This is a genomic window from Ruegeria sp. CDSA141, assembly GCF_059612005.1.
Map to the genome: position 1 here is coordinate 1 of NZ_JBXWPT010000012.1, position 107,894 is coordinate 107,894.

Sequence of the window (107,894 nt, forward strand, 5' to 3'; positions counted from 1 at the left end):
TGCGCATAGTGACGCGTGTCGGTCTCGTATTCCACGTGGGCGGTCGAGATGGTGATGCCACGTGCTTTTTCTTCAGGCGCGCCGTCAATCTGGTCATACGCTTTGAAGTCACCGAAATACTTGGTGATTGCTGCGGTCAGCGTGGTCTTGCCGTGGTCAACGTGGCCAATCGTGCCGATGTTGACGTGCGGCTTATTACGCTCAAACTTTTCCTTTGCCATTCCTCAGGCGCCCTTTTGCGATTTGGGGGACCCTTGGTCCCGTGGTTACATCTGCGCGCGCGAGATATTTGGTTCAAAGCGGAAAATCAAGCACATCCTGAGGGAAATGCGCCGATCACGTTGGATTTTGCGTGACCTCGACAGATTCCAGCGGCTGGATCAGGTCTGGCCGTTTGTCAAACCAGCCGTTTTCTTCATGCTCTTCAGCAAGCCATTCCTCGACACGGTCGGCAACTTTTAGAGCCAGACCGCTCATCTGTTCTTCTTTGGTGCGCTCGTGCCCTGACCCTTTAAATGCACTTCCGCCGGTGGTGTCTTCCAGTACCTGAAATTGCTTCCCCTTGGCCAGAAACTCTTTCTTCTTCACGTCATAGACGTTGACCAGCACAATCGCAGTGCTTCTGGGATTGTAAATCACAGGTATTCCCGGCGGAGCCAGCATGTAGCCCTCCAGACTAATGCCGACGTCATATTCCTGCGAACCATCGTAACGCCCCAAACGAATATCAACAGCGTTCTGGATGGCTTTTGTCCATTCTTCAGGTGTGGCGTCCCGCGACACAGGTCCCTGGACGGCCTTGTCCGCAAAGGCATAGTTGACACGCAGTTTGAACTCGCCAAGGGATTCAGGTGGTTCATACACTTGTGTCTGTGTGCAGGCGGCCATCAGGGCCAGTCCGGTGATCAGCGTCAGAATGCGCAACATGTCTCGTCTCGATAGGCCTGTTTTTTGTTGATCTAGCGCACCGATACGGGTTGTGCCAAGCCGTATCGGCGGAAATTCACCTGCGCAGCAGCGCGATCACGAAAACTTATAGTCACGTGGGAAGCCATAGGGTGGTTTTTTCCCGACAGTGGCCCGTTTTGCCAGCCATTGCGTCATATCCGCCTCATGTCGGGTCTTGTCGCCGCCCATGGACCATTTCAGGCCCTCTTCCCAGTTGAAGGTCGTTACATCCGACAAACCGCCATCCAGCTCGAGCGTTCCCTGCCGACCTCGCGCCATATTGTACTTTTGCAAACGCACACCTTTTCCGCGCGTCATCTCGGGCAATTCCTCGGTTGGGAAAACCAGGAACTTGCCGTTTTGGGATATGACAGCCACGTGGTCGCCATCGACCGGCTTGCAGATCATTGCCGTTTCGCCGCCTTTGACGTTCAGCACCTGCTTGCCATTGCGGGTCTGAGCAAGAACATCGTCCTCGGGAACCATGAATCCGTTGCCCGCGTCCGAAGCCACCAAAAGCTTGCGGCCGGGCTTGTGGATCAGAATGTCGATGATCTGCACCTCGTTCGGCAGATCGACCATGAGACGCAAGGGCTCGCCCATGCCCCGCCCGCCGGGCAGGTTGGCAGCACTAACGGTGTAGAACCGCCCGTTCGAGGCAAACACCAGCAGCCGGTCCGTCGTTTCCGCGTGGAAGATGAACCTCGGACCGTCGCCATCCTTGAACTTAAGTTCGCGCTTCAGATCGATATGGCCCGTCATCGCGCGAATCCACCCCATCTGAGAACAGACCACGGTGATCGGTTCCTTGTCGATCATCGCTTCAAGCGGCACTTCTTCGACCTGCCCGGCCTCAGCGAACCGGGTCCGACGCGCTCCACCTTCGTAGTCTTTGCCGAAGGTCTTTTTGGTTTCTTTCAACTGCTCGGCGATCTTGGCCCATTGCAGTCCTTCGTCGGCCAGCAGGTCCTCAAGGTTGGCACGCTCCAGCATTAACTCGTCACGTTCGCGGACCAGCTCCATCTCTTCCAGACGACGCAAGCTGCGAAGGCGCATGTTCAGGATGGCGTCGACCTGAACCTCAGACAGTTCACCCTCACCCGGCTTGGGCGTGACATAATCTGACTCGTCGGTGGCGCGGACATGGGTAATGCCCCAATCCTCGCGCACCAGCGCTGCCTTGGGGTCGTCGTCGTAACGGATAATGTCGATCACACGGTCGAGGTTCAGGAAAGCAACGATAAAGCCCTCCAGCACCTCCAGACGATGATCAATCTTCGCCATACGGTGGCGGGACCGACGCAGAAGCACCTCTTGCCGGTGATCGAGGAAGGCGCGCAGCACTTCCTTCATCGAGCAGACTTTCGGCGTCACCCCGTCGATCAGCACGTTCATGTTCAGGCTGAACCGCACCTCAAGGTCCGAATTGCGATAGAGCATACCCATCAACACCTCGGGGTCGACGTTCTTGGAACGCGGCTCGAGGATCAGGCGGATGTCATCCGCGGATTCATCCCGCACATCGGCGAGGATCGGGATTTTCTTAGTCTGGATCAGTTCCGCGATCTTTTCGATCAGCTTGGACTTCTGAACCTGATAGGGGATCTCAGTGACGACGATCTGCCACTGACCGCGGCCCAGATCTTCGACCTCAAACTTGCAGCGCAACCGGAACGACCCGCGCCCTGTGCGATAAGCCTGCGCGATATTCTCCGGTGGCTCGACGATTACCCCACCGGTCGGAAAGTCTGGGCCCGGCACGTAATTCAGCAACGTATCATCGCGCGCGTCTGGCGTCTTGATCAGATGCAGACATGCATCACAAAGTTCCGAAATATTGTGCGGCGGGATATTTGTCGCCATTCCAACGGCGATGCCGCTTGCACCATTGGCCAGCAGGTTCGGAAACTGAGCGGGCAGCACCACCGGCTCGGTCAGTGTCCCATCGTAATTGTCGCGGAAGTCGACGGCATCTTCGTTCAGACCCTCAAGCAGCGCTTCAGCGACGATGGTCATCCGCGCCTCGGTGTATCGCGAGGCCGCCGGGTTGTCGCCGTCGATGTTGCCGAAGTTCCCCTGCCCGTCTACCAGCGGGTACCGGACGTTGAAGTCCTGCGCCAAACGCGCCATCGCGTCGTAAATGGCGGCGTCACCGTGCGGGTGATAATTGCCCATCACGTCGCCGGAAATCTTGGCGGACTTCCGAAAGCCTCCGGTTGCACTGAGTCGCAGTTCTCTCATCGCATAGAGGATTCGCCGATGTACCGGCTTCAATCCGTCCCGCGCATCCGGCAGGGCGCGGTGCATGATGGTGGACAGCGCATAGGTCAGGTAACGCTCGCCTATCGCGCGGCGCAGCGGCTCCGCCACCTCACCCCCGTTGTCGGGGGCCTCCATGTTGGGGTCGTCGATCGTATCGTTCATATATGATGTGATACGACGCAAGGACGTCTTGGTAAAGCAAGCAACGCGTATTTTACTGGGGACAAGTCGCGCTTTTTGCAACAGGGGGAGGCAAGTCAGTGTTTTCCCCGAATTTTCGACTCAAGCTCACTATTATGCTACCATTCCAACAATTGAATAATTGCTGCCTTTTTTGTTGTTACGATTGACCTGGGGGATGCGCCATGACGCGCCTTGTACTTGTTACTTTCGCCGCACTCGGCTGGACCTTTTACGTTATGAGCGGAGGTCCCGACTTTGAGCCGCGCGGGGTCCGCACAGCGGAACCGGAACGCGTTGCCACTGCGCCAAGACCTGTCAAACCAGCCGTCGAACCAGCACCTGCCGAAACGTTGGTCGTTCGTGCTGCAGTAGAACCGTCAGTATCGGCCCCCCCGATCACTAAAACTGTCGCCGAGCTGGATGAAGCAGAAACAAAAGCGTTGTTGTCTCAGGTTGCGGCTGGCTTGAAGGCGAACCCCACGCTGTTCGCTGACGAAAACGTCACCCTGACCCTGGCATCACTGGAGCAAGGTTTGGCCTCCTTGGAACAGGTGACTACCGACGCCGAATTGCCAACGGTTGAACTGCCCGCCCCTGTTGAGGTCACCAAGGATATCCGCGAAATTTCAGGAACCCGCGTAAACCTGCGCGATGGGCCGGGGACGATCTATCCGATCATCGGCAAGGCCAGGATTGGCCAGCAGGTTGAGGTCTTTGGAGATTCAGGCAGCGGCTGGTTGCGCCTGCGCGTGTTACCCGGGCAACAGGTTGGGTGGATTTCGGCATCACTCGTCCGGAAAACAACGAACTGACATCGAAGCGTCATTGCCCTGCCGCAAACCCCGCCATAGCTATGGGCGGGGATCAGGTTCGGAAGGCACATGCAGAAATCGATTCTAATTACAGGATGCTCGTCAGGCATCGGTCTGGACGCGGCACACGGAATGCGTGCGCGCGGCTGGCGCGTTTTTGCATCCTGCCGCCAGCAACGCGACTGTGATCGCCTGCGTGCGCAGGGGTTCGAAAGTCCCAGAATCGACTACACCGATACAGACATCATCACGTCGGGTTTGTCTTATGTTCTTGAGGCTACAGGCGGCTCGCTGGATGCCCTGTTCAACAATGGCGCACATGGCCTGCCCGGCGCGGTTGAGGATGTTCCAACAGATGGTCTGCGCCATATTTTTGAGACCAATGTCTTTGGCTGGCACGAGCTGACCCGACAGGTAATTCCCGTCATGCGGGAACAAGGTCATGGCCGGATTGTGCAATGTTCCTCGGTTCTGGGTCTTGTCGCCTTCCCGTGGCGCGGCGCGTATGTCGCCACGAAATACGCGATCGAAGGGCTGACCGACACGCTTAGGCTGGAGCTGCGGGATACCGACATCCACGTCGCCCTGATCGAGCCCGGCCCCATCACCTCAAAACTCCGGGAAAAGGCGATCCCAATGTTCGAGAAATACATCGACTGGGAAAACTCGGCCATTCGGGAAAAGTATGAGGGCTCACTACTGAAGCGTCTTTACGAAAGCAGTGGGCCAGACCGGTTTGAATTGCCCGCCTCTGCCGTCACGGACAAGCTGGCCCACGCGATCGAGGCGCGACGCCCAAAACCGCGTTATTACGTGACCACCCCGACATATGTCGCGGGGTTCCTGCGCCGAATCCTGCCCACAAAAGCCACTGATCGCATCCTTTCGGATATCTGAGACGATATTTCCCGTTCGCTTTTCGACGCTCTGACGCTAGATGGGTGATAATCGAAAAAACCGGACGGTGACTTCATATGGACCTTCTGATGGTCATTCTGCTTCTGGCTATGGCGGCGGTTGTCGTCGTTTTGGCTCTGGGCATCGCGAATTTCGGCAAAGGCGGCATGGAAGCGGCCAAGAAGAGCAACAAGATGATGCGCCTGCGCATTCTCTTTCAGTTCATCGCCGTGTTGCTGATCGTGCTTTTCGTGTATCTGCGCGGACAGGGAGTTCAATAAATGGTCGTACTCAACAAAATCTACACGCGCACTGGCGATGAGGGAAAAACCGCTCTGGGCAATGGCGAGCGTGTAGCAAAATACTCGGGCCGCGTCGCAGCCTACGGCACAGTGGACGAACTGAACGCTTTTGTCGGCGTGGCACGGACTGAATCCGAAGGCGATGTCGAGATCGCGCTGTCGCGCATTCAGAATGACCTGTTCGATCTGGGGGCAGACCTCTGCCGACCTGACATGGAGAAAGATGCAGAGGCCGATTACCCGCCTCTGCGCATCGTGTCCGCCCAAATCGACCGGCTGGAAGCCGAGATCGACGTAATGAACGAGACGCTGGAACCTTTGCGCAGCTTCATCCTGCCCGGTGGCTCGCGTCTGGCTGCACATCTGCATGTGTGCCGCACCGTTTCGCGCCGGGCCGAACGGCTTGCGGTCGAACTGACGAATATGGAGCCCGTCAACGACGTGGCGGTCAAATACCTCAACCGTCTCAGCGACTGGTTCTTTGTTGCTGCCCGTTGCGCAAACGCAAACGGTAAAGACGACGTATTGTGGGTTCCGGGCGCGAACCGCTGATCGCGAAATGCAGAGGTCGCGGGTAGTATTCTTTCGCCTCTCTGCAAAAAAATTGCAAAACGCGACGTCCCGACGCCATGACGTGACGATTTTGCTCTGTTGTGCCACTGCGGCAAGCGCTATCTAGTCGGGCGAGAGCATTGGTGGAGTCGCCTTCGCGGCTTACCGTTTTTTTGAGGAGAAAGCGCTACAATGAAGGTACTGGTGCCTGTCAAACGCGTGATTGACTACAATGTGAAGGTCCGCGTGAAAGCGGACGGTAGCGGTGTTGATCTCGCCAATGTCAAAATGTCGATGAACCCGTTCGACGAAATTGCAGTCGAAGAGGCGATCCGCCTGAAAGAAGCTGGCAAGGCTGACGAAGTCGTTGCTGTTTCGATCGGCGTGAAGCAGGCGCAGGAAACCCTGCGCACCGCGCTGGCCATGGGTGCGGACCGCGCAATCCTGGTTGTGGCGGCTGACGATGTACACACAGATATCGAGCCTCTGGCCGTTGCCAAGATCCTTGCCAAAGTGGTCGAGGAAGAGCAGCCGGGCATTGTTCTGGCGGGCAAGCAGGCGATCGACAATGATATGAACGCCACCGGCCAGATGCTGTCGGCCTTGCTGGGCTGGTCACAGGGCACCTTCGCGTCCGAGTTGGACATCGAAGGCGACACCGCCAAGATCACCCGCGAGGTGGATGGCGGTCTGCAGACCATCAGTGTCAAGATGCCTACCATCGTGACCGTTGACCTGCGCCTGAACGAGCCGCGCTATGCTTCGCTGCCGAACATCATGAAGGCGAAGAAAAAGCCGCTGGACGAGAAAACCGCCGCCGATTACGGCGTCGACGTCACTCCGCGTCTGGAAGTCGTCAAAACCGAAGAGCCGCCGGCACGTGCCGCTGGTATCATCGTTGGCTCGGTTGACGAGCTGGTCGAGAAACTCAAAGAAGTGGGGGCTGTGTAATGGCTGTACTTCTGCTTGCCGAAGTGAACAACGGCGAACTGGCGATGGATGCGACCGCAAAGGCCGTAACCGCCGCGAAAGTGCTGGGTGACGTTACCGTTCTGGCCGCAGGCGGGTCTGCCGCTGCTGCCGGTGAGGCCGCCGCCAAGATCGACGGTGTGTCCAAGGTTCTGGTCGCCGAAGATGCGTCGCTGGGCCACCGCCTTGCGGAATCCACCGCTGCGCTGATCGTAGGTCTGGCGGATGGCTACGAGCACATCGTGGCGCCAGCAACCACCGACGCCAAGAACGTGATGCCTCGCGTTGCTGCTTTGCTTGACGTGATGGTGATCTCGGATGCATCCGGCGTTGTTGATGGCTCGACCTTCGAGCGCCCGATCTACGCGGGCAACGCGATCCAGACCGTCAAGTCGAACGACGCCAAGAAAGTCGTAACGATCCGAACCGCCAGCTTTGACGCTGCCAGTGAAGGGGGATCGGCCGCGGTTGAGACCGTGTCGGTTGGCGACAACCCCGGCCTGTCCGAATGGGTTGAGGACAAGGTGGCCGAAAGCGACCGCCCTGAACTGACCTCGGCCAGCGTTGTTGTTTCGGGCGGACGCGGTGTCGGCTCGGAAGAAGACTTCAAACTGATCGAGGGGCTGGCTGACAAGCTGGGCGCTGCGGTTGGTGCGTCGCGTGCAGCGGTTGACTCGGGCTATGCTCCGAATGACTGGCAAGTGGGTCAGACCGGTAAGGTTGTTGCCCCTGATCTGTATGTCGCCGTCGGTATTTCGGGCGCAATTCAGCACCTGGCCGGCATGAAGGACTCCAAGGTCATCGTTGCGATCAACAAAGACGAAGAAGCCCCGATCTTCCAGGTCGCTGACTTTGGTCTTGTCGCCGACTTGTTCCAGGCCGTGCCGGAACTGACCGAGAAACTCGGCTAAAGCCAAGCGCAAACAGCATAAACCAAACAAGGCTCGCCAACAGGCGGGCCCTTTTTCAGTTCAGGTCCCTCAAGGCAACCAGCAGTTTTTCGGCAATCTCTCGATGCGCGGAGGGGCCGATCATGTGTTCCGCAATCGGCTGCCGCAGCGTCCCGGACAAAACATCTTCGAGAGCATCTGATCGAGCGGATACAGGTACCGAAACCTCTACAACATCAGCACATAGGGGTTGCAGTTGTTGGATCATTGCGGCGTCAGGAACAATAGGGTCAATATGCGATCCGGCTTGCCGCTGCACATGCAACCAGAGCAGAACAACACTGGGTTCGATCCGGCCGATTAATTCTCCTGTGGTTCGTATCCAGGCCTCTCGCAACTCCTGCACCACGACTTCGAATCGCGCGTCCTTTGGGGCGCTTAACCGCTCCAGCAAATGGCGCACGAAATGGATTTCAGTGAAGTCAACGTCGGGGTATAGCTCCAGCAAGTCTGAGGTGGGTTCAAGGAACCGATCATTGCGGCGCGGATGCACGCGGTAAAACCGATTTGATTGGCGCAGAAGATCCGGCACCTGCAACACGCACAGGCCTGACTGATTGACCAGTTTCAGTACCCCCGGATCAGTGGACAACGCTTCGACCCCGCAAAACAGGCTGCCGAAGTTCACGCACGGTTTTCCCAATCGCGTCTCCAGCACTGCCGGAAACGGGCAATCAACAAATCTGCCGAAAGTTTCCTCTCCTCCCAGGCAAGCCACAAATGGCTTGTCCAGCGCGCCGGGCGGACCCCGGAACCAAAGTTTCGAATCCGCATATTGACAGGCGGACTCCCCGCCGCTGTTTGTCTGATGAAAGCTCATATCAAGCCCCCCCGTTATCTCACCCGCTGCCATCTTGCGGCCACAGATATTGAGATTTTCCTAATGCGCGCATTTGAAGCAAAATTGACCGCCTCGATCCTCTTGCCGCCTGCCCCGGTCTGCCGATACTGTCGCGGTATCCTCCAGGGCAAAGGCAGCTGAACATGGAAGTTAAATCGGTCGGGGTGATTGGCGCGGGTCAGATGGGTAACGGCATCGCCCATGTTATGGCTTTGGCGGGCTACGACGTCTTGTTGAACGATGTCAGTCAGGATGCTCTGGACAGCGCCATTTCCATAATCGAAGGCAACTTGGCGCGGCAGGCGTCGCGGGGCAAGATTACGGACGACGCGATGCAGACTGCCCTTAACCGGATCACGACCACGCTGGAACTGCCGCGACTGGGTCAAACAGATCTGGTTATCGAGGCGGCAACCGAGCGGGAAGCTATCAAGCAAGCGATTTTCGATGACCTGCAACCGCACCTGCTGCCGCATACGATTCTGACGTCAAATACATCCTCGATTTCCATCACGCGCCTGGCAAGCCGCACGGATCGACCCGAACGGTTCATGGGTTTTCATTTCATGAACCCTGTCCCTGTTATGCAATTGGTGGAATTGATCCGCGGCATCGCCACGGATGAAGAAACCTTCAACGCGTGCAAAGCGGTGGTGGATCGGTTGGGCAAAACGGCGGCAAGCGCCGAAGACTTTCCGGCCTTCATCGTGAACCGGATCCTGATGCCTATGATCAACGAGGCGGTTTACACACTCTATGAAGGCGTGGGGAACGTTCAATCCATCGATCAGTCAATGAAACTTGGAGCGAATCATCCCATGGGCCCGCTGGAGTTGGCGGATTTCATCGGGCTGGACACCTGCCTGGCGATCATGAACGTGCTGCATGACGGGTTGGCCGACACCAAATATCGTCCTTGTCCTCTGCTGACGAAATATGTCGAGGCCGGGTGGCTGGGTCGTAAGACCGAGCGCGGCTTTTATGATTACCGAGGCGAAGTTCCGGTACCGACGCGTTGAGGGGGCCAGCCCCCTCGCCCGGACTTTGCCCGGGCTCACCCCCGGGATATTTTTAGCCAGATGAAGACGCGGATCAGGTTTGTTCCGACTTGCCCAGAGACATGGTGTGATTTCTGAGCCAGGCCATGAAACCGCGCGGATCGCGCTCCAGCAGCTCCAGATCGCGGTCCGAAATCGCTTCGCCGATGACCGGCGACTGGGGTTTATTGCAGGATCGGACGATCTCATGCAGCAACAGTCCCTGCCGGAGAATTGCAGAGACGCGGTTGGCAATCTGGTACCAGCGCGAATTACTGCCCGGAAAGAAAATTGGCACCACGCGCGCGCCCGAACGGCGGATCATCTTGGCGGTGAACACGTTCCATTCCCGCTCGATCGCAGGCCCGAACCAATCATCCGAGGACATCACAACACCGGATGGGAACAGCGCCACAACGCCACCGTTTTTGAGATGTTCCATAGCTTTGCCGCGCATTTCCAACATCTTGGCCTGCGCCTCGGGATCATGTGGAAACGGAACCGGAATCATGAATGATGTGGCCGCTTCGTCCAGCCCTGTCAGAACCGAACGGGTCAGGATGCGGTAATCGCTGCGTACCTGGCCGATCAGCTCGGCGAGAATCATGCCATCGACCATCCCATGCGGGTGATTGGCGACGACGACGACCGGGCCGGTTTTGGGAATGCGGTCAATCTGTTCCTGCGGTGTGGTCAGGTCGATTCCCATAGTCTTGAGGGCACCGCCCCAGAACCGCTGGCCGCGATAGTATTCGTTCTTTTTTTCGAACTTGTTGACCATACGCAAAATGGTCAGCTTGCCTGTGCACCACTCGATGGCCCGAATGGCCGTCGAAGTCCAGGCATCGTCAAATGAGTTTGCATAGGTCAGAGTTCTACGGTCGTAGATCTCACCCTGATCTGTGGCCCCATCCACCACCGGGCTTGTCTTGGTCTCGTGCGTTGTTTCCGCCAATTCCTGGTCTTCCCGTTCTTCATGTCCCGGCGGGGCGGCTTAAAACCCCTCTCCGAACTTGTCATTCACAAGCGTTTCCAGAGCTTCTGCCAATGCCTCAGCATCCGGCCCGGACGTCTCGACGTCAATAGTTGTTCCGCGCGATGCTGCCAACATCAAAAGGCCCATGATACTATCGCCTGATGCAGAAAGTCCGTCTTTTGACACCTCAGCATGCGCATCGAACCCCTCCACAACCTCAACCAGCTTTGCCGAGGCCCGTGCGTGAAGGCCCTTTTCATTGATTATTTTCAGGCTTCGGTTAGTCATATTCAATAATCCGCTTTTAATCCAATGTCACATTCTGCGCATTGATGTACTTCCGTCCAGCCTCCATTGCCTGGCGGACGGCATCACCAATGGGCAAGTGGCGGCTTTTGGCCAATTTGATTAGCATCGGCAGGTTTGCCCCATACAGAATACGCCGGTCCTGAGGAGCGCAGGCACGCAGACTGAGATTCGAGGGGCTGCCTCCAAAGAGGTCGGTGACGACTACAACACCATTGCCGGTGTCCACTTCGTCCGCGGCACGGCAGATTTCGGCCTGTTTTTCGTCCCGGTCGTGGTCAGCCTCAATCGCGACCGCCACGAGGCTGGCCTGCGGTCCGACCACATGTTGCGTGGCGGCCAGGTATTCCTGAGCCAACCCCCCATGTGCAACGATCACAATTCCGATCAATCTGACCTCACATTCAACGACCGACGTTCCATCTCGCGATGTCTAATTGCCACCTGCTGACCGTCTTCCGCAAGGGCCTTTGCAACGGCTTCTGCCAGGGCAACCGATCTGTGTTGGCCACCGGTACACCCGAATGCCACGGAAAGATGCGCTTTTCCCTCGGCCCGAAAGGCAGGCAACAGCAGGGTCAGCAAGCCCAGCACACCTTCAAAAAACGGTAAATAGTTTGCGTCTGACTGCACATAGTGCGCAACGTCAGGGTGTCGACCATCCGCTGCCCTGAATTCCGGGCGCCAATAGGGATTTGCGAGAAACCTACAATCGAACACCATGTCCAATCCGCGCGGCAGTCCACGTTTATAGGAAAAGGATTCGATGGAAACCGCCAGATGCCGCCGGCCTTGTGGTGCGAACCAATTCTCGACCTCTTCCCGCAGCTGATGCACGTTCAGAAGGCTGGTGTCGATCAGCGTGTCCGCGATCTCACGTATCGGTGTCAGCAGCTCTTTTTCGCGCTCAACACCGGTTTCCGGGCTGGCATTCTTGGCGACGGGATGCCGCCTTCGGGTTTCTGAAAATCGGCGCACCAGAACATCATCGCTGCAATCCAGATACAGAACCGTCAGATCGACCTGCGCCAACCGACCCAGTGTTTCGGCCAGTTCTATGAAGCCGATCGTTGAGAAATCGCGATTGCGTGCATCTATACCCAGCGCCATCGGACGGTCGCTGTCCGCGCTGTCAAGCAAGCGCAGCAAAAGTCCCATCGGCAGGTTGTCGATGGCCTCAAAGCCCAGATCTTCCAACACATGAATGGCAGTGGATCTTCCTGCCCCGGAGGGACCCGTGACAAGTACGATTCGCCTTTGCGATGTCATTTGTTCGGCCATTCGGGGTTTACACGCCCATTTCCCAGGAGTTGCATCAACGCTGCAGCCAAGTTGGGCACCCCCGCGCCCCGAAGCAAGGGAACAGTTTGCCTCAGCACGGAAATCATCAAAGGATCGGGTAGACGCTGAGGCTCATGCTGGTCCAGATCCACGACGTAATCCAACGGAACCGGGCCTGTGGGATCGGCTGCGAGCAGGCCAAACTGACGCGCCTCGATCAAACCGCGTATCTGTGGCACGGCGGATGCAAACACCCGATGATGCTGCATCTCCAAATTGACGCGGTCATCCGCAACCAAATCCGCACCATACGCCATCATTTGTAAAGCCAGACCGGACTTCCCTGTACCGGACAAACCGATGATCAAAAGCCCGCGTCCGGCAAGCGAAACGCAGGAGGCATGTACACAGGCCCTGTCCTGACCTTTGGCGTGTGACAGTGTATCAACGTGCATGGATTTAAACGGGCAGCCCTACAACAAAGCGGGCACCCAGCGGATCCGACGTGATGTCGGCCTCGGTCGGGCGGATGTTTTCCGCCCAGATCACGCCGCCGTGGGCTTCGACAATCTGCTTCGAGATCGCCAGCCCCAGGCCCGAGTTATTGCCAAAATGTTCCGCCGGACGCTGCGAGTAGAATCGCTTGAACACTTTGGTGAGCGCCTGTTCGGGAATTCCTGGGCCGGTGTCTTCGACAACGACCAACACACGGTTGTCTCGCTGTCTGACCCAGACGCGAATGGCGTCATTTTCCTCGCAGAAGGAAATCGCGTTGGTGATCAGGTTGACAAAGACCTGCGCAAGTCGCGCTTCCAGCCCGTTGATCACAATTGGTTCGGAGGGCAGATCCGTAATGTAGTCGATGCCCTTGGATCGGGCATCTTCGCCCAGATACTGGCCGAGATTGCCCAGCAGCTTGAGCAGGTCAAAGGGTTGCTCTTCTTCCTTGACGAGTTCCGCATCCAGACGCGACGCATTCGATATGTCACTGACCAGCCGGTCCAGCCGCCGAACATCATGTTCAATCACATTCAGCAGTTTGTCGCGCTGATCCTCGCGTTTGATCATCCGCAGTGTGCCCACGGCGGATTGCAGGCTGGCCAGCGGGTTTTTGATTTCATGGGCGACATCAGCAGCAAACTGTTCGTTTGCGTCGATCCGGTTGTACAGCGCGGTTACCATACCACGCAAAGCGCGGCTGAGACGCCCTATTTCATCTGGACGACCACTGAGGTCCGGAATACGGATGCGCCCGGGGTTGACGCCCGTACCGCGGTCCTTGCCCATTTCGGCGGCCGATGCCAGGTCAGCCAGCGGATTGGCAATGGTCGAGGCCAGTACAAGACTGAGGCCCACAGAAACCAACAGCGCCACCACGAACATCTGAAGAATGCGCTCCTGCTCACGGCGGGCAAGCGCATCGATTTCACCCGCAGGACCAGTAATGGCAACCGCTCCGGCGGGAACATCCGCATAAAGGATCGGTGCGGCAGCCACGATAACCGTCTCACCCGCGCTGTCCTGTACCGCCTGCACCTGGCTGTGACCGGCAATCGCTTGCGGAATAATGGTCTGAACACGCTGCGCCAACGTCGGTGCCTCGGTTTCAGTTGACCAATTGAGCAGATTCGACAAACCCATCCAGACAGCATTCAGCGTGTCGCTGATCACCGTGCTGCCGGTCTGAATCTCGGCCTCGGATTGCAGAAGAACCGGCATATCTGAGGCTTGCGGGGCACCACGTGTCCAGCCGATTAACGTGCCGCTGGCGTCATATACAAAAACCTCGCCCCCTTCGGGCAGGGTGAGGCCAGACAAGGTATCCTTGACGTCTAGGTTCCCGGCATTCTGCCCGGATTGCTGTGCGCCCTGACGCAGCTGGGTTTCAAACACGTTGCTGACTAGCAGCGCATCGCCCAGCAGATTGCGGGCAGTCTGCTGAACCTTCTCTTTTCGTGAGTCGTCCAGATACAGCAACCCAGTGACCAGAATCACAAGAGCGATCAGGTTGAAAGTGATGATTTTGCGCGCCAGAGGTGAACCACGCAGAGAAAACAGGTTCCTCCGGGATCGCTTTTCCCTCAGCTCCGCTGACTCGGGGTCCTGGGGAATGACCCAGTCATCCCCTAGAACGACGTCACCGTCGCGCATTTCGCTGGCTTGTTCGGTGTCGCGCACGAGACCCCATTACCTCTTGCAGGCGGCCGCGCCTATTCTTCGTTGTACCGGTAACCGATACCATACAAGGTTTCGATCGCCGAGAACTCGGAATCAGCCGCGCGCATTTTTTTCCGCAGGCGCTTGATGTGGCTGTCGATCGTGCGGTCATCCACATAGACCTGATCGTCATAGGCGACATCCATCAACTGGTCGCGGCTTTTGACAAAACCCGGACGTTGGGCCAACGCCTGAAGCAGCAGGAATTCAGTCACGGTCAGGGACACATCATTCCCTTTCCAGCTGACCGCATGGCGCAACGGATCCATTCTCAGGTCGCCGCGTTCCATGACTTTAGTATCATTGCTGTTGGTTGCAACCGCGTCGCCGCTTGTTGCCTCTTGGCGGCGCAGCAAAGCCCGAATGCGTTCGACCAGCAAACGCTGCGAAAAAGGCTTCTTTACATAGTCATCCGCACCCATGCGCAGGCCCAGAACCTCGTCGATCTCATCGTCCTTCGAGGTCAGAAAGATCACCGGCATCTGCGTCTTCTGACGCAGCCGTTGCAGCAGATCCATGCCGTCCATTCGCGGCATCTTAATATCCAGAACAGCCATGTCCGGCAGTTTCTTGTTGAACGCATCCAACGCGGCCTGGCCATCATTATAAGTTTCAACCTCGAAACCTTCGGCTTCGAGGGTCATGGATACAGACGTCAGTATGTTTCTGTCGTCATCCACAAGTGCAATCTTTGACATCGGGCTCACCCCTATTCCTGCTCACTCGCGCAATAATTCGCTTATTTGTAAGGCATTGTTGGCGGTTTTAAGACGCCGAATCAATCCGTAACTGCGAATCATGCCTTTGTTGCGGCAGGTCTGCGGCAAATTTGCCTTGATGCCCGCAAAAATCTGCCCGCTTTTCCGACATTGAATTTCTGATGGCGCTAAACTCGGGCTTGGTTGCGCTAACTGCGTCAAACCCGCCTGTTCATGCCCTGAATGACCGTGATAAGACGCGCTCAGCCGCCGGTTTTCCCGGCTCACTGCCCCAAAGGCGCAACGGCCAACGACCTTCGCGCCGCCACAGGAGAAGACACACATGACATCTGGACGGGTTAACCCGCAATTCCGCCTCGAAGATCAGGGCATCGAGGGTCTGGGCAATGTCTATTATAACTTCATGGAACCGGCGCTGATCGAAGAGGCGCTGAAGCGCGGCGAAGGCACACTTGGCAATGGTGGTGCGTTTCTGGTTACCACAGGTAAATTCACAGGCCGGTCGCCCAAGGACAAACACGTTGTCAAGACCGCCAGCGTTGCCGACACCATCTGGTGGGAAAACAACGCCGAAATGAGTCCCGAGGGCTTTGACGCGCTGTACAATGATATGCTGGCCCATATGAAAGGCCGTGACTATTTTGTGCAGGATTTGGTTGGTGGTGCTGATCCGGCTTACGCGATCAATGTTCGTATGGTCACTGAACTGGCGTGGCATAACTTGTTCATCCGACACCTGCTGCGTCGCCCGGACCGCGAGGATCTGGATGAGTTCACTGCCGACTTCACGGTCATCAACTGCCCCAGCTTTCAGGCCGACCCGGCAAAGCACGGCTGCCGCAGCGAGACCGTGATTGCAATGAATTTCGACCGCAAGCTGATCCTGATCGGCGGCACCGAATATGCCGGTGAAAACAAGAAATCGGTTTTCACCCTGCTGAACTACATGCTGCCCGAAAAAGGTGTGATGCCGATGCACTGCTCGGCCAACCATGCCGTTGGCAACCCGGTCGACACCGCCGTGTTCTTCGGCCTGTCCGGCACCGGCAAGACAACCCTTTCCGCCGATCCTTCGCGCATACTGATCGGGGATGACGAGCACGGCTGGTCGGATCGCGGCACCTTCAACTTCGAAGGCGGATGCTATGCCAAGACCATCAACCTGAATGCAGAGGCAGAGCCGGAAATCTACGCGACCACCTCGAAATTCGGTACGGTGATCGAAAACATGGTCTTCGACCCCGAAACCAAGGAACTGGATTTCGACGACGACTCACTGACTGCGAACATGCGCTGCGCCTATCCGCTCGAATATATCTCGAACGCGTCCAAAAGCGCACTGGGTGGTCACCCGAAGAACATCATCATGCTGACCTGCGATGCATTTGGCGTTCTGCCCCCGATCGCGCGGCTGACGCCAGCACAGGCAATGTATCACTTCCTGTCGGGTTTCACGTCAAAAGTGGCCGGTACAGAACGTGGCATCACCGAGCCGCAGCCGACTTTCTCGACCTGCTTTGGCGCACCGTTCATGCCACGTCGCCCAGAGGAATACGGCAACCTGTTGCGGGACAAGATCGCTCAACACGGCGCGACCTGCTGGCTGGTCAACACCGGCTGGACCGGAGGCGCCTATGGAGTAGGCAGCCGGATGCCGATCCACGCAACCCGCGCTTTGTTGACCGCCGCTCTGGAAGGCTCGCTGCGCGACGCCGAGTTCCGCAAGGATGCCAATTTCGGCTTTGACGTTCCGGTCTCTGTCCCGGGCGTCGCCGAAGTTCTGCTTGACCCGCGCCGCACTTGGGACGATCAGGCCGCGTTCGACAAACAGGCCGAGAAACTGGTTCAGATGTTTGCCGAGAACTTCGAGCAGTATCTGCCCTTCATTGACGACGACATCAAAGCCGTCGCAATCGGATAAATTGGGAAAGGGGCTGAAAAGCCCCTTTTGCCTTACGCCTGCCGCACTTCTCCCTAAGGTTGTTTGTGGTAATAAGCACATACAATTGCGTTGTTTCAAAATGCAATTTGCGCTAGCTCTGATAGTCGCTTTGACGAAAAAACCCGGCACTTTTGCGCCGGGCACTGGCTGAAAATTAATTGGGGATCACTCATGTGCGCACACTCACAACGCGGGATTGAGCAACCTAATCAGCCAACTAGTCTAAGTAAATGGGGATGAGTGTCAATACGAGACTTTCTGAAATGCGCGTCATTCAGAAAGACTCAAATGGTCGCAATTAGGCGACAAACGGCACAGAAAACTGTAGGTAAAATTATGACTGAGATCTCGAAACTCACCGAACTGCGCAAATTGATGCAAAGCATGGAGCGCACGTTAGGCCTGGAGAATCTATCTCCGGTTGAGCGCGACATCTACTATGCCGCCGAAGAGCTTTCCAAGCCCGATCGGGAAGTACGCACGTTCGGTTTGATTGAGCACACGTTGGTTCAGAGCGTTTCGCGCCCGACTTTCTTCCGCGCGCTGAAATCGCTGGTCGAAAAAGGCTATCTTTCTCAAAGCGGCAGCGCCAACCGAGGACGGTACATCGTTCATGCGCCCAGATGAAGCGATCCACGAGCGCAAGGAGCCGTGATCACTTTGCGCGCGTGGGCTACTGAAACGCTTCTGGCCTCTCTGGCCTATGTGCTGGCGTCGATCCTTACCTTCGCCGTTCTTATGCCGTTGCAGAACGTGTTTTTCCCGGAATATCCAAGCCGGGCGAGCCTGTTGTTTCTGCCGCATGGTGTACGGGTTCTGACGGCGTGGCTGTTGGGGTGGCGCGCCATTTTCGCATTGTTGCCTGGCGTGTTCATCGTTTTCGCCTATTTGGGTGGAACGGACGTATTCCTGCCCAGCCGCCTGATGGCCATCGCGATTGCAGTTCTGACTGTCCCGGCGGTTTTTTATCTTCTCAAAGCAATCGGATGGAACCTGTTTCCCCGCCCAGACCGCAAACCCTGCTGGATATGTGTGATGGGCGTCGGCGTCATCACGTCCTTCCTTGTCTCCGGGTTGACCAATTTGGCTTTTGGCAGTGCGACGGTCGAATACATCGCTTTCCTGATCGGCGATATATCGGGCTTGTTCTTCCTGATGCTGGGTCTGTATTTTGCCTTCAGGTTTGCCGACAAGCGACGGGTTTAAGGTGTCACCCCATCAGGCCCCGCCGCAGTAAATTCAAGCCGGCCACCAGCAAGACAAACAGTGTGACCTTGCGGAAACTGGCCTGATCAAAATGGTCCTGCAGCTTGATGCCCACCCACATCCCCGCCAAAGCAGGAAGAACCAAGGTCGCGGAAAATGGGATCGTCTCCGCGCGAACAATACCGGACATCTGATGGGCAATTAGCAAAAGCACCGCGCCCAGCCCATAAATGACACCTTGTATTCGAATCTGTTCCTTCTTGGGTGTATTCAAAGCCGTAAGATAGGCAACCGTCGGCGGACCCCATACTCCCGACATGCCGCCGACGAAACCCGCAATGCCTCCGATCACGGCCTCAATACCCTGTGACGGGCGGCTCAGAGTCAAACGGGCGCCCAGTAATTGAAACAGAACGAACACAGATACGAATGCACCGATGAGGATCAGAAAAACAGAATTCGGGACCAGTGCGACAAGCTGCGCACTCAGCACCAGTAAGAGGCCGCCAACAACAAGAAATACCCGGAACCGAAGGATTGCAGAATAGGCTGCGCTGGCCCCACCCCGAAGTGCCTGAAGCCCATTGGTTACAAGTGTCGGCAAAATCAGACCCGCCAACGTCAGATCCGGCGGCAAAAAGGAATTAAGTCCTGACACAAACACCATGGGCATGGCAAAGCCAACTATACCCTTGATCCACCCTGCGGCAAAAGCGACGGCCATGGCCAACAGCAGTTCCTGCGGCGAGAGAATGGAAAACAGGTTCATTCCCCCTAGATATCATCTGGATATTCTTCTGCATTGCAAAAATGATGGGGTAATATTTGAACTTTTTTACATCATAATTGGTATTTTTGTTGCGCTGCACGTGCAGCATGATATGACCAGACGACCGAGGAAAGGACGCGATTCATGGCCCACGACGGACAGGATATGACCGAGATGACAACTGCTGCAGTTTTGCCCGATCTTCTGAATATGACCCGGGCTGCCGTACCCGCGGTAGAAGCCGTTTTTGAAAAGGCCCGTGAATCCGTGCGCCGCATGGTCTCGGCAGATGGCCGTATCTCTGGCGCTCTGATCGAAGCAAACCAGACCGCCGCACATGGTCTGGCCTGGCTGGCCACGTACAATCAGTCGCTGCAACAGATGCAGCGCTGGGCCGAAGCACTTCAGGCCGAAGGCAAGTTCGGCGAAGTCGAGCAGTTGCTTCACCAGATAGCTTTTGGCGAGTACCTGCATCAGGTCGCAGGTGGCATCCCGATGAACCAGGGCGAAGTCGTGCGCCTTCAGGATATGGGTCTCGGTTGGGATGCGTTGTCGGGCTTTCAGTCGTCCGAAGTACAGACCTTGATGTCGCAGGCAAATTCACAAGCCGCACGCAGCCGTTTGGTCGAGCTGATGCAGGATCAGGCCGGTGCCACCATGTTCGGCGCGTCGGGCCTGGACGAAGAACTTGAAATGATCCGCGACCAGTTCCGCCGCTATGCGCAGGAAAAGGTCGAACCGTATGCCCATGAATGGCACCTCAAGGATGAGCTGATCCCGCTGGAAATCATCGAAGAGCTGGCGGAAATGGGCGTTTTCGGGCTGACCATCCCGGAGGAGTTTGGCGGTTTCGGCCTGTCCAAAGCCTCGATGTGCGTTGTGTCCGAAGAACTGTCGCGTGGCTACATTGGCGTTGGCTCACTGGGCACCCGTTCGGAAATCGCAGCCGAATTGATTATCGCCGGCGGCACAGACGAGCAAAAGGCCAACTGGCTGCCGAAACTGGCCAGCGCCGAAATTCTGCCGACCGCTGTCTTCACTGAACCCAACACCGGCTCGGATCTTGGCAGCCTGCGCACCCGTGCCGTGAAGGACGAGAACGGTGATTACAGGATCGCCGGCAATAAGACCTGGATCACCCACGCCGCGCGCACCCATGTCATGACCCTGCTGGCGCGGACCGATCCCGACAGCACCGATCACCGCGGCCTGTCCATGTTCCTGGCCGAAAAAACACCGGGCACGGACGAGAACCCCTTCCCCACTCCCGGCATGACCGGTGGTGAGATCGAGGTTCTGGGCTATCGCGGCATGAAGGAATACGAGCTGGGCTTTGACGGCTTCCACATCAAGGGTGAAAACCTGCTGGGGGGTGAAGAAGGCAAGGGTTTCAAACAGCTGATGGAAACCTTTGAAAGCGCCCGCATCCAGACTGCCGCTCGCGCTATCGGCGTGGCGCAAAGCGCGCTGGATATCGCCATGCAATATGCGATCGACCGCAAGCAGTTCGGCAAATCGCTGATCAACTTCCCGCGTGTCTCGGGCAAGCTGGCAATAATGGCGGTCGAGATCATGATTGCGCGCCAACTGACCTATTTCAGCGCGTGGGAGAAAGACCACGGCCAGCGCTGTGATCTTGAGGCCGGCATGGCCAAGCTGCTAGGCGCCCGGGTGGCCTGGGCAGCAGCCGATAACGGGCTTCAAATCCACGGCGGCAATGGCTTTGCGCTGGAATACAAGATCAGCCGCGTTCTGTGTGACGCGCGCATTCTCAACATTTTCGAAGGGGCTGCCGAGATTCAGGCACAGGTCATAGCACGACGTCTGCTCGGGTGACCGGAACCGGCACCCCGTTTCCCCAACTGACCCGGCCTTTGCGCCGGGTCTTTTTCTTTACGGTGGGGTTTGTACGCACTCTGTCCTTGGAACCTTCCGTTTTGTACAGGCCCACATCGACGCCCTTCAGCGCCTCTACAACGACACGTGTGACTGGCACGTGTCCAAACTTCCCCCTTTGATCCCGGCACTTTCACCGTTACAGCGTCAGCTGGACCTGACTCAACCCGATCAGCATTTGGTACTTTGCATGACCCGATCCTTCTTCGTCCTTTGCGCCACTCTGACGACCCTCTTTCTTGTGGGCTGCACCACCCCTGCGCCAACGGCCAGTCAAAGTGATATCGAGACGCTTGCGCAGTCGATCCAAAGGCTTGGGCCGGATGTCGATCCGGTTGAAGCCCAGAAGGCGGCAACCATCGCCTACACCTATTCGCAGCAATTGGCGCGGGACTGGAATGTCACCGACCCGGCCATCGTCCACAACGCCAAGGTCATTAACGGGTTCCGTGAAAAAGGGTTGTGCAATGACTGGGCCGAAGCCATGACCAAGCGGCTGCGGCAGGAAAACTTCCGGACACTGGACCTGAATTGGGCCACTTCTCCGCCGACATCCTTTCGAATTATCCACCATTCGGCGTCTATCAGCGCCAAGGGGGATTCGATGTATGACGGCATCATCCTTGATCCCTGGCGCAACAGTGGCGCATTGTTCTGGGCGCCGGTGCGCGAGGATACGCGCTATAACTGGAAACCCAGGCAGGAAGTGCGCGAGCAACTGCTGAACGGGTCCCTCCCCTACTGACCGTGGTTCCGCCGGCAACCCCGATGCGCTAAGACCCAGCTATGACACGCCTGATCCTGACCCTGCCTTTGATGGCACTGTTCCAATGCGACAAGGACGAAACCGTTGCGGCCTATGGTGCGGCGGACCAGATTTGGGTGCTGCAGGAGATCGATGGTCAGCCCTATGAGGCGAGTGCTCTGCTGCGGTTTCCCGAAGAAGGCAGGATTTCCGGAAACGCTCCGTGCAACAGCTATGACGGAACACTCAACGCGCCCTACCCGTGGTTTGAGGTTCAGAACCTCAGCGCGACGCGCGCCGCCTGCGCGGGGCTCGAAGCGGAAGGGTTCTACTTTGCCGCCCTCATGACCATGACCCAATCCGAAGTGTCAGGCAATGTGCTGATCCTGCGAAACGAGGATGGGCACGAGATGGTGTTCACAGCCGCCGAGTGACCTGATCCACGAACCGGGCCCGCGCTTCGGGCAGCGGATTATGCCCCAAAGACGGCGCGACGCGGTGCTCCAGGAAGTACCCGGTCGTGCGCAGGGCCTCTGCGATCTCGGCGTCGGGCGCAGTGCCTTCCCCGCGCAGACAGGGCGGAAGGGGCAACAGCTTGTCCGCCCAATCACCGGCGCCATTCGCACTAACGGAACGGCCTGTTTTGGGCGATACGTAGATCAATCCTTCGGTCACACCCGTCACGGCGCAGGCTGTCAGATCAAGGCCAAAGCCAAGTTCGTCCAGCAGCGCGAGCTCCCATCGCAGATAAGCCAGAGGCCAGATCTCGTCCTGCCCCAGCAGGTCCATCAACTGTTCCGTCCGTGTATAGAGCGAGGCGTGTGGTTCTCGTTCGGGCAAACAAAAGGACAAGAGAGAGACGACAGCGTTCAGACCGGACAGTGCCAGCCGCCCTGAAAACGCGGCTGCCGCGCGGGACCGCAGGGGCTCGACCTGAAAGGTGCCAATATGTTCTTCCAGTCGCGCGCGCCACAGCACGTCCAGTTGCGCGCCAGGTTGCAGGATCGGCGCGATCTTGCGGCTGGTCCCACCACGCACCACACCGGCATGACGACCATGGCCTTCGGTGAAGACCTCGATAATCGCCGCTGTTTCGCCATGGCGGCGTAAAGTCAGGAGTATTCCGTGATCGCGCCAGTCCAAAACTCGGCCCTGCTGTTGGTTGGGTTGGATCGCAGAAAATCCCAAGCGACGTCGGCGCGCAAGAGCGGAACTTCTTTTCCCGCTTTCGGCGAGAGTCCTTTTTCCGAAGGCGCCATAGTTTTGTGACTTCGTGCCACCCGTCTTGTGCACGTTCTCGCAACCCCCACCTGCGCTTCAAACAGAAGGGGCCGCGCCATGATAGATGACGAACCGCAACCTGCCGTGTATTACGACAAACACGAAATCTGGACGCCGGATCCGACAGCCGCAGACATGCAGGTCTATGAGACGTTTGCTTCGGCCGTCGTCGAACTTGTGCAGGTGCTGGATGACAACAAGCCGATGTTGTCGCGGGATGTCTACGCCCGCTTTTTTGCGTCTCTGCTGCACCTGTCCAGAATGTTGGGCGAATACGAAGACGGGTGGAACGGCGGAGATGGCGCGTGATCCAAAGGCGAGCGAAGACCGTGGGGAAGAATATCAGCCTTTCATTCCAAAGGCCCCGGTAGAACGCGTCAGCTGACCCACAGACCGATGGAAACCCCGTCAGTTGCCCTGTCCGGGTAGGTCGGGGGTCGCCAAAACTATTCCGAAAAACGCATTGCTTGAATCCAGTTCAGGTATTAATGTTCCGCTTATGTTCTTAAAGTGGGATTCCAAAAAATGTCTCTTAACTATGTCATGATCGGTTCTAACGACGTTGCCAAAGCGCGGAAATACTATGACGCGGTTGTTCCCCAGATCGGCGGAAAGGTCATCGCCGAGTATATGCCGCACGCTGTGTGCTATGAGCTGCGGGGCGGCGGATGCATATGGGTCGCGACACCGTTCGACAAAGAAGTCGCGACGATCGGAAACGGGAACATGGTTGGTCTGCTGTGCCAAAACGAAGCGGAAGTTCGCGATGCGCACGCAACCGCGCTTGCAAATGGCGGAGCAAACGAAGGTGATCCGGGTGACCGCCCCCAATATGGTCCGAACTTTTTTGGCGCTTATGCACGCGACCCTGACGGGAACAAGATGAGCTTTGTCTATTTTGGCGACGCAGGTTGATGGCGCTGAAAACCACTTGCGAACTTGATAGTGAGAAAAACCTAAGGCGGCGGGAGGTTCAGAACGTTACACCTGCGTGAATTAGGATGCCGATGACCATTAATAAGTTCAGCACCATCGAGAGTCCGTTGCCCACATAGATGGGCACCTTGCCCACCACCATACCATAGGCAAACCACAGGAAGGACAGCCCGGCATAGAGAGACCAGGACAGAAGCGACTGACCGGTCGCGTGTTCGGAATGGGTAAAGTAGAGCTTGATCAGTTGTGGAAGAGTGGCAAAAGGCCCGACAACGCCGACAAAGACCATGAAGCCCTCGAACCGCTGCATCCAGTGGCCGAGTTCCGATTTCTCCAGTTTCTCCGCAAGCGTTTCAGTCACGAAAGCACCTCTTGGTTGCGCTCGGTCCGTAGGACACGTCAGGCCTTACAGGCCAATTGCAGCAATAAAATAGTCGCTTTGATCTCGGCGTCAAAGACCCTTCTGAATCGTGGTCACTCCAGCCCCTCTTCGCCCAGCAGGTGCCGCCCCTGCCGGTCTTCGACCTCAATCACCCAAAGGTCCGGGTCAAAGCCACGTTGACGCTGAATGGCCTGGTCCACGTCGCCCTCCGGGCCAGACGAGAGTTCGACCCATTTTCGTTCACCACTCATCAGATCAAAGCTGCGTTGGAACGCAACGGCCTGTCCATCCAGCGTGTTCAGCTTGACCAGAACTGCGCCTGCCGTGTCATCGCCATGGGCCACCACATAGGCCGGGATATCCTGAAATCGCAGCCGCGCCAGATAGGCGTGGACCCAGAACTCGGCCGTCAGACGGGTCATGCGTTTCCGTCTTTGAAATCCAGACCCATTTCCGAGTAACGCTCGGATTCTTCCAGCCAGTTGGGCCGGACCTTCACCTGCAGGAACAGGTGAATTTTGCGGTCGAGGAATTCTTCCAGTTCTGCCCGCGCAGCCTGGCTGACGGCCTTGATGGTCTCGCCCTTTTTGCCCAACACGATGCCTTTGTGGCCGTCACGCATGACATAGATGACCTGATCGATCTTGGCAGAGCCGTCTTTGCGTTCTTCCCAGTTCTCGGTCTCGACAGTCAGCTGATAGGGCAATTCTTGATGCAGGCGAAGAGTAAGCTTCTCGCGCGTCATTTCCGCGGCGATCATGCGCAGGGGCAGATCGGCGATCTGATCTTCGGGATAGAGCCAGGGGCCTTCAGGCAGTTCAGAGGCCAGCCACTTACGCAGGTCCTCGACGCCGTGGCCCTTTTCAGCCGAGATCATGAAGGTTTCGGCAAACGGGTAGCGTGCGTTCAGGTCACTGGTCAGCGCCAGCAGCTTTTCGGACGGCACCTTGTCGATCTTGTTGATCGCCAACGCGATTGTGCGGCCCTGCCCGATCTCTTCCAGACCTTCGAGAATGCGCTCAACCCCTTCGGTGATACCACGATGCGCTTCAACCATCAGGACAACGACGTCCGCATCTGCGGCCCCGCCCCATGCAGCAGCTACCATGGCGCGATCCAGGCGGCGGCGGGGTTTGAACAGGCCGGGCGTGTCGACGAAGACCAGTTGCGCGTCGCCTTCCATCGCCACTCCGCGGATACGCGCGCGGGTGGTCTGAACCTTATGCGTCACGATCGAAACCTTGGCTCCGACCATGCGATTCAGCAGGGTTGACTTGCCCGCATTGGGCTCTCCAATCAGGGCGATAAATCCGGCGCGTGTGGTCATGAGTCTGGCGATCCTGTTTGCAAGTGCGCACCCCTATAGCAGAAAGCTTCGACGGGCCAGAGGGATTTGTCGCATTGCGGCCATGCGATTTCGATGTCAGATGAACGCAGACGCCCAGCCATTCCCAGCCCGGCATCAAATCCGTTCAGTGAGGTTTTCATGAAACGTCGCGAGTTTCTTCTTGGAAGCAGCGCCGCTGCAAGTGTTTTGGGATTGGGAGCGTTGCCTCTGACGGCCAGCGATGCTGCGCAGGAGCTGGTGTTGCAACCTGCCAGCTATCGGTTGCGCGATCAGCTGACCACAGGGATGGTCAGTCTGTCACCAGATGCGCCACCACCGGTTCTTTACGGGCGTCAGGGCGAAACACTGCGTCTGACGGTGCGCAGTACCCTGCCCGATTATACTGCGATGCATTGGCACGGGCTGCGCATCCGCAACGAGATGGACGGGGTACCCTACCTGACCCAGATGCCCATCAGCGAAAACGAGAGCTTTACCTATGAATTCACACCGCCGGATGCGGGCACGTATTGGTATCACCCTCATTGCATGACGATGGACCAGATGGCCCGAGGGCTGACCGGTGTGATGGTGGTTGCCGAACCGGAAGACCCGGGATTCGACAGCGAGCAGGTCGTCAATCTGCGGGATTTCAGGCTGGACGAAGATGGCGCGTTTCTGCCTGCTTATACTGCCCGCGGCGCTGCGCGGGCGGGCACGTTTGGCAACGTGCAGACCGCCAACTGGCAGAGCGAGGCAGTGTATGACCACGCGGCGGGCAGTCTGGTGCGTGTGCGGGTGGTCAACACGGATACGACCCGTATCTACACGTTGCATCCCGAAGGGGCCGAGGTCCGGATCATCGCATGGGACGGACATCCGGTTGAGATTGACGTGACACTGCCCACAGCAGCCAAGCCGCTATTGCTTGCCCCGGGTCAACGGGTGGATCTGGCGGTTCGGATGCCGGACGACGAGGGGCAGTCAGCCCTGCTGGTGGCCAAGTTTCCCGGGCAGAAACACCGCACTATGGTCCGGTTGCGGGCTATGGGCAAAACCATTGCAAGAGACCTGCAAGAGCTGCGCCCATTGCGGGCAAACCCAGTCGCGCGCCCTGATCTGGGTCAGGCCGAGTTGCATGAATTCGTGTTCGGTTGGACCCCGGAAGGCGGCGCCCCGAATGACGGGTTCTGCGGGTCGATGGGCTATAGTTTCTGGTCGATCAACCGCACACCCTGGCCAGGCGATGCGGCGCAGGGAACCGGGCCACTGGCCGTGCTTCAACGGGGCAAGAGCTATGTTCTGCGACTGCGCAATGAATCGCCCAACCTGCACCCGATCCACCTGCACGGGCTGGCCTTCGTTCCGCTGACGTCGAACCTGCGCAAACTGCCACCGTTGCTGTCCGATACCATGCTTTTGTTGAAAGACGAGACCGTCGACGTCGCGCTGGTCGCGGACAATCCCGGCGACTGGGCGTTTCATTGCCACGTGATAGAACACCAGAAAACCGGACTGGCCGGGTTCATCCGGGTAATCTGACCCTAGCCCGGTGGTGACATGTTCAACGCCAGAACGTGGTTCGGATAGGCTTGGTCTGCGATACGGAAATCCGTGACGCCGACCTGACGGAAGCCTTTGGACAAGTAGAAATCGATGGCCGGAGCGTTCTCGGAATTGGTCGTCAGCCAGATTTCGGTGCGGCCTTTGTTCCGGCAATGGTCAATGGCCACCTGCAACAAAGCTGACCCGATGCCCTTTCCGTGGTGGCGCGGCTGCACGTAAAAGGTCACGATCTCAAGATCGGAAAGCCCGTCAATGGGTGGATCACGGCCCTCTGCCAACCGAATGTAGCCATCGATTCCATCGCGGTTTTCAGACACCACCAGAAGATCACTCCCTTCCTCTAGCAGCGTTTCGAACCGTGCGGTTGTGAACTCGGACAATGCAAACTCGGCGAAGAAAGAACTTACGCCATGGCGCAGGTATGTGCCGATCCAGACTTCAATCGACAACGCGGCCAGGCTGGCGGCGTCCGATTTCCGGGCTGGTCTGAGCTTCATGCCCCTAGGACGAGCTGGCCGGACTCAACCGTTCCAGCAAAGCCTTCGCCGCAGCCTGTTCGGCCTGACGTTTGGATCCTGCGGTGGCCTGTGCCTCGGTGCCGTCCTGAAGGCGGGCCGCAATGGTGAATATCGGGGCGTGGTCTGGACCACTGCGTTTGACTTCGACGTATGTGGGCGGCTTTTGTCCACGCGCCTGCGCCCATTCCTGCAACGAGGTCTTGGCGTCACGCGCATCTGCCTCGACCTCGTGGATGCGGTCCCCCCAAAGCGCCAGGATGACATCGCGGGCGGCCTCGAACCCCGCATCCCGGTAGATGGCGGCGATCACGGCCTCCATCGCGTCACCCAGCAGCGCTTGCTTGCGGCGGCCACCAGTCAGCATCTCGGACCGGCCCAGTTTCAGGACCGCGCCCAGATCGATCTGGCGGGCTACATCTGCGCAGGCCTCCTTGCGGACCAATGCGTTGAACCGGGGGGCCAACTGGCCTTCGGAGGCTTTTTTGTCAGCTTCAAGCAACGCGGTGGCCATGACAAGGCCCAGGACGCGGTCGCCCAGAAACTCCAGCCGCTGATTGTCTGGTCGGGTGGACGAAGACACCGAGCCATGGGTCAGCGCACGCACCAGCAGTTCGGGGTTTTTGAACTCATACCCCAATCGCCGCTGGAACGCCTTTATCTCAGACGAAAGCTTCAATTGACCGCCTTGAAGAAGCGGTCCGACCGCCATGTCCAGAAGAACAGCATCGAACGGCCGGCAGACGAGAACATGATCCGGTCGGCGCGACCGATCAGGTTTTCATAAGGCACGTATCCCACACCACCGGCAGATTGCGGCAGACGGCTGTCGCTGGAATTGTCACGGTTGTCACCCATGAAGAAATAGTTGCCCTTGGGCACGGTATAGATGCCGGTATTGTCCGATGCCTGGTTGCCGATGTTCAGCACATCATAAGAAACGCCATTGGGCAGGGTTTCGATCAGACGCGACTTTTCGCAGGTGCCGCCAATACCGACAGGGCCGTTTTCACAGCGCGGGCGCAGACGCTGCGGGCCTTGCGGTTCTGCAACTTCGGTGAACACGCCATCGGGCTGCTGTGGAACCGGAGTGCCATTGAGGATGATCTGGCCATCGCGGACCTGGATCCGGTCGCCCGGCAACCCGATCAGGCGTTTGATATAATCACGCCCGGTGACCGGATGGCGAAAGACGATGACATCGCCACGTTCCGGATCACCGCCCCAGATACGGCTGTCGTCGTCGCCCTTCATCCAGCCACAGATGTCTTCGGCGTCCACATTCAGGCCGACGCTGGGGATGATCAGGCTGGGGCAGGATGCATAGGAATAGCCATAAGCCATCTTGTTGACGAAGAGGAAATCGCCGATCAACAGCGTCTGCTTCATCGAGCCCGAGGGGATCCAGAACGGCTGAAAGAAGAGGGTACGGAACACGCCGGCAATCAGCAGCGCATAGACGATGGTTTTGATCGTCTCCCAGACGGGATTTCCGGTCTTGGCTTCCTCGGCCATACTGCTCTCTCCAGTTCTTTGCTTGGCTTCGCTGCTACATGCGGGGGCGATGGGGGTGAGTCAAGGCTGCGTGGTGAGATCTTGAAGCGGCCGCGCCTCGATCACCACGAAAGCCTGGGCCCAGGGATGGTCATCGGTCAGCGTGACGTGGATGATCGCCTCGTGCCCTTCAGGCGTCATTTCGCGCAGCCGTTCGGCGGCCCAGCCTGTCACATGCATCACGGGCTGGCCGGTGCGCAGATTGGTGACGGCCATGTCTTTCCACGCGATGCCCATGCGCAAACCGGTACCCAGCGCCTTGGAACAGGCCTCTTTCGCGGCCCAGCGTTTGGCATACGTACCCGCGGTGTCGGCGCGGCGTTCGGCCTTGCGCTGTTCGGTGTCAGTAAAGACGCGATTGCGGAACCGGTCGCCGAACCGGTCGAGCGTGCCCTGGATGCGATCAATATTTGCCAGGTCTGTGCCGATGCCGAGGATCATGACAATCTCACCGTCAGGATCTTGTAACTCGCCACACCAAAGAACCCGGCGAAGGCGAAATCGAACCAGCGGCGGGCGCGGCGGTAGGTTCGGACCATGCGCTCGGATGAAAACAGAAACGCATAGCCGATGAAGATCAAAAGCGATCCGGCATAAAGCATGGCGAAATAACCCAGCAGCGTCGACAGGCTGGCATCATTGGGCGCGACGATGGCGTAGATCGAGCCCCAGCTGAGGATCGCCTTGGGGTTGGTCAGGTGAATTGCCGCGCCCTTGGCAAAGATGGTCGGCAAAGTACCCGTGACCGGTTTGCCCAAAGCGACCTCGTCCGAGGTCATCGCACGGCGCAGGGCCTTCAGCGCCAGCCAGCCCAGATAAGCTACGCCGATATAGCGGATCACCTCGAACACCCAGACATTGGCCAGCATGATCGCAGACAGGCCAAGCGCGGCGGCAATGCCCCACGCGGCAGATCCAACGCAAATGCCCAGTGCAAAGGCCAGCCCAGCGGTGCGGCCTTCGTTCATGGCTGTTCCGGCAATGCCCATCGTGGCGGGGCCCGGAGAGCCGCCAGCCATCAGCCAGGCTAGCCAGATGGCGACAAAGCCGGGGGTGATCACGCCCGCGCCTCATCCATAAGGCGGCGCATTTCCTGAATGGCCGGGGTCAGACCCAGAAAGATCGCTTCGCCAATCAGGAAATGACCGATATTCAGTTCCTTTACCTCGGGGAAAGCGGCAACCGGCTTTACAGTGTCATAGGTCAGGCCATGGCCCGCATGAACCTCAAGCCCCAGCGAATGGGCGAAAGAGGACATCTGGCGCAGCGCTTCAAGCTCGCGTTCGGCATCCTCGATACGGCCTTCGGCATAGGCGTCGCAACAGGCGCCGGTGTGCAGTTCGATTACCTCGGCGCCGATACGGTGCGCGGCCTCGATCTGGCGTTGATCGGCGGCGATGAAGATCGACACCCGACAGCCGACATCACGCAAAGGCGCGATGAAATGCGCCAGCCTGTTTTCCTCGCGCGCGACTTCAAGACCGCCCTCGGTGGTGCGCTCCTCGCGCTTTTCGGGAACGATGCAGACCGCGTGCGGCTTATGGCGCAAGGCGATTTTCTGCATCTCGGGCGTCGCGGCCATCTCAAAGTTCAGCGGCACCGACAGAACCTCCATCAGCCCGTCGATATCGGCGTCCGAGATATGGCGTCGATCTTCGCGCAAATGTGCAGTGATGCCGTCGGCGCCTGCCTCTTCCGCCAGTTTGGCGGCGCGCAGCGGATCCGGATAATCCCCGCCCCGCGCATTGCGCACCGTGGCCACGTGATCGATGTTCACACCCAAACGCAGATGGTTCTCAGACATCCCTCGATTCCTTTTGCATGTTTTGGCCCGAGCCTAGAGGCTCTGCCGAAGAAACGTCAGCCGAATCTTCGGCCAAACGCTTGATTTCATCAAACTTCGCCTTGATCTTGGCCCGACGGCGCTGCTGGTACGTCAGGATCAAAGGCAGGCTGAGGTAATAGCAGATCACACCCGCAACGACGCCCGGAATGATCCCACCGATCATGTAGGGGTAGAAGACGTCGTCGTAGAACTGCGACAGCCCGTGCCAGTCGGCCACGCGATCCGTAAACAACGCCAAGAAATTGTTCTTGAGATCCCCTATGGCACTGGCGAATTTGCCCATCAGCCCCCTTGTGTCGCCTTCTTCGTATTCGGTGCCCAGCAGGAAATGACCGGTCTGAAGACAGATCACCCCAATCGGTACATACGTGAGCGGGTTGCCAAAGAACGTGCCGCTGAGCGCGGCCAGAAGATTGCCTTTGATCAGCCTTGCGCCAATGGCGGCGACAAGAAAATGCAACCCGTAAAACGGAGTAAAGGCCGCGAAAACACCCGCGCCTATGCCGCGCGCGATCCGGTCAGGGGTATCCGGCAGACGCCGGACACGGTGTTTCACGTAATGGAAGGCGCGGGTCCATCCGCCACGCGGATAGACGAAATCCGATGCGATCTGGACTGGAGAGCGTCGGTCTCGGCGCTTGAATACCACCCGTGATCACCCCTTCTCAGCCAGCCGCAACCGAAGTTTTGACCTGATCCCGATACCGTTCGACCGCAGCAACATCGCTTTCCGCCTCTAGCATCAGCATGAGTGAGTGAAGCTGTTCAAGGTCGCGCAGCTCGACATTGATCAGAAGGCGATAAAAATCCGGTTTGCGATCAACAAACTCGAGGTTCGAGATATTGGCCTTTTTCTCGCCGATCAATGTGCAAATACGCCCCAGAACTCCGGCGTCGTTTCCAATGGTCAGATCCAACGTCGCGCCATAGACGGCCGGGTGGGTGCCCGAGTGCCAGTGCAGATCGACCCACCGGTCAGGTTCGCCTTCGAACTCGCTGAGCCGGTCGCAATCGATGGCATGCACAACCACGCCCTTGCCCCGATAGGTGATGCCAACGATACGTTCCCCCGGCAGCGGCTGACAGCAGGGGGCCCGGTCGAACTTCTGCCCTGGCTCCAGGCCGATCACGGCACGGCGCAGCGGAATGGCGTCGCCGTCGTCCTTGGCAAGTTCGGGATAGACGGCCTGGACCACCTCATGCGCGGTCAGTTCGGCGCTGCCAAGACGGGCCAGCAGCTCGTGCCGATCTTTCAGGCGCAGGTGTTTTGCGGCGGTATCGAGCGCTTTGTCGGTCGCCTTGCGGCCCACGTGCTCGAACCCGGAACGCGCCAGTTCCTTGCCCAGCTTGATGAATCGTTCCCGATCCACCTCGCGCAGGGCGCGGCGAATAGCGGTACGGGCCTTGCCGGTGACTGCAATCTCCAGCCACGTGACCTGTGGCGTCTGACCATCGGCGGTGATGATGTCCACGGACTGGCCATTTTTGAGCCGCGTCCAGAGCGGAACGCGGATACCGTCAACCTTGGCCCCGACACAGGCGTGACCGATACGGGTATGAATGGCATAGGCGAAATCGATGGGTGTTGCGCCACGAGGCAGTTTAACCACGTCGCCCTTGGGGGTGAAACAGAACACCTGGTCCGAGTACATCTCGAGCTTGACGGCTTCGAGGAAGTCTTCGTGATCTTCCTCGTTGTCGAACTGCTCGGTCAGGTTGGAAATCCATTTGGCCGGATCGACGGCGAATGGGTTCTCGGTGCGCACACCGTCGCGATAGGACCAATGCGCCGCGACCCCGGTTTCGGCCACGTCATGCATCTGCCGGGTACGGATCTGGACCTCGACCCGTTTACCGTCCCGGCCAGAAACCGTGGTGTGGATGGAGCGGTAACCGTTGGATTTCGGCTGGCTTATGTAATCCTTGAACCTGCCCGGCACCGCCCGCCAGCGCTGATGGATGGCACCCAGAGTCCTATAGCAGTCTTCTTCCGTCTGGGTGATGATGCGGAAACCGTAGATGTCAGACAAGCGAGAGAAGCCCTGATCCTTTTCCTGCATCTTGCGCCAGATCGAATAGGGTTTCTTGGCGCGACCAAAAACCTCTGCCTCGATACCCGCTTTTTCCAGCTCGTGTCGCATGTCGCCGGTGATGCGATGAATCACGTCGCCGGTTTCGCGTTGCAGGGTGATGAAGCGACGGATGATCGACTGGCGGCCTTCGGGGTTGAGGACACGGAAAGCCAGATCTTCAAGTTCCTCGCGCATCCACTGCATGCCCATCCGGCCCGCAAGCGGTGCGTAGATATCCATCGTCTCACGGGCTTTGACGATCTGCTTTTCCGGGCGCATCGCCTTGATCGTGCGCATGTTGTGCAAACGGTCGGCGAGCTTGACCAGAATGACCCGCAGGTCCTTGGACATGGCCATGAACAGCTTGCGGAAGTTCTCGGCCTGCTTGGTCTCGCGGCTGGACAGTTGCAGGTTGGTCAGTTTGGTGACGCCATCCACCAGCTTGGCGACCTCATCCCCAAAAAGTTCAGCCACCTTGCCATAGTTGGCCTTGGTGTCTTCGATCGTGTCGTGAAGCAGCGCCGTGATGATGGTCGCATCATCCAGACGCTGTTCGGTCAGGATGGCGGCAACGGCAACGGGATGGGTGAAATAGGGTTCACCGGAATGACGGAATTGCCCTTCATGCATCTGTTGGCCAAATTCGTAGGCCAGCGCAATGCGGTCAGCATTCGTCTTGGGATTGTAGTTGCGGACCAGCGCAATCAGGTCGTCAGCAGAAATCATCCGGTCCGCACCTTCGTCTTCAGGGCTTACCCCTGCCCTTGAGCCTCCATCAGAGCGCGCAGGAGCTTCTCTTCGGACATGTCGTCCATGGCGGGTTTGTCCGTTTCGGCACCCATCAGCAGCGCCATCTGATCCTCTTCGGGCTCATCAACCTCGATCTGGGTCTGGTTGGCCTCGATCAGCCGCTCGCGCAGTTCGTCTGCGCTTTGGGTTTCGTCGGCGATCTCACGCAGAGACACGACAGGGTTCTTGTCGTTGTCGCGGTCAACGGTAATCGCTGCACCGGCGGAAATCTCGCGCGCCCGATGGGCGGCGAGCATCACCAGCTCGAACCGGTTTGGAACCTTGTCTACGCAATCTTCAACCGTCACGCGGGCCATTGGGCGCTCTCCGTTTCTGAATCCATGTCAGGAAGGGGTTTATCTAAGCGCGAATCCGCGCCTTGACAAGCAGGAAATGCTGCATTTGCACGGATCACAGCGCCGTGACCGCCTCAACCTCAGCCGCGGGAAGGGCCTGGATCATCTCGGAGACCGTGAGATCCAGAACCGGATGACGCCATTCGGGCACGATATCGGCCATTGGCACCAGGACAAAGGCGCGATCCTGAAGGCGCGGGTGCGGCAGAACCAACTGATTCGGCGCCTCCTGCCTTTGCGCTTCGGCCGGCAGGGTCAGCCAGCGATCGAACTCGGCGCGATCCGGCAGGACCTGATCTTCGAAACAGACCAGATCCAGATCCAGCGTCCGCATCCCCCAGCGCTGCACCCGTTCGCGCCCGAATTCCTGTTCGACCTCGTGCAGCGCCTGCAACACCTGCGACGGAGGTTTCTCGGTCGCAATCAGCGCCGCGGCATTCACGTAGTCCGGGCCGGCCCCGACGGGAAAGCACGGTGTCGCAAAAAAACGACTGACAGAGCGAATCACCACATTGTGACGCGATAACGCGTCAAGCGCGTTCTGAAGTGTTACAGCGGGACTATTTCCTCTCAAATCGAGATTTGCGCCCAGCGCAACAACGGCATTTGGCATGGATTTGCTCATGTGATACCCTACATTCGACCCATTGCATACTTGCGATAACCGACAGAAGTTCTAATTATAGGCTTACCAGAGCGCGTCATTTTATCACTCACTCACTCACGTAACGCGGCACGCACTGGATTATACCGGAAGGGACCATTTATGTTTTATAAAGACGAACGGCTAGCGCTGTTCATCGACGGCTCGAATCTTTATGCCGCGGCAAAAGCACTCGGTTTCGACATTGACTACAAACTTCTGCGACAGGAATTCATGCGCCGAGGCAAGCTTCTTCGTGCCTTCTACTACACGGCGCTGCTGGAAAACGACGAGTATTCGCCGATCCGTCCATTGGTTGACTGGCTGCATTACAATGGCTTCACCATGGTCACGAAACCGGCCAAGGAATACACCGACAGCATGGGGCGTCGGAAAGTCAAAGGAAACATGGATATCGAGCTTACCGTCGATGCCATGGAACTGGCGCCGCGCGTCGATCATATTGTGCTGTTCTCGGGTGATGGGGATTTCCGCCCGTTGATCGCCAGCCTGCAACGGCAGGGTGTGCGCGTATCGGTGGTTTCGACCATCCGCAGCCAGCCACCGATGATCTCGGACGAACTGCGCCGCCAGGCAGACAATTTCATCGAGCTGGAAGACCTGCGCGATGTCATCGGTCGCCCGCCGCGTGAAATGCCAACGGAGCATCGCAGCGTCGCTGTTGCCAGCAACAGCTAACAAGGCGACTGGCCTGTCATGATGGGGAAAAATCGCGCGGTCAGGACGTCGGTCCTGGCCGCGCTTCTTTAACAAGGTACAGGTGCTTAAACATCACCTGATTAGCAACGATTCGTGTCAGAGGAATGACGATGTCCTGTCTGGACCAAGGCCGGGAAAAGACTTACCTGTGCCATAAGGAGACAGCCTGATGAAAAAGCCGCCACTGACACTTTACCTTGCCGCCCCACGCGGGTTCTGCGCCGGTGTGGACCGCGCCATCAAGATCGTTGAGATGGCTTTGCAGAAATGGGGCCCACCGGTCTATGTGCGCCACGAGATCGTGCACAACAAATTCGTGGTCGATGGCCTTCGCGCCAAAGGGGCCGTTTTCGTCGAAGAGTTGCAGGAATGCCCCGATGACCGCCCCGTGATCTTTTCCGCCCACGGAGTGCCGAAATCCGTTCCCGCCGAGGCTGCCCAGCGCGAGATGATATATGTGGACGCCACCTGTCCTCTGGTTTCCAAGGTGCATGTCGAGGCGCAACGCCACGCGGATGCGGGGTTGCAGATGATTATGATCGGCCACAAGGGCCATCCGGAAACCGTGGGCACCATGGGGCAGTTGCCCGAGGGCGATGTGCTGCTGGTCGAGACCGTGGACGACGTTGCCACGGTGCAGGTGCGCGACCCGCAGAAGCTGGCCTTTGTCACCCAAACCACCCTGTCGGTCGATGACACCAAGGACATCATCGCGGCCCTTCAGGCCCGGTTCCCGGCCATTGTCGGACCGCACAAGGAAGACATCTGCTATGCCACCACGAACCGGCAGGAAGCGGTGAAGTCCGTGGCCCCCAAGGCGGATGCCTTGCTGGTTGTGGGGGCACCGAATTCATCGAACTCGCGCCGCCTGGTCGAGGTCGCCTCGCGGGAGGGGTGTCAGTACGCACAGCTGGTCCAGCGCGCCACCGAGATTGACTGGCGCGCGCTTGAGGGTATCTCGACCGTGGCTGTCACTGCAGGCGCGTCGGCCCCGGAGGTTCTGGTGAACGAGGTGATAGAAGCGTTCAGCGTGCATTATGATGTCACCGTCGAGCCGGTCGAGACCGCCATTGAAAACGTCGAGTTCAAAGTCCCCCGCGTGTTAAGGCAACCGGCGTGAAAGGAGTGCCGAAAGCACCGCTCTATCTGGGACTGGCGGGACTTGTCCCGTTTGTCTGGGGCACGCTGACCTATCTGAACGGCGACCTGAATGCCTGGGGCGCGCAAACCTTTGGCCCACGTTTCGTAGGGCCCTATGTGCAACTGTTCTATGGATCGGTCATCCTGAGCTTCATGTCCGGTGTTCTCTGGGGCTTTGCCACCAAGACGTCAGGCAGCAAGGCGGCACTGTGTTATCTGTTGTCGGTTCTGCCCGCGCTTTGGGCATTTGCTATGACAGGGGGCGGGCCGGTCAATGCGGGCACCAATCTGATATATGGGTTCGTTGGCTTGTTGTTGCTGGATGCCCTGTTTTCCTACTGGCGCCTTACACCGATCTGGTGGATGCAGTTGCGCATCCTGCTGACCGCAGTCGTATTGGCCAGCCTTGCAGTCGGAGTGTACCTGTGACCGATGAACGTACGATCAAAGCCTATACAAACAAGGTGGCCGAATATCTGAAGATCCCCCTGCCGCCCGAGCAGCTTGAGGCTCGTCAGGCTTTCGCCGATGCGGTCGGTGCAGGAGGCTATGTACTGGATCTGGGGTCCGGGCCGGGGTCGGACAGCAGTTTCCTTATGCGTAAGGGGCTGAAAGTTCGGGCACTGGATGCCACGCCAGCCTTTGTCGAACATGCACGCGTAAACGGTGTGGATGCACATCTGGGTACGTTCGATGACGTCACCGAGACAGCCGAATATGACGGGATATACGCCAGCTTTTCCCTGCTGCACGCACCCCGCGCAGATTTCCCGCGCCATCTGCAATCGATCCACAAGGCCCTGAAACCCGGTGGACAGCTGTTTCTGGGGATGAAGCTGGGCACTGGTGAACACCGGGATGACCTGGATCGCTATTACACCTATTACACGGAGTCCGAAATAGAGGACGCCTTGAAGAAGGCCGGGTTCACGATTGATTGCGCAGTCCACGGCATCGGAAAGGGTCTGGCCGGATCGTATGATGGATATGTTCTGGTGTTTGCCCATGCCTGAATTGTTTGCATATACAGACGGCGCCTGTTCGGGCAATCCTGGCCCCGGCGGCTGGGGCGTGCTGCTGCGCGCGATGGAAGGGGACAGGGTTCTGAAAGAACGTGAGCTCAACGGAGGCGAGGCCGAGACCACCAACAACCGGATGGAGTTGCTGGCCGCCATCAGCGCGCTGGAAACGCTGGAGCGGCCGTCGAAGATCACCATCGTCACCGACAGCGCCTATGTGAAGAACGGTGTCACCGGCTGGATTTTCGGTTGGAAGCGCAACGGTTGGAAAACCTCGAACAAGAAGCCGGTTAAGAATGTCGATCTGTGGCAGCGTCTGGATGAGGCGCAGGAACGGCATGATGTGACCTGGGAATGGGTCAAGGGCCACGCGGGCCACCCCGAGAATGAAAAAGCCGATGAACTGGCTCGTGCCGGCATGGCGCCGTTCAAACCGAAAAAGGCACAGGCGTGACCGCACTGACGCTGCTGGACTATGCCTCAGTTCTGATCTTCGCGTTGACAGGGGCACTGGTGGCCAGCCGTGCCCAGCTGGATCTGGTGGGCTTTGCTTTCATGGCCTGCCTGACCGCCGTCGGTGGCGGCACTGTACGAGACCTTTTGCTGGATCGTCACCCGATCTTTTGGGTCGGGCAGCCGAATTACATCCTGATCGCAGTCGCGGCGTCGGTCTTGGTGTTCTTTACAGCACATCTGGTTGAAAGCCGTTATAACTGGCTGGTCTGGCTGGACAGTTTTGCGCTGTCGGTTGCCGTTGCGGCCGGAACCGGCGCGGCGCTGTCGCTGGATCAGTCCGGGGTCATTGTCGTTTTGATGGGTGTGACCACCGGATGCCTGGGCGGGCTGATGCGCGACGTGGTCTGCAACGAAGTGCCGCTGGTGCTGAAACAGGGCGAACTTTATGTGTCCTGTGCCTTTACAGGTGCCCTGACGGCAGTGCTGGCTGCCAGATTGGGGACAGAGCCTGCGTTTTCTCTGGCTCTCTGCGCGCTGGTGTGCTGGGCGTTGCGAGCCGGATCTTTGATGTTTGGCTGGCAGATGCCGGTCTACAAAAGCCGCCCGCCGCGCAACTGAGCCTATCTGTGGACGCCAAAGCGGCATGCTGATACCCCTGCTGAAAGCGCAGCCCGGAGGCCAATGTGTCCTTTAGACTTACATCCATCACATCTTGCCTGGCCCTGCTCGCCTCATGTGGCGCGTATTACACTCCTGTCAGTTTTGTTGCTCAGGGCGACCAGATCATCGCCTCGGGCACGATTGACGAGACAACCCTGTCTGCCTTTGAGGAAGTGATCGCCCAAAACCCCGAAGCCCGAACGCTGGTGCTGCAATACATTGAAGGATCGTTGGATGATGACGCCAACGTTATTTTCAGCCGCGAAGTGCACAGGGCCGGGTTCGATACCGTCGTGCCCTCGAACGGTCTGGTTGCCAGCGGGGGCACCGATCTGTTTCTGGCCGGAAACCGCCGCGTCCTGCAACCGGGGGCCTGTGTCGGTGTCCACAGCTGGGCCGGGTCAGGTCTGGTGGCGGCCGACTTGCCCGAGGACGACCCCGAACATGACCGATACCTGGACTATTTCAAAGACATCGGCGTGGATGAGGCATTCTACTGGTACACCCTCTATGCCGCCCCGGCCGACAGTATGCACTGGATGAACACCACCGAAGCGAACCGGTTCGGTTTGACCACCAGAGGTGCTCCGGCACTTGGGTCTGCGACGGAGTGCGACGAAAGGTAAGTTAGCCGTTCAACAAGCGCGCGCCGATTTCCTTGACGAACTTCGCGGCCACCATCGCCGTCATGCCATAGGGGTCGCGATGCGGGTTAAGCTCGACAATATCTGCACCGACCAGCTGACCTTTGAACCGATGGATCAGGTCGATAACCTCGCGCGTGCTCAGCCCGCCTGGCTCATGGTGCGAGACGCCGGGGGCAAAGGCCGGGTCCAGCGCATCCAGATCCAGTGACAGGTAGACGGGGCCATCGAAGGCAATCTGCAAATCGGGGCTCCAGCTGCGCATGTCGATCACCTCGACGCCGAACCTGTCGGCCTGTTCACGCTGATGCGCGTTCATGGTGCGGATGCCGACCTGCACCAGACGCTTGACCGGGCAGTTCTCCATCACGCGGGCAAAGGGGCAGCCATGGCCGAGCGGTCCGATATCCTGCGTTTCGTACAGATCAGGGTGGCTGTCGATATGCAGGATATTCAGCCCTTCGTACCGGTCTGCATGGGCCTTGATCAGCGGATAGGCCACGGAATGGTCACCGCCCAGTGACAACAGGCGTGCGCCGGTTGCGATCCGCTTCGCCGCTTCGGCCTCGATCCGGTCAATCGGTTCCTGCCCGCGCATCTCAAAAACACCCAGATCGCCAGTATCCCGGAATTGGGCGCTTGCACCCAGATCAGTGCCATCCTCGGCCGTCAGGTTGGCCGCGCCGGAATGCAGCGCCTCGCGGATGCGTCCGGGGGCGAATGCCGGCCCTTGCAGGAACGAGGAATGCAGATCCAGAGGAATGCCCATCAAAGCGACATCTCCCGGCTTCAGTTCGTACGGCATCATCACTCCCCTTTTTACCTGAATGTGATCTGGATGGAGGAATAGCGCCGGGTCAAGGGGTTAACGGCGCAGGTAGGTCTGCCAGATCCAGATCACCAGCAATGCACCCAGAACCGCCCCGACAAAACCAGACAGCCACCCCATAACGGTTACAAGAAACCGCAGAACGAACCCTCCGATCAAGGCCCCGACAATACCGATCAGCATGGTCGTCGGGATGTCGGCCTCGATCCGCATCAAGCGGGTGGCGAGGAACCCTGCCGCTGCGCCGATGATGATCAGGGCGACGATTGGCATGTCACTTCCTCCAATGGGTCGGCACGATGATCAGGGCCCCAATGGACGAAATCACCGCATTAAGCCCCGGAAGGCCAAAGCTGATGCCAAACATGATGCGGACGAAATAGAACAGGAACGCCCCGCCCACGCAGATGATGATGGATTGTAAATATCCGTTATGGGTGAAACCGGTCTGTTCGGACAGATACCCGACGATCCCGGCAATCACGACAGTGCCCATCATCACCATGAACATATGGCTTTACTCCGAAGACATCCGGGTGCCAATCGGGATTGGCCAGCCCCGCAGGAAGGTTTCCCTATCCTGCGCGCCTTTGCCTGCCCTTTGCAAGCGCAGCAGCTCTACGGCACCCTGCCGGCAGGCCACATACAGATTGTCATTCAGAACCTCCCCCGGTGCGCCCTGTCCTTCGGCCAGACGCGAGGCGAGGAGCTTTACCCGATTGCCTTCGACCTCGGTCCAGGCCCCGGGAAAGGGCGACAGCCCGCGGATCTGCCGATCGACCTCAACGGCGGGGCGCGACCAGTCCACGCGAGCCTCGGACTTGTCGATCTTGGCGGCATAGGTGACACCAATCTCGGGCTGCGGATCAGGAGTCAGGCCGGGCAGCTTTGCCAACGCCTCAACGATCAGAGCCGCGCCCATCGCCGAGAGCCGGTCATGCAGTTCCGCGGTGGTTTCCTCGGGCCCGATATCGGTGGCCTGCCGCAGCAGAACGGGGCCGGTATCAAGGCCCGCCTCCATTTGCATGATACAGATGCCGGTTTGCGCATCGCCTGCCATGATCGCCCGATGGATCGGGGCCGCCCCGCGCCAGCGCGGCAACAGGCTGGCATGAATGTTCAGGCAGCCATGAGTCGGCGCATCGAGGACGGGCTGGGGCAGGATCAGCCCATAAGCCACAACGACCGCCACATCCGCATTCAGTGCGGCAAAACTGTCCTGTTCCTCAGCCGGTTTCAGCGAGGTTGGGTGACGCACGTCCAGACCCAGCGCCTGAGCACGTGCGTGAACCGGCGTTGGGCGATCCTTCTTGCCCCGCCCCGCTGGGCGCGGGGGCTGGCAATAGACGGCGGCGATCTCATGCCCGGCCTCGACCAGCGCATCCAGAACCGGCACCGAGAAATCCGGGGTTCCCATGAAAACAACGCGCATCTTTATACCTGTTTTTTGGCTTTTCGCAGCAGCATGTCGCGTTTGACCTTGCTGAGCCGGTCAAAATACATCCGGCCATTCAGATGGTCGATCTGGTGCTGGACACTGGTGGCCTCGATGCCGACAAAATCGCGACGGTCCACCATGCCCTGCTCGTTCAGGAATTTGACAGTCACTGCACGCGGACGTTTTACCGTGGCCGACACGCCCGGCAGGTTCGGACTGGCCTCTTCATGTTCACGCAGTTCGATCGAGCTGTGCAGGATTTCCGGGTTCGCCAGACGCACGGCCTTGCCCCGCTCGGCCGACCCATCGACCACGGCCAGACGCAACATCACTCCGATCTGCGGCGCGGCCAGACCGACACCGGGCATGGCCTCCATCGTGTCGATCATGTCCTGCCAAATCCGGCGAATTTCATCGGTGATTTCAGTCACCTGATCCGCCTTGGTGCGCAAGCGTTTGTCGGGCCAAGGCAGACAGGTACGAACGGTCATACGCGCGTCCGTTCACGTTTGAGCTTTTGCATCTTGCGGGTAATCATTTGCCGTTTCAAAGGTTTGAGATAGTCGATGAACAGCTTGCCGTTCAAATGGTCGATTTCATGCTGCACGCAAGTGGCCCAAAGCCCGTCGAAAGTCTCCTGTTGCAGGTTTCCCTTCTCGTCCATCCAGGTGACATCGACCACCTTGGGGCGGGTCACTTCGGCATATTGATCCGGGATCGACAGGCATCCTTCCTCGTACACATTGGTTTCCTCGGAAGACGCGATGACCTCGGGGTTGAACATGATCAGCGGGCGCGGTGTTTCGCCTTCTTCCTTGACGCAGTCCAGCACGATCAACCGCTCCAGAACACCGATCTGAGGTGCGGCGAGGCCAATCCCGGGCGCGTCATACATGGTTTCCAGCATGTCGTCAGCCAGCGTGCGCAGCTCATCCGTCAGGTCGGACACAGGCGCACAGACCTTTTTCAGGCGGGGGTCGGGATGGATCAGGATATTGCGTCTCATGTGGCTGATTTAGGCCATCCCGCCCCGCGCCGCAACGCCCCCCTTGCACCTGCCCGATTTGCGGTTAGCTTTCGATCGACAAAATGGAGCAGACATGACTTTCAACGACCTGATCGACCGCCGGGGCACCAACAGTTCAAAATGGGACAAGATGGAGATGTTGTATGGCATCTCGCCCGAGGACGGTCTGGCCATGTGGACGGCCGATTCCGATTACCAAACAGCACCCTGCGTGATCGACGCGGTGCGCAAAGCCGCAGATCACGGCGTGTTTGGCTATTCATGGATGCACCCGGATTACCTGGCGTCGGTTCAGTGGTGGATGAAAACCCGGCATGATTGGGAAATCGACTCAGATTGGATTCTGACAACCCAGGGTCTGGGCAATGCAATCGCCCTGTCGCTGGATGTATGGACCGATCCCGGTGATGGCATCGTGATCTTCACCCCCGTCTACCATGAGTTCGCGCACAAGGTGAACAAATCGGGCCGCCGTGTCGTAGAATGCCCATTGGTGCGGGACAGGGATAGCTATGGCCTTGATCTGGAGGACGCCCAGTCCCGGCTGGACGGGTCCGAGAAGATGCTGCTGTGGTGTTCGCCGCAAAACCCGTCAGGTCGCGTCTGGACACCCGAGGAATTGCAAGCCGTAGCCGCGTTTGCCGAACGGAACGGTTTGATCCTGGTATCGGACGAGATTCACCACGATTTGGTCTATCCCGACGCCAAATTTGTGCCGATGGATGTGGCCGCTCCAGATGCGCGGCCTTGGACAGTGACGCTGACGGCAGCGTCGAAGACCTTCAACATCGCCGGGCAGCGGACCGGCAATATGATCATTCCCGATCCCAAACTGCGCGCGGCCATGAAGCAACGGCTGCAGACATTGGATTACGATCCCAGCGCGCTGGGTGTGGCGATGATCACCGCCGCCTACAGCCCCGAAGGGGCCGAATGGGTGGATGCCCAGATCGCGCATCTGGAGGAAAACCGGCGCCTGTTCGATCAGACCATCGCCGAAATTCCGGGGCTTTGGTCGATGCCCTTGCAGGCGACCTATCTGGCCTGGGTCGATTTCTCGGGCACCGGCATGGATCACGCCGAATTTGTCCGTCGTCTGCGCGAGGACGCGCGGATCGCGACATCGTCAGGTCCGGGTTTCGGCACTGGAGGCGAGACGTTCGAACGGTTCAACCTCGCCACACAAAGAGCGCGGGTTGAGGAAGCTTGCGTGCGGCTGAAACAGGCCTTCGGGGATCTGCAATAAGTATGCGTCGGCCGGGAATTTCAAGCTCTGCCCTGTTGTTCACAGGTGCCGGTTGATTTGGCTGACGCTGCTTTGGCCCGCGCGTGCCTGCCCTTATGCTGGCACCGCTGGCCTCTGGTATCGACCAAATCCTGGACGCAACTGGAACGCCCGTTGAAATTCGCCCTTAGTCGTCAAGCCCAAGCAGGGCGATCGGCGCGTCGGGCGCGCGATAAAAGTCAAGCGGCGCGCTGTCATGGGCCGCCGTGTTGCGTTTGAATTCATACCGCATCTCACCGCCCTCATCCTCATCCGCGACGATGAGGCATTGATAGAGGTGGTTGGCCCCGTCATAGATATCGACAAGTCCGCGCAGGCGCGGCGTGGTTTCCGCCTCAACCGTAAAACCGTCTTTCCACAATTTGAGTATTTTGTAAGTATTGTCGCCCATTTCCACCCGTAAACGACTGGCTTTTTTCAATGTGGCGATTCGTGCCGCGTCCAACTCGGCGCGTATTTCCTTTGAAACATAGGTACTCATTAATCCGTTCCCCCCGTGACTGACTACCATTGTGCGGGAAAAGTTGTAAAAATCCAGTGAACCACGTCACAGACATCCGATCTGGCGGAGGTTTCCTGCACAGAAACCCCGGCCTCGACTGTGCGCGAATGCAGGGCATTTGCGCGGGCACTCGCATAGGAAGACGCCGGGTCCGGCCCTATCTTTGGCGAAACGCGCATGCGGAGGAAAAGATATGGGCCTGTTGGTCGAAGGAAAATGGCACGACACCTGGTATGATACCAAATCCACGGGCGGTGCATTCAAGCGCAGCGCCGCGCAGTTTCGCAATTGGTTGACAGCTGACGGCGAGGCGGGGCCATCAGGCAAAGGCGAGTTCAAGGCGGAACCCGGGCGCTATCACCTTTATGTCAGCTACGCTTGCCCCTGGGCGCATCGCACCCTGATTTTTCGCGAGTTGAAAGGGCTGAACGATCTGATTTCAGTCTCGGTCGTACATCCGGACATGCTGGACAAAGGCTGGACCTTTGAAACAGACGGCCATGGCGCGACGGGCGACGATCTCTATGGGCTGAACTATGCTCACCAGATCTATACCAAAGCCGATCCAGCCTATTCGGGCCGCGTGACCGTGCCGATCCTTTGGGACAAGCAGCAGGAAACCATTGTCTCGAACGAAAGCTCGGAAATCATCCGCATGTTCAATTCGGCCTTCAACGGGATCACCGGCAATACCGATGATTACTGGCCCGAAGCGATGCGCGATGAAATCGAAGAGGTCAACGGGCGCATCTACTCAGACGTCAACAACGGCGTGTACAAGTCCGGCTTTGCCACCTCGCAAGCGGCCTACGACGCCGCAGTGGGTCCTTTGTTCGACACGCTGGACTGGCTGGAAGACCGTCTGGCCCGGAACCGTTACCTGATGGGGGATCGGATCACCGAGGCTGACTGGCGGCTGTTTACGACGCTGATCCGCTTTGACCCGGTCTATCACCTGCACTTCAAATGCAACAAACGGCGTCTGATCGATTACACGAATCTATGGGCCTATACGCGTGAACTGTACCAATGGCCCGGCGTGGCCCCCACCGTGAACATGACCCATATCGTGCGCCACTATCACTACAGCCATGACAGCATCAATCCATACCGGATCATTCCGGTGAACCCGGTGCTGGATTACGCAGAACCGCACCGCCGCGATCAGCGCCCCGCTGCGTAATGCTCGACCATCGCCGCCAGATCCTCTGGCGGCGTTTCGCTTTGCACATAAGCACAGGCATTCGGACTGTGGGCAAATATCGATCCATCCGAAAAGAAGGTGGTGTTGGTGACAAAGATCACCCGCGCCTGGGGGCGGCGATAGCTGGCAAAATCGGCCACGGCCAGAGCACTTCCGGTTTCCAGAACCAGATCCAGCACAATGATTTCGAAATCCGTGCCGTACAGCGCCAGAATGGCGGCCTCCTGCGTCTCGACCAGCGTGACCTCGGCGCCTTGCCGTTCCAGATGCCTTTTCCAGACCCGACCTAGGTCGGGATTACTCTCAACAATCAGAACTTTCATTTGCAACAACCTCGGCACTTGATATGGTGAGTGGTGCCGACCCCCGTGGTCCGTGATCTCGTTATTTCCTTAACAAAGTGTTAACAGCCGCCCCACAGCCCCGTGATCGGGCGGATTTGCTTGTATTAGAGGCGAAAATCCGCTTGAAGCAGGCTAAAAGCGGTATTTTCTCGCAGAGAGAGCAGATGAACACACCGGATCAAGACTTGGATCCACGCACGGTTCGCGACCACGGAGGTGGGCTGGACAGGGCGATTGCACAATATGGTGGACAACGCACCGACTGGATCGATCTGTCCACCGGCATCAATCCTCATGCCTATCCCGTGTCCGGCCTGACTGCGGGGGATTGGGCTGAATTGCCGGATCACGGGGCGTTTGAACGGCTCAGCGGTGCCGCGCGCGGGTTCTGGAACGTGCCGCAGCGTGCAGCGATCCTGCCCGCGCCCGGAGCGTCGTCGGTCATCGCGCGCCTTCCCGCGCTAACTGCGGCGGGTACGGTACAGATCACGCCGCCCACCTATAACGAACACGCCGCCGCCTTTTCGGCACAGGGGTGGAATGTTCAAACAAAAGGGCCGGGTGACGCCCGCGTGATCGTCCATCCGAACAATCCCGACGGGTATATCTGGCAGGAAAGCGACGTCTCAGCGCCACTTGCCATTATTGATGAAAGCTTTGGCGACGTCATGCCGGACAAGTCCTTGATCCATCTGGCAGACCGCCCCGGCGTGATCGTGCTGAAAAGTTTTGGCAAGTTCTGGGGGCTGGCCGGGATGAGACTGGGATTCGCCATCGGACGACCGGACTTGATCAACCGGCTGAACGATCTGACTGGGCCATGGTCGGTCTCAGGCCCCGCCTTGCGGGTTGGCACACAGGCCCTTGCAGATACGGATTGGGCGAACGCCACGCGTAAGCGACTGGCAGACGAGGCCGCTCGGCTGGATTTGCTGTTGACGGCCAGAGGAGCCAAGGTCGCTGGCGGCACAAGCCTGTTCCGATTGTACAAGGTCGATGATGCCTCCCGCTGGCAGGAACAGCTGGCACAGAACCATATCTGGAGCCGCATCTTCCCCTACTCCGAAACCTATCTGCGCCTCGGTTTGCCTCCTGCGAACGGGTGGGACCGGCTGGAGGCTGCGTTGTGAGCCTTGGCCTGATGCTGGTCTGTGCCATGTGTCTGGACGCAGCGCTGGGAGAACCCGACTGGCTCTGGTCGCGTATCAAGCATCCGGCGGTAGTGATCGGAAACCTGATTGGCTGGCTGGATAAACGTCTGAATCACGGGGCCGCAAATCGGGCAAAAGGGGTGGGTGTGCTTGTCCTACTGGTTTGCGGCGCATGGGGGCTTGGATGGGCTTTGTCCCTGCTGGGGCCAGTTGTCGAAATCCTGGTCTGCGCGATCCTGCTGGCGCAAAAATCGTTGGTCGCGCATGTTCGCGCCGTGGGCAAAGGGCTGATGGCCTCGCTGGCAGAGGGACGGACACAGGTGGCCAGGATCGTCTCGCGCGATACACGGGACATGACCGAGGCGCAGGTGGCACGCTCAGCCATCGAAAGCGCCGCAGAAAACCTTAGCGACGGTGTCATCGCGCCTGCTTTCTGGTTTCTGGTCGCGGGGTTGCCGGGGCTGCTGGCCTATAAGGCGGTAAATACCGCCGACAGCATGATCGGGTATCGCAATGAAAAATACCGCGACTTCGGCTGGGCCTCGGCCCGGTTCGATGATCTGCTGAACCTGATCCCTGCCCGTCTGACCTGTGTGATGATCGTGGCACTCTCTGGACAGCGGTCGCGCTGGCGCGTGATTGTGGCGGATGCACGTCGCCATATCTCGCCCAACGCAGGCTGGCCCGAGGCCGCCATGGCCCGCGCGCTGAACGTCGCCCTCGCTGGTCCGCGCAGCTATGACGGGCAGCTACGGGATCTGGCCTGGGTCAATGGCGATGCCCCGCGCGAGATCGGGGCGTCAGAGGTTTTTCGCGCATGTCACATGTTGTGGAGCGTTTGGGGGCTTGCGCTTGGGCTCGTGTCAGTGTGGGTTGTGGTCAAACTGATATTCTGAAGGGTCCCTTCATGCGTTTTCTTTCCGGCCTTATCGCCGCTGCCCTGTTTGCCTCTCCTGCCTTGGCCCAATGTGGCGGTGACTTCAATTCTTTTGTCAAAGGGCTAAAGGCCGAGGCCAAACAACAAGGCTTTGAAAAATCCACCGTGAACGCTTTTTTCAAAGGCGTGCAGCAGGATGGCGCCGTGCTGAAGGCCGACCGGGCGCAGGGAGTGTTTCAGAAGCCCTTCATCGAGTTTTCCCGTCGTCTGATCTCGGCCAACCGTATCGAACGCGGGCAAGCGATGTCGCGCAAATACGATGCGGTATTTGGCCGGATCAAGAGGGAATACGGCATCTCGCGTGGGGTGTTGCTGGCTTTCTGGGCGTTCGAGACCGATTACGGATCGTTTCAGGGCGACTTCAACACCCGAAACGCACTGGCGACTTTGGCCCATGACTGCCGTCGACCCGACCTGTTCCGCCCCCAAATCTTTGCAGCTATCGAGCTATATCAGAACGGTGATTTCGACCCGGCTCGTACAACAGGCGCATGGGCGGGTGAAATCGGTATGGTCCAGATGCTGCCGCGGGATATTCTGGAAAACGGTGTCGATGGTGACGGCGACGGGCATGTCCGTCTGAAAACCTCGGCCCCCGATGCGCTGATGTCCGGGGCCAAGATGCTGTCGCATCTGGGCTGGCGAGCAGGCGAACCCTGGCTACAGGAGGTCACGGTGCCCGCGCAGATGGATTGGTCGCTATCCGGCCCCGGCAAGCCCCGTTCGGTGGCGGATTGGCAGGCCATGGGCGTTCAGGCGCGCAGCGGGTCGCTGGCGAACCTGCCCGCCTCGCTGATCCTGCCACAGGGGCACAACGGCCCGGCCTTTCTGGCCTATCCGAACTTCGACGTCTATTTCGAATGGAACCAGAGCTTTGTTTATGTAATGACCGCCGCCTATTTCGGTACACGTCTGGAAGGGGCGCAGATTTACGATGCCGGCAATCCCGCACAAGGCCTGAACGGGGCGCAGATGAAGCAACTGCAAAGCAAGCTTCAGACCAAAGGGTATGACGTTGGCAAGGTCGACGGGATCCTTGGGGCTGGCACCAGAGCGGCCGTGCAGGCGGAACAGAAGCGGCTTGGACTGCCGGCCGACGCATGGCCGACAGTGGATCTGCTAAACCGGCTTTAAGCAGCAACCACGCTCACGCGACCCATTCCCGTTCCTGCGAAACGTGGGGTGCAAAGGCGCACGTCGTCACCACTGCACCCTCGGTTTCGATTGCAGTGTTGGGCTGTATCTCGAGCCATCCTTCATTATTGGCATCCAGTGGCTCGGACGAAATGATGATACCGTCTTTGCAGGCCTTGTAATGCAAGCTGGGTGCAAACCGATCAGAGGCATAACGGGCCGCAAAAACCCGTTTACCGTCCGACCAGCAGGCGGCAAACCGAAGATAGGGTGATGCTCCGCGGTGCCTGGAAAGGGCTTCGACCCGACCGACCGCACGGGCCATTGCACCAACAGGATCGGCGTCCAGCCCCTCTCCATGGGCGATGAGAAAGATCGCCTCGCTCTCGGTTGCGCCCATACGATGTTGGTACAGGTGCGCCGGGATCATGGTATCAAGCTCTTGCCGGATGCGTTCATGACCCCCGGCCTGACCGTTATGCATGAAGCTCCATCTGCCGACGCCAAAGGGGTGACAGTTGTTGCGCGAGGTCGCCGTACCCGTCGAGGCCCGTACATGGGCCAGAAACAGCCGTGATTTCGTGTGATGCGCCAATTGCTTCAGATTGGCATCAGACCACGCTGGATGGGTGTCCTTGTAAAAGCACGGCGTTTCACGATCAGAATACCATGCCAGACCGAACCCATCCGCGTTTATCGGTGTTTTCCCAATCAATGCGTTTCGGCTTTGAATAACAAGCGATTGTTCTTGCTCAAGGACCAGTTCGTCCAGATATCGCTGCTGCCCAACCCAAGCCAAAAAACGGCACATTTTTTTTCCCGTACATCAAAGAAGATTCTCCGGGACGATACCGCCTTGGTTGTCAGGTTTCCTCCCTTACATCATCTGGATTCGTGGTATTTGTCTATCAAATGATCTGGAAATATAAAAATTTCAGATCATTTTATTCACTACGCACCGGATACCGGTCGCCTTTTTCGTCAATCAGGATCAACCTTTCCCCGCTGCGCACGTACAAATCGCACCGGCTGAACCCGGTGCGGTAGGCGATGCAGACACTGCCATCCTCAGCAATGGAATAGGTACCAAAAGCAGAATCTCCGCTCGCGTATGTGTAGGAATAGGCCCCGCCCGCTGAGAATTTCGCTTGCCCGTCGTCGTAGAAAGTCAGTGTCTGTCCTGCCAAAGCGTCAAGCTCTGCGGTTGTCAGGGGAATATCCCCGGTTTTGACAGGCCAGTCGGCGGCAAAGGCCGGGCTGGCGGCGACGAGGGCAGAGATCAGAAAGCGCGTCATGCGCCCAGACTAGCGCGATAAAGTCGCACTCGTCATAAACTTGCAGTGAACGGGGTCACGCGACCATCTGTTCGGCCTTCTTCAGATCGACCGAAACCAGCTGACTGACACCCTGTTCCTGCATGGTGACACCGAACAGGCGATCCATACGCGCCATAGTCACCGCATGGTGGGTGATGATCAGGAAGCGCGTGTCGGTCTGGCGGCACATCTCGTCCAGCAGATCACAGAAGCGCGTCACGTTTGCATCGTCCAGTGGTGCATCAACCTCGTCCAGCACACAGATCGGTGCTGGATTGGCGAGGAAGACGCCGAAGATCAGCGCGGTCGCCGTCAGGGTCTGCTCACCGCCCGACAACAGGCTGAGAGTCGAGAGCTTCTTGCCAGGCGGCTGGCACATGATCTCTAGGCCCGCGTCCAGAGGGTCGTCACTTTCGACCATCACAAGATTGGCCTCGCCACCACCAAAGAGATGCTTGAACAACATGGCGAAGTTTGAATTCACCTGTTCAAACGCGGTCAGCAAACGCTCGCGCCCTTCGCGGTTGAGGCTGGCGATACCGCTGCGCAGGGCCTTGATCGCCTCTTCCAGATCGGCTTTTTCGCTGCTGAGCGTATCGAATTCTTCCTGAACTTCCTTGCTGTCTTCCTCGGCCCTCAGGTTCACCGCACCCATCGCATCGCGCTGGCGTTTGTGACGGTTCACTTCGGATTCCAGAACGTCCGCAGCTGGCATCTGGTCGGGGTTCACGTCCAGCTGGTTCAGCAATTGGTTCGGGGTCAGTTGCTGATCCTCGGCAATCCGTTCGGCCGCCGCGACAACACTTTCCTTGGCCGCGTCACAGCGGGCCTCGGCCGCGGCACGGCTTTCGCGCGCTTCAGATGCCAGACGCTCGGCTTCCCGTTCGGCCAAAACGATTTCACGCTGCTGAGCCTCGGCTTCAGCCAATTTGTCGGCTGCTTCGGCCCGCCGAGCCTCGGCGGCAGCGATCAGTTCGTTCAGTTCCTCACGCGCCTCGGCGATTTCGCTGGGCGCGGCCATGGCCTCGGTCAGCTCTTCTTCCGAGCTTTCCTTGCGCTCGGCAAGTTCCGAGATCCGCTTTTCAGCCGTTTCCAAACGGTGGCGCCATCCACTGAGATCCTTTGTGACCTCTTGGGTACGACGTGTGCGGGCGTCCCCTTCGCGGCGCAGTTCGTCATGGGTCGAGCGGTGGGTCAGCATGGTGATCCGCGCCGCCTCGACGGTCTGCTTGATGTCTTCCACTTCTGCACGGGCGCTGTCGAGGTCGCCCAGGCCGTTTAAAGAGGCTTCTGCCTCGCGCAGTTGCGCACGGGCCGACATTGCATCTTCCTTGTGACGGTCCACGGCCAGAGCAAGGGTTTCCAGCTTGCCTTGTGCAAGATTGCGATCCGCTTCGGCCCGGCTGAGCAGACGGGCGGTTTCAGCCATGCGCTGATCAGCAGCACGGCGGGCCTCACGCGCACGTCGGTCTGCCTCAGTCACATCCGCCAATTGCTGAGACAGTGCTTCATGTGCGGCACGGGCACCGTCAGCCTGTGCTTCGGCACGGGCAAGGTCCTGTTTCAGCGCTTCCAGCCTGTTGAGCTGCTCCAACCGCAGAGCAGCTGCACTTGGCGCGTCTTCGGCCCAGGCACGGAATCCATCCCAGCGCCACAGGTCGCCCGAGCGGGACACCAGACGCTGGCCGGGTTTCAACGACGCCTGCAACCGCGCGCCCTGATCCGCATCCACCAACCCGATCTGGGCAATTCGGCGGCTGAGACGATCCGGCCCCGAGACATGAAGCGCCAGTGGTTCAGCCCCTTCAGGCAATGGCTGGTCGCTGTCATATCCAGCCACCTGCACCCAGCCGGACGGGCCGTCGCCCTCAACCAGCGGCGCGCGCAGATCGTCAGCCAGAGCAGCACCCAGAGCCTTTTCATAGCCGGGTTCGACGCGCAGCAGGTCCAGCACCTGACCACCTTCCGCTGTGTCGCGTTCCACCAGCTTGGCCAGAGCAGTGGTTTCGGCCCGGATCGCTCCAAGCTCGCCTTCCGCTTCGGAACGTCGCGCCCGGGCCTCGGCTTCGCGCCCTTGCGTTTCGTTGCGAAGTTCATCCGCTGCGGCAAGAGCCTCTTCGGCGGCTTCGACCGCTTCACGGGCTTCTTCCTCGCCCAATTGGGCTTCTTCAAACGCCTCGCTGGCGCGGATCAGGGCTGTTTTCGCCTCGTCCACGGCCTGCCGGGCTTTTCCCTCTTCGCCCTCGGATCGGGCCAGCGTCTTGCGACTGTCTTCGACCAGACGCTGGGCTGACTGGTGCCGGGCAACTAGGCGGGCCATATCCTCGGTTTGCTGCGACAGGTGGTCTTCGCGTTCCTGTAGGATCGAGGCCGCCTCGCGGGCGATTTCCGCCGCCTCGGCCACTTTCTCATCGTGACCTTCAGCTGCCTTGGCCAACTCGCGCGCTTCCCATTCCAGCCGTTCGATCATTTGTCCCGCATCGCGGTTCAGACCGGCTTCGCGTTCGATGTCGTTGCCCAGCTGCTGGATTCGGTTGGTCAATGTTTCGATCGTCTGACGCGCGCGGGTTTCCTGATCGGACAATTGATCGCGCTGCACCTGCTGGCGTTGCAGCACGGCGGCGGCAATGGCCTCTTCCTCGCGCAGCGGCGGCAGGGTTTCCTCGATCTCGGCACGTTTCGCGGCAGCAGCGCGGGCTTCAGCCTCGGCACGGGAGGCTTCGGTGATCCGCTCACGCAGTTTTTCTTCGGCCTGCTGGCGGGCCATGTCGGCCTCTTTCCAACGTCGATAAAGCAGCATCCCCTCGGCCTGACGCAGCTGTTCGCCAATTTCGCGATAGCGCGCCGCCTGACGGGCCTGACGCGCAAGCTGGGCCAGTTGTCCGCCCAACTGCTCCAGCACGTCATCGACGCGGGTCAGGTTGGCTTCGGTGCCCTTCAGCTTCAGCTCGGCCTCATGGCGACGCTGATAGAGGCCCGAGATCCCGGCGGCCTCTTCCAGAATACGGCGACGGGCGCGCGGCTTGGCGTTGATCAACTCGGCAATGCGGTTCTGTCCAACCAACGCGGGCGAATGCGCACCGGTCGAAGCATCGGCAAACAGCATCTGCACATCGCGCGCACGAACGTCTTTGCCATTTGTCTTGTAGGCACTGCCCACATCGCGGGTGATGCGGCGTACGATTTCCAGTTGATCGCTGTCGTTGAACCCCGACGGTGCCAGACGCTCCGAGTTGTCCAAGGTCAAAACGACTTCGGCAAAGTTGCGCGCCGGACGTGTGGCAGCACCGGCAAAGATTACGTCTTCCATCGCGCCGCCGCGCATGGATTTGGGGCGGTTTTCCCCCATCACCCAGCGCAATGCTTCCAGAAGGTTGGACTTGCCGCAGCCGTTCGGGCCCACCACACCAGTCAACCCGTCCGCGATGATCAGATCGGTCGGATCAACAAAGCTTTTGAAGCCGGTCAGTTTGAGCTTGCTGAAACGCAATGGCTGCGTGTCCCATGATTCCTGTGCATTGAAAGTCTGCGCAAGGGATGGGGTCTGAGTCAACGGAGTTGCGCAGGATATGGGATTTCAATTTGAGTTATCCACAACATCTTGCCTAAATGCGCAAGAATGCGCGTGTTTTAATAAGGGGTGCATTCAAAGACCCAGTAACCGTAGTCGTCACCGACATTTTCATAGGCACCATAGTCGATGCACTCGTAGTTCGGGGTAGAGACGGCTGTCAGCAGCAATTGCTTGCCCGCCTCTCGATCACACCCCAGAACACCAACCGTGACCGCCGCATCACCCAAAACATCCAGGATCGGACAGCCAGAAACCTGCGCCATCGCCAACGCGGCCCGATCCCGAACCGGACCCAGCCGAGGGGCGTATTGTGCGTTGATCCGCACAGCCTCGGCCAGATCGCCGCGCACGCGCACATCGAACACACTGCCATTCACAGCCACGCGAGTGGCAGGAACATCGCGAAAATGCGGAGTGCCGGCGGCGCAGGCGGCCAGCAACAGAGGTGCGAGAAACCGGATCATGCCGCAAAGTTGCAGCATTTTGGTTAACAGAACCTTTCCGAACGTCAGGCCCGCAGCACCTCTCCCAGCCGGCGAATGCCTTCGCGGATCGTCGCCTCGTCGGAATTTGAAAAACTGAGACGGATCGTGTTTGCACCGCTGCCATCCGGGAAAAACGCCTGCCCCGGAACAAAAGCTACTTTGACTGTGTCCAGCGCACGCGCCAGCAGGTCAGAGCCAATCCTCCCCTCGGGCAACGTGACCCAGATGAACATTCCACCCTCAGGGCGTGTCCAATCCACCCCGTCCGGCATATGCTGCTCCAATGCGTTCAGCATCACATCACGGCGGCTGCGATAGACTTCGCGCACTTTTGGAATATGAGTGTCAAAACAGGCCTGCGCCACCTGATGCACGGCCATCTGGTTAATGGTCGCGGAATGAAGGTCGGCTGCCTGTTTCAGCAGTACCATCTGAGAAATGACTGGCTTGGACGCAACGACCCATCCCATGCGCAAACCAGGCGACAGCGTTTTCGAGAAACTGCCGCAATAGATCGTCCGACAGTCCTCGATTGACCCTTTGCGGGCCTGCTCCAAAGACAGTATGGGGGGGATCGGTTCCCCGTCGTAGCGCAGAGCCTGATAGGCTCCGTCCTCTATCAACGCGCAATCCAGCTCCTCGGCCAGATCCAGCAGAGCCTCCCTGCCCTGCAAGTCCACGGTTTCTCCTGTCGGGTTTGCAAAATCCGCTGACAGATAGGCGAACTTCACAGTGCCTTCGCCTGCTGCGGCCTTGTATTCGTCCGCCCCTTGGTTGCCATTGAGCCGGTCAAAGCGCGGCTCATAGGCGTTGAATGCCGCCAGCGCACCCAGATAAGTGGGCCACCCAACCAGGGCCGTATCGCCGGGGGACAGGAACAGCTTGCCCAGATAGTCCAGCGCCTGCTGTGAGCCCGAGGTGATCAGGATGTTGTCGATGTCACACTCCACCCCGATTTCGTGCATGTGCTGCACCAGCCACTGCCGTAATGGGACATAGCCTTCGCTGACCGAGTATTGCAGCGCCTGCGCTTGCATATCCGGCCCCAGGGCCTGCTGAAACGCCTGTGCAAATGCATCGGCGGGAAACAGGGCGGGATCAGGAATCCCACCGGCAAAGGAAATGATGCCGGGTTGGTCGAGCAGCTTCAGCAGTTCGCGAATCTCTGACGCTTTCATCCGCGAGGCCCGGGTGGCAAACAAAGGGTTTTGGGACATGAGGTTCCTCCGATCTCAATTCGGCGAAGCCTATGCCCTCTCACATTAAAGTCAATATTGCTGACCTTATTTTTCGGCGGATGTGACCGGGGATTCTTGAACAGCACCGGCGTCCATGGTCAAATGAATTGACCAATTTCGGAAGATGAGATGCCTTTTCACAAAGTTCAGACGGAAAAACTGTCGCTCGCAGTCGTTCGCCAGATCGAGCTTCTGATCCTGCGTGGCATCCTGCGCCCTGGAGAGCGCCTGCCATCAGAGCGAGAGTTGGCAGAGCGCATGGGCGTTTCGCGCCCGTCCTTGCGTGATGCAATTTCCGAACTTCAGGAACAGGGGCTTTTGACCGCGAAAGCCGGATCCGGGATCTATGTGGCCGAGGTTCTGGGCTCTGCCTTTTCCCCTGCGCTGATCCGTTTGTTCGGCAGCCATGAGGAAGCCGTATTCGACTATCTGTCCTTTCGCCGTGACATGGAAGGGCTGGCGGCCGAACGGGCCGCGCGGATGGGATCAGACAGCGACCTTAAGGTCGTTCAAGCGATCTTTGACAAGATGCAGGCGGCCCACAACCGAAACGCTGCGAATGACGAGGCGCAGCTGGATGCCGAATTCCACATGGCCATCATCGAGGCCAGCCACAATGTGGTGATGCTGCATATGATGCGGTCGATGTATGACCTGCTGGTGCAGGGGGTGTTCTACAATCGCCAGACCATGTTCCGTCAGCGCGCCACCCGCGAGGCCATCCTGGATCAGCACCGCGCCATCAATGTGGCTCTGCAACAGCGTGATCCTTTGGCTGCACGAAATGCAATTGAATGCCATTTGGACTTTGTGGAACGCTGTATGGCGGACCAACAAAAGACCGATCGGAACGAAGCTATTGCGCAACAAAGGCTGCAACACGAAATCGGGCGGACCTAAGGGCCGTCCTGATAATTCAGACAGAGCAGGGCAAGGCCTGGACTAGGCGGCGCCTGACGCGACTGGAAGCAGATGTCGGGGAAACGGAGCCCCGCTGCCTTCTCCCAGACGGTCCTCAGCGGCCAGTGTTGTCAGGGCCGGGTCGATGAACAGCCTTGCACCGCGATCCCTCAGATGTTTGTGCAGCACAACATGTTCGCACACTTGTTGGCCTTTTTCGTCCCGGCAAGAATAGCGCAATCCCCGCAGCGCGCGGGATTTATACAACCCGGCACCTCCGAAAGCGCTGTCGACCGGGATCAGGGGCGTATCGGCAGGAATGTGAAACTGGCGGTCAAAAACAGCGGACTTCATAACAGACCGGCGCCATTTACGACGCCCGAACAGCGGCCTGCGCGTGCTTTGAATGCGTTGCCACACGTCTTCATCACACCAGCCAGGGCATCGCAGCGCGTAGATATCGTCATACGCTGGTTTGGGGTTGGCGAAAACACCTTCCCACAACGGAGCGACCCGCTGCGCTGCTGCCAGAACTGCCTGAGCATCCAGGCATGTATTCGGACCATCCATATCCAACACCAGTGTCAACTCCAAGTCCCTGTCTTGGTCCTCGAGTTTTTTGAGAACTGCGTTCCTGGCCGCCGTGATGCGCTCGACCCGGTTTGGCAATTCTGACGCTAGACCATCCAGTCGCATGATATCGACATGCCTGCTTTGACCCGCATAGTCGGACAACACTTGATCCGTACCGTCCGTGTTGTCGTTCGTCGCAATGGTGACAGTGAACCGGCGCAACTGCGCGGACAGGTTTTCGATCCTGTTGATCGTGTCGATCAGCGCCGACCCGCCATTTCGGACGACGCCGACAATATTCATCGAAACTGCGTTGCCTGACACCGCCTGTCTTTCCCTGCTATTGTCACGCCCCCAGCGGAGCGCTCCTATCAACCTGATCCCCGGCAGGTCGTAGGATTCGGAGTGTTTCGAACAACAGAAACAGAAGCGGGCCAAAAACAAAAGACCCGACAGCCAAAAGCTCTCGGGTCGTCTGTTTCATTTGTCTGTCGGGGTCACCCTTCAGTGCAGCTTGGCACCTACATCTGCAATCGATGCATCGATCAGCTTGTTGGCCTGCGCTGCGGTCATTTGCTTCGCCAGAACCGAGCTTGCCGCGGAAACCGCAACCGAAACGGCCTGATCACGCACTTCCTTCACTGCAGATGCTTCAGCCGAAGCGATCTGGTCCTGAGCAGCCGCAAGACGACGCTCGATCGACTTTTCCAAGTCAACTTTCGCCTGTTCTGCTGCCAAAGCCGCGTCTTCCTTCGCTGCTGCAACAATCGCATCTGCCTGCCCCTGAACTTCACGCTGCTTGCGCTCGTAAGAGGCCAGCAAAGTGCGTGCTTCTTCATGCAGCGCACGGGCTTCGTCCAGTTCGGATTTGATGCCTTCGGCACGGTTGTCCAGCGCACCGCCGATCATACCGGGGACCTTGAAGTAGAACAGGACCGCGATGAAGACGATGAAGCCCAGAAGGACGACAAAGTCGGTATTGCCAAGCGAGAAAAACGGGCCGCTTGCGGCAAAGGCCGGGCTGGCTGCACCAACGGTCAGGACAAGAGCAAGAGTGTTCCGCATGTCACTTATCCTTTCGTCTGCGCGTCAACAGCACTGGCAATAGCATCAGCTTCCGCTTCGCCGCCCAGCGCAATTACCAGTTCAGCCGCCGTATCCTTGGCAACCACCTGAATGCTTTCCAGCGCACAGACACGGATTTCGGCAATCGCCTTTTCCGATTCAGCAGCCTTTGCAGCGATTTCCGCGTCCGCCTTTGCAATCGCGACATCCAGACCAGACTGGATTTCGGCGCGTGCTTCGGCAGCGATCCGCTGCGCTTCGGCACGGGCATCGGCCAGCGCCTTGTTATAGGCCTCTTCGGCCTCGACCGCTTTGGCCTTCAGATCTTCGGCCGCAGCCAGGTCATTTGTAATGGTCCCCTGACGTTCCGCCAGGATTGCCGCGATGCGCGGCAGGGCCACGCGGGACAGGACCAGAAAGATGACGACCAGCGTAATGACCAGCCAGAAAATCTGGTTGGGGAACCAATCGAAGCAGAGCTGTGGCATCCCGATGGCAGAGCCATGCGAGTCGACGCACGAGCCAACTACTTCTTCTGAAATGGGTTCAGTCGCCATGATGTCCTCCGTCGGAACGTTGTCTTTACAACAGATGGGCCGCTATGGCTTGGGCCCACCTGCGCGTAAGGATCAGGTTCCGCAGATTAGACGGCGAACATCAGCAGCAGCGAGACCAGGAATGCGAAGATCCCCAGGGCTTCTGCGAATGCGATACCGATGAACAGGGTTGCTGTCTGCGAAGCAGCCGCCGAAGGGTTGCGCAGGGCGCCGGCCAGGAAGTTGCCTGCTACGTTGCCCACCCCGATTGCGGCTGCGCCGGAACCGATTGCTGCCAGGCCTGCGCCGATGTGTGCGAGATCGCCTTCCATGATGTTTCTCCTTACGAATTGGAAGTTTCGATGTTTGGGTATCGGACCTTAGTGCGACGGATGCAACGCATCCTTCAGGTATACACAGGTCAGAATGGTGAATACGTAGGCCTGAATGAAGGCCACCAGGACCTCAAGGCCGTACATTGCGGTGATCGCTAGAACCGACACGGGCGAAATCACGGCAATCGCGGCGAAGCCTGCGAAAACCTTGATCACCGCGTGGCCCGCCATGACGTTACCCGCAAGACGAATGGAGTGGCTGACGGGACGCACGAAGTACGAGATCAGCTCGATGATTGCCAGGATCGGGCGCAGCGCCAACGGCGCGCTGGACACCCAGAACAAACCCAGGAACCCGGCGCCGTTCTTGACGAAGCCCAAAATGGTCACGGTCAGGAACACGGCCAGCGCCAGCGGGATGGTCACGGCGAAATGCGATGTCGTGGTGAACGAGGTCGGGATCAGACCCAGGAAGTTCGCGGTCACGATGAACATGAACAGAGTCATGACATAAGGGAAGTACTTGACGCCTTCCTTGCCGCAAATGTCTTCCAGCATCTTGTAGATGAAGCCATAGGCCAGTTCCGCCACCGACTGCATACGCGTCGGCACAATGGCACGTTTAGATGTGGGCAGAACCAGCAGAGCTGTCACGGCCAGCACTGCAAAGAACAACCACAGAGTCACGTTGGTGACCGTGAACATGCCTATCGCACCGTCGCCGAACAGCGGCTTGACGATGAACTGATCCATCGGGTGGAATACCAGGCTGCTGCCTTCTGCTGCGGTGGTCTCAGTTGCCACGTTCAGTCCCTCTCGTCCTTCTCGGCCGCCGATGCCGCCGTTTGTTTATCTTGAACCTCTTTCGCGCTGCGGAGCATAACCTTCACGCCCGCGACAAGGCCCAGCAATGTGAACAGCACCAGAAAGATCGGGATCGTCCCGAGCAGGCTGTCCAGCCCGTATCCGATGCCAAATCCGATCCCGAGACCGGAAACCATTTCAATGACCATCCTCCAGGCAAGCTCGCCCCCGGACACGTCAGCGTCCGCACGAGGTTTTGGCGCCTTGGCCTTTTTCGCCGCCTCGATCTTGGCCTCCAGCTGCGCCATCCGCTGCTTTTGGTCATCATCGGTCACGGGCGTTTCCCTCGTACAGTCTTGGGCATGGTGCTAAGGCGCGAAAGGCGCAGAGTCAACGACCTAGAACGCCCTGATTGACGCACCTTAACACTTTGAAAAAGTTATATTTTCCAGAATACCCAAGGCACGCCAATCGCTCCGATGGCCACCGCTGCGCCGCCAGAGCCCTGAATCTCCATATTCAACCAAATGGTTGACCAATCCCGACGGCTATGGTTGAGCGGACACATGTCCAACGATCTCGACACAGTCTTTGCAGCCCTCGCCGACCCCACCCGCCGCGCTATTTTGGCGATGCTGCTGGAGGATGATATGGCCGTGACAGATGTGGCCGAACCGTTCGAGATGTCGCTGGCCGCGATTTCCAAACACCTGATCATACTGACCAAGGCAGGTCTGGTCAGTCAGGAAAAACGCGGGCGGGTAAAGTGGTGCAAACTGGAACCTGACGCCTTGCGCGCCGCTTCGGTCTGGATGCAGGGGTTCGGGCAATTCGAGCCCGTCAATCTGGACGCGTTCGAACGGTTTCTGGAAATTGAACTGCCGAGGGCGGACGAGGCCTAACGCACCACAAAAACCGACATGCTGGCGTGTTTCGCCAGATAACCGGCGTGGCTTGAGAAGATGTAGTCGGTGATCCGGGGTGCGTGGGTGCCGACAATGACCAGATCCGCGCCAATCTCTTCTGCAGCACGGGTCAGATCGCTGTCCACTTCGGCGGCGACGTCGACCGAATGCACCTTGCGCATGGAAACGTCGGATCCACTCTCAGCAGCCAACTGTTCGGTGAACTCCGCCAGTTCCTTGTCGATCTCAGCTTCGGTTTCCGAGGATTCACCCATATGGGCCCCGGTGACGCTGACCAGAGTAATTTTAGCCCCCTGCCATTTTGCAACTTGTGCAGCGACATCGGCCGCTTTGCGAACCTCGGGCGGTAGATGCCGGTCAATCGGCAACATGATGTGTTTGAACATGATCTCCTCCTTTAGCTTGCTGACGAAGCTAATGGAGGTGCCGCAAGGGCGCCTTGATCTGGCTCAACAAAATCTATCTCTGGGATGTATCTTGGATTCGCCCGGTTCCGCCCGAGAAGATGGGCCTTATTCCATGACGCGGCGAACTGGCACCGAGGGCGGGATTTCCTCTTTCAACAGCATAAGCAAAGCGATGATTGTCAGCGCCACACCACCCAGGATCAAACCGGGTGGCACGCCTTTGCCCAGCGCAATCTCCCACAAAATGACCCAGCTGGGAACCAGGTAGGTATAGGCCATGACCTTGGCCGACGGCAGCCGCAAAGAAGAAAACTGCACCAGCACGAAGCTGGCTGCCGTTGCAAAGAACGAAATATAGAACAAGCCGATCCAGACAATGGCCGGAAGCGCAGCCCAATCGGTGGCCATCAGGTCAGACCAGCCGAGCACGACCAACAACAGGCACCCGGCGACCAGCGTACCGAAGGTAAAGACCACGGCGGGCTCTCCTCGGTTCAGCTTGCGGATCATGGGCGTATAAATCGCATGGGCGACGCAGCCCCAGAAATAGATGATCTCGCCCCCACCGATTTCAAAGGCACGGAACGTCTGCCAGTCGGCCCGAAAAATCACCCACAGCGCGCCCACCGCACCAATGGTCAGTGCCAGCGCCATGCGCGGCGTGGTGATCTGGCGCAACAAGACCCACCCCGCTATGGCAGAAACAACTGGTGTCAAAGTGAATACCGCGGCCGCACTGACAGGCGGGGCGGTTTGCAGCCCATAAAACATCAGGACGAAATAGGTGGCGAATAGACCCCCAAGTACCAGATAACGCCAAGGCGCCTGCGCGGCGTTGCGTGGCAGGCCGGTTGTTGCAAGCGCGGCCAAACCAATCACCGCAGCGGCAATCGCAAAGCGCACCGCGTTCAGAGCGGCCGGGGCAATCTCGTTGGCGATCATGGACCCCAGCGAAAAGCTGCCCGCAACAAGGGCTGAGAAGGTCAGCATGGCCAGATGGCCACGCATCTGCGCATTCATGGCTGCCAGCCTTTGGCTTCTTCTTTCAGATAGCTCAGGAACGCCTGCACCTTGGTGGTGCGATGCAAATCCACGTGGGTCACCAGCCAAAGATTGCCGAACCATTCCGGGAGCGGATCAATCACCTCGACCAGATTGTCGTGGCGGGCGGCCTCCCAACGGGCCATGAAACCGATGCCTGCACCGGCCAGAACGGCCTCGCGCATGCAGAAATTATTGGTACAGCGGAAGGTGATGCGATCGGCAGGTACCGTCGCGCGCAGCCAGCGGGTGAACGGCGCGCGGCTGGTCTCATCGTCAGAACTGACGAAGTGATAGTTTCCGAAATCCTCGATGCCGGATGGCCTGCCGAACCGTTTGATGTACGAGGTACTGGCATAAAGGCCGACTTCCTCTTGCCGGAACGGTTGGACAACATTGTCGGGTTGATCGGGAGCCGATCCGGCGCGGATCGCCACATGCGCCTCGCCATATTCCAGCCGGAACAGCCGGTCGCCGGTCAGGTATCGCACGATCAGGTCCGGATGCATCTTTTGAAACGCGGTGAGCGTTGGCACGACCAACGGCGCAAGAGACCCCAGAGATGTCACGACCAATTCACCCGAGACGTCGTCTCCGCGACCCTTCATCCGGCCGACAAGCTGATTGAACTGATCTTCGGTAGCCTGCGCCACACGCAGCAGATCGTCGCCTGCTTCGGTCGGTGTGTATCCCCGCGCATGACGCTGAAACAGTTTGACACCCAAACGCGACTCGATCGCATCAATGTGACGGATCACGGTGGCATGGTGAACACCCAGAACCTCTGCCGCGCCGCTGACCGTACCCATGCGTGCCACCTGATATGCGGTTCTCACTTCATCCCAATTGTCCATGGCAATGTCATCACTGTGCAATTTCCAACAATAACTGTTGATGTATCCGAGTTTCGTTCGCAAACGCAATAATCATATTGGCGGCAGGACAAGATTCCCGTGACCAAAAGGACCTGAACAATGGCTAAAACTATCCTTCATATCGACTCTTCTGCCCGCCGCGTGAATTCGACCACCCGCGATCTGTCCGACCGCGTGGTCAAGCAACTGGGCGCAGAACGCATCATCCGTCGTGATCTGGCCACCCCCCTGCCCCTACTGACGGAAGACTGGATCGCCGCCAATTTTACCCCCGCCGACCAGCGCGACGACGTACAGCGCGACCGGCTGGCCCTGTCGGACGAACTGGTTTCCGAATTGCAAGACGCCGACACCATCGTCATCGGCCTGCCGATCTATAACTTCTCGGTCCCCGCGGCGTTCAAGGCGTGGATAGACCTGGTTGCCCGCGCGGGTCTGACCTTTTCCTACACGGAAAACGGCCCCAAAGGCCTGCTGGAAGGGAAGCGTGCCATTCTGGCCATCGCATCGGGCGGTGTTCCTGTCGGGTCCGAAGCTGATTTCGCCACCAATTACGCGCGCCACGTTCTGGGTTTTATCGGCATTCATGACGTCGACGTCATCGCCGCGGATCAGATGGCCGTGAACCCGGATGCGGCGCTGGAAAATGCCCGCAAAGCAGTGGCGGAGCTTGCAGCCTGATCGCCTCTGGTCAATAGGCGTTGAAACGTCCAGTCTGCCGGTCAGCAAACAGGCAGACTGGACGGGGCGCATGAAAAAAATAGGTATTCTGGGTGGCGTGGGCTGGGCCTCGACCGTCGACTATTACAGGGCCATTGCCGAAGGGGCCGGGCGTTATTTCGCTGAACGTGGTCACGGCTCGCCTTTGCCAATCCCTCCGATGACCATCGAATCCGTTACGCAGGCCAGGACACGTGCCCTTCGTGGTGTTGTCGGGGATGAGGCAAGCTGGGCGGATTTTGACGCGGTGTTCCGCGACGCCCTGCTGACTCTCGAACGCGCCGGGTGCGATTTCGGCATCATCGCGTCCAACACCCCCCATGCGCGGCTACACGCGATACGGCAGGGTGTCTCGATGCCAATCCTCAGCATCTTTGACGCGACCGCCGAAGCCACTGCAGGAACTGGCGCGTCCAAGGCTCTGGTCTTGGGAACAGCCGTGACGATGCAGGCCACCAACTATGCGGATCGTCTGGACGCCGAAGGCATTGCCGCAAATGAACGGTTGCCCGAACCCGAGATTTCCGAGATGCAGGCCATGATCGACAGTGACTTCTACGGCGGCGCATCCGACGCGGCCCGGGCCCGACTACTGGTCTTTTGCGACAAGTACGCCAGCCCCGGAACCGCGATTCTGCTGGCCTGTACCGAGCTTCCACTGGCTTTTCCGAACCACCTGGACGATCCGGTGTTCGAGGCTGACGGACACCTGTTCGTCAACCCGTCAGCCGCGCACGTTGCCGCCGCACTGAAAGAGGCGCTGATGTAATCAGGGCAACCAGGTGACCTCGCATCCGATGCGATCGAAGAAGCCCATCATATCTGCCCGCTTCAGGGCCACGGTGCGGTCGTTGACAAGGGGGTGCATGTAAATCACCTCGGCCTGTTTTGCCGCCGCATCCATGAAGAACCGTACATCATTCTGAACTCCGTTGATCATCGCCAGCGGGCTGACCGCGCCGGGACGTATGCCTAGGTTCTGGAACAGACGGTCCGCCGAGCCAAAGGACAGGTTGCCAATGCCCAGCTCGGCCCCCAGCGCCTTAAGATCAATCTCGCGGCTTTGCTCCAAGGTCACCAGATAGTTGCGCTTTTTCTTGTCTCGCAGATACAGGTTCTTGACCCGAAGCGCGTACTCTCCCGGCACCATGAACTGGTCTTCAACCGCCTTGGCATCCTCAACCGTACGCAAAGGCGCATGGGTATGCAGGCGATAGGTCAAGCCCCAGCCAGCCATCCGCGTCAACAATGCGTCGGAGCTCAGCGGCAGTGTGTCCTGATAGGCGGATGAAGCGTCCACGAAACCCTCCTGTTTAGACTGCTCATCGCGCACCAAGGCTTGGAATTCAAGCGCGGGACATACAATCGCCCGGGTGATAGCCTGTCCGAATGAAAGTCGCGCGCAACACACCCCAACAGCTGATCCTCAGCGATACCCCTTGGTTCTTCGGAATTCTGTTTGCTTTGAATACCCTGATTTTTGCAGCGCTTGGCCTTTTGCTGACATGGGCTGGCGGGTCGGCTTTCTGGTACGGGTTGAGCATGATCATCTTTGGTGGCGCTATGGGTTTATGGAGCTTTCACCTGCTGGTGAGGCGCGTTCAGGTAATATTTGACCGGACCAAGGGCACGTTGGTGATCCGTCAGAAATCCATCTTCGGATATGCAGCTATAGAGCACGCTCTGTCCGACCTGTCCCATGCAGAAGTTGAAACCATACTGAACAAGCCCGCATGGTTGTTCGCAAGCCGTCATCGTCCGGTTCTGTTGCTGGACAAGGGTATGAGTGCGGGTCGTCATCCGATCATCCAAGCTTTTTCGACCGGAACCTGTGCCGAACGCATCACCGGCACGGTCAATGACTGGCTTGCTGCACGTGGAGGTGACCCCGGCACCCGCTCTGCCTGAAATCAAGGAGATGCGTTCTTGGTGCCTGCCTGTTTGCGATTCCATTCGCGCAAGGCGCGGGCAAATCAAACTGGAACAGGATGTTGGAACGGTGCTAGCGTACCGCCATGAAAGTGACCCGAGACACCCCGAACCAACTGATCATCGCCAATACGCCCTGGTTCATCGGTATCATGCTGGTCATTTTCATTCTGGCCTTTGTCGGTTCCGGTATTTTCCTGATGAGCACGGGCGGCGAAGGCATCTGGTTCGGCCTGATCTTCGCCCTGGGCGGAGGCGGTCTTGGCTTTGGTGCCTTTTGCGCTTTTGTAAGACGGGTTCAGATCATTCTGGACAGGAGGAAGGACAGTATCCTGATCCGCCGCCAATCCGTCTTTGGCTATGAAGCGGTTGAACACACGCTGTCCAACCTGTCCCACGCTGAAGTCGAAAGCACGACATCCCGCGGCAAAAACGGCACCTCGACGCTGTATCGCCCGGTCCTTGTTCTTGAGAAAGGGATGAGCGCCGGTCGCCATCCCATTGTCGAAGCATTTTCCAGCGGGTCTGGTTCTCATCGGTTGGCTGATGCCGTAAATGACTGGCTTCCATCGAAGCTCGGGCAAGACCGTCGTGAAGTCGGGGCGGGTTAAGGGGCCAAGCCGCGTTCCAGCCACAAGCGTTCTTCGGGTGAAATTAACTCGGACATACAGGCACCGTAACGCCCCATGTCTTCCGCCGTTAACTTGCCTTCCCATTTCTCGCTGGTTCCTGAGGCAAAGAACTGCGCGTAGTCGTGGAAGACAGTTTGGAAGCCCGGCGCTTGTGCCGCGCGTTCGGCATTGTTTTTCATCGAACCGAAGCTGCCTGCCTCGGCGATATCGTTGACCAGTTTTGGATCGATATTGATATCTGAAATCCGGGCTATCCGGGCCACCTGACCCGGCAGGTCACGACTGAGTTCTGCATAGTGCAGAAAGTGAATATTGGGCAGCTGCCGGTAACCCCAGAAGGATCGAAAGTGATGAATGATCGATCTGAGAGTCAGATCATCCGTGCCCTTGGACGATGCGGGCCGTTCCAGAAACATCGCAAACGCCTCGGACAAATCATCGGGAAACAGATAGTCCAGCCAGTCTTCCTTCATATTGGCAACATGATTTCGAAGCGAGAAATGCACGTCAACCGGGTGGCGATGCACCACAAGATAAGTCGCATCTGGTGAATAAGTGATCCCGTCCAAAGGCGTATGAGTCTTGATGCAGCGCCGATGCGTCTGCGCCTCCAACTGAGAGGCTTGTTCTTCCTGATCCCTGAATCCAGCGTCCAACCATGGCGAGACCTTGTTGTCATAAACTGCAGGATCCGCTCTACCGGTGATCAGCATCCGAACCAGCGTCTGCGTCCATGTTGTTCCACACTTGGGCGGTGTGCAGACAAAGATATCGTCTGGGCGGATATCGAAACTGGACCAGATGTCTGTGTTGGTGACTTGTCCGACATACTCGTTCGTTCTTTGCGGAAGATTGTCCTTCATAGCGCCCCCTGGACTTGGTACATCCAGATTACACCACGCGCGGTGCGTTTACCTAGGGCCCACCTTGACTCGGGCAGTTCATCGGCGTAGATGACGCCCCAACATCCGGAAGCGTCTGATCTTCCGGTCCCTTGAGTCGTTCAGGGATCGCCCCCCACCAGCGAGTTTCGCCCGTGGGGGCAATTGTGCATTTAACCGGTGTTTCTTATCTAAGAAGCGCCACGAGATAACCGGCTAAGGAGGCCGAAGGCATGTTTGAAAATCTATCCGAACGCCTCTCTGGTGTCTTCGACCGGCTGACCAAACAGGGCGCCCTGTCCGAGGAAGACGTCAAAATCGCCCTGCGCGAAGTGCGGGTTGCCCTGCTGGAGGCTGACGTCTCGCTGCCGGTTGCAAGGGAATTCGTCAAGAAGGTGCAGGAACAGGCGACCGGTCAGGCTGTTACCAAGTCGATCACACCCGGCCAGCAGGTCGTCAAGATCGTGCATGACGCTTTGGTTGACACCCTGCGTGGCGAGGAAGACCCGGGTGCGCTGAAGATCGACAACCCGCCCGCGCCGATCCTGATGGTCGGCTTGCAGGGCTCTGGTAAAACGACGACCACCGGCAAGCTTGCCAAACGCCTGAAAGAGAAAGAGGGCAAGAAGGTCCTGATGGCCTCGCTGGACGTCTATCGCCCGGCGGCGATGGATCAGTTGGCCGTTCTGGGCACGCAGGTTGGTGTAGACACTCTGCCGATCGTGCCGGGCCAGAAACCGGTAGACATTGCCAAGCGCGCCAAGCAACAGGCGACGCTGGGCGGCTACGACGTCTATATGCTGGATACCGCGGGTCGTCTGCATATCGACGAGGTTCTGATGAACGAGGTCGAGCAGGTCCGCAACGTGGTCGACCCGCGTGAGACGCTGCTGGTCGTCGACGGCCTGACCGGTCAGGTCGCCGTCGAGGTGGCCGAGGAGTTTGACGCCAAGGTCGGTATCTCGGGCGTGGTCCTGACACGGATGGACGGTGACGGGCGCGGCGGTGCGGCACTGTCGATGCGCGCCGTGACCGGCAAACCGATCCGCTTCGTCGGTCTGGGCGAGAAGATGGACGCGCTCGAAACTTTCGAGCCGGACCGGATTGCCGGTCGTATTCTGGGCATGGGCGACATTGTTGCCCTGGTCGAAAAAGCCCAGGAAACGATGGAGATGGAACAGACCGAGCGCATGATGAAGCGCATGGTCAAGGGTCAGTTCAACATGAACGACCTGAAAATGCAGCTGGAACAGATGATCCAGATGGGTGGCATGCAGGGCATGATGGGCATGATGCCGGGCATGGGCAAGATGGCCAAACAGATGGATCAGGCCGGACTGGACGACAGGATTCTGCGCCAGCAGATCGCCATGATCCAATCCATGACCAAGCGCGAACGCGCCAACCCGCAACTGCTGCAAGCCAGCCGCAAAAAGCGCATCGCGGCGGGTTCCGGGATGGAGGTCAGCGACCTCAACAAGCTACTCAAGATGCACCGGCAGATGTCGGACATGATGAAGAAGATGGGCAAGATGGGCAAAGGCAAAATGCTGAAACAGGCCATGAAAGGCATGTTCGGCAAAGGCGGCCCCAGCCCCGAGGACATGGCCGCAGGAATGGATCCCAAAGCGTTGGAGCAGGCGGCCAAGGCCATGGGCGGCAAGATGCCCGGTCTGGCCGGCGGCATGGGTCTGCCACAGGGCCTAAGCGGGTTCGGAAAGAAAAAGTGACGCCAGCACGCTGCACCCAGCCCCCGTCCGGAAAGGCGGCGATGGCAGCAGCGCAATATCGCGCAGCCCTGCCGGTCATTCAGACCCGGCGGCTGGTTCTGCGTGTGCCCACCCTGGACGACCTGCCGGTGTGGACGTCGATCTGCAACGACAGCTTTGGTGATACCGCGCAAGACGCGTGGACCGAGTTTTCCTATTATACCTCGGGCTGGCTTCTGCATGGTCACGGGCTGTTCTCGGTCACGCTCAAGGGTGATGATCGCGCAATTGGCTTCGTCGTTCTGGGCCTGGAATGGGACGATCACGAACCGGAACTTGGCTATATGTTCAGCGCTGAACACCGCATGCAGGGCTTTGCCACCGAGGCATGCGCCGCCGTACGTGATTTCGGATTTGACCTGCTCGGATCCGGGCAGTTTGTAAGCTACGTTTCGCAATCCAACACCCCTTCGAACGCGCTTGCACAACGACTGGGCGCAGCGCGTGATGCCAATGCAGAAAGCACCTTTGGACCAACCCAGCATGTCTGGCGGTACAGCGAGGGGCAGGAATGACATTCGCGATGCCAATCCCGACGCTGGAAACCGAACGCCTGATCATGCGCGCGCCGTCCGAGGCTGATGTCAACGCGGACACTGCCTTCTTTGCCAGCGAAGCCGCGAAGTTCGTCGGCGGTCCTCTGCGCAAGGATGAGGTATGGCGGGTGGTTGCCTCGCTGCTGGGTCACTGGGCCATGCGCGGCTATGGGTATTGGAGCGTCGATGAAAAGGACACCGGCACCTATGTCGGGCGGATCGGACTTTGGTTTCCAGAAGGCTGGCCGGAACCCGAGATAGGTTGGACCCTGTTGAACCATGCCACCGGCAAAGGTTATGCGACCGAGGCCGCGCTGACTGCACGCACCTATGCCTATGATGTATTGAGTTGGGAAACCGCGATCTCACTGATCGACCTGGACAATCACGCCAGCAAGGCCGTGGCCAAGCGTCTGGGCGCGCAGTTCGAGTATCACTATGACCACCCCAAGTTCGGAAAGTCCGAAATCTGGCGGCACCCGGCACCCTCGGATCTGGTGAATGGCGGAATGGAGGCTTACGTATGACCTCTTTCACCATCCCCACCATTGAAACCGAACGCCTGATCCTGCGCGCCCCGCATCTGGATGACCTACCCGCGATGACCGTGTTCTTCGCAACCGAGCGCAGCCATATGGTGGGTGGCCCCAGGGATGCGTTCGAATGTTGGAACTCATTGTCGAACCGACTGGGTCATTGGGCGCTGCGAGGTTATGGCCTTTGGCACCTGACCGAAAAGGCTGGCGGGGCATTCGTTGGTTGGGCCGGAATGATCTACGTGCCGGGCTGGGCGGAACCGGAATTGGGCTGGACCTTGCTGGAAGAAGCCGAAGGTAAAGGGCTGGCCTTTGAAGCCGCCCAGGCTGCGCGCGCGTACGCTGCACGACATCAGGGCCTGAACGGCGTGATCTCATACATCGCTCATGCCAATGATCGTTCGCGCGCCTTGGCTGAACGGCTTGGTGCCACGCTTGAGCTTGAGAATGCCGAACTTCTGGGCAAGCACGCTCAGATCTGGCGCCACCCGCAGATAGACTTGACCACCGAGAGGACCGGCCAATGACCAACCCCGTGACACAGGCTGCCACGCTGTTGAAAGAGCATCGCGAAAGCATCGACCGACTGGACGCGATCCTCGTCTATACGCTGGGCGAGCGGTTCAAGCACACGCAGGCCGTTGGCAAGCTCAAGGCCGCACACGACCTTCCCCCGTCCGATCCCTCGCGCGAAGCTGCGCAGATCGCACGGTTAGAAGACCTGGCGAATGAAGCCGATCTGGATCCCGACTTCGCCAAGGCTTTCCTGAACTTCATCATTCAGGAAGTCATCCGACACCACCGGAAGCATCAAGAGTGAACCTCCGGTTCAACAAACACCAGAACTAACCGGCACGCATGCCGGATACGCCATTCAAAGGAGATACCACCATGGCAATGAAAATTCGTCTCGCCCGCGGCGGCTCGAAAAAACGTCCTTTCTATCGCATCGTTGCGGCTGACAGCCGTATGCCTCGCGATGGCCGTTTCATCGAGAAACTGGGCACCTACAACCCGCTGCTGCCGAAAGACAGCGAAGAGCGCGTGAAAATGAACATGGAGCGCATCCAGTACTGGCTGGATCAGGGCGCACAGCCCACCGACCGTATCGCTCGTATGCTGGAAGCAGCCGGTGCCAAAGATAAGGCAGAGCGCAACAACCCCAACAAGGGCACCCCGGGCAAGAAAGCCCAGGAGCGCGCGGACGAAAAGGCGGCAAAGGCGGCTGAAGCGGCGGCTGCACCGGCTGAAGAAGCCGCCGCAGAAGAATAAGCAGGCGGACGCGTGCAAGATCAAACTTTTTCTGACGATTTTCGCACGCAGTTCGACCTGTTGTTGCGGCTCCGGCGTGATGTGCGCCGGTTCCGCTCCGAGGCGATTGACGAGGCAGTGCTGGCGCGCTGCCTCGACGCATTTCGACTGGCCCCTTCGGTGGGGCTCAGCGAACCCTGGCGCGTGATCCGCGTCGAAAGCGAAGCGGCTCGGGCCGCAGCGCTGAAGAATTTTCGAACCGCCAATGACCACGCTTTGGCTGGGTACTCGGGTGACAAGGCGCAGCTGTACAGCAGCCTGAAGCTGTCCGGGATGCAAGAAGCGCCTGTGCAGCTAGCTGTCTTCTGCGACGACGGCACCGAAAAGGGACTGGGGCTAGGCGCCGGTACGATGCCCGAGATGCGGCGCTATTCTGTCGTGTCCGCGATCACCCTGTTCTGGCTTTCACTTCGCGTGGAAGGGCTGGGACTGGGTTGGGTTTCTATACTGGATCCCGACCAGATGATGCGCGATCTGAATGTTCCCGAGACCTGGCGTCTGATTGGTTATTTCTGTGTTGGCAGGCCAGAGCAAATGTCGGACATGCCTGAACTGGAACAGGTCGGCTGGGAAAACCGGGCACAGGGCCTGATGATCGAAACACGTTAAGACCTCATGTTCGGATTGATACGACTTCCCATTCTGCTGCTGATCGCCTTTATTGTAGGCGTGTTCTTTGAGCGCAACAACCAGCGCGAAGCCTGCAATGGGCTTGGCGAATGGAGAAACGGGATATGTTTGACGACAGGGGCAGCCAATGAGTGATCTGATCTGCGTCGGCAGCGTTGCGGGGTCTTATGGCGTGCGAGGTGAGGTGCGACTGAAAAGTTTTTGCGCCGTTCCCGAAGATATCGAGGCCTATTCGCCGCTGACCGATGAAGCGGGCAAAGAACGTTATCCGGTGGTATTGACGCGCGCGATCAAGAACGGGTTCGCGGCCCGCCTTGGTGGCGTTGAGACCAAGGAACAGGCGGATGCCCTGAATGGTTTGCGCCTTTTTGCGAGGCGCGACCAGTTGCCTTCGCTGCCCGATGACGAGTTCTACCACAACGATCTGATCGGGCTGGACGTCTATGACACCGGCGGCACCCTTTTGGGCAAGGTCAAATCCGTGCAGAACCACGGAGCGACAGACTTGTTGGAATTGCACGGGCCGGGCTTGAAAACCACGGTTTTGCTACCTTTCACGATGCAAGTTGTACCCACAGTGGACTTGGAGCAAGGCCGTATCGTAGCCGACCCGCCCGAAGGCCTGATCTGATGCGTCGGGTCCTGCTGCATCTGGGCCTGCACAAGACAGGCATGACTGCAGCACAGTCCTTCCTTCATGAAAACCGGAAACTGATCTGGCCCCGCTTCGCATTGGTTCTTCCCTATAAAACGCGCAACTGCGGCTTAAGCGAGATGGCCACGCGTCATTCGCTTTATCGGCTGGATGCAACCCTGGCGGGTTTTGGGAGTCACCTGCACGCGTTTCTCGACAAGCTGCACTTCGGTGCATACCGGGGGTTGATCCTGAGCGAAGAAAACTTCGCAGGCTTGCGCCCCAGCAGGAATAAGCATGAAGGTTACGGGGCCGCACCGGAACTGGCGGAAACTCTGGTCAGCGTCGTTCGGCGTCGGTTCCTGGGCAACAAGACCGACATCACGATCTACATGTCCTTGCGCAACCGCGATCAATGGCTGCGGAGCCTGTGGGCCCATGACTTGCAGAAATCACGCATGGTGCAGGACTTGGACACTTTTTCGACCGACCTTGCCCAATTGCCATCCCTTCAGGAAACCGCCGACGCCGTCAGGAACCGGCTGCCGTCTGTCACAGTCCGAACGGAATGGATGGAGGCGTTGCAGAACCACCGCTTTGGTGCAGGTGCGCCGTTGGCCGAATTTCTGAACCTGCCGCCGGAACAATCGGCACAGCTTGTCGGGCCTGCACATAGCACGCCTGCATTTTCCGACGATGTGCTGCTGGAAATCCTGGCTCTGAACCGTTCCTCGCTGGACGAAACCGCCATGATCGCCCAGAAGAAAGCACTGATTCACTCCGCACAGAACGAACTGGCCCGCCAGACATGACAGAGAAACCCAGCAAATCACATGGCCGTAAGGCAATCCGTCCTGCCCTGAAACCACGCGAGCTGATGACGCCGAGTCCTGACCTGCACGGGGTCTGGAAAGCCAAGATCATCACTCTGTTCCCGTCCGCCTTCCCCGGTGTTCTTGGCGAAAGCCTGACAGGCAAGGCCTTGCAGGAAGGGCTCTGGCAACTGGAAACAGTGGATCTGCGACAGTTCGGTATAGGCAAACATCGCAACGTTGATGACACCCCGGCCGGGGGTGGCGCCGGAATGGTTCTGCGGGCCGATGTTCTGGGTGACGCGATCGAGCATGCGATGGCAGGCGTTCAAGGGAACTGGCCGCTGATCTACCTCAGCCCGCGCGGGCGCCGCATGGATCAGCGCATGATGCAGAATCTTGCCCGTTGTGACGGCATGACCCTTCTGTGCGGTCGTTTTGAAGGCGTGGACGAGCGCGTTTTGGAACATTATGGCGTGCAAGAGGTGTCGTTGGGTGATTTCGTCATGACCGGCGGCGAAATTGCGGCACAAGCCCTGATTGATGCCACAGTACGGCTGATTCCCGGAGTTCTTGGAAATCAGGCTTCGACCGAAGAGGAAAGTTTTGCCTCGGGTCTGCTGGAGCACCCCCAATATACCCGTCCGGCAGATTGGAAAGGACGCCCGATCCCCGAGATTCTGATGTCGGGCCATCATGGCCGGATCGCGGAGTGGCGCCATAAAATGGCAGAAGACATCACGCGCGAACGGCGCCCTGATATCTGGGCAGAGTATGTCAAAACCAACTCCGAATCTCAGGACTAAGCCCGCATGATGTGGCCGGGTTGCCGAAGGTTCTAAGTTTGTCAGATTGCCAGTTGTAGTTGATCACACCTCAATGTATTCGCTCTTAGGTTCCATGGGGTTTGGGATAAAAAGAAGTGAAACTGAAGTTACTATGAAAAAGCTTCTGCTTGGCACTTTATTGGTTGCCTCCGCCTGTACCACCAAACCGCTTGGGATGTCCGTTCCGACGCAAGCCGGTCATAATCTGCACTCTGCGAAGGTTGCCGTTGATTCCTGCTCTCAGGAAGCTGACGAGGGCGGCAACAGCGCCGTAATCGGCGGTTATGCAACCAATATCCTGCTTTGGGGCATCATCATCGGGCCTGCGGTCACCGCGCCAATTCAGGACGAGCTGCGTCAACAGGGCGAAATCGATCAGGTTGATCGCTGCCTACGCGCACGCGGTTTCGAGCGGCGCGAACTGACCGCGGGTGAGTCGTTCTGGGTGCGAAACGCCTTTGGTGATGAACGCGAACGGCGGCTGGACCACCTAGTCGGGGGCGGCACTATCGAAACCTACGGAACATCACAAAACTAGCGCCGCGCTTTCCAGCTGGCCCAAGTCTCTGGGGTGCCGTTGAACGTGTTGATGTCCACCCTACCCTGAACCCCCGGCACCAGCCCGGTGCCGGTGTATTGCCAAAACCGCCAGACCGTGCGGGGATAGACCTGACGCGGATGGCCTGCGACGGATCGCAACCAGAACTCGGTTTTGGGCAAACGCCCGATATCCGTATCCGCAAAGAAATCCACTGTCGTGTAGACGATCGGACGCCGACCATAATGCCGTTCGAGAATGTCCAAAAAGCGCTGCGCTTCGGCGCGGACAGTTCTGCCATCGGGCCGCAACGTGCAGGTCTTGGAATGCGGCGTCCACTCCATGTCAAGAACATGCGGCAGATCTGCCCCTTTCGGGACGTTCTGAATGAACCAACGTGCCTGTTCCCGGGCCGATCGGCAGAAATAATAGTAGTGATAAGCCCCCCACGGCACGCCCGCTGCCTGAGCACCGCGCCTGTGGTCGTCGAATAATGGATCCGCCACATCGCCGCCTTCGGTTGCTTTCAGAAACGCAAAGCTTACGCCCGAAGCTTTGGCCGTGCGCCAGTCTATCGGTCCCTGCCAGCGCGAGACGTCAAGCCCGTGGATCGGATACAAGCCAGGGTGACGGCCCTCCCAGTCATGTGGATCGGCGTCACCAAAATCAGGATAGATTACGGACGGTGCTGTCCTGTCCACGCCCGGCGTGGGTTCCACGACCTGCGGTTTCGGGCCGCCGCGTCCACACGACATAAGCAAAGCGGCTGCAATCGTCAGCATAAGTCCAATTCGCATCATGGGGTCCTGTCTGAAATTTCTGCTCTTTCAATTCCCTTCAGAATGCCTGATCTGACTGCTGTGGCAACGGTGGGATTTTCGAAAGGCGGATTCCCACTGCTTCGCCATACGATTTGTCCTTGATCCCGGCACACAATACCCTTAAACGACCGCAATCCGGTGCCGCATTCTGCGACTCCGGTGTTTTGGTTTGATTCATGGCTTGAAGCTCGGCTTTCTTCGGCGGGGATGTGTCAGATCAAACCAGACCAAAGGAACATTCGATCTGACCTCTGGCGGGCTGCATGCAGGACCCGGTGAAGACCAAGAGCTCTCAGGCCGTGCCCAAACTTCGTGGACCAACCACGAGCATATAGGAGTACCTGCGATGGATCTTATCGCACAGCTTGAGGCGGAACAGATTGCCGCCCTGGGGAAAGACATCCCCGACTTCAAAGCGGGTGACACCATCCGTGTCGGCTATAAGGTGACCGAAGGGTCGCGCACCCGTGTGCAGAACTATGAAGGCGTCTGCATCGCGCGCAACAACGGCAATGGCATTGCCGGTTCGTTCACCGTTCGCAAGATTTCGTTTGGCGAAGGCGTGGAACGTGTGTTCCCGCTGTATTCGACCAACATCGACAGCATCACCGTTGTCCGCCGTGGCCGCGTTCGCCGCGCCAAACTGTACTATCTGCGCTCGCGCCGTGGTAAATCCGCGCGTATCGCAGAAGTCACCAACTACAAGCCCAAGGCTGGCGCCGAAGCGTAAGGAACGGAAAGATGAAAAAAGACATCCATCCCGATTATCACGTCATCGACGTCAAAATGACCGATGGCACCGTGGTTCAGATGAAGTCCACCTGGGGCGCCGAAGGCGATCAGCTGGCTCTGGAAATCGACCCCTCCGTGCATCCAGCGTGGACCGGTGGCTCGTCGCGCCTGATGGACGCTGGCGGCCGCGTGTCGAAGTTCAAAAAGAAATACGAAGGTCTGGGCTTCTAAGTCTGACTGGTTTCGAATTCGAAAGGCCGTCCCTTGGGGGCGGCCTTTTTTTGTAAGCTTCCATGTGTCTTATGGACGCGACACCGGACAAACCGGACAAGATGCGTTTGGGCACAGGCTCAGTGATGCTACACTCCGGGTGACCAACGCCCAGCTTCCACGGAGACCCGGACATGCCCCAGTACAACGACATGATCGAGCTATCGGTCGAGGATATGGATCTGATTGAAACGGCATTGCGCGGTTCGATCGCTTCGTTGTCACAAACTGCACTGGACGAACCAGAGAACAACAGGACCAACCGTGAAGACACATTGCGGCGCATTCACGAACTTCTGGGCAAGCTGCACGATCAGAAGGTCTTTTTTCGTCCTCAAAAAGGGGTGTACCTCGGCGGTTAGGGACAAGGCTATCGCGGTTTGCGCGTCAAGTCCGCTGCACTGTGGGGAGGGGGAACTGGTCCACGCAATAGCATGAGTGCCAGAGTCATCCCGGCCAGCGCCGCGATCGCTGCAACCATCATGGCACTGTTAAAGGCGTTGTCCTGCATATCCCTTAGGGCCTTCGCCAATTTACTTCCCGTTGCCGGATCCATCTCCGAGATCAATTGCTGTATCTGGCTGGGCGCTCCATGTGTCAGCGCATGGGCCAGATCCTCGCGCTGGGTTGACCCGGCAGGCAACGCGTCGATCACCTCGGACAGACCGCGGCGTTTCGTGATTGCTTCAGCCAGACCTCCGACCACGGCGCCAAGTGTTGCTCCGAAATAGAGACAGGCGTTTATGACCCCCGAACCCTGCCCGACATGTTGCTCGGGTAGCAGGCGCAGACCCAGACGAGGCAACAGCGAAAAGCAGATGCCCAGCCCGACCCCGACGATCAGCAGCTTCCACCAGATTTCGGAAAAATGCGTGGTGTTCGTGGTTGTCGTCAGCAGCAGGAACCCGCAGGCCATTGCCCCCAGGCCAATCGCGATCGGCCACTGAAAGCTGTACGGGGCAAGAAAGCGGGGCGCGGTGACAGATATCACAAACATGCTGAGGCTGAGCGGCATGATCGCCAGCCCCGCACCGATGGACGAATACCCAAAAGCATCGGGCGATTGGACGAATGTATTGAAATAGACAAAGAAGCAGAACAGCGTGAAGCCGGTAAAGAACATCCCCGCCGCGGCCATCAAATAACGCGGATGGCGAAAGTACCGAAGCTCGATCAGGGGGTCGTCGCTGCGGCGGGATACGATGACAAGGGCAATTGTCGACACGGCCGCCACGCCCAGAGGCACCAGCGTCAGAGGCGAAGTCCACCCACCGCTTTCCCCATTGCTGAGCGCAAAGGACAATGGCCCGAGGAAAAACAGTATGGCAACGGCCCCTGCATAATCGAACTTTGCGTCGGCAAGGCGGGTTTCGGGAACATATTTCCGTTTTCTGACATGCAGACCGATGGCAAAGGCCAAAGCCAGCAGAACCAGGTCGGCTGCAAAGACCGCGCGCCAACTGACATAGTGGCCGAATGCGCCGCCGACGATAGGCCCTACACCAATCGCCAGTCCGACAATCGCGCCCCAGATGCCGGTGACGCTGGCGCGCTGCTCCTCGGGCGTGGCTGCCGTCAGCAGTGACAAAGAGGTGCCAAACAACGCCGCCGCGCCTGCACCTTGCGCGCAGCGCCCGATGAGCAGCATGGCCCCATCCTGCGCAAACAGGGCCGAGGCTGACCCGATTGCAAAGACAATCATGCCAACGAAAAAAACACCCATCTTGCCGGTGATGTCCCCCAACCGGCTAACGATGCAAACAAGCGTCGCACTGGTCACGGAATACGCGGCCATCACCCATTGCAATCCTGACGGGGTCAAATCGAACTCGGCCTTGAGGTTGGGCAAGATGGTGGTCACAGCAGTGGTGTTAAACCCCACGACCATCATGCAAATTGCCGTCAAGGCCAGCACCACGCGGGCGCCGGATTGCGGAGATACATTTGCCGAGGTCTCGTCGCCCATTAAGCACTCGCAAACCAAGATTGTTTGATACGATTATTCATCAGTTTAGCGATTTCTGACCCTGAGCATAGGGCTGCGTCAGATCCAGTAGGACAGGGCAAACGGCAGCACCAGGATTGTGCTGAGCGTGGAGACAAGAATATACCCGGCCACATCTGCCCCGTATTCCGGAACATGCTGGTCGATAAACAGATAAGTCGCCACGGATGAAGGCATCAGGCAACACAGGATCAGAGCACCCCGTTGCGCTCCCGTAAAACCAAACAACCAGATCAGAACGCTGGCAATTGCAACGGCCATCGCCAGATGCAAGGCTGTTAGCAGAACAGCACGGCCCAGGCTTTTCACTTGCAACGTCGCAAGAGTATGCCCCAGTGTGAGCAGCATGAGAGGGATCGACAACCCACCAAGGATGTCAAAGGACTTTGCGACCGGTTGTGGCAGGCTTTGCCCGGTCGCCATCAGGATCAGAGAGAACCCCACGGCGTAAATAATCGGGGACGTCGCCAGTTTTCTGGCTGAGAATTCTCCGGCGGGAATCCACATGCCCACGGTAAAGATGCTGATGAGCACCACCACCACGAACGCCATGGTGTAGGCCATACCTGCATCACCCAGCGCCAGCAGAGTGATCGGCAGGCCAATGTTGCCGACATTGCCGTGCATCAATGGTGTCAGAAACGCGCGCACTGGCAAGCGGAGACTCCTGAGCGCGACATACCCCAAAACACCGAAACCGGCCACCGCAAGGGCAGCGGCGGTCATCATGTCAAGAAACGTGCCTACGGCCAGTTTGGTGGTCGACAAATGAGAAATGATCAGTGTCGGATAGCCGACTTTCGAAACGATCCCGCCAATGACCTTGTTGTCAAATGGGGCCTGAATCACGGCAAGAACATAGCCAATACCAGCGCAGATCAGAACTGGCAGAACCACGTTCAATACGTTCAGGAACAGGTGCTCCAAGCAGAATTCTCCTAGCCGAAACCGTTTTTCGACAGTGAATCAGTGTCATTGCATTGGCAAGCGCCCTGTGTAACCCGTGTTCTGCGTTAGGTTTTCCCAAATAGAGTCTGATATTGCCCGAAAGCGCCGCTTGAGGTTCTTTTCATCGCGGTCGACACAACATATAGTGGGCACCAACAACGTGTAGTGAAGCACGGCGAGACTTGGGAATACAAGCATGGCACATATCATTGTGGTCGGGAACGAAAAGGGTGGCGCAGGCAAATCGACCGTGTCGATGCATGTGGCAACCGCACTGGCCCGATTGGGGCACAAGGTCAGCACCTTGGATCTGGACCTGCGTCAACGCAGTCTGGGACGCTATTTCGAGAACCGCAACAACTTCCTCAAAAGCTCGGACCTGACTCTGCCAAGCCCGCGCCATCACGACCTGCCCGAGATTGATGCCGCCACGCTGAAACCGGGCGAGAATATCTATGACCATCGCCTGTCTGCCGCCGTTTCCCAACTGGAAAGCGACAGCGACTTTATTCTGATCGACTGCCCGGGGTCTCATACCCGGCTCAGTCAGGTGGCGCATTCGCTGGCCGACACACTGATCACCCCGCTGAACGACAGCTTCATTGATTTCGACCTGTTGGCACGGATCGACTCGCAGGGAGAGAAGATTCTTGGCCCCTCTGTCTATTCCGAGATGGTCTGGAACGCACGACAGTTGCGGGCGCAGGCTGGACTAAAGCCCATCGACTGGGTCGTCGTTCGCAACCGCGTCGGTACACAACGCATGGTCAACAAGGAAAAGATGCAGCGCGCGATCGAGATGCTGTCGCAGCGCATCGGCTTTCGCGTCGCCTCGGGCTTTTCCGAGCGGGTTATTTTCCGCGAGTTGTTTCCCCGTGGCCTGACCCTGCTGGACCTCAAGGACATCGGCGTCAAACAGCTGAACATCTCGAACATCGCCGCCCGTCAGGAGCTGCGCGACATGATGAAAGAGCTGAACCTGCCGGGTGTGGAGATTGATTTCTGATATGCTGTTTCGGCGACGGCTCTGCGGACAAAGTTACCGTTCCGCTTGGAGGACCATATGTCCGTTTAGCTGAGAGACAGTAAGTTTTGTTTCAAAGTCCCATACTCATCTCATGCCATGCCATTCCTCCGTGGTCGGAGGCAGAGCGTCTCAGATAGCTATAGCCCAGCTTCTCGTAAAGCGACACGTGATGCTCTTTGCGCATCAGATGGATCGTTGCCTTGTTCATCTGCTGCATTCGCCTGACAAACTCATCCATCAGAGACCTTGAATAGCCCTTGCCTTGTTCGGTCGGGTCTACGACAACGGACATGATGACCACATTGGGCGCGTCAGGGTCGTGGCCGATAAGTTCCTTGAACTCCTCGTCAGACATTTCAACCTCATGAGCGCATCCGCAGTTGATAAAGCCAACGACCGTTCCATCCACTTCAAGGATCAGAAAGCCATCGGGGTAGGTCTCAATCCGCCTGCAGATTTTGGCGTGTGTCGCAGCCTCTTCACCTTCGTAGGCCGCGGTCTCGATTTCGAAGCAGCGATCCGCATCAGCGGCATGGGCATTTCTAAACTTGCACATACAGTTCTCCCACTTGTTATGGAGAGATATAGCCTAAAAAACCCGAAGCTGTCTCGCGGCCGGCAAAGCGTATCGATAACCAGACAAAGGCGCGAATTGCAGCCTCTGCCGAATTGGCTTGAACTGTTCATCTGACGGTTTCAGCAGGTCATCCGGTCGGTTCAGGGGATATCAAAACCGGCTAGCGGGACAAACTTGCCAGTCGCTGCACGCGCATAATCACAAAGAGTTTGCTAAAGTCAGCGGCGAACGGCCGAAACGATGACGGACGGAGCCGGGACCAGAAAACCGCCATTGTGTTTAATACCTTGAGAGCGAGTACGTGCCGCCAGATCAGAGCGAATTGCATCTCGTTTTAGGACTGGCTGCGCTCCCAAAAGTGATGCTGCGCGAACGGCGCCTTGGTCAAAGGCATCAAACAAGTCTTCAGGTTGCTGCACATGCAGTTCTGACGGCACCTCGATCAACTGAACCTCTGCAAATCCCGCTTTGGTGACTTTAGTTTCAGCAGCAGCGCGGTCCGCAAGCATATGAGCATCAGGTCCGAAGGGCAATGTGACCGAGGGGTCGCCCAGACGTCCAACCGCATCGAACAACCAACCGAATGCACCATCTGATCCTTTCCCTCTCCAGATTGAAAATGCGATATGCCCTCCCGGTCTCAATACCCTTGCCGCTTCCGCCAAACCACGTTCGGGATCGGGAAAGTGCGGTACGCCGAAACCAATAGTGACAGCATCAAAGCTTTTATCGGCAAAGTCCATTGACATCGCATCTCCTTGAATGAAGGAAGCGTCCGGCACAGCTGCTTGCGCAAGGGAAATCATTGCCGCAGAAAAGTCGAGCCCGGTTACAGTAGCGCCTCTTGACGTGAGTTCTGCAGCGACCACACCATGCCCGCTGCATAGATCAAGAACCGTTGATTTAGGTCCAGCCGAAACTGCATCCGAAAGCCTTTGCGCCACAACGAGCGTAGCTCGGTCGAACCCATCTGCATAACCCTTGGCGATAGCTGGATTGGCCCAGCCTTCGCGCTCCATCTTTTCAAAATCATTGAGGTCGGTCATGCATACTCCAAATCAGGTCAACGTAGCATCAACAATTTTCTGAAGCCAATGGAAGCCCTCTTCGCGCCCTACGATAGCCTCCCGGCAGTCTTGCCACGACCTCCGCTGGAAGCTCAAACCAGCTATTGGATTAAGGCCGCATTATTCTTGAACGTCCGGGCTAACCCGCCGCTCATGCCCAGCTAAACCAAGACGTTCCATCTAGTCCTTCAGGTTCGGAAATGCTGAACGTAATAGCCGCAGTTTCACTCGGTTCCTTATGGTTCGCCGGGACTGTATACCGTAAACAGCTCTTTCGGCTCATTCACACCCCGCAGCATGTAGCGACCGACCGAGACAAGTTCCTGCGCGCAGGGTCGTGCAGCGCGGGCGACGTCGTCCGAGATCAGGATTCTCTGACCTAAAGACCGGTGCATGCCCGCGATGCGGGCGGCCTGGTTTACAGCCGGGCCGATCACGGTGAAGTCCAGTCGCGTCTCGGACCCGATATTGCCATAGAGAATTTCGCCGGAGTGTAGCGCCAGCGTATAGTTTGCCACAGGCAGGCCTTGCGCACGGCGTTTGGCGTTCAGTTCATCCATGCGGGACTGCAACAAAGGCACGGCGCTCAGCGCAGCGCGAGCGTCTTCGTCGATCTCTCCGACATCGAACATGGCCATCAGCCCGTCGCCCATGAATTTCAGGATGTTACCGCCCTTGTCATGCACCACACCCACGGCAACAGCCAGATAGTCGTTCAGCATGTCGATGATCTCATGCCCTGGCAGGTCTTCGGACAGCGTGGTGAAGCCTTCTAGGTCGAAATTCCAGATCACCGCATCGATTTGCTGTAAGGACCCGCGCCGAATTTCACCCGACAGAACCCGGCGACCGGCATCCCGCCCCAGGTAAACCCGCATCAGATCCTTGGCCAATTCCTGGTTCTTTGCGGATTTGAGCGCCAGCCCCAGATGCGGCAGTACAGTGTGTATTCGGTTCAGATCGCTGTCTTCAAATCCGTTCGGTGCGTCGCTGGTCCAGGACATCAGAACGCCATCGCTGACCTTTTTCGTGCCGTCGGGGCGCAGTTGTTTCGCTCCTTCATAAGACAGGCCGGTGGCATAATAATCGGTTGCTCCGATTTCACGCAGATCGTTCAGCAGGGGAAAGCGGCTGGGTTCGTTGTGCTCGACCAGTTTGACCCGGATTTCATCCAGATCTTCGTTTAGCAGCGCATAGAGAGGGCTTCGCTGCCAAACTTCGCTGGGCGTGTCCGTGTATTCAAACGTCTCGGATTCGCCACCCGCGCCGTTGTACCAGCTGTAACCGGTGCCGCCATAGACCGGATGCAGGGTCGATTGCGCCGCATGAAAGCGCAACAACGGAACACCAATATCTACCAATCGGGTACAAAACCCTTCCAACAACTCTTCTTGCCCGGCGCCCTCAAGCCCCTTGTTGACCAACCAATCGATCAGAGAATGTGTGGAATCCGAAGCGGAATCTAGCGAGGTCATTTTAATGTCCGTATCAAGCATGATCCCCATTTGGGGGCGACACGCATCAATTGCCATAGATCAGTCCAAACCGGCCAACCTTTGCAGCATTTGACGCAACAACGCGGCCTCTTCCGGTTTGAACAGGCCTGACAGTTTCGCATCGTACTTGGCAGCAACGCCGCGCAGGTCACGATACACAGCCTGCCCTGCCGGTGTCAGTGTCAGCCATTCCGCCCGCCGATCCGCTTCGTCCCGCGTGCGTTTCAGATATCGACGTTCTTCCAGCTTGGCGACCGCACGGCTGATCTTGGTTTTGTGCATTCTGGCGCGCTCTCCGATTTCCTTGGCGGTCATCTCGCCAAACAGCCCCAAATGGAACAACACCCGCCATTCGGTTCTGAGCATCCCATAGCGGCCCTTGTAAACAGCCTGAAACTCAAGCGAAGCCCGTTCGGCAGCCTGATTCAGCAGGAAGGGCAGAAAATTCTGCAAATCAAAGTCATCATTTTTTTCGGATTCATCGTGTGTCATGCTTGTTAGTTACAAAATCAACTATTAACCGACAAGCAGCAAACGGAGGAAAACGCAATGAATCGTCCGACTGATCCGCATACGCTGACACAGGCTGCAACGCCTGTCGGAACTCACGCAGGCTATATGCCCGGGTTTGGGAACGACTTTGAGACCGAGGCCCTGCCCGAGGCCTTGCCGCAAGGGATGAACAGCCCGCAACGGTGCAACTATGGTCTTTACGGAGAGCAGCTGAGTGGCACGGCCTTTACCGCCAACCCACCTGAGCGCACCTGGTGCTATCGTATTCGCCCATCCGTAAAGCATTCGCATCGTTATGAAAAAATCGATCTGCCCTACTGGAAATCGGCCCCATGTATTGATCCGGATGTGATCAGCCTTGGTCAGTACCGTTGGGATCCCATCCCGTATTCCGATGAAGGTCTGAATTGGATGACGGGTATGCGGACCATGACGACCGCAGGTGATGTGAACACGCAGGTCGGCATGGCAAGCCACATCTATCTGGTCACGGAATCCATGGTCGATGACTATTTCTTCTCGGCTGATTCCGAATTGCTGGTTGTGCCACAGGAAGGGCGCCTGCGATTTGCGACAGAACTGGGAATCATTGACCTGGAGCCAAAGGAAATCGCGATCATTCCGCGTGGTTTGCTGTACCGGGTTGAGGTTCTGGAAGGCCCTGCGCGCGGCTTTGTCTGCGAGAATTACGGTCAGAAATTTGAATTGCCGGGTCGCGGGCCGATCGGGGCCAATTGCATGGCCAATCCGCGCGACTTCAAGGCACCGGTGGCGGCTTATGAAGATCGTGAAACCCCTTCTACCGTGACAATCAAATGGTGCGGGCAATTCCACACCACCAGGATCGGCCACAGCCCGCTGGATGTCGTGGCATGGCACGGCAACTATGCGCCCTATAAATACGACCTGCGCAACTATTGCCCCGTCGGCGCGATCCTGTTTGACCACCCCGACCCGTCGATCTTTACCGTTCTGACGGCGCCGTCCGGCCAGCCGGGTACGGCCAATATCGACTTTGTCCTGTTCCGTGAACGCTGGATGGTAATGGAAGATACCTTCCGCCCGCCATGGTACCACAAGAACATCATGTCCGAGCTGATGGGCAACATTTACGGTCAGTACGACGCGAAACCGCAGGGCTTCGTGCCGGGTGGGACTAGCCTGCATAACATGATGATCCCGCATGGCCCTGACAGGGAAGCTTTTGACAAGGCGTCATATTCCAATCTGGGGCCGGACAAGCTGGATCAGACGATGTCGTTCATGTTCGAAACCCGCTTCCCACAGCACCTGACCCCGTTTGCTGCCACCCAAGCGCCACTGCAGGATGACTACATCGACTGCTGGACATCCCTTGAGAAAAAGTTCGACGGGACGCCGGGCAAGAAATGAGCCGCCCACTGGTTCACTTTCATTGCAGCCGTTCTGCTGGCGTGGAATTGAACCGGTTGCTGAGCTAACATTCCTCGGCAACCGGTGTGCAGTGACGCGCCCCTCGCATACGATGTGCCACAACCGAGGCGGCTTCGTGCTATTGCAATCGCTGTTCCGGAGTTAAGATCCTTCAGAACCTCTTAGAACATAACAAACAGGGGCAAGATATGCCTTTAATGACTTCTTGGGTTGCGTCGGCCAATGACGCGACACATCCGTTCCCACTGAACAACCTTCCGTACGGCGTCTTCTCGACCGAAGGTGATGATCCGCGCTGCGGCGTGGCCATCGGTAACATGATCCTTGACATTACCGCAGCCGAGGCCGAGGGCCTGATCTCCCTGACCGATGAGCCACTGTTCGACATGCCGTTCTGGAACCCTCTGATGGAGGAAGGTCCAGCCGTCTGGACCGCGCTGCGCGAACGGCTTATCAGCCTTCTGGCCGAAGGTTCAGACGAGCAAGCCAAGGTCGAACCTCTGCTTGTCAAACAAGAAGACGCGGAAATGCATCTGCCCTTCGCCGTCAGCGAATACACCGACTTTTATGCGGGTCGAAACCATGCCTTCAACGTCGGCACCATGTTCCGGGGGCCCGAAAACGCTTTGCCGCCGAACTGGCTGCATATTCCGATTGGCTATAACGGCCGGGCATCTTCGGTCGTGGTATCGGGAACGGAAATTCGCCGCCCCTGGGGTCAGCTGAAAGCGCCCGATCAGGACTTGCCCGCCTTCCTGCCCAGCCGTCGCTTTGACATCGAGCTTGAGATGGGCGCGATTGTCGGAACACCCTCGGATGGTCCGATCACCGTGCAGGAAGCGGATGACAATATTTTCGGCTACGTGCTTCTGAATGACTGGTCCGCGCGGGACATCCAGGCATGGGAATACCAGCCGCTGGGCCCGTTTCAGGCAAAGGCCACGGCCACCTCGATCAGCCCATGGATCGTGACCAAGGCGGCCCTCGAGCCATTCCGCTGCGACACACCGCCCCGCGAGTTCGAGCTGCTGGATCACCTCAAGGATTGCGGCCCGATGCTCTATGACATCGATCTGGCGATCACCATGGCACCTACCGGGCAAACCGCCACGACGATTGCCCGGACCAACTACAACCAGATGTACTATTCTGCTGCGCAGCAATTGGCGCATCACACCACATCAGGATGCCCCATGAACACGGGCGACCTACTGGGATCCGGAACCATTTCCGGGCCAACCAAACCTGAACGCGGCTCGCTGCTGGAGCTCAGCTGGGGCGGCAAGGAACCCCTGACATTGGACAGCGGTGAAACCCGCAGCTTCATCGAGGATGGCGACACGTTGACCCTTACCGGTGCGGCCAGTGCGGACGGCTACACGATCGGCTTCGGTGAGTGTGTCGGCACCGTTCTGCCTGCTCTTGAAAACCCATATTCACGATAAGGAACCCACCATGGCCAAAGCATTCGCGTCCCAGGGGGACATGTCGGAAAAAAAGATCAGCTTCACTGAAGTCGGAGAAGGGCTCTATGCCTTTACCGCCGAAGGCGACCCGAACTCGGGTGTGATCATCGGTGACGACAGCGTGATGATAGTCGAGGCGCAGGCGACTCCGCGTCTGGCAAACAAGGTGATCGAATGCGTGCGTTCCGTCACCGACAAACCGATAACGCATGTGGCCCTGACCCACTATCACGCAGTACGTGTTCTGGGCGCAAGCGCGTTCGGCGCGCAGCAGATAGTGATGTCGGACATGGCCCGCGCCATGGTCGTGGAGCGAGGTCAGGAAGATTGGGACAGCGAATTCCAGCGTTTCCCGCGCCTGTTCGAAGGGCACGAAAGCATCCCCGGCCTGACCTGGCCCACCACCACCTTCAGCGATACGATGACCGTCTATCTGGGCAACCGCCGGATCGACCTGATGCATCTGGGCCGCGCGCATACGGCAGGCGATATCGTCATCCATGTGCCCGATCAGAACGTGATGTTCACCGGAGATATCGTCGAGTATCACTCGGCCTGCTATTGCGGCGATGGGCATTTCAGCGACTGGGGTGACACGCTGGACGAGATCAAGTGGTTCGATGTCGACGCCATTGCACCGGGGCGCGGCGATGCGCTGGTCGGCAAGGATATGGTGAATGCGGCCATTGAAAATACCCGCGATTTTGTCGAAAGCACCTACCGCCCGGCGGCCAAAGTTGCGGCACGTGGCGGCAGTCTGAAGGAAGCATGGGATGCAGTCCGAGCGGAATGTGACTCCAAATTTGCCGATTACGCGATCTACGAGCACTGCCTGCCGTTCAACGTGGCTCGCGCTTATGACGAAGCTCGCGGCATCGACACGCCCCGTATCTGGACCGCACAGCGCGATCTGGAGATGTGGGAGGCTCTGCAAGGTTGACGAAAAACGGTCGAGTTTGATCCAGATCGTTTTTTGCGGCGGGATTCGATGAAACCATAAGCCAAGGCCTCCGGCGCCCGTCGCCGGGGGACAGGATATGCAGCACATCGGTGCATCTGTTTGGGGGGAGCCCATGAACAAGATCTTTGAATCGCCGCTTTACGGATATGAACGCAGCCCGGATCAGGACAGCCCGATGCCCGTCAGGCGCAAGGTCATCGTGATCGGTGCGGGCCCGGTTGGTCTGGCCGCCGCTATCGATCTGGCCCAACAGGGGGTCGAAGTCGTGGTTCTGGACGAGAACGACAAGGTCAGTTTTGGCAGCCGTGCCATCTGTTTTTCCCAACGCACGCTGGAAATTGCAGACCGGCTGGGTTGCGGTCAGCGATTGGTCGACAAAGGCGTTCTTTGGGACCGCGGCAAGGTCTTTTTCGATGATCGTCAGGTCTATGAATTCAACCTGCAACCGGACGAAGGTTACGCCAACCCGGCCTTCATCAACCTGCAGCAATACCACTTTGAAAACTACTTTGTAGAACGTGTTCGCGAGTTGCAGGCAGACAGCGCGCCGATCGAAATTCGCGGGCGCAACAAGGTTGAGGCGATCGGCACCCACGAAGACCACGTTCGGCTGGAAGTCGAAACCCCCGAAGGCCCTTATACACTCGAGACCGAATGGCTGATCGCCTGCGACGGCGCGGCGTCCCCCACCCGGCGGATGCTGGGTATCGATTTCGAAGGACGCGTTTTCGAAGACAACTTCCTGATCGCGGACGTGATCATGGATGCCGATTTCCCCTCGGAACGCTGGTTCTGGTTTGACCCTCCGTTCAATCGCGGGCAATCCGCGCTTCTGCACAAGCAACCCGACAATGTCTGGCGTATTGACCTGCAACTGGGTTGGGACATCGACAAGGAACGCGAAAAGCGCCCCGAGAATGTGATCCCGCGCCTCAAGGCAATGCTTGGGGATGACGTCGAGTTTCAGCTGGAGTGGGTCTCGATTTATACATTCCAGTGTCGCCGCATGGAAAGCTTCCGCAAAGGACGGGTCCTTTTCGCAGGCGACAGCGCGCATCAGGTCAGCCCCTTTGGCGCGCGCGGTGCCAATTCCGGCCTGCAGGACACTGACAACCTGTGCTGGAAGCTGAAACTGGTGCTGGATGGGAAAGCCCCCGAAAGCCTGCTGGACAGCTACAACGCGGAACGCGTGCACGGGGCTGATGAGAACATCCAGAAATCCAGCCGTTCGACCGATTTCATCACTCCGAAATCCGAGATGTCGCGGGTTCTGCGGGATGCGGTTCTGGACCTGAGCGAGCAGTACGAGTTTGCCCGTCCGTTGGTGAATTCAGGACGCCTGAGTCAACCTTGCACCTATGACAGCTCTTCGCTGAACTCTGCCGACGCGCTGGATGGCCCAGCCGAGACACGCCCCGGCTCGGCCTGCCCGGACGCGCCGCTGGGTGATGAGTTCCTGTTGCCCAGACTGGCAGGCAAATTCACCCTTTTGACAATTGACGCAGATGCCCCGGAGGTGCTGGAAGAAGACGGGGTTGAAGTCACGCGGTTGGCGCTGTCGGTCAAGGATGACCTGACCCTGGCGCTGAAACGTCGCTATCTGGGCGACGCAGCCAGCGCAGTTTATCTGATCCGCCCCGATCAGCACGTGGCGGCGCGACGGGACAGCTATGAAGAAAACAGTTTCCGGCATGCGATCCGCAGAGCCTGTGGTAAGGAGTAAGCGCGATGTCTGACCTGATCCTATCCCCGAATATCGACAATGCTGACGACTTCTATGCCGAGCTGTTGGCTGCGCATGAAGGGCTTGATAAAGCCGACAGCGACGCGCTGAACGCCCGACTGGTTCTGGTGCTGGCCAATCACATCGGCGACGAACAGGTGTTGTCTGACGCCATTCGCGCCGCCGCCTTGACCGACAATTGACGGATTGGAATGTGAGCGAAGTCGTCCTTTATGACTATTGGCGCTCCTCGGCCAGCTATCGGGTGCGGATCGCCCTGAATCTGACCAGGATCGACTATCGCGCGGTTGTCGTCGACCTGGTGGATGGCGAACACAAGGGTGACGCACATATCGCGCGAAACCCACAAGGGTTCGTTCCGGTTCTGGATATTGACGGGCAGCGGCTGACGCAATCTCTGGCCATTCTCGACTATCTGGACAGAACACGTGAATTGAACCTTCTGCCCGACGATGCAGCGGGGCGCGCGCGCGTGCAGGCGCTGGCCTATGCGATTGCGGTGGACATTCACCCTGTTTGCAACCTGTCAGTTGCACGACATGCGACCGCCCTCAGTAAAGACCCATCCGATATGCCCGGAGAGTGGATGCGGCACTTCATCCAGCCGGGATTGCAGGCCTTTGAGACCATGTTGGGTGAGTTTGAACAAACCCCCTATTGTGTTGGTTCGCAGCCCGGCCTCGCTGACATTTGCCTGATCCCGCAGATCTACAACGCGCGCCGGTGGAAGGTCGATTTATCGGACATGCCCCGTCTGTTGGGGGTCGAAAAGGCCTGCGCCGGTCACCCGGCATTTGCCGCAGCACATCCTGAAGCGCACGCACCCCAATAACCTTGCACAGATCCTGTGTGCTTGTGCGCCTAGGCGTCTGGCCCGATCGGACTTAGCTTTGTTTCATCAAAGCAATAGAGGTTCTGATGCCCGAGATCACCGGCTACCATGCCCATGTCTATTTTGACGCCGACACGCAGAACACGGCACAACAGGTCTGCGAAGAGGCCGCCCGTCTGTTCCCTGTCCAGATGGGGCGCATGCATTGCCGTAATGTCGGCCCCCACCCGCGCTGGAGCTGCCAGTTGAGCTTTGCGGCTGATGCCTTTGATCAGGTCACTCCGTGGTTGATGCTGAACCGGCAGGGCCTTACGGTTTTCACCCACCCGGAAACCGGCGACCATCTGGCCGATCACCGCGATCGCGCGATCTGGATGGGTGAAATGCTGGATCTGGACCTGTCGATCTTTGCCAAGCTTCAGCCCAGCGCCCGCGCCTGATCCCGCAGAACGAATTTCTGCACCTTACCGGTTGAAGTCTTCGGCAGGGTGCCAAACACCACGGTCTTGGGCGCTTTGAAATGGGCCATGTTGTCCCGGCAAAAGGCAATCAGCTCTGCCTCGGTCGCGGTTGCGTCAGGCTTCAGCTCAACAAAAGCGCAGGGGGTTTCGCCCCATTTCTCGTCTGGCCGGGCCACAACCGCCGCTTCCATGACTGCCGGGTGTTTGTAGAGGATACCCTCGACCTCGACGGACGAGATATTCTCGCCGCCTGAAATGATGATGTCCTTGGACCGGTCTTTGAGCGCGATATAGCCATCCGGGTGCATGACGCCTAAATCGCCGGATGCAAACCAGCCGCCCTTGAAGGCCCCATCCGTGGCATCAGGGTTCTTGAGATACCCTTTCATCACCACATTGCCCTGCATAAAGATCTCGCCCATGGTTTCGCCGTCCGCGGGAACGGGCTCCATCGTTTCGGGATCGGCTACCATCAGACCAGACAGCGCCGTATACCGCACGCCCTGCCGTACTTTCAGAGCGGCGCGGTCTTCGGGTCCCTTGTCGTTCCATGCATCCTTCCACGCACAAACGACCGAGGGCCCGTAAGTCTCTGTCAGGCCATAAACGTGTGTGACTTCGACCCCCATCGCCTCCATCGCTTCGATCACGGCGGCAGGCGGCGGAGCGCCCGCGGTCATCACCTTGATTTGATGGTCAAAGTCTTTCAGTTCATCTGGCGCGTGGGCCAACATGTTCAAAACGATAGGAGCGCCACAGAAATGGGTGACTTTCTCATCGCGGAATGCCGCATAGATAGGTTCGGCACGCACGGCGCGCAGACAGATGGACACGCCTGCATTGGCTGCCATGGCCCAAGGGAAGCACCAGCCATTGCAGTGAAACATCGGCAAGGTCCACAGATATTTCGAATGCTTGGGCATATCCCAGTCCAGCAAATCCGATTGCGCATTAAGGGTGGCGCCGCGATGGTGATAGACCACGCCCTTGGGATTGCCCGTTGTGCCAGACGTATAGTTCAGTGTGATAGCGTCCCATTCATCCTCGGGCAGTGACCAGTCAAACTCGGGGTCTCCCCCTGAAATCAGGGCGTCATAGGTCAGGCTGCCGAGCCTTTCACCGCCATCAAAGCTGGGATCCTCGATGTCGATTACCAGAATATCATGATCAACCTGCTCCAGCGCCTCTTTCACGACGCCGGAAAATTCGGGATCAACCAACAACGCCTTGGTTTCGGCGTGGTTCAGGATGAAAGCGACTATCGGCGCATCCAGGCGCGTGTTGATGGCGTTCAGAACGGCGCCCGCCATAGGCACACCAAAATGCGCTTCATACATTTCGGGGATGTTTGCAGCGATAATTGATACGGTATCACCCTTTACGACACCTCGTGCGTTCAAGGCACCCGCCAGCCGACGGCACCGGGTATAGGTTTCAGCCCAGGTATACCGCCGCTCACCATAAACGACCGACGGGTAATCGGGATAAACCTGCGCCGTGCGCTCAATGAACGAGAGGGGCGACAAGGGTGTGTAATTCGCCCGGCATTTGTCCAAATGACGCTCATAGATATTGGTCGCTGCCAACTGCTGATCCTCCCTGCACTCGGTTTGCGCGACTTGAGCATAAACTTGGTGCTCTGACAAATCCGTAGTATCACGATACCCTTATTGACTGGCAATACGAGATGGTGCGATCTGGCCCTACTTAGATCCGGCCATTCGCGGTGATCTGAAGCATCTTAAACATAGGCCGGGGCATACCGTTTCCCCACCCCTGCACCGCATCTCACTGAAAGGACTTGTCATGGACGGCACGTTCAACGAAAACGATCTTTCCCGCGTGGTCGAGGCTGACCGCGCCCATATCTGGCATCATCTGATCCAGCATAAACCCTTTGAAACCAATGACCCCCGCATCATTGTCGAAGGCAAAGGCATGCGCGTCTGGGACCAGAAAGGTAAAGAGCATCTGGATGCGGTTTCCGGCGGTGTCTGGACTGTCAACGTGGGCTATGGCCGCGAATCGATCTGTAAGGCCGTATACGACCAGCTGATGAAGTTGTGCTATTTCGCCAATTCGGCCGGCTCGATCCCCGGCGCGATCTTTGCCGAGCAACTGATCGACAAGATGCCCGGCATGAGCCGCGTTTATTACACCAACTCGGGCTCTGAGGCGAACGAGAAAGCGTTTAAAATGGTGCGCCAGATCGCGCACAAGAAGTACGGCGGCAAGAAGACCAAGATACTGTATCGTGACCGCGACTATCACGGCTCGACGCTGGCAACCATGTCGGCAGGTGGTCAGGACGAACGTACTGCACAATACGGCCCCTTCGCACCTGATTTCGTGCGCGTGCCCCACTGCATGGAATACCGCAAGCACGAGCTGGACGGCGCCCCCGAAGAGAACTTCGGCGAATGGGCCGCAGACCAAATCGAAGCCGTGATCCTGCGCGAAGGCCCCGACACCGTTGGCGCGCTGTGCCTTGAGCCGGTGACCGCAGGTGGCGGCGTGATCGAGGCGCCTGAAGGCTATTGGCAGCGCGTGCAGGAGATCTGCAAAAAGTACGACATCCTGCTGCACATCGACGAAGTTGTCTGCGGCGTTGGTCGTACCGGCACCTGGTTCGGGTACCAGCAGTACGGCATCAAGCCGGACTTCGTGACGATGGCTAAGGGCGTTGCCTCGGGCTATGCGGCGATTGCCGTAATGGTCACCACCGAAGAAGTCTTTGACATGTTCAAAGACGACATGTCGGACCCGATGAGCTATTTCCGCGACATCTCGACCTTTGGTGGCTGCACCGCCGGTCCGGCCGCTGCGATCGAGAACATGCGCATCATCGAAGACGAGAACCTGCTGCAGAACTGCATTGATATGGGCGACCGGATGTTGGGCAACCTGCAGGCGCTGATGGATAAGCACGAAGTTATCGGCGACGTGCGCGGCAAGGGTCTGTTCCTGGGTGCCGAACTGGTTTCCGACCGGGCCACCAAAGAGCCCATGGACGAGAAAAAGGTTCAGGCGGTTGTTGCCGACTGTATGGCGCAGGGCGTCATCATCGGGGCCACCAACCGTTCGATCCCCAGCCGCAACAACACGCTGTGCTTCTCGCCCGCACTGATTGCAACCGCAGACGACATCGACCAGATCACTGATGCGGTCGACGGCGCACTGGGGCGTGTATTCGGCTGAACCTAACTGAATAAATCTGCCACCACTCATGCAATCACGGCGGATGAACTTAGACCGGCGCGCCCACCGCGCCGGTTTTTTTGTGTTTACACACACGGGTTTGTCAAAAGCGCCAACTCAAGTACCCTGTGGTTATTACACCCCATGCAGGAGACGTGTCCAATGGTACTAAAGCTCATCCGAAGCCTCGCGGCCGTGGCCATCCTTGCGGTTGCCACCCCTTCCAGCGCCAATGAAGGCAGCGGCTTTCCCCAGATCGTCGGCACCTGGCACGGCACCTATCTGGTGGCCTTCGCCAAATCGAACCCAAACCACGGGAAAGGCCTGCTGAAAACCGAGATGGAGCTGGAGATCACCAAGCTGGACGGCAACCTGATCACCGCCACCAATCGCTGGCGTCGGATCGGCGACACCGATTGGATCGTAGAAGAGGCTATGGGCACATTCAGCCTGGACGAACCCACCCGCTTTGTTCTGGCCGAGGCCGGGATTTCGGGGGATGACGTATCCGCAGGCATCTTCAACGGAGTCTATCTGGATGATGTGATCATGGTCACTTATGCTGGACCGGGGACCGGCGTGGCCTTTGCGGCACAGTTGGTGAAGAATGAAGGTAAAAACTAAGCCTTACAGCGGGTTGGTACGACATAGAGGTTTCAAATTCCTCAATCCGATTTGCCAATGTCAGCAAGGCGGACGAAGCTGACCTTGACCCATTCGGGTTTCACGTGTCTTGGCTTTCTAGGCATCTAATCACGGACGCTTCAAGTAGTTCGCGATTGAAAGGCATACTTTCGGCGGATGTACCCAAGAGGACAAAGGCCATCTTCCAAGTCGCGTCGCAAAACCCTGATGCATTCATCCATGCAACAAAGGCAGCGAACCGCATTCCATTGTGCTGTATCTCGTCGGGTTCATTGCTCGGTTCAATCGGAGACAATTCTAAATCCGGTGGCCGGCCTTGGGCGATGTCCAGAGCAATCTTCAGTCCAACGCCATCAATCGTATCATTGATATAGGCATCTTTTGTTTCCGACATCAGATACTCCAAAAACTCTTGAAGTGTTTCGGCTTTGGTGTCCGGGCTCTCAAGCAGCTTTGCAAAAGTAAGCAGTCTTCTTTGTTGGTATCCGCCCGGCTCTAGGCGTTGTGCTAAGTTGCGAAGTAACTCGGTATCTCCGGTCGCTATTGGCATATAGTATTGGCTTGTCAGCGGGTTAGTCGCTGATGCAAGTAATTCGAGCGCTTTCTCAACGCAACCGTTTAGCCAGAAAGCCGCGATAATCTTGCTTTGATCCCTAGGATTTGAACGGGAAAAATCAGTTAGTTGAATGACATCATAAAGCGAACCTTCTTGTAGTTTCTTTCTGAGCGCTTCTTTGTCGCCATCGAATTGCATTAACGCCGTACGCATCAAAGGCGCTGTAACTCATCCCGCTGTGCGTGGGCGGGTTCATTGGACATAAGCAACATATTCAAACTGGCTAGCCTAACGTCTTGCTCCAAGGCATCACCCAAACTATCCAAATATGACTGAGTAAGCGGTTCGTCATGCCATGTTGGCGTATCAAAGCAATCCGCAAGTGCGGGCATGGTGGCGCACGTTGTTCCTAAAACTAACAAGAGAGTTCGAAAGTTCATAACGGTACCATACTCAATAGGTTTATCCCTATTACCAAAGCTCAGGATTGTACGCTATGGGCTCAAAGCGGCCCAACCGGCTCTCCAACAAAAAAAGGCCGCCCCACATGGGACGGCCCTTCATTCACTGTCTCTCTAAAAGAGGATCAGGCAGCCAGAGCGGCCTGAGCTTTGGCGACGATCGTGCCGAACGCTTCCGGTTCGTGCACGGCCAGGTCGGCCAGAACTTTGCGGTCCACTTCGATACCGGCCAGGTTCAGGCCGTTGATGAAGCGGGAATATGTCAGTGCCTCGTCATGCGAACGGACAGCAGCGTTGATACGCTGGATCCACAGCGCGCGGAAGTTGCGCTTGCGGTTCTTGCGGTCGCGGGTTGCGTACTGGTTGGCCTTGTCTACGGCCTGACGGGCAACCTTGAAGGTGCTCTTGCGGCGGCCATAGTAACCTTTGGCAGCCTTGATGACCTTCTTGTGACGGGCGTGAGTTACGGTTCCACCTTTAACGCGGGACATGTCTTAATCTCCTCTTATCGGTCGTAGGGCATATAGCCCTTGACGATTTTGGCGTCGGGGGCGGACAGGGTGGTGTTGCCACGGGCGTCGCGGATGAATTTCTTGGTCCGCTTGATCATGCCGTGACGTTTGCCGGCCTGGCCAGCAAGGACCTTGCCGGTCGCAGTCACCTTAAAGCGCTTTTTGGCGCTCGACTTTGTCTTCATCTTAGGCATTTCCGTCTCCTTTTCCGGGTTCGGTTTCAGACGCGACTCGGCATGCCATCTCGGCCGGTCACGCGATCAGAAGCGCCGTTTACGCAAGTTCGACTATACTGGCAAGGGGGTTTGGACCAGAATCTGCACTTTTTACAGGCTGATCAGGCACTGGGGCGACAATGGCCGCCCCAGTGATTGGGTTTAGTGTTCGAATTTGCGGATTTCACCGGTTTTCAATCGCTCAGAGTAAGAGGCCAGCTCTTGACGCACCACTTTCATCAGGAAGTAGAGCGCAAAGACGTTGACCACCGCCATCGCAAAGATCGCTGCATCCGAGAAGTCGATGACCGGGCCAAGATTGGCCGCCGCCCCGATGACGACGAAGATACAGAAGATGACCTTGAAGATCAGCTCTTTGGTGTGGCCCTCACCGAACAGGTAAGTCCAGGCCTTGAGGCCATAGTAGGACCAGCTGATCATGGTCGAGAAGGCAAACAGAATCACCGCAACCGCCAGGATATACGGGAAGAAACTGAATGCGCTGCCGAAAGCGGCAGAAGTCAGACTGACGCCCGAGTTGCCGTCAACAGTGGCAATCGCCGTACCGGCCTCATTCAGCATGTAGTTGCCGGTTTCCGGATCGATGATCAATTGCTGGGTGATGATGATGACCAGAGCGGTCATTGTGCAGATCACCACGGTATCGATAAACGGTTCCAGCAACGACACGAAGCCTTCGGTGATCGGCTCCTTGGTCCGAACAGCCGAGTGTGCAATCGCCGCCGAGCCAACACCCGCTTCGTTCGAAAACGCCGCACGTTTGAAGCCCTGGATCAGCGCGCCAACCATGCCGCCTGCAACACCCAGACCGGTGAAGGCACCGGCGAAGATCTGGCCAAAGGCCCAGCCGATCATATCCGCATTCATCAGGATGATGACAAGAGCGGTCAGAACGTAGAGAACGCCCATGAACGGTACGACCTTCTCAGTCACCCGCGCGATAGACTTCAGGCCGCCGACGATGACCATGAAAACAACCGCTGCGAAGACCAACCCTGTGATCCAGCCAGGATAATCACCGACGATGCTCGCGATCTGCTGATGCGCCTGATTGGCCTGGAACATGTTGCCCCCGCCCAGCGCGCCAAGGATACAGAAGATCGAGAACAGAACAGCAAGGATTTTGCCACCCGGCAAGCCCAATTCGTTGAACCCCTTGGACATATAGTACATCGGGCCACCCGAAACGGTGCCATCTTCGTACTCGTTGCGGTATTTCACGCCCAGCGTACATTCGGTGAATTTCGACGCCATACCCAGAAGACCCGCTAGGATCATCCAGAAGGTTGCGCCCGGTCCGCCGATGCCGACGGCAACGGCGACGCCCGCGATATTCCCCAGGCCGACTGTGCCCGAAAGCGCCGTGGCCAGAGCCTGAAAGTGGCTGACCTCGCCCGCATCATTGGGGTCGGAATAGTCACCTTTGACAAGACTGATTGCGTGACTGAAGAACCGCATCTGCACAAAAGCAAAGTACAGAGTGAAGACCGTCGCAGCGATCACCAGCCACATCACGATCCACGGAAAGCTGGTCCCGGGAAATGGCGCGAAGATGAAGCCAACGAATGGACCGGTCAGGTCAGCGAAAGCCTGGTTGATTTTTTCATCAAGCCCCGGAGCGTCTTGCGCAAAGGCAGGGCTAGCGACAATAGCGGCGGCCGTTGAGGCGCCGAGTTGTTTTAGCATTCTCATTTTGTCCCTCCCTTCAGTTCACAACCGTGACCGGAACATCGGCATGCATCACAAGGTTTTGCGTCGAGCTGCCGAAGATACGTTTCTTGATCCCGTCCGCCGAAGACCGGCCAACAACGATCTGCGAGCCGCCCATTTCCATTGTAATGGTGTTCAAGGTCTCCGCCACATCGCCATGACGAACAACACCCTGCGCTTCAAAACCAGCCTCTCTGAGGGCCTCAACGGCAGGTGTCACGATACGCGACGTAGCCAGATCAACCTCTTCTTCCCTTCGTTTGTGACGCTGTGCGTTTTCTTCCGGTGTCTGAAAGGTGTAAGGGGACCATTCGATCACATAAGCGACCACCAATTCACACGTCCCGATCAGCTTTGCCAAATCCTTTGCAAAGGCAATCACGCGCTCACCGGTCTCTGTCCCGTCGAGTCCTATGACAATCTTTGTTGTCATGTCGTTCCTCCATTTTTTTCATTTGGCCGGGGCCCGTGCCCCCGACAGGGCAGCCGGAACTTGGAACTTTCAATAAGACCGCCCTTTGGTAAGTATCAGGAATTTTCACTAGGAATTGGAGATTTTTTTGGTCTATATTCAGTGGAATTTGTCGTTTTACGCTAAAAATACAGGGAATATTACTGATTAGCAGAGAATTGGATAATATCGACCAACGCATCCTGAACGAGCTTGAGGCCAATGGTCGGCTCTCAATAGTTGAGCTTGCGGCGCGCGTAAACCTTACGAATACGCCCTGCTCTGAACGTGTGAAACGACTGGAAAAGAACGGCTATATCAAGGGCTACAGCGCCATAGTCGACAAAGAACGGATTGGGCTGGCCCTACTGACCGTCGTGCAGGTGTCGCTGACCGCGACCGCAGAACAATCCCTGGAAAAGTTCAACGAGGCCGTACGCAATGTGCCGGAAATCGAAAGCTGCCTGATGGTGGCAGGGTCGTTTGATTATCTTCTGACTGTCCGCACCCGCGATATTGCGCATTTCCGGATGATACTGGGCGAGAAAATAAACAAGCTGCCCGGAATTCACCAAACCAGCTCCTTCACGGTCATGGAAGCCGTGAAAGAACCTGTTGGCCAACGGGTACCGGAAACCTGAAGCCGGTTTCTGATTATTCGGGATCAGTGCTGTAGATCAGACGCTCGTCACACGGGGCCACACGTAGAATGTTGGTCGTGCCAGGCACGTTGAACGGCACGCCCGCAGTGACGACAATCTGATCGGTCTCGGTTGCAAAGCCTCCTGCCCTGGCTGCGCGAGCCGCGTTTACTACCGCGCTTTTGAACCGTTCGAGCTCGGGCGTCATGACGCAGTTGCAACCCCAGGTCAGGCAAAGTCTGCGCGCCGTTCCCATCAGCGACGTCATTGCGATAATCGGAACACCGGGACGTTCGCGCGCGGTCAATGCGGCTGTCGTGCCACTTTGCGTAAAACAGCAGATCGCCTTGATTTCGGTTTTCTCGGCTATTTCGCGCGCCGCGGCAACGATCGCGTCCGCAACGGTGGTTCCCTTGGCGGTACGCGAGGCGGCGATGATCTGCGTATATGTCGGGTCGGCTTCGACTTCGATGGCAACCTTGTTCATCGTCTGCACGGCTTCGATCGGATAGGCACCGGCTGCCGATTCCGCGCTGAGCATGATGGCATCCGTACCTTCGTAGATCGCTGTCGCAACGTCCGACACTTCGGCACGGGTCGGCATCGGGCTTTCGATCATGCTTTCCAGCATCTGTGTTGCAACGATGACGGGTTTGGCCGCCCCACGGCATTTTCGAACCAGGCGTTTCTGGATCGGAGGCACGGCAGATACAGGCAGTTCCACGCCCAGGTCGCCTCGCGCCACCATGATCCCGTCCGACGCATCAAGGATGTCGTCAAACGCCTCAACTGCGGCAGGTTTTTCAATCTTGGACAGGATCGCCGCGCGGCCGTCAGCAAGTGCGCGGGCCTCGAAAACGTCTTTGGCGCGCTGCACGAAGCTCAGCGCCAACCAGTCGACACCCAGTTGGCAGACAAACTCCAGATCCTCTCGATCTTTCGCCGACAAAGCCGCCAGCGGCAGCACCACATCGGGAACATTGACGCCCTTGCGATTCGAGATCGTACCCCCCACCTCAACCGTGCAATTTGCATAATCCTGTCCGCAGTCCTGAACAGTCAGACGGATCTTGCCGTCATTAACGAGCAGGCGCGCGCCCGGTTCCAGCGCCGCAAAGATCTCGGGATGCGGCAGGCAGACCCGGTTGATGTCGCCAGCATCAGGGTCGAGGTCGAGACGGAAAGCTGCGCCTTCTTCCAGATCCTCTGCCTCATTGGCAAAAACACCAACGCGCAGCTTGGGCCCCTGAAGGTCGGCCAGAATGGCAATCGGGCTGTCCAGGTCCTTTTCCACCTGTCGAATGATCTTGTGCCGTTCTCGGATCTCATCATGGCTGCCATGGCTCATGTTCAGACGAAAGACATCTGCGCCAGCCTCGTGCAGGGCACGAATCGTGTCATAGTCATTTGACGCTGGCCCCAGCGTCGCCACGATTTTCACATTTCTCAGGCGTCGCATTAGCATAGACCTCCTTACGTCATCTCAGGTTTGCAGATCAGCTTCCGCAAAATGTTACCGCAAACATCATTTCGATGCTTATTGCGCAATTCCCTTTTCAAAGCAACTGCCCTACACCTGCGGCAAACTAGATGACAGGCTCATGACATACACCCCGTTTTTCGTCCACGGTGCGGATCGCCCGTCGCGCTGGCTGATCACATGCGACCACGCAACCAATACTGTTCCCCCAGACGTAAATGGCGGCGACCTCGGTTTGCCGCGCGAGGATATGGAACGCCACATCGCCTATGATGTCGGCGCGTACGAGGTGTCGAAACATTTAGGTGAGATCCTGAACGCGCCGGTGATCGCCGCCAACTTCTCGCGGTTGGTAATCGACCCAAACCGGGGTGAAGACGATCCGACGCTGTTGATGAAACTCTATGATGGCTCAATCATCCCCAGCAATCGCCATGCAGATGATGACGAACGCGAACGTCGCCTGAACATGTGCTACCGCCCCTATCACGAGGCACTGGCGCAAATGGCGGCCCTGCCCCATGCGGTGATCGTTTCGATGCATTCCTTCACCCGCCAACTGCGCGGTCGTGAACCGCGTCCATGGCACATTGGTGTGCTGCACACCTTGGACGAACGGTTCTCGCGCCCTCTGGTCGCAAGACTTCAGGCCGAGGATGATCTGTGTGTTGGCGTCAACGAGCCGTATTCCGGAGTTTTGCCGGGGGATGCGATTGACAAACACTGTACCGCGTTCGGACGCCCAAACGCACTGATCGAGCTGCGCAACGACTTGATCGCGGACCATGCGGGGCAAAGGGAATGGGCCGAACGATTGGCTCCTATGCTGCAAGATGCATTGGAAGCCAGCGACCTTTGACCGCAAGTCTCACACGCGCTTTAACGTTCATCACGCTATTGTGAGAAAACCTCTCGATCCCCATATGAACAGGGAAAGGGGGTCATCGTGACACTAGAGCTTCTGACGACTTTTTTTGGTTGGATGGCCGTGCTCAATATCGCGGTTCTTCTGTTTACCACCCTGATGGTTCTGCTCTTGCAGGATTGGATCGCAGGCATTCACGGCAGGATGTTTCAGATGGAACGCCCCGATGTGAAACGCGCGTATTTCAGGTACCTTGCAAACTACAAGATCCTGACGCTGGTCTTCTGCATCGTACCGTGGCTGGCATTGAAACTAATGTGAAAACGCACTGGTGCAGGTCAGATTGTTGTAACAGGACCGCTGGGTTGTTAGGTCAGGTTCAACACAATCGCCATCCGGAGCCACATCATGGACAAGCAAACCGAAATCGAACTTCAGGCTGCCGCGTTTCGCCGGTTGCAAAAGCACCTGATGGAAGACCGCACGGACGTTCAGAACATCGACATGATGAACCTCGCCGGTTTTTGTCGCAACTGCCTGTCGCGCTGGTATCAGGAAGCCGCGAACGAAAAGGGTATCGAGCTGGGCAAGGATGAAGCCCGCGAGATTTTCTACGGCATGACAATGGATGAATGGAAATCCAAGTATCAAACAGAGGCCAACCCCGAGAAGCAGGCCGCCTTCAAGGTTGCGTTCGAAAAAAACGTCGGCAGGAAAGACTGACAGCGCAAAGTTCAAAAAGGCCTGCCAATCCGGCAGGCCATCTGATGTGGATTGCCGCCTCAAGCTGTTATGCCGCGCGCCAAACAAATCAACGGCTGCCCTGAGCCCAGAACAGGTTTTTGGCGTGCATTATCCAACTGACTCGCAGATTACGTGGTGGCCGCGGCGCTGAGCTGGTCCGCAAGCTGATCGAACACCAACCTGATCCTACGCCTGTGTTAAATTCCAAGTTGGCGTCAAGCTAAACCGGGAACTCAGGGTTAGGACCCTTTGATTTCCGTTTGGAGAGATGACTCACGGTTCGAAAAACGAGCGGTGAACTGATCTATTCTGGCGGAGCGCGCGCCCTCCGCCTAGGGGCCGCACAAGACGAGAGGGCAACCGTGATGCCCCGCCGGGCAATGGACGCGACCTTTCTGAAAGCACATCACACTGCGACAAGCTTGGGCGTTAAAAAAAGGCGTGGACGCCTGAAAGAAAGTCGTCAAATTTATGGGGCGGGTAGTCGCATTTTAGAGTACCTTGGAGCCGTTGGTCAGGGAACCAAAACCGCTGCCCCTTGCAACCGCCCAGCACTCAGATCCGCGAGGGCTATGTTGGCATCCCTTAGTGAATATCTCTGCGTCTGTGTCTGGATGCCTGCGGTTTGGACAATTGCGAAAAACTCTTCACCATCCTTGCGCGTTAGGTTTGCGACAGACAGGATATGTCGTTCCCCCCACAGATCGCTGTATGGAAATGTTGGGATGTCGCTCATGTGAATCCCACCGCAAACCACGCGGCCGCCCTTTCGTACGGCGCGCAGCGCTTTGGGCACAAGGGACCCGACGGGCGCGAAAATGATCGCAGCATCCAGTTCTGCTGGTGGTTGTTCGTCAGACCCACCCGCCCATACTGCTCCCAGATCACGCGCGAATTCCTGTGCCTCGATATCGCCGGGTCGGGTCAGCGCATAGACGTTTCGACCCTGCCAGACGGCCAATTGCGCCAAGATATGCGCGGCGGCTCCAAACCCATAGAACCCAATGTTCCTGGCATCTTCAGCCATTCGCAAACAGCGGAACCCTATAAGCCCGGCACATAACAACGGGGCCAGTGCAACCGGATCGGCGACCTCTGGCAGCGCAAAGACGTAGCGTGCATCCGCGAGGCAGGCTTCGGCAAATCCTCCGTTTCGTGTGTATCCAGTGAATATTGGCGCATCACACAGGTTTTCCTGTGCGCTTCGGCAATAAGGACACTGACCACAGGTGGACGCAAGCCAAGGCACGCCGACGCGCTGCCCGATTTCCAAGCCTGTCACTTCATCGCCCTTACGCAGGATTCGTCCAACAATTTCGTGACCGGGAACCAGTGGAAGTTCAGGATGCTTGAGGTCTCCATCGACGACGTGCAGATTAGTGCGACAAACACCACAGGCCTCAATCTGGATCTGTATATCATGAGCGCCTGGTGCTGGAAGTTCGATGCCTTCCAGTCTCAGCTCGCGGCCGACACCTTTGAAAACCATTGCGAGTGTCATGTTGTAGCACTCCAAAAACAATTACTCGGGATCATCCGCGTTCTTTGCTTCCTTCGTTGCAAGTCACGGGGCGCACGAACCCGGCTTTCGGACGATCCCCAAACGTGGAACAGAGTTTCGACTATCGGCACGATAGCACACGCGCGCCTTAGAAACGCTTGATCCATCGCAAAGCCTCCGATCCAGACACGTACTAGACTGACCGTCGAATTCAATGATCAGGCAAAAGCTATGAAGAAGAGTTCGCCCATCTTTTTTGCTCTGGCAGTCGTCGTGATCGCTGGCGCGGTTTTTTATTCCGTTATTTCCCAAAACGGCAATCAATTGCCGAATGATTTCGTTCAGGGAAATGGACGAATTGAGGCCGAGCAGGTTGAGATTGCACCGACAATCGCAGGTCGCGTTGCCAAGGTTCTGGCACCTGAGGGCGGCATGGTTGCCGCGGGTGATGTTCTTGCCGAGATGGACATAGATGAATTGTCCGCTGCGCTGGATCGGGCAAAAGCTGAGGTGGCGCTGGAGCGCCAAACAAAAGCTGAAGCCGAGGCTTTGGTTTTGCAACGCCAGAGTGAGCAGCGCAGGGCAGCGCAAGAGCTTGAACGCGCAACGGCGTTGCTGACCGGGAACACTATCTCTGAGACGGTTTTCGAAGAACGCGAAACCATCCATCAAGTTGCTGCTGCTGTGTTGGGTGCCGCCAAGGCCCGTGTTGCAACCGCAGAAAGCCGGATTGCCGCTGCCGAGGCCGAAGTGCGCCGGATTGAGGCGCAGATTGAAGACAGTACCCTGCTGGCACCAATGCCGGGGCGTGTACTTTATCGATTGGCAGAACCCGGCGAGGTCGTCGGATCGGGCGAGCCGATCCTGACCCTTCTCAGTCTTGAGAACGTGTATATGGAAATATTTCTTCCAGCGCGCGAAGCCGGGCTGTTGCCGATTGGCGCCGAGGCTCGCATCGTGCTTGACGCTTTGCCCGAATACGCCACGCCCGCATATGTCAGCTTTGTCTCTCCCGAGGCACAGTTCACACCCAAACAGGTCGAAACCCTGGATGAACGCGAGCAACTGGTCTTTCGCGTCCGCGTCCGTATCCCCCAGGACCTGGTTGAAAGCCGGATTGAACATGTAAAAACTGGCCTGCGTGGGATTGCCGTGATCCGGATCAACCCTGCCAGCGCGTGGCCCGAGGCGCTTGAACAGCGCATCCCGCAAGAGCTGTTCGAATGAATTTGGCGGCCGCCGCGTCAGAATTTCGCATCGCCGGTGTTACGCACAGGTATCGAAAACACGTCGCGCTGAACTCTGTATCCTTGGAACTTCCGACCGGACAGCTTGTCGGTTTCATAGGACCGGATGGGGTGGGCAAGTCCACATTGCTTGGCTTGATCACAGGTGCAAAGAAACTGCAATCCGGGTCAATCAACGTTCTAGGCGGTGCAATAGATGAGCCCGCTCATCGTCGACGTATATGTCCCGCGATCGCATTCATGCCGCAAGGTTTGGGTCGGAACCTCTATTCAGAACTGTCGGTACGCGAAAACTTGGAATTCTTCTCGGGGCTGTTCGGCCAGGGGCACGTTGAACGTGATATACGGATCGCCGCGTTGCTAACGGCGACGGGGCTTGCGCCTTTTGAGGATCGCTTGATGGGCAAACTCTCTGGCGGGATGAAGCAGAAGCTGGGCCTGTGCTGTGCATTGATTCATGACCCTAAGCTCCTGGTTCTGGATGAACCGACAACCGGTGTCGATCCGTTGTCACGTCAACAGTTCTGGACGTTGATCGGAGCGATCCGAGCGGAAAACCCTAAGCTCTCTGTTCTGGTGTCGACAGCCTATATGGAGGAGGCCGAAGGCTTTGATCGGATCGTTGCGATGGACGCAGGTCGCGTCATCTTTCAGGGCAAACCCGCCGAATTGAAGCGCGCCGACAAGGATTTCGAAACCGCATACCGACGCTTGCGGGCCGATGGGGCGTCTGGTTCAGAGCCGGATCAAACAATCGTTCGACAGATCGACACGGATCCGGTGATCACTGCTCGCGGGCTGACACGGCGCTTTGGCGATTTCACCGCAGTGAACAACGTCGACTTCTCAATCAATCGCGGAGAAATTTTCGGGTTTCTGGGATCAAACGGCTGCGGCAAATCCACGACGATGAAGATGCTGACCGGTTTGCTACCGGCCAGCTCAGGTGAGGCATCGCTATTCGGCAAACCCGTTGACGCCCGGGATCGAAAAGTGCGTCGCGATATTGGGTACATGAGCCAGGCTTTCTCATTATACGGCGAATTGTCGGTGCACCAGAACCTGCAGTTGCATGCCCGCATTTTTGCGATCCGTGACCGTGAGGCGCGCATTGCGGAATTGACGGAACGCTTCGGACTGGCCGCACATCGTGATACCTTGGCGGCCACTTTGCCCCTTGGGATCAAACAGCGCCTATCTTTGGCAGTTGCAATCATCCATCGCCCGCGTGTGCTGATTTTGGATGAGCCGACCTCCGGGGTGGACCCCGAGGCACGAGATACGTTTTGGGCATTGCTCGTTGAATTGTCGCGAAAAGACGCGGTAACGATCTTTGTCTCCACCCACTTCATGGCAGAGGCAGAACGATGTGACCGGGTTTCGTTCATGCATGCAGGCCAGGTCTTGGCCGAAGGCGCCCCAGCCGAACTGATCGCCGCCGAAGGTGCAGACAGCCTTGAGGAGGCCTTCATCTCAATTCTAGAGGCGGCGGAAAAACCAGCGCCGGTTGCAGCGCCAAAAGTTGACGTAACGACCAGTTCAAAACATGTGGGCGGAAGTGTCGGGCGTGCACTGGCTTATACACGACGCGAGGCCGTCGAAGTGGCGCGCGATCCTGTTCGCCTTGCCTTTGCGTTTCTTGGGTCCGCCATTTTGATGTTAGTTTTCTGCTTTGGCATTACGCTAGACATTGAAGAGCTGGATTTTGCAGTTCTGGACCTTTCTCAGGGTCCTGAAAGCCGGGCTTATGCGACTGAGTTCGCGGGGTCGTCCTACTTCAAACCCACGCCCCCCTTGAACAGCGCTTTGGAAGGGCGCAACCGGCTAAAGGCCGGAGACGTTTCACTGGTCATAGAGTTGCCACCGGACTTCGGCCGTAAGCTGCGCACAGGAGAGCCGACACAGGTCCTCGCGACA

Annotated in this window: 130 protein-coding genes (1 of these 130 running past the window's edge); 64 read left to right on the forward strand and 66 right to left on the reverse strand. The window is 57.9% G+C overall.

Annotation, left to right across the window (positions count from 1 at the left end; translation table 11 throughout):
* From AC2FLP_RS15815 to parC, 3 genes are all read right to left on the reverse strand, one after another.
* Window positions 1-221: GTP-binding protein (locus AC2FLP_RS15815; RefSeq protein ID WP_496685012.1), on the reverse strand; the 221-nt coding region annotated here is incomplete at its 3' end.
* A gap of 115 nt (window positions 222-336) precedes the next feature.
* Window positions 337-927 carry a hypothetical protein gene (locus tag AC2FLP_RS15820; protein ID WP_117869840.1) on the reverse strand — a complete coding sequence of 197 codons (591 nt, stop codon included), beginning with the start codon at window positions 925-927 and terminating at the stop codon, window positions 337-339.
* A 96-nt stretch (window positions 928-1,023) separates the two neighbouring features.
* On the reverse strand, window positions 1,024-3,372 hold the full coding sequence (gene parC / locus AC2FLP_RS15825; RefSeq protein WP_496685011.1) for a DNA topoisomerase IV subunit A: 2,349 nt from the start codon (window positions 3,370-3,372) through the stop codon (window positions 1,024-1,026).
* A gap of 203 nt (window positions 3,373-3,575) precedes the next feature.
* On the opposite strand from parC, the gene AC2FLP_RS15830 reads away from it, so the two are divergent.
* The 6 genes from AC2FLP_RS15830 (at window position 3,576) to AC2FLP_RS15855 (ending at window position 7,836) form a co-directional block, all read left to right on the forward strand.
* Window positions 3,576-4,205, forward strand: a complete 630-nt coding sequence (locus AC2FLP_RS15830; RefSeq protein WP_496685009.1) for an SH3 domain-containing protein — start codon at window positions 3,576-3,578, stop codon at window positions 4,203-4,205.
* A gap of 69 nt (window positions 4,206-4,274) precedes the next feature.
* Window positions 4,275-5,102, forward strand: a complete 828-nt coding sequence (locus AC2FLP_RS15835) for an SDR family NAD(P)-dependent oxidoreductase (protein WP_496685008.1) — start codon at window positions 4,275-4,277, stop codon at window positions 5,100-5,102.
* 77 nt (window positions 5,103-5,179) lie between these two features.
* Complete coding sequence (locus AC2FLP_RS15840) at window positions 5,180-5,383, forward strand: twin transmembrane helix small protein (protein ID WP_117869843.1); 204 nt, start codon at window positions 5,180-5,182, stop codon at window positions 5,381-5,383.
* A complete protein-coding gene (locus AC2FLP_RS15845) occupies window positions 5,384-5,956 on the forward strand; it encodes a cob(I)yrinic acid a,c-diamide adenosyltransferase (protein ID WP_496685007.1) in 573 nt (190 codons plus the stop codon).
* Between the two features lie 192 nt (window positions 5,957-6,148).
* Window positions 6,149-6,907: an electron transfer flavoprotein subunit beta/FixA family protein gene (locus AC2FLP_RS15850; protein ID WP_117869845.1), complete on the forward strand. Its 759-nt coding sequence runs from the start codon at window positions 6,149-6,151 to the stop codon at window positions 6,905-6,907.
* Window positions 6,907-7,836, forward strand: coding sequence for an electron transfer flavoprotein subunit alpha/FixB family protein (locus AC2FLP_RS15855; protein WP_117869846.1), 930 nt, complete (start codon window positions 6,907-6,909; stop codon window positions 7,834-7,836). Before AC2FLP_RS15850 ends, AC2FLP_RS15855 begins: the two co-directional genes overlap by 1 nt.
* A gap of 55 nt (window positions 7,837-7,891) precedes the next feature.
* Here AC2FLP_RS15855 and AC2FLP_RS15860 read toward each other — a convergent pair whose 3' ends face one another.
* The gene (locus tag AC2FLP_RS15860; RefSeq protein WP_496710063.1) at window positions 7,892-8,728 is read right to left on the reverse strand and encodes a DUF6473 family protein; all 837 of its coding nucleotides are present in this window, start codon (window positions 8,726-8,728) and stop codon (window positions 7,892-7,894) included.
* Window positions 8,729-8,859: 131 nt separating this feature from the next.
* On the opposite strand from AC2FLP_RS15860, the gene AC2FLP_RS15865 reads away from it, so the two are divergent.
* Window positions 8,860-9,735, forward strand: coding sequence for a 3-hydroxybutyryl-CoA dehydrogenase (locus AC2FLP_RS15865; RefSeq protein ID WP_299900565.1), 876 nt, complete (start codon window positions 8,860-8,862; stop codon window positions 9,733-9,735).
* A gap of 73 nt (window positions 9,736-9,808) precedes the next feature.
* Here AC2FLP_RS15865 and AC2FLP_RS15870 read toward each other — a convergent pair whose 3' ends face one another.
* The 8 genes from AC2FLP_RS15870 to AC2FLP_RS15905 are packed head-to-tail and all read right to left on the reverse strand — an operon-like array spanning window position 9,809 to window position 15,519.
* On the reverse strand, window positions 9,809-10,708 hold the full coding sequence (locus tag AC2FLP_RS15870; RefSeq protein WP_496685004.1) for a lysophospholipid acyltransferase family protein: 900 nt from the start codon (window positions 10,706-10,708) through the stop codon (window positions 9,809-9,811).
* 39 nt (window positions 10,709-10,747) lie between these two features.
* Window positions 10,748-11,017 carry an HPr family phosphocarrier protein gene (locus tag AC2FLP_RS15875; protein WP_117869849.1) on the reverse strand — a complete coding sequence of 90 codons (270 nt, stop codon included), beginning with the start codon at window positions 11,015-11,017 and terminating at the stop codon, window positions 10,748-10,750.
* A 16-nt stretch (window positions 11,018-11,033) separates the two neighbouring features.
* The gene (locus tag AC2FLP_RS15880; protein WP_117869850.1) at window positions 11,034-11,426 is read right to left on the reverse strand and encodes a PTS sugar transporter subunit IIA; all 393 of its coding nucleotides are present in this window, start codon (window positions 11,424-11,426) and stop codon (window positions 11,034-11,036) included.
* Window positions 11,423-12,304 (reverse strand): RNase adapter RapZ, encoded by an 882-nt coding sequence (gene rapZ / locus AC2FLP_RS15885; RefSeq protein ID WP_299900557.1) that lies wholly within the window; start codon window positions 12,302-12,304, stop codon window positions 11,423-11,425. Before rapZ ends, AC2FLP_RS15880 begins: the two co-directional genes overlap by 4 nt.
* On the reverse strand, window positions 12,301-12,771 hold the full coding sequence (locus tag AC2FLP_RS15890) for an HPr kinase/phosphorylase (RefSeq protein ID WP_117869852.1): 471 nt from the start codon (window positions 12,769-12,771) through the stop codon (window positions 12,301-12,303). Before AC2FLP_RS15890 ends, rapZ begins: the two co-directional genes overlap by 4 nt.
* 4 nt (window positions 12,772-12,775) lie before the next feature.
* Window positions 12,776-14,467 (reverse strand): ATP-binding protein, encoded by a 1,692-nt coding sequence (locus tag AC2FLP_RS15895; RefSeq protein ID WP_496685014.1) that lies wholly within the window; start codon window positions 14,465-14,467, stop codon window positions 12,776-12,778.
* A gap of 59 nt (window positions 14,468-14,526) precedes the next feature.
* Window positions 14,527-15,231 (reverse strand): response regulator transcription factor, encoded by a 705-nt coding sequence (locus tag AC2FLP_RS15900; RefSeq protein ID WP_117869853.1) that lies wholly within the window; start codon window positions 15,229-15,231, stop codon window positions 14,527-14,529.
* Between the two features lie 21 nt (window positions 15,232-15,252).
* Complete coding sequence (locus tag AC2FLP_RS15905; RefSeq protein WP_162896809.1) at window positions 15,253-15,519, reverse strand: hypothetical protein; 267 nt, start codon at window positions 15,517-15,519, stop codon at window positions 15,253-15,255.
* A gap of 55 nt (window positions 15,520-15,574) precedes the next feature.
* Between AC2FLP_RS15905 and AC2FLP_RS15910 the strand changes: the two genes are divergently transcribed.
* From AC2FLP_RS15910 to AC2FLP_RS15920, 3 genes are all read left to right on the forward strand, one after another.
* Window positions 15,575-17,173, forward strand: a complete 1,599-nt coding sequence (locus AC2FLP_RS15910) for a phosphoenolpyruvate carboxykinase (protein WP_117869854.1) — start codon at window positions 15,575-15,577, stop codon at window positions 17,171-17,173.
* A gap of 357 nt (window positions 17,174-17,530) precedes the next feature.
* Window positions 17,531-17,821 carry a hypothetical protein gene (locus tag AC2FLP_RS15915; protein ID WP_117869855.1) on the forward strand — a complete coding sequence of 97 codons (291 nt, stop codon included), beginning with the start codon at window positions 17,531-17,533 and terminating at the stop codon, window positions 17,819-17,821.
* A 24-nt stretch (window positions 17,822-17,845) separates the two neighbouring features.
* The gene (locus AC2FLP_RS15920; protein ID WP_496675877.1) at window positions 17,846-18,400 is read left to right on the forward strand and encodes a hypothetical protein; all 555 of its coding nucleotides are present in this window, start codon (window positions 17,846-17,848) and stop codon (window positions 18,398-18,400) included.
* 4 nt (window positions 18,401-18,404) lie between these two features.
* Here the strand turns inward: AC2FLP_RS15920 and AC2FLP_RS15925 are convergent, their stop codons facing one another.
* Window positions 18,405-19,169, reverse strand: a complete 765-nt coding sequence (locus AC2FLP_RS15925) for a sulfite exporter TauE/SafE family protein (protein ID WP_496685001.1) — start codon at window positions 19,167-19,169, stop codon at window positions 18,405-18,407.
* Window positions 19,170-19,313: 144 nt separating this feature from the next.
* Here AC2FLP_RS15925 and AC2FLP_RS15930 point away from each other — a divergent pair, with 144 nt between their 5' ends.
* The 3 genes from AC2FLP_RS15930 (at window position 19,314) to AC2FLP_RS15940 (ending at window position 22,244) form a co-directional block, all read left to right on the forward strand.
* Window positions 19,314-21,005 (forward strand): acyl-CoA dehydrogenase family protein, encoded by a 1,692-nt coding sequence (locus AC2FLP_RS15930; protein ID WP_496684999.1) that lies wholly within the window; start codon window positions 19,314-19,316, stop codon window positions 21,003-21,005.
* Between the two features lie 160 nt (window positions 21,006-21,165).
* Entirely contained in the window at window positions 21,166-21,810 is a 645-nt protein-coding gene (locus AC2FLP_RS15935; RefSeq protein WP_496684997.1) for a hypothetical protein, read from the forward strand.
* Window positions 21,811-21,851: 41 nt separating this feature from the next.
* A complete protein-coding gene (locus tag AC2FLP_RS15940; protein WP_117869859.1) occupies window positions 21,852-22,244 on the forward strand; it encodes an META domain-containing protein in 393 nt (130 codons plus the stop codon).
* Here the strand turns inward: AC2FLP_RS15940 and recO are convergent.
* Window positions 22,228-22,953: a DNA repair protein RecO gene (recO, locus tag AC2FLP_RS15945; protein WP_117872845.1), complete on the reverse strand. Its 726-nt coding sequence runs from the start codon at window positions 22,951-22,953 to the stop codon at window positions 22,228-22,230. The two genes, AC2FLP_RS15940 and recO, sit on opposite strands and share 17 nt — an antisense overlap.
* Before the next feature lie 195 nt (window positions 22,954-23,148).
* Between recO and AC2FLP_RS15950 the strand changes: the two genes are divergently transcribed.
* Together AC2FLP_RS15950 and AC2FLP_RS15955 are read left to right on the forward strand one after the other, a co-directional pair.
* The gene (locus AC2FLP_RS15950) at window positions 23,149-23,400 is read left to right on the forward strand and encodes a hypothetical protein (RefSeq protein ID WP_299900540.1); all 252 of its coding nucleotides are present in this window, start codon (window positions 23,149-23,151) and stop codon (window positions 23,398-23,400) included.
* Window positions 23,401-23,616: 216 nt separating this feature from the next.
* Window positions 23,617-24,006, forward strand: a complete 390-nt coding sequence (locus AC2FLP_RS15955) for a VOC family protein (protein ID WP_496675887.1) — start codon at window positions 23,617-23,619, stop codon at window positions 24,004-24,006.
* Between the two features lie 58 nt (window positions 24,007-24,064).
* Here the strand turns inward: AC2FLP_RS15955 and AC2FLP_RS15960 are convergent, their stop codons facing one another.
* From AC2FLP_RS15960 to era, 3 genes are all read right to left on the reverse strand, one after another.
* A complete protein-coding gene (locus AC2FLP_RS15960; protein ID WP_496684994.1) occupies window positions 24,065-24,388 on the reverse strand; it encodes a SemiSWEET transporter in 324 nt (107 codons plus the stop codon).
* A gap of 113 nt (window positions 24,389-24,501) precedes the next feature.
* The gene (locus AC2FLP_RS15965; RefSeq protein ID WP_496684993.1) at window positions 24,502-24,831 is read right to left on the reverse strand and encodes a DUF1491 family protein; all 330 of its coding nucleotides are present in this window, start codon (window positions 24,829-24,831) and stop codon (window positions 24,502-24,504) included.
* Window positions 24,828-25,736: a GTPase Era gene (gene era / locus AC2FLP_RS15970; protein ID WP_117869864.1), complete on the reverse strand. Its 909-nt coding sequence runs from the start codon at window positions 25,734-25,736 to the stop codon at window positions 24,828-24,830. Before era ends, AC2FLP_RS15965 begins: the two co-directional genes overlap by 4 nt.
* 159 nt (window positions 25,737-25,895) lie before the next feature.
* Between era and AC2FLP_RS15975 the strand changes: the two genes are divergently transcribed.
* Window positions 25,896-27,278, forward strand: coding sequence for a multicopper oxidase family protein (locus AC2FLP_RS15975; protein ID WP_496684991.1), 1,383 nt, complete (start codon window positions 25,896-25,898; stop codon window positions 27,276-27,278).
* 2 nt (window positions 27,279-27,280) lie between these two features.
* Here the strand turns inward: AC2FLP_RS15975 and AC2FLP_RS15980 are convergent, their stop codons facing one another.
* The 10 genes from AC2FLP_RS15980 to folK form a co-directional block, all read right to left on the reverse strand.
* The gene (locus AC2FLP_RS15980) at window positions 27,281-27,799 is read right to left on the reverse strand and encodes a GNAT family N-acetyltransferase (protein WP_496684989.1); all 519 of its coding nucleotides are present in this window, start codon (window positions 27,797-27,799) and stop codon (window positions 27,281-27,283) included.
* Window positions 27,800-27,803: 4 nt separating this feature from the next.
* A complete protein-coding gene (gene rnc, locus AC2FLP_RS15985; RefSeq protein WP_299900525.1) occupies window positions 27,804-28,496 on the reverse strand; it encodes a ribonuclease III in 693 nt (230 codons plus the stop codon).
* Window positions 28,493-29,332 (reverse strand): signal peptidase I, encoded by an 840-nt coding sequence (gene lepB / locus AC2FLP_RS15990; protein WP_299900522.1) that lies wholly within the window; start codon window positions 29,330-29,332, stop codon window positions 28,493-28,495. Before lepB ends, rnc begins: the two co-directional genes overlap by 4 nt.
* A 60-nt stretch (window positions 29,333-29,392) precedes the next feature.
* The gene (gene acpS, locus AC2FLP_RS15995; RefSeq protein ID WP_117869868.1) at window positions 29,393-29,812 is read right to left on the reverse strand and encodes a holo-ACP synthase; all 420 of its coding nucleotides are present in this window, start codon (window positions 29,810-29,812) and stop codon (window positions 29,393-29,395) included.
* A complete protein-coding gene (locus tag AC2FLP_RS16000; protein ID WP_496684986.1) occupies window positions 29,809-30,432 on the reverse strand; it encodes a LysE family translocator in 624 nt (207 codons plus the stop codon). Before AC2FLP_RS16000 ends, acpS begins: the two co-directional genes overlap by 4 nt.
* Window positions 30,429-31,175 carry a pyridoxine 5'-phosphate synthase gene (locus AC2FLP_RS16005; RefSeq protein WP_496684984.1) on the reverse strand — a complete coding sequence of 249 codons (747 nt, stop codon included), beginning with the start codon at window positions 31,173-31,175 and terminating at the stop codon, window positions 30,429-30,431. The genes AC2FLP_RS16000 and AC2FLP_RS16005 overlap by 4 nt, the downstream gene beginning before the upstream one ends.
* Window positions 31,168-31,866, reverse strand: coding sequence for a DUF2062 domain-containing protein (locus AC2FLP_RS16010; protein ID WP_299900513.1), 699 nt, complete (start codon window positions 31,864-31,866; stop codon window positions 31,168-31,170). The genes AC2FLP_RS16005 and AC2FLP_RS16010 overlap by 8 nt, the downstream gene beginning before the upstream one ends.
* A 16-nt stretch (window positions 31,867-31,882) precedes the next feature.
* The gene (locus AC2FLP_RS16015) at window positions 31,883-34,015 is read right to left on the reverse strand and encodes a RelA/SpoT family protein (protein ID WP_117869872.1); all 2,133 of its coding nucleotides are present in this window, start codon (window positions 34,013-34,015) and stop codon (window positions 31,883-31,885) included.
* A 26-nt stretch (window positions 34,016-34,041) separates the two neighbouring features.
* Window positions 34,042-34,395, reverse strand: a complete 354-nt coding sequence (gene rpoZ, locus AC2FLP_RS16020) for a DNA-directed RNA polymerase subunit omega (RefSeq protein ID WP_117869873.1) — start codon at window positions 34,393-34,395, stop codon at window positions 34,042-34,044.
* A gap of 94 nt (window positions 34,396-34,489) precedes the next feature.
* Complete coding sequence (gene folK, locus AC2FLP_RS16025) at window positions 34,490-35,059, reverse strand: 2-amino-4-hydroxy-6-hydroxymethyldihydropteridine diphosphokinase (RefSeq protein WP_299900507.1); 570 nt, start codon at window positions 35,057-35,059, stop codon at window positions 34,490-34,492.
* A 141-nt stretch (window positions 35,060-35,200) separates the two neighbouring features.
* On the opposite strand from folK, the gene AC2FLP_RS16030 reads away from it, so the two are divergent.
* The 7 genes from AC2FLP_RS16030 (at window position 35,201) to AC2FLP_RS16060 (ending at window position 39,698) form a co-directional block, all read left to right on the forward strand.
* The gene (locus AC2FLP_RS16030) at window positions 35,201-35,776 is read left to right on the forward strand and encodes a LabA-like NYN domain-containing protein (protein WP_117869875.1); all 576 of its coding nucleotides are present in this window, start codon (window positions 35,201-35,203) and stop codon (window positions 35,774-35,776) included.
* A gap of 190 nt (window positions 35,777-35,966) precedes the next feature.
* Entirely contained in the window at window positions 35,967-36,917 is a 951-nt protein-coding gene (gene ispH / locus AC2FLP_RS16035) for a 4-hydroxy-3-methylbut-2-enyl diphosphate reductase (RefSeq protein WP_496684981.1), read from the forward strand.
* Window positions 36,914-37,366, forward strand: a complete 453-nt coding sequence (locus tag AC2FLP_RS16040; RefSeq protein ID WP_299900500.1) for a DUF3429 domain-containing protein — start codon at window positions 36,914-36,916, stop codon at window positions 37,364-37,366. The genes ispH and AC2FLP_RS16040 overlap by 4 nt, the downstream gene beginning before the upstream one ends.
* Complete coding sequence (locus tag AC2FLP_RS16045; RefSeq protein WP_299900497.1) at window positions 37,363-37,950, forward strand: class I SAM-dependent methyltransferase; 588 nt, start codon at window positions 37,363-37,365, stop codon at window positions 37,948-37,950. Before AC2FLP_RS16040 ends, AC2FLP_RS16045 begins: the two co-directional genes overlap by 4 nt.
* Window positions 37,943-38,410 carry a ribonuclease HI gene (gene rnhA / locus AC2FLP_RS16050; protein WP_299900494.1) on the forward strand — a complete coding sequence of 156 codons (468 nt, stop codon included), beginning with the start codon at window positions 37,943-37,945 and terminating at the stop codon, window positions 38,408-38,410. The genes AC2FLP_RS16045 and rnhA overlap by 8 nt, the downstream gene beginning before the upstream one ends.
* Complete coding sequence (locus AC2FLP_RS16055; RefSeq protein ID WP_117869879.1) at window positions 38,407-39,030, forward strand: trimeric intracellular cation channel family protein; 624 nt, start codon at window positions 38,407-38,409, stop codon at window positions 39,028-39,030. Before rnhA ends, AC2FLP_RS16055 begins: the two co-directional genes overlap by 4 nt.
* Before the next feature lie 65 nt (window positions 39,031-39,095).
* Entirely contained in the window at window positions 39,096-39,698 is a 603-nt protein-coding gene (locus tag AC2FLP_RS16060) for a COG3904 family protein (RefSeq protein WP_496684978.1), read from the forward strand.
* A 1-nt stretch (window position 39,699) separates the two neighbouring features.
* On the opposite strand, the gene speB is transcribed toward AC2FLP_RS16060, so the two are convergent.
* From speB to def (AC2FLP_RS16090), 6 genes are read right to left on the reverse strand one after another with little or no spacing between them, the layout of a single operon-like run.
* The gene (speB, locus tag AC2FLP_RS16065; protein ID WP_117872849.1) at window positions 39,700-40,521 is read right to left on the reverse strand and encodes an agmatinase; all 822 of its coding nucleotides are present in this window, start codon (window positions 40,519-40,521) and stop codon (window positions 39,700-39,702) included.
* Window positions 40,522-40,581: 60 nt separating this feature from the next.
* Window positions 40,582-40,818 carry a GlsB/YeaQ/YmgE family stress response membrane protein gene (locus AC2FLP_RS16070; protein ID WP_117869880.1) on the reverse strand — a complete coding sequence of 79 codons (237 nt, stop codon included), beginning with the start codon at window positions 40,816-40,818 and terminating at the stop codon, window positions 40,582-40,584.
* Between the two features lies 1 nt (window position 40,819).
* Window positions 40,820-41,056 carry a hypothetical protein gene (locus tag AC2FLP_RS16075; RefSeq protein ID WP_299900489.1) on the reverse strand — a complete coding sequence of 79 codons (237 nt, stop codon included), beginning with the start codon at window positions 41,054-41,056 and terminating at the stop codon, window positions 40,820-40,822.
* A gap of 6 nt (window positions 41,057-41,062) precedes the next feature.
* Complete coding sequence (gene fmt / locus AC2FLP_RS16080) at window positions 41,063-41,977, reverse strand: methionyl-tRNA formyltransferase (protein ID WP_496684976.1); 915 nt, start codon at window positions 41,975-41,977, stop codon at window positions 41,063-41,065.
* A 2-nt stretch (window positions 41,978-41,979) separates the two neighbouring features.
* Window positions 41,980-42,474: a peptide deformylase gene (gene def, locus AC2FLP_RS16085; RefSeq protein WP_299900483.1), complete on the reverse strand. Its 495-nt coding sequence runs from the start codon at window positions 42,472-42,474 to the stop codon at window positions 41,980-41,982.
* Complete coding sequence (gene def / locus AC2FLP_RS16090) at window positions 42,471-42,989, reverse strand: peptide deformylase (protein ID WP_117869884.1); 519 nt, start codon at window positions 42,987-42,989, stop codon at window positions 42,471-42,473. Before def (AC2FLP_RS16090) ends, def (AC2FLP_RS16085) begins: the two co-directional genes overlap by 4 nt.
* A gap of 94 nt (window positions 42,990-43,083) precedes the next feature.
* On the opposite strand from def (AC2FLP_RS16090), the gene AC2FLP_RS16095 reads away from it, so the two are divergent.
* Window positions 43,084-44,256: a MalY/PatB family protein gene (locus AC2FLP_RS16095; protein ID WP_117869885.1), complete on the forward strand. Its 1,173-nt coding sequence runs from the start codon at window positions 43,084-43,086 to the stop codon at window positions 44,254-44,256.
* 166 nt (window positions 44,257-44,422) lie between these two features.
* On the opposite strand, the gene AC2FLP_RS16100 is transcribed toward AC2FLP_RS16095, so the two are convergent.
* Window positions 44,423-44,776: a hypothetical protein gene (locus AC2FLP_RS16100; RefSeq protein ID WP_496684974.1), complete on the reverse strand. Its 354-nt coding sequence runs from the start codon at window positions 44,774-44,776 to the stop codon at window positions 44,423-44,425.
* 214 nt (window positions 44,777-44,990) lie between these two features.
* Between AC2FLP_RS16100 and AC2FLP_RS16105 the strand changes: the two genes are divergently transcribed.
* Window positions 44,991-45,980, forward strand: coding sequence for a glutathione S-transferase family protein (locus AC2FLP_RS16105; RefSeq protein WP_299900473.1), 990 nt, complete (start codon window positions 44,991-44,993; stop codon window positions 45,978-45,980).
* On the opposite strand, the gene AC2FLP_RS16110 is transcribed toward AC2FLP_RS16105, so the two are convergent.
* Window positions 45,962-46,324: a response regulator transcription factor gene (locus AC2FLP_RS16110; RefSeq protein ID WP_117869888.1), complete on the reverse strand. Its 363-nt coding sequence runs from the start codon at window positions 46,322-46,324 to the stop codon at window positions 45,962-45,964. The genes AC2FLP_RS16105 and AC2FLP_RS16110 overlap by 19 nt on opposite strands.
* Before the next feature lie 185 nt (window positions 46,325-46,509).
* Here AC2FLP_RS16110 and AC2FLP_RS16115 point away from each other — a divergent pair, with 185 nt between their 5' ends.
* The 3 genes from AC2FLP_RS16115 to AC2FLP_RS16125 are packed head-to-tail and all read left to right on the forward strand — an operon-like array spanning window position 46,510 to window position 49,567.
* On the forward strand, window positions 46,510-47,475 hold the full coding sequence (locus tag AC2FLP_RS16115; RefSeq protein ID WP_496684971.1) for a threonine-phosphate decarboxylase: 966 nt from the start codon (window positions 46,510-46,512) through the stop codon (window positions 47,473-47,475).
* Complete coding sequence (gene cbiB / locus AC2FLP_RS16120) at window positions 47,472-48,392, forward strand: adenosylcobinamide-phosphate synthase CbiB (protein ID WP_299900464.1); 921 nt, start codon at window positions 47,472-47,474, stop codon at window positions 48,390-48,392. The genes AC2FLP_RS16115 and cbiB overlap by 4 nt, the downstream gene beginning before the upstream one ends.
* An 11-nt stretch (window positions 48,393-48,403) precedes the next feature.
* Window positions 48,404-49,567: a lytic murein transglycosylase gene (locus tag AC2FLP_RS16125; RefSeq protein ID WP_299900461.1), complete on the forward strand. Its 1,164-nt coding sequence runs from the start codon at window positions 48,404-48,406 to the stop codon at window positions 49,565-49,567.
* A gap of 13 nt (window positions 49,568-49,580) precedes the next feature.
* Here AC2FLP_RS16125 and AC2FLP_RS16130 read toward each other — a convergent pair whose 3' ends face one another.
* The 5 genes from AC2FLP_RS16130 to AC2FLP_RS16150 form a co-directional block, all read right to left on the reverse strand.
* A complete protein-coding gene (locus AC2FLP_RS16130) occupies window positions 49,581-50,378 on the reverse strand; it encodes a class II glutamine amidotransferase (protein WP_496684969.1) in 798 nt (265 codons plus the stop codon).
* 133 nt (window positions 50,379-50,511) lie between these two features.
* Window positions 50,512-50,862 (reverse strand): hypothetical protein, encoded by a 351-nt coding sequence (locus AC2FLP_RS16135; RefSeq protein ID WP_117869893.1) that lies wholly within the window; start codon window positions 50,860-50,862, stop codon window positions 50,512-50,514.
* Window positions 50,863-50,917: 55 nt separating this feature from the next.
* Entirely contained in the window at window positions 50,918-54,373 is a 3,456-nt protein-coding gene (locus AC2FLP_RS16140) for a chromosome segregation SMC family protein (protein ID WP_299900455.1), read from the reverse strand.
* 140 nt (window positions 54,374-54,513) lie between these two features.
* Complete coding sequence (locus AC2FLP_RS16145; protein WP_496684967.1) at window positions 54,514-54,921, reverse strand: hypothetical protein; 408 nt, start codon at window positions 54,919-54,921, stop codon at window positions 54,514-54,516.
* A gap of 44 nt (window positions 54,922-54,965) precedes the next feature.
* On the reverse strand, window positions 54,966-56,159 hold the full coding sequence (locus AC2FLP_RS16150; protein ID WP_117869894.1) for an aminotransferase-like domain-containing protein: 1,194 nt from the start codon (window positions 56,157-56,159) through the stop codon (window positions 54,966-54,968).
* 150 nt (window positions 56,160-56,309) lie between these two features.
* On the opposite strand from AC2FLP_RS16150, the gene AC2FLP_RS16155 reads away from it, so the two are divergent.
* A complete protein-coding gene (locus AC2FLP_RS16155; RefSeq protein WP_299900449.1) occupies window positions 56,310-57,080 on the forward strand; it encodes a FadR/GntR family transcriptional regulator in 771 nt (256 codons plus the stop codon).
* Window positions 57,081-57,122: 42 nt separating this feature from the next.
* Here the strand turns inward: AC2FLP_RS16155 and AC2FLP_RS16160 are convergent, their stop codons facing one another.
* The 6 genes from AC2FLP_RS16160 to AC2FLP_RS16185 all read right to left on the reverse strand — a co-directional run bounded on the left by AC2FLP_RS16160 (window position 57,123) and on the right by AC2FLP_RS16185 (window position 60,728).
* On the reverse strand, window positions 57,123-57,977 hold the full coding sequence (locus AC2FLP_RS16160) for a hypothetical protein (RefSeq protein ID WP_496684964.1): 855 nt from the start codon (window positions 57,975-57,977) through the stop codon (window positions 57,123-57,125).
* 180 nt (window positions 57,978-58,157) lie between these two features.
* Entirely contained in the window at window positions 58,158-58,718 is a 561-nt protein-coding gene (locus tag AC2FLP_RS16165) for a F0F1 ATP synthase subunit B (protein ID WP_117869897.1), read from the reverse strand.
* Between the two features lie 5 nt (window positions 58,719-58,723).
* Complete coding sequence (locus tag AC2FLP_RS16170; RefSeq protein ID WP_496684962.1) at window positions 58,724-59,275, reverse strand: F0F1 ATP synthase subunit B'; 552 nt, start codon at window positions 59,273-59,275, stop codon at window positions 58,724-58,726.
* A gap of 86 nt (window positions 59,276-59,361) precedes the next feature.
* Window positions 59,362-59,586, reverse strand: a complete 225-nt coding sequence (locus tag AC2FLP_RS16175) for a F0F1 ATP synthase subunit C (protein WP_005981269.1) — start codon at window positions 59,584-59,586, stop codon at window positions 59,362-59,364.
* 48 nt (window positions 59,587-59,634) lie between these two features.
* On the reverse strand, window positions 59,635-60,393 hold the full coding sequence (locus AC2FLP_RS16180) for a F0F1 ATP synthase subunit A (protein ID WP_117869899.1): 759 nt from the start codon (window positions 60,391-60,393) through the stop codon (window positions 59,635-59,637).
* Window positions 60,394-60,395: 2 nt separating this feature from the next.
* Window positions 60,396-60,728: an AtpZ/AtpI family protein gene (locus AC2FLP_RS16185; protein WP_117869900.1), complete on the reverse strand. Its 333-nt coding sequence runs from the start codon at window positions 60,726-60,728 to the stop codon at window positions 60,396-60,398.
* A gap of 231 nt (window positions 60,729-60,959) precedes the next feature.
* On the opposite strand from AC2FLP_RS16185, the gene AC2FLP_RS16190 reads away from it, so the two are divergent.
* Complete coding sequence (locus AC2FLP_RS16190) at window positions 60,960-61,295, forward strand: ArsR/SmtB family transcription factor (protein ID WP_496684960.1); 336 nt, start codon at window positions 60,960-60,962, stop codon at window positions 61,293-61,295.
* Here the strand turns inward: AC2FLP_RS16190 and AC2FLP_RS16195 are convergent.
* From AC2FLP_RS16195 to AC2FLP_RS16205, 3 genes are all read right to left on the reverse strand, one after another.
* Complete coding sequence (locus AC2FLP_RS16195; protein ID WP_117869902.1) at window positions 61,292-61,705, reverse strand: universal stress protein; 414 nt, start codon at window positions 61,703-61,705, stop codon at window positions 61,292-61,294. The genes AC2FLP_RS16190 and AC2FLP_RS16195 overlap by 4 nt on opposite strands.
* A gap of 126 nt (window positions 61,706-61,831) precedes the next feature.
* Window positions 61,832-62,746, reverse strand: a complete 915-nt coding sequence (locus AC2FLP_RS16200; protein WP_496684958.1) for a DMT family transporter — start codon at window positions 62,744-62,746, stop codon at window positions 61,832-61,834.
* Window positions 62,743-63,621 carry a LysR family transcriptional regulator gene (locus AC2FLP_RS16205; RefSeq protein WP_299900437.1) on the reverse strand — a complete coding sequence of 293 codons (879 nt, stop codon included), beginning with the start codon at window positions 63,619-63,621 and terminating at the stop codon, window positions 62,743-62,745. The genes AC2FLP_RS16200 and AC2FLP_RS16205 overlap by 4 nt, the downstream gene beginning before the upstream one ends.
* A 120-nt stretch (window positions 63,622-63,741) precedes the next feature.
* On the opposite strand from AC2FLP_RS16205, the gene AC2FLP_RS16210 reads away from it, so the two are divergent.
* Window positions 63,742-64,323, forward strand: coding sequence for an FMN-dependent NADH-azoreductase (locus tag AC2FLP_RS16210; protein ID WP_117869905.1), 582 nt, complete (start codon window positions 63,742-63,744; stop codon window positions 64,321-64,323).
* A gap of 70 nt (window positions 64,324-64,393) precedes the next feature.
* The gene (locus AC2FLP_RS16215) at window positions 64,394-65,131 is read left to right on the forward strand and encodes an aspartate/glutamate racemase family protein (RefSeq protein ID WP_496684956.1); all 738 of its coding nucleotides are present in this window, start codon (window positions 64,394-64,396) and stop codon (window positions 65,129-65,131) included.
* Here AC2FLP_RS16215 and AC2FLP_RS16220 read toward each other — a convergent pair whose 3' ends face one another.
* Window positions 65,132-65,662 carry a prolyl-tRNA synthetase associated domain-containing protein gene (locus AC2FLP_RS16220; RefSeq protein ID WP_496684955.1) on the reverse strand — a complete coding sequence of 177 codons (531 nt, stop codon included), beginning with the start codon at window positions 65,660-65,662 and terminating at the stop codon, window positions 65,132-65,134.
* An 89-nt stretch (window positions 65,663-65,751) separates the two neighbouring features.
* Between AC2FLP_RS16220 and AC2FLP_RS16225 the strand changes: the two genes are divergently transcribed.
* Both AC2FLP_RS16225 and AC2FLP_RS16230 read left to right on the forward strand, forming a co-directional pair.
* Window positions 65,752-66,270, forward strand: coding sequence for a hypothetical protein (locus tag AC2FLP_RS16225; protein ID WP_496675947.1), 519 nt, complete (start codon window positions 65,752-65,754; stop codon window positions 66,268-66,270).
* A 107-nt stretch (window positions 66,271-66,377) separates the two neighbouring features.
* Complete coding sequence (locus AC2FLP_RS16230) at window positions 66,378-66,902, forward strand: hypothetical protein (RefSeq protein WP_117869908.1); 525 nt, start codon at window positions 66,378-66,380, stop codon at window positions 66,900-66,902.
* Here the strand turns inward: AC2FLP_RS16230 and AC2FLP_RS16235 are convergent.
* Entirely contained in the window at window positions 66,899-67,786 is an 888-nt protein-coding gene (locus AC2FLP_RS16235) for a sulfotransferase domain-containing protein (RefSeq protein ID WP_299900425.1), read from the reverse strand. The genes AC2FLP_RS16230 and AC2FLP_RS16235 overlap by 4 nt on opposite strands.
* 251 nt (window positions 67,787-68,037) lie before the next feature.
* Between AC2FLP_RS16235 and ffh the strand changes: the two genes are divergently transcribed.
* The 11 genes from ffh to AC2FLP_RS16290 all read left to right on the forward strand — a co-directional run bounded on the left by ffh (window position 68,038) and on the right by AC2FLP_RS16290 (window position 75,397).
* Complete coding sequence (gene ffh / locus AC2FLP_RS16240; RefSeq protein WP_299900422.1) at window positions 68,038-69,534, forward strand: signal recognition particle protein; 1,497 nt, start codon at window positions 68,038-68,040, stop codon at window positions 69,532-69,534.
* Between the two features lie 41 nt (window positions 69,535-69,575).
* On the forward strand, window positions 69,576-70,088 hold the full coding sequence (locus AC2FLP_RS16245) for a GNAT family N-acetyltransferase (protein WP_496684952.1): 513 nt from the start codon (window positions 69,576-69,578) through the stop codon (window positions 70,086-70,088).
* Complete coding sequence (locus AC2FLP_RS16250; protein ID WP_299900418.1) at window positions 70,085-70,636, forward strand: GNAT family N-acetyltransferase; 552 nt, start codon at window positions 70,085-70,087, stop codon at window positions 70,634-70,636. The genes AC2FLP_RS16245 and AC2FLP_RS16250 overlap by 4 nt, the downstream gene beginning before the upstream one ends.
* Entirely contained in the window at window positions 70,633-71,172 is a 540-nt protein-coding gene (locus AC2FLP_RS16255) for a GNAT family N-acetyltransferase (protein ID WP_117869913.1), read from the forward strand. The genes AC2FLP_RS16250 and AC2FLP_RS16255 overlap by 4 nt, the downstream gene beginning before the upstream one ends.
* A complete protein-coding gene (locus AC2FLP_RS16260; protein WP_117869914.1) occupies window positions 71,169-71,465 on the forward strand; it encodes a chorismate mutase in 297 nt (98 codons plus the stop codon). The genes AC2FLP_RS16255 and AC2FLP_RS16260 overlap by 4 nt, the downstream gene beginning before the upstream one ends.
* A 71-nt stretch (window positions 71,466-71,536) precedes the next feature.
* Window positions 71,537-71,917, forward strand: a complete 381-nt coding sequence (gene rpsP, locus AC2FLP_RS16265) for a 30S ribosomal protein S16 (protein ID WP_299900414.1) — start codon at window positions 71,537-71,539, stop codon at window positions 71,915-71,917.
* 12 nt (window positions 71,918-71,929) lie between these two features.
* The gene (bluB, locus tag AC2FLP_RS16270; RefSeq protein WP_299900411.1) at window positions 71,930-72,565 is read left to right on the forward strand and encodes a 5,6-dimethylbenzimidazole synthase; all 636 of its coding nucleotides are present in this window, start codon (window positions 71,930-71,932) and stop codon (window positions 72,563-72,565) included.
* 148 nt (window positions 72,566-72,713) lie between these two features.
* Window positions 72,714-73,217 (forward strand): ribosome maturation factor RimM, encoded by a 504-nt coding sequence (gene rimM, locus AC2FLP_RS16275; RefSeq protein WP_496684948.1) that lies wholly within the window; start codon window positions 72,714-72,716, stop codon window positions 73,215-73,217.
* The gene (locus AC2FLP_RS16280) at window positions 73,217-74,032 is read left to right on the forward strand and encodes a hypothetical protein (protein ID WP_496684946.1); all 816 of its coding nucleotides are present in this window, start codon (window positions 73,217-73,219) and stop codon (window positions 74,030-74,032) included. Before rimM ends, AC2FLP_RS16280 begins: the two co-directional genes overlap by 1 nt.
* Window positions 74,029-74,838, forward strand: a complete 810-nt coding sequence (trmD, locus tag AC2FLP_RS16285) for a tRNA (guanosine(37)-N1)-methyltransferase TrmD (RefSeq protein ID WP_496684944.1) — start codon at window positions 74,029-74,031, stop codon at window positions 74,836-74,838. Before AC2FLP_RS16280 ends, trmD begins: the two co-directional genes overlap by 4 nt.
* A gap of 133 nt (window positions 74,839-74,971) precedes the next feature.
* Entirely contained in the window at window positions 74,972-75,397 is a 426-nt protein-coding gene (locus AC2FLP_RS16290) for a hypothetical protein (protein ID WP_496684943.1), read from the forward strand.
* Here the strand turns inward: AC2FLP_RS16290 and AC2FLP_RS16295 are convergent.
* Window positions 75,394-76,194, reverse strand: a complete 801-nt coding sequence (locus AC2FLP_RS16295; RefSeq protein WP_205511819.1) for a glycoside hydrolase family 25 protein — start codon at window positions 76,192-76,194, stop codon at window positions 75,394-75,396. The genes AC2FLP_RS16290 and AC2FLP_RS16295 overlap by 4 nt on opposite strands.
* Before the next feature lie 370 nt (window positions 76,195-76,564).
* Between AC2FLP_RS16295 and rplS the strand changes: the two genes are divergently transcribed.
* The 3 genes from rplS to AC2FLP_RS16310 all read left to right on the forward strand — a co-directional run bounded on the left by rplS (window position 76,565) and on the right by AC2FLP_RS16310 (window position 77,582).
* Entirely contained in the window at window positions 76,565-76,948 is a 384-nt protein-coding gene (gene rplS / locus AC2FLP_RS16300) for a 50S ribosomal protein L19 (protein ID WP_117869922.1), read from the forward strand.
* An 11-nt stretch (window positions 76,949-76,959) separates the two neighbouring features.
* A complete protein-coding gene (gene rpmE, locus AC2FLP_RS16305) occupies window positions 76,960-77,181 on the forward strand; it encodes a 50S ribosomal protein L31 (RefSeq protein ID WP_050605278.1) in 222 nt (73 codons plus the stop codon).
* A gap of 173 nt (window positions 77,182-77,354) precedes the next feature.
* Window positions 77,355-77,582 (forward strand): hypothetical protein, encoded by a 228-nt coding sequence (locus tag AC2FLP_RS16310; protein ID WP_299900393.1) that lies wholly within the window; start codon window positions 77,355-77,357, stop codon window positions 77,580-77,582.
* Window positions 77,583-77,590: 8 nt separating this feature from the next.
* Here AC2FLP_RS16310 and AC2FLP_RS16315 read toward each other — a convergent pair whose 3' ends face one another.
* Together AC2FLP_RS16315 and AC2FLP_RS16320 are read right to left on the reverse strand one after the other, a co-directional pair.
* Window positions 77,591-79,186, reverse strand: coding sequence for an MFS transporter (locus AC2FLP_RS16315; protein WP_299900390.1), 1,596 nt, complete (start codon window positions 79,184-79,186; stop codon window positions 77,591-77,593).
* 78 nt (window positions 79,187-79,264) lie between these two features.
* On the reverse strand, window positions 79,265-80,152 hold the full coding sequence (locus AC2FLP_RS16320) for an AEC family transporter (protein ID WP_117869925.1): 888 nt from the start codon (window positions 80,150-80,152) through the stop codon (window positions 79,265-79,267).
* Between the two features lie 217 nt (window positions 80,153-80,369).
* On the opposite strand from AC2FLP_RS16320, the gene AC2FLP_RS16325 reads away from it, so the two are divergent.
* The gene (locus AC2FLP_RS16325; RefSeq protein WP_117869926.1) at window positions 80,370-81,179 is read left to right on the forward strand and encodes a division plane positioning ATPase MipZ; all 810 of its coding nucleotides are present in this window, start codon (window positions 80,370-80,372) and stop codon (window positions 81,177-81,179) included.
* A gap of 91 nt (window positions 81,180-81,270) precedes the next feature.
* Here AC2FLP_RS16325 and AC2FLP_RS16330 read toward each other — a convergent pair whose 3' ends face one another.
* The 4 genes from AC2FLP_RS16330 to AC2FLP_RS16345 all read right to left on the reverse strand — a co-directional run bounded on the left by AC2FLP_RS16330 (window position 81,271) and on the right by AC2FLP_RS16345 (window position 84,832).
* A complete protein-coding gene (locus AC2FLP_RS16330) occupies window positions 81,271-81,756 on the reverse strand; it encodes a GNAT family N-acetyltransferase (protein WP_496684940.1) in 486 nt (161 codons plus the stop codon).
* Window positions 81,757-81,995: 239 nt separating this feature from the next.
* Entirely contained in the window at window positions 81,996-82,823 is an 828-nt protein-coding gene (locus AC2FLP_RS16335) for a class I SAM-dependent methyltransferase (protein WP_299900381.1), read from the reverse strand.
* A 257-nt stretch (window positions 82,824-83,080) separates the two neighbouring features.
* Window positions 83,081-84,319, reverse strand: a complete 1,239-nt coding sequence (locus AC2FLP_RS16340; RefSeq protein WP_496684937.1) for an adenylate/guanylate cyclase domain-containing protein — start codon at window positions 84,317-84,319, stop codon at window positions 83,081-83,083.
* A gap of 60 nt (window positions 84,320-84,379) precedes the next feature.
* Window positions 84,380-84,832: a MarR family winged helix-turn-helix transcriptional regulator gene (locus tag AC2FLP_RS16345; RefSeq protein ID WP_117869928.1), complete on the reverse strand. Its 453-nt coding sequence runs from the start codon at window positions 84,830-84,832 to the stop codon at window positions 84,380-84,382.
* A 57-nt stretch (window positions 84,833-84,889) separates the two neighbouring features.
* Here AC2FLP_RS16345 and hmgA point away from each other — a divergent pair, with 57 nt between their 5' ends.
* The 7 genes from hmgA (at window position 84,890) to AC2FLP_RS16380 (ending at window position 91,709) form a co-directional block, all read left to right on the forward strand.
* Entirely contained in the window at window positions 84,890-86,245 is a 1,356-nt protein-coding gene (gene hmgA / locus AC2FLP_RS16350; protein WP_299900375.1) for a homogentisate 1,2-dioxygenase, read from the forward strand.
* A gap of 209 nt (window positions 86,246-86,454) precedes the next feature.
* Complete coding sequence (gene fahA, locus AC2FLP_RS16355) at window positions 86,455-87,711, forward strand: fumarylacetoacetase (RefSeq protein ID WP_117869930.1); 1,257 nt, start codon at window positions 86,455-86,457, stop codon at window positions 87,709-87,711.
* A gap of 10 nt (window positions 87,712-87,721) precedes the next feature.
* Complete coding sequence (locus AC2FLP_RS16360) at window positions 87,722-88,672, forward strand: MBL fold metallo-hydrolase (protein ID WP_299900369.1); 951 nt, start codon at window positions 87,722-87,724, stop codon at window positions 88,670-88,672.
* Between the two features lie 133 nt (window positions 88,673-88,805).
* Window positions 88,806-90,416 (forward strand): FAD-dependent oxidoreductase, encoded by a 1,611-nt coding sequence (locus AC2FLP_RS16365; RefSeq protein ID WP_496684935.1) that lies wholly within the window; start codon window positions 88,806-88,808, stop codon window positions 90,414-90,416.
* Between the two features lie 5 nt (window positions 90,417-90,421).
* On the forward strand, window positions 90,422-90,619 hold the full coding sequence (locus AC2FLP_RS16370) for a DUF2783 domain-containing protein (RefSeq protein WP_117869932.1): 198 nt from the start codon (window positions 90,422-90,424) through the stop codon (window positions 90,617-90,619).
* 11 nt (window positions 90,620-90,630) lie between these two features.
* The gene (gene maiA, locus AC2FLP_RS16375; protein WP_496684933.1) at window positions 90,631-91,269 is read left to right on the forward strand and encodes a maleylacetoacetate isomerase; all 639 of its coding nucleotides are present in this window, start codon (window positions 90,631-90,633) and stop codon (window positions 91,267-91,269) included.
* Window positions 91,270-91,355: 86 nt separating this feature from the next.
* Window positions 91,356-91,709 (forward strand): DOPA 4,5-dioxygenase family protein, encoded by a 354-nt coding sequence (locus AC2FLP_RS16380; RefSeq protein WP_299900359.1) that lies wholly within the window; start codon window positions 91,356-91,358, stop codon window positions 91,707-91,709.
* Here AC2FLP_RS16380 and AC2FLP_RS16385 read toward each other — a convergent pair.
* Window positions 91,688-93,316: an acyl-CoA synthetase gene (locus AC2FLP_RS16385; RefSeq protein WP_496684931.1), complete on the reverse strand. Its 1,629-nt coding sequence runs from the start codon at window positions 93,314-93,316 to the stop codon at window positions 91,688-91,690. The genes AC2FLP_RS16380 and AC2FLP_RS16385 overlap by 22 nt on opposite strands.
* Before the next feature lie 220 nt (window positions 93,317-93,536).
* Here AC2FLP_RS16385 and AC2FLP_RS16390 point away from each other — a divergent pair, with 220 nt between their 5' ends.
* Window positions 93,537-94,928 carry an aminotransferase family protein gene (locus AC2FLP_RS16390; RefSeq protein ID WP_299900354.1) on the forward strand — a complete coding sequence of 464 codons (1,392 nt, stop codon included), beginning with the start codon at window positions 93,537-93,539 and terminating at the stop codon, window positions 94,926-94,928.
* A 162-nt stretch (window positions 94,929-95,090) separates the two neighbouring features.
* Window positions 95,091-95,552, forward strand: a complete 462-nt coding sequence (locus tag AC2FLP_RS16395) for a hypothetical protein (protein ID WP_496684929.1) — start codon at window positions 95,091-95,093, stop codon at window positions 95,550-95,552.
* Between the two features lie 100 nt (window positions 95,553-95,652).
* On the opposite strand, the gene AC2FLP_RS16400 is transcribed toward AC2FLP_RS16395, so the two are convergent.
* From AC2FLP_RS16400 to AC2FLP_RS16420, 5 genes are all read right to left on the reverse strand, one after another.
* Window positions 95,653-96,342 (reverse strand): hypothetical protein, encoded by a 690-nt coding sequence (locus AC2FLP_RS16400; protein WP_496684928.1) that lies wholly within the window; start codon window positions 96,340-96,342, stop codon window positions 95,653-95,655.
* Between the two features lie 373 nt (window positions 96,343-96,715).
* Window positions 96,716-97,081, reverse strand: a complete 366-nt coding sequence (gene rplT / locus AC2FLP_RS16405; protein WP_170561280.1) for a 50S ribosomal protein L20 — start codon at window positions 97,079-97,081, stop codon at window positions 96,716-96,718.
* A 14-nt stretch (window positions 97,082-97,095) separates the two neighbouring features.
* Window positions 97,096-97,296: a 50S ribosomal protein L35 gene (gene rpmI / locus AC2FLP_RS16410; RefSeq protein WP_010443552.1), complete on the reverse strand. Its 201-nt coding sequence runs from the start codon at window positions 97,294-97,296 to the stop codon at window positions 97,096-97,098.
* Window positions 97,297-97,479: 183 nt separating this feature from the next.
* Window positions 97,480-99,030: an alanine/glycine:cation symporter family protein gene (locus AC2FLP_RS16415; protein ID WP_117869938.1), complete on the reverse strand. Its 1,551-nt coding sequence runs from the start codon at window positions 99,028-99,030 to the stop codon at window positions 97,480-97,482.
* A 13-nt stretch (window positions 99,031-99,043) separates the two neighbouring features.
* On the reverse strand, window positions 99,044-99,481 hold the full coding sequence (locus tag AC2FLP_RS16420) for a universal stress protein (protein ID WP_117869939.1): 438 nt from the start codon (window positions 99,479-99,481) through the stop codon (window positions 99,044-99,046).
* A 197-nt stretch (window positions 99,482-99,678) separates the two neighbouring features.
* Between AC2FLP_RS16420 and AC2FLP_RS16425 the strand changes: the two genes are divergently transcribed.
* On the forward strand, window positions 99,679-100,140 hold the full coding sequence (locus AC2FLP_RS16425) for an Lrp/AsnC ligand binding domain-containing protein (RefSeq protein ID WP_254683713.1): 462 nt from the start codon (window positions 99,679-99,681) through the stop codon (window positions 100,138-100,140).
* A gap of 13 nt (window positions 100,141-100,153) precedes the next feature.
* On the opposite strand, the gene pyk is transcribed toward AC2FLP_RS16425, so the two are convergent.
* Window positions 100,154-101,599 (reverse strand): pyruvate kinase, encoded by a 1,446-nt coding sequence (gene pyk, locus AC2FLP_RS16430; RefSeq protein ID WP_299900337.1) that lies wholly within the window; start codon window positions 101,597-101,599, stop codon window positions 100,154-100,156.
* A 142-nt stretch (window positions 101,600-101,741) separates the two neighbouring features.
* Between pyk and AC2FLP_RS16435 the strand changes: the two genes are divergently transcribed.
* From AC2FLP_RS16435 to AC2FLP_RS16445, 3 genes are all read left to right on the forward strand, one after another.
* Complete coding sequence (locus AC2FLP_RS16435) at window positions 101,742-102,479, forward strand: N-formylglutamate amidohydrolase (protein ID WP_299900334.1); 738 nt, start codon at window positions 101,742-101,744, stop codon at window positions 102,477-102,479.
* An 87-nt stretch (window positions 102,480-102,566) separates the two neighbouring features.
* Window positions 102,567-102,806: a DUF6868 family protein gene (locus AC2FLP_RS16440; protein ID WP_117869943.1), complete on the forward strand. Its 240-nt coding sequence runs from the start codon at window positions 102,567-102,569 to the stop codon at window positions 102,804-102,806.
* 87 nt (window positions 102,807-102,893) lie between these two features.
* Entirely contained in the window at window positions 102,894-103,208 is a 315-nt protein-coding gene (locus AC2FLP_RS16445) for a DUF1244 domain-containing protein (protein WP_117869944.1), read from the forward strand.
* A gap of 535 nt (window positions 103,209-103,743) precedes the next feature.
* On the opposite strand, the gene AC2FLP_RS16450 is transcribed toward AC2FLP_RS16445, so the two are convergent.
* Entirely contained in the window at window positions 103,744-104,730 is a 987-nt protein-coding gene (locus tag AC2FLP_RS16450) for a zinc-dependent alcohol dehydrogenase family protein (protein WP_496684924.1), read from the reverse strand.
* Between the two features lie 231 nt (window positions 104,731-104,961).
* Here AC2FLP_RS16450 and AC2FLP_RS16455 point away from each other — a divergent pair, with 231 nt between their 5' ends.
* Both AC2FLP_RS16455 and rbbA read left to right on the forward strand, forming a co-directional pair.
* Window positions 104,962-105,957: an HlyD family secretion protein gene (locus tag AC2FLP_RS16455; RefSeq protein WP_496684922.1), complete on the forward strand. Its 996-nt coding sequence runs from the start codon at window positions 104,962-104,964 to the stop codon at window positions 105,955-105,957.
* Window positions 105,954-107,894, forward strand: partial view of a ribosome-associated ATPase/putative transporter RbbA gene (gene rbbA / locus AC2FLP_RS16460; protein WP_496684921.1) — the 5' portion only. Its footprint extends 756 nt past the window's final position; only the first 1,941 of its 2,697 coding nucleotides appear in the window; the start codon lies at window positions 105,954-105,956; its stop codon lies beyond the right edge, outside the window. Before AC2FLP_RS16455 ends, rbbA begins: the two co-directional genes overlap by 4 nt.

Excerpts from the sequence above, each read along its gene's own strand:
- AC2FLP_RS15820 (WP_117869840.1), bottom strand. The coding sequence starts at position 927 with ATGTTGCGCATTCTGACGCTGATCACCGGACTGGCCCTGATGGCCGCC.
- parC (WP_496685011.1), bottom strand. The coding sequence starts at position 3,372 with ATGAACGATACGATCGACGACCCCAACATGGAGGCCCCCGACAACGGG.
- AC2FLP_RS15830 (WP_496685009.1), top strand. The coding sequence starts at position 3,576 with ATGACGCGCCTTGTACTTGTTACTTTCGCCGCACTCGGCTGGACCTTT.
- AC2FLP_RS15835 (WP_496685008.1), top strand. The coding sequence starts at position 4,275 with ATGCAGAAATCGATTCTAATTACAGGATGCTCGTCAGGCATCGGTCTG.
- AC2FLP_RS15840 (WP_117869843.1), top strand. The coding sequence starts at position 5,180 with ATGGACCTTCTGATGGTCATTCTGCTTCTGGCTATGGCGGCGGTTGTC.
- AC2FLP_RS15845 (WP_496685007.1), top strand. The coding sequence starts at position 5,384 with ATGGTCGTACTCAACAAAATCTACACGCGCACTGGCGATGAGGGAAAA.
- AC2FLP_RS15850 (WP_117869845.1), top strand. The coding sequence starts at position 6,149 with ATGAAGGTACTGGTGCCTGTCAAACGCGTGATTGACTACAATGTGAAG.
- AC2FLP_RS15855 (WP_117869846.1), top strand. The coding sequence starts at position 6,907 with ATGGCTGTACTTCTGCTTGCCGAAGTGAACAACGGCGAACTGGCGATG.
- AC2FLP_RS15860 (WP_496710063.1), bottom strand. The coding sequence starts at position 8,728 with ATGGCAGCGGGTGAGATAACGGGGGGGCTTGATATGAGCTTTCATCAG.
- AC2FLP_RS15865 (WP_299900565.1), top strand. The coding sequence starts at position 8,860 with ATGGAAGTTAAATCGGTCGGGGTGATTGGCGCGGGTCAGATGGGTAAC.
- AC2FLP_RS15875 (WP_117869849.1), bottom strand. The coding sequence starts at position 11,017 with ATGACTAACCGAAGCCTGAAAATAATCAATGAAAAGGGCCTTCACGCA.
- rapZ (WP_299900557.1), bottom strand. The coding sequence starts at position 12,304 with ATGACATCGCAAAGGCGAATCGTACTTGTCACGGGTCCCTCCGGGGCA.
- AC2FLP_RS15890 (WP_117869852.1), bottom strand. The coding sequence starts at position 12,771 with ATGCACGTTGATACACTGTCACACGCCAAAGGTCAGGACAGGGCCTGT.
- AC2FLP_RS15895 (WP_496685014.1), bottom strand. The coding sequence starts at position 14,467 with ATGCGCGACGGTGACGTCGTTCTAGGGGATGACTGGGTCATTCCCCAG.
- AC2FLP_RS15900 (WP_117869853.1), bottom strand. The coding sequence starts at position 15,231 with ATGTCAAAGATTGCACTTGTGGATGACGACAGAAACATACTGACGTCT.
- AC2FLP_RS15910 (WP_117869854.1), top strand. The coding sequence starts at position 15,575 with ATGACATCTGGACGGGTTAACCCGCAATTCCGCCTCGAAGATCAGGGC.
- AC2FLP_RS15915 (WP_117869855.1), top strand. The coding sequence starts at position 17,531 with ATGACTGAGATCTCGAAACTCACCGAACTGCGCAAATTGATGCAAAGC.
- AC2FLP_RS15925 (WP_496685001.1), bottom strand. The coding sequence starts at position 19,169 with ATGAACCTGTTTTCCATTCTCTCGCCGCAGGAACTGCTGTTGGCCATG.
- AC2FLP_RS15930 (WP_496684999.1), top strand. The coding sequence starts at position 19,314 with ATGGCCCACGACGGACAGGATATGACCGAGATGACAACTGCTGCAGTT.
- AC2FLP_RS15940 (WP_117869859.1), top strand. The coding sequence starts at position 21,852 with ATGACACGCCTGATCCTGACCCTGCCTTTGATGGCACTGTTCCAATGC.
- AC2FLP_RS15950 (WP_299900540.1), top strand. The coding sequence starts at position 23,149 with ATGATAGATGACGAACCGCAACCTGCCGTGTATTACGACAAACACGAA.
- AC2FLP_RS15955 (WP_496675887.1), top strand. The coding sequence starts at position 23,617 with ATGTCTCTTAACTATGTCATGATCGGTTCTAACGACGTTGCCAAAGCG.
- AC2FLP_RS15965 (WP_496684993.1), bottom strand. The coding sequence starts at position 24,831 with ATGACCCGTCTGACGGCCGAGTTCTGGGTCCACGCCTATCTGGCGCGG.
- era (WP_117869864.1), bottom strand. The coding sequence starts at position 25,736 with ATGACCACACGCGCCGGATTTATCGCCCTGATTGGAGAGCCCAATGCG.
- AC2FLP_RS15975 (WP_496684991.1), top strand. The coding sequence starts at position 25,896 with ATGAAACGTCGCGAGTTTCTTCTTGGAAGCAGCGCCGCTGCAAGTGTT.
- AC2FLP_RS15980 (WP_496684989.1), bottom strand. The coding sequence starts at position 27,799 with ATGAAGCTCAGACCAGCCCGGAAATCGGACGCCGCCAGCCTGGCCGCG.
- lepB (WP_299900522.1), bottom strand. The coding sequence starts at position 29,332 with ATGGCCGAGGAAGCCAAGACCGGAAATCCCGTCTGGGAGACGATCAAA.
- acpS (WP_117869868.1), bottom strand. The coding sequence starts at position 29,812 with ATGATCCTCGGCATCGGCACAGACCTGGCAAATATTGATCGCATCCAG.
- AC2FLP_RS16005 (WP_496684984.1), bottom strand. The coding sequence starts at position 31,175 with ATGTCTGAGAACCATCTGCGTTTGGGTGTGAACATCGATCACGTGGCC.
- AC2FLP_RS16015 (WP_117869872.1), bottom strand. The coding sequence starts at position 34,015 with ATGATTTCTGCTGACGACCTGATTGCGCTGGTCCGCAACTACAATCCC.
- rpoZ (WP_117869873.1), bottom strand. The coding sequence starts at position 34,395 with ATGGCCCGCGTGACGGTTGAAGATTGCGTAGACAAGGTTCCAAACCGG.
- folK (WP_299900507.1), bottom strand. The coding sequence starts at position 35,059 with ATGAGCAAATCCATGCCAAATGCCGTTGTTGCGCTGGGCGCAAATCTC.
- AC2FLP_RS16030 (WP_117869875.1), top strand. The coding sequence starts at position 35,201 with ATGTTTTATAAAGACGAACGGCTAGCGCTGTTCATCGACGGCTCGAAT.
- ispH (WP_496684981.1), top strand. The coding sequence starts at position 35,967 with ATGAAAAAGCCGCCACTGACACTTTACCTTGCCGCCCCACGCGGGTTC.
- rnhA (WP_299900494.1), top strand. The coding sequence starts at position 37,943 with ATGCCTGAATTGTTTGCATATACAGACGGCGCCTGTTCGGGCAATCCT.
- speB (WP_117872849.1), bottom strand. The coding sequence starts at position 40,521 with ATGCCGTACGAACTGAAGCCGGGAGATGTCGCTTTGATGGGCATTCCT.
- AC2FLP_RS16070 (WP_117869880.1), bottom strand. The coding sequence starts at position 40,818 with ATGCCAATCGTCGCCCTGATCATCATCGGCGCAGCGGCAGGGTTCCTC.
- AC2FLP_RS16075 (WP_299900489.1), bottom strand. The coding sequence starts at position 41,056 with ATGTTCATGGTGATGATGGGCACTGTCGTGATTGCCGGGATCGTCGGG.
- fmt (WP_496684976.1), bottom strand. The coding sequence starts at position 41,977 with ATGCGCGTTGTTTTCATGGGAACCCCGGATTTCTCGGTGCCGGTTCTG.
- def (WP_299900483.1), bottom strand. The coding sequence starts at position 42,474 with ATGACCGTTCGTACCTGTCTGCCTTGGCCCGACAAACGCTTGCGCACC.
- def (WP_117869884.1), bottom strand. The coding sequence starts at position 42,989 with ATGAGACGCAATATCCTGATCCATCCCGACCCCCGCCTGAAAAAGGTC.
- AC2FLP_RS16095 (WP_117869885.1), top strand. The coding sequence starts at position 43,084 with ATGACTTTCAACGACCTGATCGACCGCCGGGGCACCAACAGTTCAAAA.
- AC2FLP_RS16100 (WP_496684974.1), bottom strand. The coding sequence starts at position 44,776 with ATGAGTACCTATGTTTCAAAGGAAATACGCGCCGAGTTGGACGCGGCA.
- AC2FLP_RS16105 (WP_299900473.1), top strand. The coding sequence starts at position 44,991 with ATGGGCCTGTTGGTCGAAGGAAAATGGCACGACACCTGGTATGATACC.
- AC2FLP_RS16110 (WP_117869888.1), bottom strand. The coding sequence starts at position 46,324 with ATGAAAGTTCTGATTGTTGAGAGTAATCCCGACCTAGGTCGGGTCTGG.
- AC2FLP_RS16115 (WP_496684971.1), top strand. The coding sequence starts at position 46,510 with ATGAACACACCGGATCAAGACTTGGATCCACGCACGGTTCGCGACCAC.
- AC2FLP_RS16125 (WP_299900461.1), top strand. The coding sequence starts at position 48,404 with ATGCGTTTTCTTTCCGGCCTTATCGCCGCTGCCCTGTTTGCCTCTCCT.
- AC2FLP_RS16130 (WP_496684969.1), bottom strand. The coding sequence starts at position 50,378 with ATGTGCCGTTTTTTGGCTTGGGTTGGGCAGCAGCGATATCTGGACGAA.
- AC2FLP_RS16135 (WP_117869893.1), bottom strand. The coding sequence starts at position 50,862 with ATGACGCGCTTTCTGATCTCTGCCCTCGTCGCCGCCAGCCCGGCCTTT.
- AC2FLP_RS16145 (WP_496684967.1), bottom strand. The coding sequence starts at position 54,921 with ATGATCCGGTTTCTCGCACCTCTGTTGCTGGCCGCCTGCGCCGCCGGC.
- AC2FLP_RS16150 (WP_117869894.1), bottom strand. The coding sequence starts at position 56,159 with ATGTCCCAAAACCCTTTGTTTGCCACCCGGGCCTCGCGGATGAAAGCG.
- AC2FLP_RS16155 (WP_299900449.1), top strand. The coding sequence starts at position 56,310 with ATGCCTTTTCACAAAGTTCAGACGGAAAAACTGTCGCTCGCAGTCGTT.
- AC2FLP_RS16165 (WP_117869897.1), bottom strand. The coding sequence starts at position 58,718 with ATGCGGAACACTCTTGCTCTTGTCCTGACCGTTGGTGCAGCCAGCCCG.
- AC2FLP_RS16170 (WP_496684962.1), bottom strand. The coding sequence starts at position 59,275 with ATGGCGACTGAACCCATTTCAGAAGAAGTAGTTGGCTCGTGCGTCGAC.
- AC2FLP_RS16175 (WP_005981269.1), bottom strand. The coding sequence starts at position 59,586 with ATGGAAGGCGATCTCGCACACATCGGCGCAGGCCTGGCAGCAATCGGT.
- AC2FLP_RS16190 (WP_496684960.1), top strand. The coding sequence starts at position 60,960 with ATGTCCAACGATCTCGACACAGTCTTTGCAGCCCTCGCCGACCCCACC.
- AC2FLP_RS16195 (WP_117869902.1), bottom strand. The coding sequence starts at position 61,705 with ATGTTCAAACACATCATGTTGCCGATTGACCGGCATCTACCGCCCGAG.
- AC2FLP_RS16200 (WP_496684958.1), bottom strand. The coding sequence starts at position 62,746 with ATGAATGCGCAGATGCGTGGCCATCTGGCCATGCTGACCTTCTCAGCC.
- AC2FLP_RS16205 (WP_299900437.1), bottom strand. The coding sequence starts at position 63,621 with ATGGACAATTGGGATGAAGTGAGAACCGCATATCAGGTGGCACGCATG.
- AC2FLP_RS16210 (WP_117869905.1), top strand. The coding sequence starts at position 63,742 with ATGGCTAAAACTATCCTTCATATCGACTCTTCTGCCCGCCGCGTGAAT.
- AC2FLP_RS16215 (WP_496684956.1), top strand. The coding sequence starts at position 64,394 with ATGAAAAAAATAGGTATTCTGGGTGGCGTGGGCTGGGCCTCGACCGTC.
- AC2FLP_RS16225 (WP_496675947.1), top strand. The coding sequence starts at position 65,752 with ATGAAAGTCGCGCGCAACACACCCCAACAGCTGATCCTCAGCGATACC.
- AC2FLP_RS16230 (WP_117869908.1), top strand. The coding sequence starts at position 66,378 with ATGAAAGTGACCCGAGACACCCCGAACCAACTGATCATCGCCAATACG.
- AC2FLP_RS16235 (WP_299900425.1), bottom strand. The coding sequence starts at position 67,786 with ATGAAGGACAATCTTCCGCAAAGAACGAACGAGTATGTCGGACAAGTC.
- ffh (WP_299900422.1), top strand. The coding sequence starts at position 68,038 with ATGTTTGAAAATCTATCCGAACGCCTCTCTGGTGTCTTCGACCGGCTG.
- AC2FLP_RS16245 (WP_496684952.1), top strand. The coding sequence starts at position 69,576 with ATGGCAGCAGCGCAATATCGCGCAGCCCTGCCGGTCATTCAGACCCGG.
- AC2FLP_RS16250 (WP_299900418.1), top strand. The coding sequence starts at position 70,085 with ATGACATTCGCGATGCCAATCCCGACGCTGGAAACCGAACGCCTGATC.
- AC2FLP_RS16255 (WP_117869913.1), top strand. The coding sequence starts at position 70,633 with ATGACCTCTTTCACCATCCCCACCATTGAAACCGAACGCCTGATCCTG.
- AC2FLP_RS16260 (WP_117869914.1), top strand. The coding sequence starts at position 71,169 with ATGACCAACCCCGTGACACAGGCTGCCACGCTGTTGAAAGAGCATCGC.
- rpsP (WP_299900414.1), top strand. The coding sequence starts at position 71,537 with ATGGCAATGAAAATTCGTCTCGCCCGCGGCGGCTCGAAAAAACGTCCT.
- rimM (WP_496684948.1), top strand. The coding sequence starts at position 72,714 with ATGAGTGATCTGATCTGCGTCGGCAGCGTTGCGGGGTCTTATGGCGTG.
- AC2FLP_RS16280 (WP_496684946.1), top strand. The coding sequence starts at position 73,217 with ATGCGTCGGGTCCTGCTGCATCTGGGCCTGCACAAGACAGGCATGACT.
- trmD (WP_496684944.1), top strand. The coding sequence starts at position 74,029 with ATGACAGAGAAACCCAGCAAATCACATGGCCGTAAGGCAATCCGTCCT.
- AC2FLP_RS16290 (WP_496684943.1), top strand. The coding sequence starts at position 74,972 with ATGAAAAAGCTTCTGCTTGGCACTTTATTGGTTGCCTCCGCCTGTACC.
- AC2FLP_RS16295 (WP_205511819.1), bottom strand. The coding sequence starts at position 76,194 with ATGCGAATTGGACTTATGCTGACGATTGCAGCCGCTTTGCTTATGTCG.
- rplS (WP_117869922.1), top strand. The coding sequence starts at position 76,565 with ATGGATCTTATCGCACAGCTTGAGGCGGAACAGATTGCCGCCCTGGGG.
- rpmE (WP_050605278.1), top strand. The coding sequence starts at position 76,960 with ATGAAAAAAGACATCCATCCCGATTATCACGTCATCGACGTCAAAATG.
- AC2FLP_RS16310 (WP_299900393.1), top strand. The coding sequence starts at position 77,355 with ATGCCCCAGTACAACGACATGATCGAGCTATCGGTCGAGGATATGGAT.
- AC2FLP_RS16315 (WP_299900390.1), bottom strand. The coding sequence starts at position 79,186 with ATGGGCGACGAGACCTCGGCAAATGTATCTCCGCAATCCGGCGCCCGC.
- AC2FLP_RS16325 (WP_117869926.1), top strand. The coding sequence starts at position 80,370 with ATGGCACATATCATTGTGGTCGGGAACGAAAAGGGTGGCGCAGGCAAA.
- AC2FLP_RS16330 (WP_496684940.1), bottom strand. The coding sequence starts at position 81,756 with ATGTGCAAGTTTAGAAATGCCCATGCCGCTGATGCGGATCGCTGCTTC.
- AC2FLP_RS16335 (WP_299900381.1), bottom strand. The coding sequence starts at position 82,823 with ATGACCGACCTCAATGATTTTGAAAAGATGGAGCGCGAAGGCTGGGCC.
- AC2FLP_RS16340 (WP_496684937.1), bottom strand. The coding sequence starts at position 84,319 with ATGACCTCGCTAGATTCCGCTTCGGATTCCACACATTCTCTGATCGAT.
- AC2FLP_RS16345 (WP_117869928.1), bottom strand. The coding sequence starts at position 84,832 with ATGACACACGATGAATCCGAAAAAAATGATGACTTTGATTTGCAGAAT.
- hmgA (WP_299900375.1), top strand. The coding sequence starts at position 84,890 with ATGAATCGTCCGACTGATCCGCATACGCTGACACAGGCTGCAACGCCT.
- fahA (WP_117869930.1), top strand. The coding sequence starts at position 86,455 with ATGCCTTTAATGACTTCTTGGGTTGCGTCGGCCAATGACGCGACACAT.
- AC2FLP_RS16360 (WP_299900369.1), top strand. The coding sequence starts at position 87,722 with ATGGCCAAAGCATTCGCGTCCCAGGGGGACATGTCGGAAAAAAAGATC.
- AC2FLP_RS16365 (WP_496684935.1), top strand. The coding sequence starts at position 88,806 with ATGAACAAGATCTTTGAATCGCCGCTTTACGGATATGAACGCAGCCCG.
- AC2FLP_RS16370 (WP_117869932.1), top strand. The coding sequence starts at position 90,422 with ATGTCTGACCTGATCCTATCCCCGAATATCGACAATGCTGACGACTTC.
- AC2FLP_RS16380 (WP_299900359.1), top strand. The coding sequence starts at position 91,356 with ATGCCCGAGATCACCGGCTACCATGCCCATGTCTATTTTGACGCCGAC.
- AC2FLP_RS16390 (WP_299900354.1), top strand. The coding sequence starts at position 93,537 with ATGGACGGCACGTTCAACGAAAACGATCTTTCCCGCGTGGTCGAGGCT.
- AC2FLP_RS16395 (WP_496684929.1), top strand. The coding sequence starts at position 95,091 with ATGGTACTAAAGCTCATCCGAAGCCTCGCGGCCGTGGCCATCCTTGCG.
- AC2FLP_RS16400 (WP_496684928.1), bottom strand. The coding sequence starts at position 96,342 with ATGCGTACGGCGTTAATGCAATTCGATGGCGACAAAGAAGCGCTCAGA.
- rplT (WP_170561280.1), bottom strand. The coding sequence starts at position 97,081 with ATGTCCCGCGTTAAAGGTGGAACCGTAACTCACGCCCGTCACAAGAAG.
- rpmI (WP_010443552.1), bottom strand. The coding sequence starts at position 97,296 with ATGCCTAAGATGAAGACAAAGTCGAGCGCCAAAAAGCGCTTTAAGGTG.
- AC2FLP_RS16415 (WP_117869938.1), bottom strand. The coding sequence starts at position 99,030 with ATGAGAATGCTAAAACAACTCGGCGCCTCAACGGCCGCCGCTATTGTC.
- AC2FLP_RS16420 (WP_117869939.1), bottom strand. The coding sequence starts at position 99,481 with ATGACAACAAAGATTGTCATAGGACTCGACGGGACAGAGACCGGTGAG.
- pyk (WP_299900337.1), bottom strand. The coding sequence starts at position 101,599 with ATGCGACGCCTGAGAAATGTGAAAATCGTGGCGACGCTGGGGCCAGCG.
- AC2FLP_RS16435 (WP_299900334.1), top strand. The coding sequence starts at position 101,742 with ATGACATACACCCCGTTTTTCGTCCACGGTGCGGATCGCCCGTCGCGC.
- AC2FLP_RS16445 (WP_117869944.1), top strand. The coding sequence starts at position 102,894 with ATGGACAAGCAAACCGAAATCGAACTTCAGGCTGCCGCGTTTCGCCGG.
- AC2FLP_RS16450 (WP_496684924.1), bottom strand. The coding sequence starts at position 104,730 with ATGACACTCGCAATGGTTTTCAAAGGTGTCGGCCGCGAGCTGAGACTG.
- AC2FLP_RS16455 (WP_496684922.1), top strand. The coding sequence starts at position 104,962 with ATGAAGAAGAGTTCGCCCATCTTTTTTGCTCTGGCAGTCGTCGTGATC.